The 115,343-nt window shown below is 32.7% G+C and carries 105 protein-coding genes and 1 tRNA gene (2 of these 106 running past the window's edge); 45 read left to right on the top strand and 61 right to left on the bottom strand.

Annotation, left to right across the window (positions count from 1 at the left end):
• The 3 genes from Q1B37_RS15910 to Q1B37_RS15900 all read left to right on the top strand — a co-directional run.
• Positions 1-896, top strand: the 3' portion of a protein-coding gene (locus Q1B37_RS15910; protein WP_299900033.1) for a type I phosphomannose isomerase catalytic subunit. It extends 82 nt beyond the left edge of the window; only the last 896 of its 978 coding nucleotides appear in the window; its start codon lies off the left edge, out of view; its stop codon occupies positions 894-896.
• A 57-nt stretch (positions 897-953) separates the two neighbouring features.
• Positions 954-1,220 (top strand): hypothetical protein, encoded by a 267-nt coding sequence (locus Q1B37_RS15905; RefSeq protein ID WP_299900030.1) that lies wholly within the window; start codon positions 954-956, stop codon positions 1,218-1,220.
• A gap of 57 nt (positions 1,221-1,277) precedes the next feature.
• Positions 1,278-1,351, top strand: a tRNA-Thr gene (locus Q1B37_RS15900).
• 295 nt (positions 1,352-1,646) lie between these two features.
• Here the strand turns inward: Q1B37_RS15900 and Q1B37_RS15895 are convergent.
• From Q1B37_RS15895 to Q1B37_RS15870, 6 genes are all read right to left on the bottom strand, one after another.
• The gene (locus tag Q1B37_RS15895) at positions 1,647-1,889 is read right to left on the bottom strand and encodes a hypothetical protein (protein ID WP_299900027.1); all 243 of its coding nucleotides are present in this window, start codon (positions 1,887-1,889) and stop codon (positions 1,647-1,649) included.
• A gap of 124 nt (positions 1,890-2,013) precedes the next feature.
• Positions 2,014-2,751 carry a DUF4369 domain-containing protein gene (locus Q1B37_RS15890; RefSeq protein ID WP_299900024.1) on the bottom strand — a complete coding sequence of 246 codons (738 nt, stop codon included), beginning with the start codon at positions 2,749-2,751 and terminating at the stop codon, positions 2,014-2,016.
• 58 nt (positions 2,752-2,809) lie between these two features.
• Positions 2,810-4,114 (bottom strand): DUF819 family protein, encoded by a 1,305-nt coding sequence (locus Q1B37_RS15885; RefSeq protein ID WP_299900021.1) that lies wholly within the window; start codon positions 4,112-4,114, stop codon positions 2,810-2,812.
• 72 nt (positions 4,115-4,186) lie between these two features.
• On the bottom strand, positions 4,187-6,082 hold the full coding sequence (locus Q1B37_RS15880) for a peptidase M61 (protein ID WP_299900018.1): 1,896 nt from the start codon (positions 6,080-6,082) through the stop codon (positions 4,187-4,189).
• A gap of 5 nt (positions 6,083-6,087) precedes the next feature.
• Positions 6,088-6,894 (bottom strand): Cof-type HAD-IIB family hydrolase, encoded by an 807-nt coding sequence (locus Q1B37_RS15875; protein ID WP_299900015.1) that lies wholly within the window; start codon positions 6,892-6,894, stop codon positions 6,088-6,090.
• A 41-nt stretch (positions 6,895-6,935) separates the two neighbouring features.
• Positions 6,936-7,871, bottom strand: a complete 936-nt coding sequence (locus Q1B37_RS15870) for an alpha/beta hydrolase (protein WP_299900013.1) — start codon at positions 7,869-7,871, stop codon at positions 6,936-6,938.
• Positions 7,872-8,024: 153 nt separating this feature from the next.
• Between Q1B37_RS15870 and Q1B37_RS15865 the strand changes: the two genes are divergently transcribed.
• On the top strand, positions 8,025-8,807 hold the full coding sequence (locus Q1B37_RS15865; protein ID WP_299900011.1) for a S1/P1 nuclease: 783 nt from the start codon (positions 8,025-8,027) through the stop codon (positions 8,805-8,807).
• A 4-nt stretch (positions 8,808-8,811) separates the two neighbouring features.
• On the opposite strand, the gene Q1B37_RS15860 is transcribed toward Q1B37_RS15865, so the two are convergent.
• Positions 8,812-9,675, bottom strand: a complete 864-nt coding sequence (locus tag Q1B37_RS15860; protein ID WP_299900008.1) for an AraC family transcriptional regulator — start codon at positions 9,673-9,675, stop codon at positions 8,812-8,814.
• Between the two features lie 206 nt (positions 9,676-9,881).
• On the opposite strand from Q1B37_RS15860, the gene Q1B37_RS15855 reads away from it, so the two are divergent.
• Positions 9,882-10,295 carry a DoxX family membrane protein gene (locus tag Q1B37_RS15855; RefSeq protein WP_299609236.1) on the top strand — a complete coding sequence of 138 codons (414 nt, stop codon included), beginning with the start codon at positions 9,882-9,884 and terminating at the stop codon, positions 10,293-10,295.
• Between the two features lie 44 nt (positions 10,296-10,339).
• Here the strand turns inward: Q1B37_RS15855 and Q1B37_RS15850 are convergent, their stop codons facing one another.
• Genes Q1B37_RS15850 through Q1B37_RS15840 form a run of 3 tightly spaced genes read right to left on the bottom strand, consistent with a single transcriptional unit; the run spans position 10,340 to position 11,763 of the window.
• A complete protein-coding gene (locus Q1B37_RS15850) occupies positions 10,340-10,942 on the bottom strand; it encodes an alpha-ketoglutarate-dependent dioxygenase AlkB (RefSeq protein WP_299900006.1) in 603 nt (200 codons plus the stop codon).
• A gap of 12 nt (positions 10,943-10,954) precedes the next feature.
• Complete coding sequence (locus Q1B37_RS15845) at positions 10,955-11,302, bottom strand: hypothetical protein (RefSeq protein ID WP_299900003.1); 348 nt, start codon at positions 11,300-11,302, stop codon at positions 10,955-10,957.
• Positions 11,302-11,763: a hypothetical protein gene (locus Q1B37_RS15840; RefSeq protein ID WP_299900000.1), complete on the bottom strand. Its 462-nt coding sequence runs from the start codon at positions 11,761-11,763 to the stop codon at positions 11,302-11,304. The genes Q1B37_RS15845 and Q1B37_RS15840 overlap by 1 nt, the downstream gene beginning before the upstream one ends.
• A 274-nt stretch (positions 11,764-12,037) precedes the next feature.
• Between Q1B37_RS15840 and Q1B37_RS15835 the strand changes: the two genes are divergently transcribed.
• Complete coding sequence (locus Q1B37_RS15835; protein WP_299899997.1) at positions 12,038-13,255, top strand: M12 family metallopeptidase; 1,218 nt, start codon at positions 12,038-12,040, stop codon at positions 13,253-13,255.
• Positions 13,256-13,332: 77 nt separating this feature from the next.
• Here the strand turns inward: Q1B37_RS15835 and Q1B37_RS15830 are convergent, their stop codons facing one another.
• Complete coding sequence (locus Q1B37_RS15830; protein ID WP_299899994.1) at positions 13,333-14,181, bottom strand: DUF6503 family protein; 849 nt, start codon at positions 14,179-14,181, stop codon at positions 13,333-13,335.
• Positions 14,182-14,425: 244 nt separating this feature from the next.
• On the opposite strand from Q1B37_RS15830, the gene Q1B37_RS15825 reads away from it, so the two are divergent.
• On the top strand, positions 14,426-16,702 hold the full coding sequence (locus Q1B37_RS15825) for a S9 family peptidase (protein WP_299900065.1): 2,277 nt from the start codon (positions 14,426-14,428) through the stop codon (positions 16,700-16,702).
• Between the two features lie 86 nt (positions 16,703-16,788).
• Here the strand turns inward: Q1B37_RS15825 and Q1B37_RS15820 are convergent, their stop codons facing one another.
• From Q1B37_RS15820 to Q1B37_RS15800, 5 genes are all read right to left on the bottom strand, one after another.
• Entirely contained in the window at positions 16,789-17,397 is a 609-nt protein-coding gene (locus Q1B37_RS15820; RefSeq protein WP_299899991.1) for a MarR family winged helix-turn-helix transcriptional regulator, read from the bottom strand.
• Between the two features lie 52 nt (positions 17,398-17,449).
• Positions 17,450-17,713, bottom strand: coding sequence for a DUF2024 family protein (locus Q1B37_RS15815; RefSeq protein WP_299899988.1), 264 nt, complete (start codon positions 17,711-17,713; stop codon positions 17,450-17,452).
• Between the two features lie 7 nt (positions 17,714-17,720).
• Entirely contained in the window at positions 17,721-18,443 is a 723-nt protein-coding gene (locus tag Q1B37_RS15810; RefSeq protein WP_299899985.1) for a hypothetical protein, read from the bottom strand.
• Between the two features lie 63 nt (positions 18,444-18,506).
• Entirely contained in the window at positions 18,507-18,740 is a 234-nt protein-coding gene (locus tag Q1B37_RS15805) for a thioredoxin family protein (RefSeq protein ID WP_299899982.1), read from the bottom strand.
• A gap of 175 nt (positions 18,741-18,915) precedes the next feature.
• Positions 18,916-22,191: a DUF2723 domain-containing protein gene (locus Q1B37_RS15800; RefSeq protein WP_299899979.1), complete on the bottom strand. Its 3,276-nt coding sequence runs from the start codon at positions 22,189-22,191 to the stop codon at positions 18,916-18,918.
• Between the two features lie 520 nt (positions 22,192-22,711).
• Here Q1B37_RS15800 and Q1B37_RS15795 point away from each other — a divergent pair.
• Positions 22,712-23,062 carry a hypothetical protein gene (locus Q1B37_RS15795; RefSeq protein WP_299899976.1) on the top strand — a complete coding sequence of 117 codons (351 nt, stop codon included), beginning with the start codon at positions 22,712-22,714 and terminating at the stop codon, positions 23,060-23,062.
• A 163-nt stretch (positions 23,063-23,225) separates the two neighbouring features.
• Here the strand turns inward: Q1B37_RS15795 and Q1B37_RS15790 are convergent, their stop codons facing one another.
• Complete coding sequence (locus Q1B37_RS15790) at positions 23,226-24,212, bottom strand: response regulator transcription factor (RefSeq protein ID WP_299899973.1); 987 nt, start codon at positions 24,210-24,212, stop codon at positions 23,226-23,228.
• A gap of 138 nt (positions 24,213-24,350) precedes the next feature.
• Positions 24,351-26,237 carry a molecular chaperone HtpG gene (gene htpG, locus Q1B37_RS15785; protein WP_299899970.1) on the bottom strand — a complete coding sequence of 629 codons (1,887 nt, stop codon included), beginning with the start codon at positions 26,235-26,237 and terminating at the stop codon, positions 24,351-24,353.
• A 254-nt stretch (positions 26,238-26,491) separates the two neighbouring features.
• Between htpG and Q1B37_RS15780 the strand changes: the two genes are divergently transcribed.
• The 3 genes from Q1B37_RS15780 to Q1B37_RS15770 all read left to right on the top strand — a co-directional run bounded on the left by Q1B37_RS15780 (position 26,492) and on the right by Q1B37_RS15770 (position 30,278).
• Positions 26,492-27,157: a TetR family transcriptional regulator C-terminal domain-containing protein gene (locus Q1B37_RS15780; RefSeq protein ID WP_299609262.1), complete on the top strand. Its 666-nt coding sequence runs from the start codon at positions 26,492-26,494 to the stop codon at positions 27,155-27,157.
• A 36-nt stretch (positions 27,158-27,193) separates the two neighbouring features.
• On the top strand, positions 27,194-28,501 hold the full coding sequence (locus Q1B37_RS15775) for an AarF/UbiB family protein (RefSeq protein ID WP_299899967.1): 1,308 nt from the start codon (positions 27,194-27,196) through the stop codon (positions 28,499-28,501).
• A 766-nt stretch (positions 28,502-29,267) separates the two neighbouring features.
• Positions 29,268-30,278 carry a 3-oxoacyl-ACP synthase III family protein gene (locus Q1B37_RS15770; protein ID WP_299609266.1) on the top strand — a complete coding sequence of 337 codons (1,011 nt, stop codon included), beginning with the start codon at positions 29,268-29,270 and terminating at the stop codon, positions 30,276-30,278.
• A 266-nt stretch (positions 30,279-30,544) separates the two neighbouring features.
• On the opposite strand, the gene Q1B37_RS15765 is transcribed toward Q1B37_RS15770, so the two are convergent.
• Positions 30,545-32,965 carry a TonB-dependent receptor gene (locus Q1B37_RS15765; RefSeq protein ID WP_299899965.1) on the bottom strand — a complete coding sequence of 807 codons (2,421 nt, stop codon included), beginning with the start codon at positions 32,963-32,965 and terminating at the stop codon, positions 30,545-30,547.
• A 424-nt stretch (positions 32,966-33,389) separates the two neighbouring features.
• Between Q1B37_RS15765 and Q1B37_RS15760 the strand changes: the two genes are divergently transcribed.
• Complete coding sequence (locus Q1B37_RS15760) at positions 33,390-33,755, top strand: CoA-binding protein (RefSeq protein ID WP_299899963.1); 366 nt, start codon at positions 33,390-33,392, stop codon at positions 33,753-33,755.
• Here Q1B37_RS15760 and Q1B37_RS15755 read toward each other — a convergent pair.
• A complete protein-coding gene (locus Q1B37_RS15755; RefSeq protein WP_299609274.1) occupies positions 33,732-35,171 on the bottom strand; it encodes a sodium:solute symporter in 1,440 nt (479 codons plus the stop codon). The two genes, Q1B37_RS15760 and Q1B37_RS15755, sit on opposite strands and share 24 nt — an antisense overlap.
• A 69-nt stretch (positions 35,172-35,240) precedes the next feature.
• Positions 35,241-35,927 carry an ABC transporter ATP-binding protein gene (locus Q1B37_RS15750; RefSeq protein ID WP_299899961.1) on the bottom strand — a complete coding sequence of 229 codons (687 nt, stop codon included), beginning with the start codon at positions 35,925-35,927 and terminating at the stop codon, positions 35,241-35,243.
• Between the two features lie 298 nt (positions 35,928-36,225).
• On the opposite strand from Q1B37_RS15750, the gene Q1B37_RS15745 reads away from it, so the two are divergent.
• Positions 36,226-36,810, top strand: a complete 585-nt coding sequence (locus tag Q1B37_RS15745) for a hypothetical protein (protein WP_299899959.1) — start codon at positions 36,226-36,228, stop codon at positions 36,808-36,810.
• Here the strand turns inward: Q1B37_RS15745 and Q1B37_RS15740 are convergent.
• The 4 genes from Q1B37_RS15740 to Q1B37_RS15725 all read right to left on the bottom strand — a co-directional run bounded on the left by Q1B37_RS15740 (position 36,800) and on the right by Q1B37_RS15725 (position 42,092).
• Positions 36,800-37,144 carry a hypothetical protein gene (locus Q1B37_RS15740; protein ID WP_299899956.1) on the bottom strand — a complete coding sequence of 115 codons (345 nt, stop codon included), beginning with the start codon at positions 37,142-37,144 and terminating at the stop codon, positions 36,800-36,802. The genes Q1B37_RS15745 and Q1B37_RS15740 overlap by 11 nt on opposite strands.
• A 252-nt stretch (positions 37,145-37,396) precedes the next feature.
• Positions 37,397-39,262 (bottom strand): ABC-F family ATP-binding cassette domain-containing protein, encoded by a 1,866-nt coding sequence (locus Q1B37_RS15735; RefSeq protein WP_299899953.1) that lies wholly within the window; start codon positions 39,260-39,262, stop codon positions 37,397-37,399.
• 61 nt (positions 39,263-39,323) lie between these two features.
• Positions 39,324-40,913 carry an apolipoprotein N-acyltransferase gene (gene lnt / locus Q1B37_RS15730; protein WP_299899951.1) on the bottom strand — a complete coding sequence of 530 codons (1,590 nt, stop codon included), beginning with the start codon at positions 40,911-40,913 and terminating at the stop codon, positions 39,324-39,326.
• A 90-nt stretch (positions 40,914-41,003) separates the two neighbouring features.
• Positions 41,004-42,092, bottom strand: a complete 1,089-nt coding sequence (locus Q1B37_RS15725) for a PorV/PorQ family protein (RefSeq protein ID WP_299609296.1) — start codon at positions 42,090-42,092, stop codon at positions 41,004-41,006.
• Between the two features lie 126 nt (positions 42,093-42,218).
• On the opposite strand from Q1B37_RS15725, the gene Q1B37_RS15720 reads away from it, so the two are divergent.
• Genes Q1B37_RS15720 through Q1B37_RS15705 form a run of 4 tightly spaced genes read left to right on the top strand, consistent with a single transcriptional unit; the run spans position 42,219 to position 46,977 of the window.
• Entirely contained in the window at positions 42,219-42,977 is a 759-nt protein-coding gene (locus Q1B37_RS15720) for a CDP-alcohol phosphatidyltransferase family protein (protein ID WP_299899949.1), read from the top strand.
• Positions 42,978-42,990: 13 nt separating this feature from the next.
• Complete coding sequence (locus Q1B37_RS15715) at positions 42,991-43,536, top strand: hypothetical protein (RefSeq protein ID WP_299899947.1); 546 nt, start codon at positions 42,991-42,993, stop codon at positions 43,534-43,536.
• A 13-nt stretch (positions 43,537-43,549) separates the two neighbouring features.
• Entirely contained in the window at positions 43,550-46,021 is a 2,472-nt protein-coding gene (locus Q1B37_RS15710) for a DUF3160 domain-containing protein (RefSeq protein WP_299899944.1), read from the top strand.
• A 23-nt stretch (positions 46,022-46,044) separates the two neighbouring features.
• Positions 46,045-46,977 (top strand): CapA family protein, encoded by a 933-nt coding sequence (locus tag Q1B37_RS15705; RefSeq protein ID WP_299899942.1) that lies wholly within the window; start codon positions 46,045-46,047, stop codon positions 46,975-46,977.
• Here the strand turns inward: Q1B37_RS15705 and lptB are convergent, their stop codons facing one another.
• The 4 genes from lptB to Q1B37_RS15685 form a co-directional block, all read right to left on the bottom strand.
• On the bottom strand, positions 46,978-47,724 hold the full coding sequence (gene lptB, locus Q1B37_RS15700; protein WP_299609308.1) for an LPS export ABC transporter ATP-binding protein: 747 nt from the start codon (positions 47,722-47,724) through the stop codon (positions 46,978-46,980).
• A gap of 67 nt (positions 47,725-47,791) precedes the next feature.
• Positions 47,792-48,142: a carboxymuconolactone decarboxylase family protein gene (locus Q1B37_RS15695; RefSeq protein ID WP_299609310.1), complete on the bottom strand. Its 351-nt coding sequence runs from the start codon at positions 48,140-48,142 to the stop codon at positions 47,792-47,794.
• Positions 48,139-48,975 (bottom strand): twin-arginine translocase subunit TatC, encoded by an 837-nt coding sequence (gene tatC / locus Q1B37_RS15690; protein ID WP_299899939.1) that lies wholly within the window; start codon positions 48,973-48,975, stop codon positions 48,139-48,141. The genes Q1B37_RS15695 and tatC overlap by 4 nt, the downstream gene beginning before the upstream one ends.
• Positions 48,975-49,940 (bottom strand): KpsF/GutQ family sugar-phosphate isomerase, encoded by a 966-nt coding sequence (locus tag Q1B37_RS15685; protein WP_299609315.1) that lies wholly within the window; start codon positions 49,938-49,940, stop codon positions 48,975-48,977. Before Q1B37_RS15685 ends, tatC begins: the two co-directional genes overlap by 1 nt.
• Before the next feature lie 233 nt (positions 49,941-50,173).
• On the opposite strand from Q1B37_RS15685, the gene recQ reads away from it, so the two are divergent.
• Entirely contained in the window at positions 50,174-52,378 is a 2,205-nt protein-coding gene (recQ, locus tag Q1B37_RS15680) for a DNA helicase RecQ (protein ID WP_299899936.1), read from the top strand.
• A gap of 85 nt (positions 52,379-52,463) precedes the next feature.
• Here recQ and Q1B37_RS15675 read toward each other — a convergent pair whose 3' ends face one another.
• The 5 genes from Q1B37_RS15675 to Q1B37_RS15655 form a co-directional block, all read right to left on the bottom strand.
• Positions 52,464-53,669: a hypothetical protein gene (locus Q1B37_RS15675; RefSeq protein WP_299899933.1), complete on the bottom strand. Its 1,206-nt coding sequence runs from the start codon at positions 53,667-53,669 to the stop codon at positions 52,464-52,466.
• Between the two features lie 348 nt (positions 53,670-54,017).
• Entirely contained in the window at positions 54,018-54,227 is a 210-nt protein-coding gene (locus Q1B37_RS15670) for a hypothetical protein (RefSeq protein ID WP_299609322.1), read from the bottom strand.
• Between the two features lie 163 nt (positions 54,228-54,390).
• A complete protein-coding gene (locus Q1B37_RS15665) occupies positions 54,391-57,045 on the bottom strand; it encodes a CHAT domain-containing protein (RefSeq protein ID WP_299899931.1) in 2,655 nt (884 codons plus the stop codon).
• 68 nt (positions 57,046-57,113) lie between these two features.
• Positions 57,114-59,792 carry a CHAT domain-containing tetratricopeptide repeat protein gene (locus Q1B37_RS15660; protein WP_299899928.1) on the bottom strand — a complete coding sequence of 893 codons (2,679 nt, stop codon included), beginning with the start codon at positions 59,790-59,792 and terminating at the stop codon, positions 57,114-57,116.
• A 57-nt stretch (positions 59,793-59,849) separates the two neighbouring features.
• Positions 59,850-60,401, bottom strand: coding sequence for a hypothetical protein (locus Q1B37_RS15655; protein WP_299899925.1), 552 nt, complete (start codon positions 60,399-60,401; stop codon positions 59,850-59,852).
• A 101-nt stretch (positions 60,402-60,502) separates the two neighbouring features.
• Between Q1B37_RS15655 and Q1B37_RS15650 the strand changes: the two genes are divergently transcribed.
• The 5 genes from Q1B37_RS15650 (at position 60,503) to Q1B37_RS15630 (ending at position 64,535) form a co-directional block, all read left to right on the top strand.
• Positions 60,503-61,069, top strand: a complete 567-nt coding sequence (locus Q1B37_RS15650; protein WP_299899923.1) for an RNA polymerase sigma factor — start codon at positions 60,503-60,505, stop codon at positions 61,067-61,069.
• Positions 61,066-61,863: a hypothetical protein gene (locus Q1B37_RS15645; protein ID WP_299899920.1), complete on the top strand. Its 798-nt coding sequence runs from the start codon at positions 61,066-61,068 to the stop codon at positions 61,861-61,863. The genes Q1B37_RS15650 and Q1B37_RS15645 overlap by 4 nt, the downstream gene beginning before the upstream one ends.
• A 147-nt stretch (positions 61,864-62,010) precedes the next feature.
• A complete protein-coding gene (locus Q1B37_RS15640) occupies positions 62,011-62,943 on the top strand; it encodes a peptidylprolyl isomerase (protein ID WP_299899913.1) in 933 nt (310 codons plus the stop codon).
• Between the two features lie 339 nt (positions 62,944-63,282).
• Positions 63,283-64,008: a hypothetical protein gene (locus Q1B37_RS15635; protein WP_299609341.1), complete on the top strand. Its 726-nt coding sequence runs from the start codon at positions 63,283-63,285 to the stop codon at positions 64,006-64,008.
• A gap of 5 nt (positions 64,009-64,013) precedes the next feature.
• Entirely contained in the window at positions 64,014-64,535 is a 522-nt protein-coding gene (locus Q1B37_RS15630) for a YfiT family bacillithiol transferase (protein WP_299899911.1), read from the top strand.
• 10 nt (positions 64,536-64,545) lie between these two features.
• On the opposite strand, the gene Q1B37_RS15625 is transcribed toward Q1B37_RS15630, so the two are convergent.
• A complete protein-coding gene (locus Q1B37_RS15625; protein ID WP_299899909.1) occupies positions 64,546-65,103 on the bottom strand; it encodes a thioredoxin family protein in 558 nt (185 codons plus the stop codon).
• Positions 65,104-65,194: 91 nt separating this feature from the next.
• Here Q1B37_RS15625 and Q1B37_RS15620 point away from each other — a divergent pair, with 91 nt between their 5' ends.
• Positions 65,195-65,659: an Mpo1-like protein gene (locus Q1B37_RS15620; protein ID WP_299899907.1), complete on the top strand. Its 465-nt coding sequence runs from the start codon at positions 65,195-65,197 to the stop codon at positions 65,657-65,659.
• 1 nt (position 65,660) lies between these two features.
• Positions 65,661-66,527, top strand: a complete 867-nt coding sequence (locus Q1B37_RS15615) for an alpha/beta hydrolase (RefSeq protein WP_299899905.1) — start codon at positions 65,661-65,663, stop codon at positions 66,525-66,527.
• A gap of 148 nt (positions 66,528-66,675) precedes the next feature.
• Here Q1B37_RS15615 and Q1B37_RS15610 read toward each other — a convergent pair whose 3' ends face one another.
• The 3 genes from Q1B37_RS15610 to Q1B37_RS15600 form a co-directional block, all read right to left on the bottom strand.
• Complete coding sequence (locus Q1B37_RS15610) at positions 66,676-69,189, bottom strand: M14 family metallopeptidase (RefSeq protein ID WP_299900063.1); 2,514 nt, start codon at positions 69,187-69,189, stop codon at positions 66,676-66,678.
• Between the two features lie 102 nt (positions 69,190-69,291).
• Positions 69,292-69,684, bottom strand: a complete 393-nt coding sequence (locus Q1B37_RS15605) for a PUR family DNA/RNA-binding protein (protein WP_299609354.1) — start codon at positions 69,682-69,684, stop codon at positions 69,292-69,294.
• Positions 69,685-69,762: 78 nt separating this feature from the next.
• Positions 69,763-71,520, bottom strand: a complete 1,758-nt coding sequence (locus tag Q1B37_RS15600; protein ID WP_299899903.1) for an ABC transporter ATP-binding protein — start codon at positions 71,518-71,520, stop codon at positions 69,763-69,765.
• A gap of 140 nt (positions 71,521-71,660) precedes the next feature.
• Between Q1B37_RS15600 and Q1B37_RS15595 the strand changes: the two genes are divergently transcribed.
• The 4 genes from Q1B37_RS15595 (at position 71,661) to yajC (ending at position 74,667) form a co-directional block, all read left to right on the top strand.
• Positions 71,661-72,758, top strand: a complete 1,098-nt coding sequence (locus tag Q1B37_RS15595; RefSeq protein ID WP_299609359.1) for a Glu/Leu/Phe/Val dehydrogenase — start codon at positions 71,661-71,663, stop codon at positions 72,756-72,758.
• Positions 72,759-72,921: 163 nt separating this feature from the next.
• Positions 72,922-73,833 carry a transcription antitermination factor NusB gene (nusB, locus tag Q1B37_RS15590; protein ID WP_299899901.1) on the top strand — a complete coding sequence of 304 codons (912 nt, stop codon included), beginning with the start codon at positions 72,922-72,924 and terminating at the stop codon, positions 73,831-73,833.
• A gap of 49 nt (positions 73,834-73,882) precedes the next feature.
• Positions 73,883-74,362, top strand: a complete 480-nt coding sequence (locus Q1B37_RS15585) for a DUF1573 domain-containing protein (protein ID WP_219009918.1) — start codon at positions 73,883-73,885, stop codon at positions 74,360-74,362.
• 5 nt (positions 74,363-74,367) lie between these two features.
• Positions 74,368-74,667, top strand: coding sequence for a preprotein translocase subunit YajC (yajC, locus tag Q1B37_RS15580; RefSeq protein WP_299609368.1), 300 nt, complete (start codon positions 74,368-74,370; stop codon positions 74,665-74,667).
• A 76-nt stretch (positions 74,668-74,743) separates the two neighbouring features.
• Here yajC and Q1B37_RS15575 read toward each other — a convergent pair whose 3' ends face one another.
• Both Q1B37_RS15575 and pepT read right to left on the bottom strand, forming a co-directional pair.
• Positions 74,744-75,622, bottom strand: coding sequence for a mechanosensitive ion channel domain-containing protein (locus Q1B37_RS15575; RefSeq protein ID WP_299609371.1), 879 nt, complete (start codon positions 75,620-75,622; stop codon positions 74,744-74,746).
• A 126-nt stretch (positions 75,623-75,748) separates the two neighbouring features.
• The gene (pepT, locus tag Q1B37_RS15570; protein WP_299609374.1) at positions 75,749-76,987 is read right to left on the bottom strand and encodes a peptidase T; all 1,239 of its coding nucleotides are present in this window, start codon (positions 76,985-76,987) and stop codon (positions 75,749-75,751) included.
• A gap of 99 nt (positions 76,988-77,086) precedes the next feature.
• Here pepT and Q1B37_RS15565 point away from each other — a divergent pair, with 99 nt between their 5' ends.
• Complete coding sequence (locus Q1B37_RS15565) at positions 77,087-78,124, top strand: quinone-dependent dihydroorotate dehydrogenase (RefSeq protein ID WP_299899899.1); 1,038 nt, start codon at positions 77,087-77,089, stop codon at positions 78,122-78,124.
• A gap of 4 nt (positions 78,125-78,128) precedes the next feature.
• Here the strand turns inward: Q1B37_RS15565 and Q1B37_RS15560 are convergent, their stop codons facing one another.
• Positions 78,129-79,043: a spondin domain-containing protein gene (locus Q1B37_RS15560; protein WP_299899898.1), complete on the bottom strand. Its 915-nt coding sequence runs from the start codon at positions 79,041-79,043 to the stop codon at positions 78,129-78,131.
• A gap of 134 nt (positions 79,044-79,177) precedes the next feature.
• Between Q1B37_RS15560 and Q1B37_RS15555 the strand changes: the two genes are divergently transcribed.
• From Q1B37_RS15555 to Q1B37_RS15520, 8 genes are all read left to right on the top strand, one after another.
• Positions 79,178-79,804 (top strand): LysE family translocator, encoded by a 627-nt coding sequence (locus Q1B37_RS15555; protein WP_299899896.1) that lies wholly within the window; start codon positions 79,178-79,180, stop codon positions 79,802-79,804.
• Positions 79,805-79,853: 49 nt separating this feature from the next.
• Complete coding sequence (locus tag Q1B37_RS15550) at positions 79,854-80,720, top strand: hydroxymethylglutaryl-CoA lyase (RefSeq protein WP_299609400.1); 867 nt, start codon at positions 79,854-79,856, stop codon at positions 80,718-80,720.
• 19 nt (positions 80,721-80,739) lie between these two features.
• Positions 80,740-81,198, top strand: a complete 459-nt coding sequence (locus Q1B37_RS15545) for a heme-binding domain-containing protein (RefSeq protein ID WP_299609402.1) — start codon at positions 80,740-80,742, stop codon at positions 81,196-81,198.
• Positions 81,199-81,358: 160 nt separating this feature from the next.
• A complete protein-coding gene (locus Q1B37_RS15540) occupies positions 81,359-82,591 on the top strand; it encodes a DUF4856 domain-containing protein (RefSeq protein ID WP_299899894.1) in 1,233 nt (410 codons plus the stop codon).
• 99 nt (positions 82,592-82,690) lie between these two features.
• Positions 82,691-83,806 carry an imelysin family protein gene (locus Q1B37_RS15535; RefSeq protein WP_299899892.1) on the top strand — a complete coding sequence of 372 codons (1,116 nt, stop codon included), beginning with the start codon at positions 82,691-82,693 and terminating at the stop codon, positions 83,804-83,806.
• An 18-nt stretch (positions 83,807-83,824) separates the two neighbouring features.
• The gene (locus Q1B37_RS15530; protein ID WP_299899891.1) at positions 83,825-85,186 is read left to right on the top strand and encodes an HTTM domain-containing protein; all 1,362 of its coding nucleotides are present in this window, start codon (positions 83,825-83,827) and stop codon (positions 85,184-85,186) included.
• Positions 85,167-87,638, top strand: coding sequence for a TonB-dependent receptor (locus Q1B37_RS15525; protein WP_299899890.1), 2,472 nt, complete (start codon positions 85,167-85,169; stop codon positions 87,636-87,638). The genes Q1B37_RS15530 and Q1B37_RS15525 overlap by 20 nt, the downstream gene beginning before the upstream one ends.
• A gap of 96 nt (positions 87,639-87,734) precedes the next feature.
• Positions 87,735-88,247 (top strand): PAS domain-containing protein, encoded by a 513-nt coding sequence (locus tag Q1B37_RS15520; protein ID WP_299899888.1) that lies wholly within the window; start codon positions 87,735-87,737, stop codon positions 88,245-88,247.
• Between the two features lie 145 nt (positions 88,248-88,392).
• On the opposite strand, the gene Q1B37_RS15515 is transcribed toward Q1B37_RS15520, so the two are convergent.
• Positions 88,393-91,641 carry a S41 family peptidase gene (locus Q1B37_RS15515; protein WP_299899887.1) on the bottom strand — a complete coding sequence of 1,083 codons (3,249 nt, stop codon included), beginning with the start codon at positions 91,639-91,641 and terminating at the stop codon, positions 88,393-88,395.
• Between the two features lie 320 nt (positions 91,642-91,961).
• On the opposite strand from Q1B37_RS15515, the gene Q1B37_RS15510 reads away from it, so the two are divergent.
• Entirely contained in the window at positions 91,962-92,294 is a 333-nt protein-coding gene (locus Q1B37_RS15510) for a hypothetical protein (RefSeq protein WP_299899884.1), read from the top strand.
• A gap of 48 nt (positions 92,295-92,342) precedes the next feature.
• Here the strand turns inward: Q1B37_RS15510 and Q1B37_RS15505 are convergent, their stop codons facing one another.
• Both Q1B37_RS15505 and Q1B37_RS15500 read right to left on the bottom strand, forming a co-directional pair.
• Entirely contained in the window at positions 92,343-93,950 is a 1,608-nt protein-coding gene (locus Q1B37_RS15505; protein ID WP_299899882.1) for a class I SAM-dependent methyltransferase, read from the bottom strand.
• Positions 93,951-94,040: 90 nt separating this feature from the next.
• Positions 94,041-94,298 (bottom strand): DUF1456 family protein, encoded by a 258-nt coding sequence (locus Q1B37_RS15500; RefSeq protein ID WP_299899880.1) that lies wholly within the window; start codon positions 94,296-94,298, stop codon positions 94,041-94,043.
• Positions 94,299-94,402: 104 nt separating this feature from the next.
• Between Q1B37_RS15500 and Q1B37_RS15495 the strand changes: the two genes are divergently transcribed.
• A complete protein-coding gene (locus Q1B37_RS15495; RefSeq protein WP_299899878.1) occupies positions 94,403-94,804 on the top strand; it encodes a TerB family tellurite resistance protein in 402 nt (133 codons plus the stop codon).
• Between the two features lie 209 nt (positions 94,805-95,013).
• A complete protein-coding gene (locus tag Q1B37_RS15490) occupies positions 95,014-95,445 on the top strand; it encodes an Hsp20/alpha crystallin family protein (RefSeq protein WP_299609434.1) in 432 nt (143 codons plus the stop codon).
• A 70-nt stretch (positions 95,446-95,515) separates the two neighbouring features.
• Here the strand turns inward: Q1B37_RS15490 and Q1B37_RS15485 are convergent, their stop codons facing one another.
• From Q1B37_RS15485 to Q1B37_RS15465, 5 genes are all read right to left on the bottom strand, one after another.
• Positions 95,516-95,986, bottom strand: coding sequence for a hypothetical protein (locus tag Q1B37_RS15485; protein WP_299609437.1), 471 nt, complete (start codon positions 95,984-95,986; stop codon positions 95,516-95,518).
• Positions 95,987-96,218: 232 nt separating this feature from the next.
• Entirely contained in the window at positions 96,219-96,854 is a 636-nt protein-coding gene (locus tag Q1B37_RS15480) for a DUF2306 domain-containing protein (protein WP_299899876.1), read from the bottom strand.
• 1 nt (position 96,855) lies between these two features.
• Positions 96,856-97,881, bottom strand: a complete 1,026-nt coding sequence (locus Q1B37_RS15475) for an aldehyde reductase (RefSeq protein ID WP_299899874.1) — start codon at positions 97,879-97,881, stop codon at positions 96,856-96,858.
• A 22-nt stretch (positions 97,882-97,903) separates the two neighbouring features.
• On the bottom strand, positions 97,904-98,662 hold the full coding sequence (locus Q1B37_RS15470) for a LytTR family DNA-binding domain-containing protein (protein ID WP_299899872.1): 759 nt from the start codon (positions 98,660-98,662) through the stop codon (positions 97,904-97,906).
• Position 98,663: 1 nt separating this feature from the next.
• Positions 98,664-99,740, bottom strand: a complete 1,077-nt coding sequence (locus tag Q1B37_RS15465) for a histidine kinase (protein ID WP_299609445.1) — start codon at positions 99,738-99,740, stop codon at positions 98,664-98,666.
• Between the two features lie 326 nt (positions 99,741-100,066).
• Between Q1B37_RS15465 and Q1B37_RS15460 the strand changes: the two genes are divergently transcribed.
• A complete protein-coding gene (locus Q1B37_RS15460) occupies positions 100,067-102,451 on the top strand; it encodes a TonB-dependent receptor (RefSeq protein ID WP_299899870.1) in 2,385 nt (794 codons plus the stop codon).
• 114 nt (positions 102,452-102,565) lie between these two features.
• On the top strand, positions 102,566-103,024 hold the full coding sequence (locus Q1B37_RS15455) for a DUF1569 domain-containing protein (protein WP_299609450.1): 459 nt from the start codon (positions 102,566-102,568) through the stop codon (positions 103,022-103,024).
• 85 nt (positions 103,025-103,109) lie between these two features.
• Here the strand turns inward: Q1B37_RS15455 and Q1B37_RS15450 are convergent, their stop codons facing one another.
• The 3 genes from Q1B37_RS15450 to Q1B37_RS15440 are packed head-to-tail and all read right to left on the bottom strand — an operon-like array spanning position 103,110 to position 106,453.
• Entirely contained in the window at positions 103,110-103,709 is a 600-nt protein-coding gene (locus Q1B37_RS15450) for a hypothetical protein (protein ID WP_299899868.1), read from the bottom strand.
• A 9-nt stretch (positions 103,710-103,718) separates the two neighbouring features.
• Entirely contained in the window at positions 103,719-105,161 is a 1,443-nt protein-coding gene (locus Q1B37_RS15445; RefSeq protein ID WP_299899866.1) for a hypothetical protein, read from the bottom strand.
• On the bottom strand, positions 105,158-106,453 hold the full coding sequence (locus Q1B37_RS15440) for a serine hydrolase (protein WP_299899864.1): 1,296 nt from the start codon (positions 106,451-106,453) through the stop codon (positions 105,158-105,160). Before Q1B37_RS15440 ends, Q1B37_RS15445 begins: the two co-directional genes overlap by 4 nt.
• Before the next feature lie 322 nt (positions 106,454-106,775).
• Here Q1B37_RS15440 and Q1B37_RS15435 point away from each other — a divergent pair, with 322 nt between their 5' ends.
• Both Q1B37_RS15435 and Q1B37_RS15430 read left to right on the top strand, forming a co-directional pair.
• A complete protein-coding gene (locus Q1B37_RS15435; RefSeq protein WP_299899863.1) occupies positions 106,776-107,603 on the top strand; it encodes a fibronectin type III domain-containing protein in 828 nt (275 codons plus the stop codon).
• A gap of 199 nt (positions 107,604-107,802) precedes the next feature.
• Complete coding sequence (locus Q1B37_RS15430) at positions 107,803-109,770, top strand: hypothetical protein (RefSeq protein WP_299899861.1); 1,968 nt, start codon at positions 107,803-107,805, stop codon at positions 109,768-109,770.
• A 75-nt stretch (positions 109,771-109,845) separates the two neighbouring features.
• Here Q1B37_RS15430 and Q1B37_RS15425 read toward each other — a convergent pair whose 3' ends face one another.
• From Q1B37_RS15425 to Q1B37_RS15385, 9 genes are all read right to left on the bottom strand, one after another.
• Entirely contained in the window at positions 109,846-110,688 is an 843-nt protein-coding gene (locus tag Q1B37_RS15425) for an NAD(P)H-binding protein (protein ID WP_299899860.1), read from the bottom strand.
• A gap of 37 nt (positions 110,689-110,725) precedes the next feature.
• Positions 110,726-111,226, bottom strand: a complete 501-nt coding sequence (locus Q1B37_RS15420) for a DUF1772 domain-containing protein (protein ID WP_299899858.1) — start codon at positions 111,224-111,226, stop codon at positions 110,726-110,728.
• Positions 111,227-111,231: 5 nt separating this feature from the next.
• Positions 111,232-111,633 (bottom strand): DUF5367 family protein, encoded by a 402-nt coding sequence (locus Q1B37_RS15415; RefSeq protein ID WP_299609470.1) that lies wholly within the window; start codon positions 111,631-111,633, stop codon positions 111,232-111,234.
• Between the two features lie 91 nt (positions 111,634-111,724).
• On the bottom strand, positions 111,725-112,579 hold the full coding sequence (locus Q1B37_RS15410; RefSeq protein ID WP_299899857.1) for an AraC family transcriptional regulator: 855 nt from the start codon (positions 112,577-112,579) through the stop codon (positions 111,725-111,727).
• Positions 112,580-112,816: 237 nt separating this feature from the next.
• Positions 112,817-113,740, bottom strand: a complete 924-nt coding sequence (locus Q1B37_RS15405) for a hypothetical protein (protein WP_299899855.1) — start codon at positions 113,738-113,740, stop codon at positions 112,817-112,819.
• A gap of 39 nt (positions 113,741-113,779) precedes the next feature.
• On the bottom strand, positions 113,780-114,166 hold the full coding sequence (locus Q1B37_RS15400) for a VOC family protein (RefSeq protein ID WP_299899853.1): 387 nt from the start codon (positions 114,164-114,166) through the stop codon (positions 113,780-113,782).
• 57 nt (positions 114,167-114,223) lie between these two features.
• The gene (locus Q1B37_RS15395; protein ID WP_299899851.1) at positions 114,224-114,619 is read right to left on the bottom strand and encodes a VOC family protein; all 396 of its coding nucleotides are present in this window, start codon (positions 114,617-114,619) and stop codon (positions 114,224-114,226) included.
• A gap of 31 nt (positions 114,620-114,650) precedes the next feature.
• Positions 114,651-115,055 (bottom strand): AraC family transcriptional regulator, encoded by a 405-nt coding sequence (locus tag Q1B37_RS15390; RefSeq protein ID WP_299899850.1) that lies wholly within the window; start codon positions 115,053-115,055, stop codon positions 114,651-114,653.
• 194 nt (positions 115,056-115,249) lie between these two features.
• Positions 115,250-115,343, bottom strand: partial view of a hypothetical protein gene (locus tag Q1B37_RS15385; RefSeq protein ID WP_299899849.1) — the end only. The gene runs 464 nt beyond the window's last position; 94 of the gene's 558 nt are visible here — the last part of the coding sequence; its start codon lies beyond the right edge, outside the window; the stop codon is at positions 115,250-115,252.

Raw genomic sequence — 115,343 nt, 5'->3', positions numbered from 1 at the left:
TTCTTGGTAAACAAGAACAAGGGGACCATATTGGCGAAAGTTGGGAGGTAAGTGATGTTGAAGATAATTATTCTGTAGTGTCTAATGGACATTTTAAGGGAAAAACACTAAAAGAATTATTAGAAGTCTATTCAAAAAGGATATTAGGCGAAAAGAACTTTAATCGTTTTGGTACTAAATTTCCGTTATTGATCAAGTTTATTGATGCAAAAGAAGATCTTTCTGTGCAATTGCATCCCGATGATGAATTGGCCAAGGTAAAACATGATTCATTCGGTAAAACCGAAATGTGGTATGTGCTCCAAGCCGATCAAGATTCTAATTTAATTATAGGTTTTGACAAGCAAGTAAGTCCGGAAGAATATGAAAAGAGTGTAGCAGATAAAACGATCAAAGAATTACTGCATTATGAACCTGTTACTACAGGAGATACTTTTTTTGTATATGCTGGTTTAATCCATGCAATAGGAAAAGGAGTATTGTTAGCAGAAATTCAACAAACATCTGATATCACCTATCGTATTTATGATTGGGATCGTACAGATGCTGCTGGGAATTATAGAGAGCTACATCAGGAAGACGCATTAGAGGCTATAGATTTTTCTACTGATAGGGAATCTAAGGTTCCGTATTCTTCTAAAAAAAATGAAATTACTTCATTGGTAGCGTGTCCATACTTTATAACAAATCTTATTGATATAGATCAGAAAAAAGTAATAACGCATGAGACATTAGATTCTTTTGTGATATATATGTGTGTTGCTGGTAGTGCAGAGATTATTCAGAATGAACAAAAGATGAAAATAAATGTTGGGGAAACGATTTTGGTGCCTGCGGAAATAAAAGAAATAGAAGTAGTGTCTAAAGAAGCAAAATTTTTGCAAACCTATATTTAGAATAAAAACCATTTGATTAATGGTCGAAAAGACTAATTTTGTACAAAATTTATAATAATGGCAAATAAAAGAAATCTCAAAAAGGATATTAACTACGTATTAGGAGATATTATAGAGGAAGTTTATATCTGGGAAGAAAGTAATCCTAATAAGGATAAAAAAGCAGGTGAGGAGATCATAGATGAAGCTATCAACTCTTTTGATACATTGATGACTAGAGTTAGTGATAGATCCATAGAAAATCCTGCTCAACATTTTAAATCAATTCGAGAAGATTTAGAAAAAACAGCGAAGTCTTTAGCTGAAAAAGTAAATTCGTTATAATTTTTTTAAAAAAGTATTTGCAAATTTGATTACAGAAATTATATTTGCAACCGCTTTGCCGATATAGCTCAGCTGGCTAGAGCAGCTGATTTGTAATCAGCAGGTCGTGGGTTCGAGTCCCTCTATCGGCTCTTTAAGTGCAAATCCTAATTTCTTTATGAAGTTAGGATTTTTTTGTTTGTGAAATTTTTAAGGGACGAGAAGCCTTTCCTGAGCAAAGTCGAAGGGAGTTCTTCTATAGGCTCTTTAAGTGTAAAACTTGATTTCTAATGAAGTCAGGATTTTTTTATATCTAAGAATAATAAGGAGTTACAAAAGGTTAAAAGCATTTTTCTATAAGATTTTATGTATTGTTGTATAATAACAAAGACTCCAAACTTAGCTAAAAGTCTGGAGTCTTTTTACCAAAATAGGTTCTTCTAAACCTTAAATACAGCAAGTGTAATAAGGAGGAATAGGAGAAGTAGGATTAGCTGGATGAAAATAACAACCAGGAATATAGGTCGCACCACATGCTGGATTATTAACTAAATCGGTTGTTGTACAACAAGCTAATGCAGGATCACAGCATCTGCTTCCACCTGGACGCGGACCTCCTCCTAAAATTGATTCTTGCTCTTTTTTACCTAGTTTTTGAGCCCCGTTTAGATTTAAAATCTTTTTTAACATGATTTAAAGAGTTAATTGTTAGTTAGTTAAGGTAACTAAAAAAGCTCTAAATCAATTGTGGTAATAAAGTTAAATACCTAAGGTATAATTGTAATTCTAGTGCAGAAAACTAAAAGAACTAAGGTTAGTTTGGAGATTTCTCAGTTCTTTGGGCTTCTTTAGCTTTTCGCTCATCTAAATATTCGGTAAGTTGTTTTCCATAAAGCGATTTTTTTACTTTTGGAGATAAAGAATTTACCACAGTATCTAGATATTTTATATTCGCATCAAAAACTTCATGAAGTGTAACGTAAGGAGCTACCTCTAACTTTCGATTATTAATTGCAAAATTGATAGTGTAAAGATACTTTTGTCGTAATAAGTTTTTATAAGCAATATCATTTTCAGCTAGTTTCTCTTCGTCATTTTGCTTTTTGGCTTCATAATCTTCTTTAATGATTCTAAGATTTCTGTCCTTAAATCTCTTATTCATTTTGTTGTATTCTACCAATTTGGTTTGGTTTTTACCACCTGCGATGATAGCGTCCTTTTCAAAACCATTTAAAGAAGTGTTAATGGTAATTTGGCCAGGTTCTGCGAAGAAATCAATTCTATCATTGTACTGACTTCCATCGTGTTTGTCTAAAAATAAATAATGAATTTCTGGTTCTTCAACATTAGTTTGAAACGCGAATTGTGGATCCCCTTCAATAACTAAAGAATCTAGGTTTACTAAAATCGTATCTTGTATCTTTTGTAGATATAAAGTTCCTTTTTTTAGTCCTTTTACGGTACCAGAGATTGAAACGTTTCCTTCTTTTTTAGGGGTGCTACAAGAGAAAAATAAAATGCTTAAAAGCAAAATAACAGAAATTCGTTGCATTAAGGTTTTTTTAATTTTAAAAATGGTGTACAAAGATGCTATAAATTCAATTGAAAAACTAACTTCCCGAAGCAATTTGCATCAATATTGTACATAGAATTGCTCCATAAGTTCCTACTACATATCCAAAAACTGCTAATAATACACCCACAGTAGCAAGTGAAGGGTGAAAAGCAGCGGCAACGACTGGCGCAGAAGCTGCACCACCAATGTTTGCCTTACTACCTACAGCGAGGAAAAAATAAGGGGCTTTAATAATTTTAGCTACAATAATTAATAATACTACATGGATAAACATCCAGACCAAACCGATTCCAATTAATCCGGGATTTTTAAATATTTGAGTCAAATCCATTTTCATACCTATAGTAGCAACGAGAATATAAATAAAGATACTTCCAATTTTGCTTGCTCCAGCTCCTTCATATTTTTTGGCTTTAGTATAAGAAAGTAAAATTCCAATTGCTGTTGCTATTGTGATCATCCAGAAAAAAGGAGATGTGAAAGAAGATAAAGCGGATGTTTTATCATTAAAAATTTCAAAATTGCTAGATAAAAACTTCGAAATTCCTCCTGCTCCCCAATGAGACAAACCTACCGCAGTAAAAGCGATGGAAAGCATAATCATATAATCCGATAAAGTTGGATTTCGTTTGATACTTTCTGCATAGGTAGAAACTTTTTCTTTTAATGATTCTATAGCGCTACTATCTGCTTTTAGCCATCGATCAATTTTTTTACTCTTGCCTATTCCGATAAGTAACAATGCCATCCATATCTGTGCTACGACAATATCTACCAGTACCATGCCACCATATTTGTCAGGATTATATTCATAGATTTCTAGCATAGCAGCTTGGTTAGCACCACCACCAATCCAACTACCAGCTAGTGTAGATAGACCTCTCCATACGGCATCAAATCCAGCACCACCAACAGTTTCAGGAGAAAATGTAGAGATTATTAAAATCGCTAAGGGACCACCAATAATAACACCTACGGTACCAGTAAAAAACATGATGAGAGCTTTAGGACCTAAATTAAATATTCCTTTTAAATCAATGCTTAGTGTCATGAGAACTAACGAAGCTGGTAATAAATAATTTTTAGCAACGTTGTATACATTTGTTGATTTTTTGATGGCCTCTCCATTTGCATCAAGTTCTTCCCATTTAGGAGCTATGATATTAAAAGAAGTAAAAATTGCAGGTAAGAAATAGCAAAGGAGTAAAGCAGGGATATATTTGTAAAACTTTTGCCAAAAGCCCGTTTTAATCGAGGATGTGTAAAATACCAAACCAAGGCATAATAGTAAGATTCCAAAAACAATAGTGTCGTTAGTGAAAAAAGGAATATTTTCCATAGAGTGAGTTCATTTTATGAGATGTGTTGCAAAATACAATTTTTGAAATTAACACAAAGATATAGTATCACTCTAGTCGTTAATCCAACTTTTTAAGGTAGAAATTTGTTGGGTGGTTGCATTTGGATTCTCCTTTAGAATCACTTTCTCTATTGTTGGCGTAATTACTTTAGAATTAAATTTAAGTACTTGATTATTCCGTTCTATAGTAAATAAAATGTCATCTCCAACTTTCCACTTGTTAGAATCGCTAAACAGATCATAGATATTTTTAATCGAATATTCTTTTGTATTAATTCCTAGTAAGATATCATTCTTTTTAATGCCTACTTTTCTAAGAAAGTTACTTCGTTCTGCCCCTTCGGTGAACATAACTTTTTTTGTGCTTTCAGATCCTTTAATAAAAGGCTCTTGTTCATGAATGAAATAACCTGAAGGGATTTCTACCGAATTATAAATTAAACCAACTTTTTTAAGGTAAAAACCATAATCGATAGGTATGTTATTGATCACGTGAGCATTTAAAAAATCAGCAACTTCTGGATATGAAACCTCTTTAATAATTTCAATTAACTCATCATCTTTAAAAGGTTTTTCACTACCAAACCTGCCTGATAATCCTTTAATCAAATCTAAAATGCCATAAGCTCCAGAACTTTTTTCACGCATTATTATATCAATACACATGGAGATGAGTGCACCTTTTTCATACACGTTCCGATAGTTTTCTAAGTAAGGGCTTTGTAATATGTTTTTACTCATTTCGGCAAAAGAGTGAGTATCATCAAAGTTTTTAGAGTTATTAATTTTTTCAAGTATTCTTTCGAAAAATACTTCTTTACCGATAAGAGCCTGATTTATTTGAAATAATAAAGAGAAATATTCCGTAGTTCCTTCATATAGCCATAAATGCTTGGACATTTTAGGAGTGTTGTAATCAAAATCATGTATTTCTTCAGAATGAATACTTAACGGTGTTACAATATGAAAAAACTCATGAGAAACAACATCGGTTAATGATTCATCTAATTTTTCTAAAGGAATAGATTCTGGTAACACGACTACAGTGGAAGTATTATGTTCTAAAGCACCAAAACCTTTTGCATCACCATTTTTAGCAGTAGAAAGATACAGTAAAACACTATATTTTTTTGTGGTGTTGATATAGCCAAGAAAGTTCTTTTGGGCTCGTATCATTCTTTCCATTTGAGGCATCAGCTGTGCCGCTCGGTGAACTCTGTTGGGAGAGTATACGCTTAATAAAACCTCTATTTCATTAATGTTAAAAGTTACTCGATCTGGAACAGTATACATAATAGGAGAATCTGCCAAATCTGCATATCTTTTAAAAATAAAAAGATCCGTATCGTAGGTTGCCCCTTTCGGAGGATCTTTTGGTGAATATTCTGATAAAGAAGTTGAGGCTTCCATATCAATAGGGTGTTTAATGAAGAGATTATATTTTTTCTCTTTCATTTTATCAAAATATCCAATGAATGCATAGAGATTAAGGATAAAATTTTCATTCGGAGAAATATTCGTTCCTGTAGGAGAAAAAACTTGATGAGTTTCTTCAATATCAAAAGTGTCATTTACCAGATAGGTAATCTTTCTTAAGGAATTAGAGTTGCTAATTTTCCATCTATTATCACCAAGTTTTTCGACATCAAGTTCATTATCATCAATATCAAAAGCTTTGAATTGTTCTACATATTTTCCATAATTATTATTTTGATAAGTACCAGGAACAATTTTTGGTAAATAATAACTAATAGTATCGGTTTCTATATTGCTAATCTTTAACTCAACTTGAATTTTATCTTCAATGATATTTACTAAATCTAATGAAGCAATAACTGGGGTAACATCCAGTTTTACTGTTGGCTCCACAGATTTACAACCAATAGCAATTACGAATAGCAAATAGCAGAGAACAAACGCTCTAATTGATTTAATTTTTCTTAGCACAAGTATTAGATATGGTTTTTAATATAGGTTGCTACTCCATCTTCTTTTCCAGATAAAGTAACTACATCAGCAATTTTTAAGGTCTCAGGTTTTGCGTTTGCCACTGCCACTCCAGTACCAACAGCTTTTATCATAGCAATATCGTTATAATTATCCCCAAAAGCTACAGCATCAGATAGTGAAATTTTGAAATGAGTATCTAATAATAACTCAATAGCCGTTAATTTTGAAATACTTTTATGAGCAATTTCTATATAAGTAGGTTTGGATCTATAAAGATGTAAGGAATTACTGTAGTTGCTTTCTAAAAAATGATACGCTTCATCAATGTACTTTTCCTCGCCCATACACATGATTTTATGAGCACCTTTATTTTCTACCTTCCAATTGTCAATAACTTCTTTGGTTGGTTTTACTACAGGATTTACTTTGGTGTTTTGAGCTTCTCTATTTGCCCAAAAATCCATAGACGGAACAAACCAATCATCGTTATGGTATAGGCTTATATGAAAAGAATTTTCATTATTAAAATTGTGTAATTCATGAATGACTTCAGGGGCTATAAATGTTGAATGAATAGGTTTGTTATCAACCAATATAAGACCGCCATTATAGCAAATTAAGGGCAAGTGAGTAATGTCTAACTCTTTTTGCAAATGAGTCATGGCACTCGGCATTCTTGAGGAAATCAGTATTACAGGAACCTTGTCTTTAATTCTTTTTATTTCTGAAATAGTAAAATCTGAAAGCTCTCTTTCTGCATTTAACAGCGTACCGTCAATGTCAGAAAAAACAATACTAGGTGAATTCAATTCTGAAGGATTAGGTTAGCGATTCTTTTTTCTAAAGGTAGCTATTTTTTTGCGAAACTTGCAATAGCTGTTGTCACTTCAGGCATAATTTCTAGCCAATATTCGTTGTAAGATTTATGATTTTCTAACCTACTTCCCTTTATTTCACGGAGAATATGGTTCATATTTTCTATAAGAACATATTCGGCATTAGGAACAGCTTCTTTTAATTTTTCCGCTTCAGAAACTTCTACCTGAAGGTCTTTGTCACCTTGCAGAATGAGTATAGGAATGTCTAAATTTTTGATTTCTTCAGAAGGAGTGTATTTTAACCAAGACTTCATAAATGGTTGTAGTTGATACCCAAAGATGGATTCTAGAGCTGGATCGTAATTCATTGCTCTTCCTTTTTCCTTAAGGTCAGAAAAAGCTACAGCAGCACTTTTATCTAGACCAGGAGCTTGTTTTTCTAGTTGCTGCACAACAATTTGATCAATAGATTGTGCATTTCCTGCAATAGAAATAAAACCATCCACATTATTTTTTGCTGCAATCATACCTATTAGAGATCCTTGTCCATGCCCAGCGATAATGATTTTGGTATAATTTCCATTTTTTTGAAAATAGGATACTACCGCAGCAGCATCTTCTATAAAATGATCTATCGATATTTCGTTTTCACGTATGCCGAAAGCATCAATTTTAAAAAGCCGTTTGTCATATCGATACGAAGCTACACCTTGCTTTGCCAATTGAGTGGCTAATAATTTGAACGCATCATTTTTAGACATTCGGTCATTTCCCTCTCTATTAATAGCGCCCGCATCCATTATAAAAATCACTAATGGAACCTTGTCATCTGAGTATGGTGTAGCTAAAGTACCTTCGATAAAACGATTGACTCTAACAACAGCAGAATTATATTCTTTTTCTTCTTTCTCTTGCGCTAAACAAATAGTAGTTAAAGCTATTAGAAAAATTGAAAATCGTACTTTCATATATCAAGGGGTTTACAACACTATATTTATGAAACGACAAAAATGTTGCCATATTTTGGATATAGATTCTTTTGATAAAATATTCTTAGTTAAACGAGACATTTAACGATTCACTAACATACCCTTTTTTATCTTTGTGGCAAAATTCAATACATGATTGTTCGATACATTACATTTTTATTTATATTACTTATTTCATATAATATCCAAGCATATACTGACGATTGGGGAAAAACTGGACATAGGGTTACGGGACAAATTGCTGAAAAATATCTTACCAAAAAAGCTAAAAGAAACATCGATAAATTACTGAAAGGACATGGTCTGGCATTTGTTTCGGTTTATGCGGATGAAATAAAAAGTGATGATCAGTACAAAGGATATAGTCCATGGCATTATGTTAATTTCCCTTTTGGTAAGAAATATGGAGAAGAGACTCCAAGTAAGTATGGAGATTTAATAAAAGGAATTGAAAAATGTGTAGCAATATTAAAGGACGAAAATACTTCCGAAAAAGAAAAGGAATTTCATCTTAAATTATTAGTTCATTTCGTAGGCGATTTGCACCAACCGTTGCACGTTGGTAAAGGTGAGGACAAAGGAGGGAATGATATTCAAGTTCGTTGGTTTAGAGATGGTTCTAATCTCCATAGAGTTTGGGATAGCGAGATGATTGATTACTATGGTATGAGTTATACCGAACTTGCAGATAATGCAGATGAATTGTCTTTGTCCGAAATATCAGCCATCGAAAAAGGAGATGTGCTCGATTGGATTTATGAATCGCAAAACTTGGCAAAACAAGTATATGGATCGGCTAATGTGGGCGAAAAATTAGGGTACAAATATATGTACAACTATTTTCCAATAGTACGATCTCAATTACAAAAAGGAGGAATTCGATTAGCCAAAATGTTAAATGATATTTTTGGGTAAACTCTTACTCACTTACTGTTGTTAAGTCTTTTCGATACTGTTTAGGAGACATAGAAAAATATTTCTTAAAAGTCTTTGTAAGATGACTTTCATCAGTATATCCTAATTGGTATGCGATCTCTGCAATAGTAAATTCTGTATTTTGTAATCGGTACTCTACCAGTTTCATTTTGTATTTGGTAACATATTGGTGAATAGATTCTCCGGTAGCTTTCTTAAAATAGGTGCTGATAGAACTTTGAGACATATTAAATTTATCCGCCATATAACTGATCTTTGTTAAATCATTGTCATATACGTTTTGTCTAATATGACTTAAGATTTGATCAATTCTAGAATCTGTTATGGATACGTTTCTTTCATGACTGCTATATTTAGCAGAAATATTACGAACGATAATACTTAAAATTGTACTGATCGCATTAGAGATAATTTCTTGATAATAAATTTTTTCATTTTTAAACTCCTCCATCACTACATTATGAATATCCCATATGATATTTCTGTCTTCTTCATGAGTGATCACATCACCTGGGATGATATTAGGATGATGTAAGAGTTGCTCAATTCTTTGTAACCAGTATTTCCTATCGGGTAAGTTGACTTTACTGGAAAATAAAAGCTCGGTAAATTTGAAATGAGTAAATCTAGAATGTTTTTCAATTTCGAAATGATGTGTGTCTTCAGGAGCTAATAGAAAAATATCATTTTTCTTATAACGAAATCTTATACCATTTATAGTATGATACCCACTTCCTTTTTCTACAAAAATAATCTCAAAATAGTTGTGATTATGTGGTTCTGCTTCCCATTTATCAAATGCATATTGATGTACAACAAAAGTTTCATGTAAGGTATATCGATTCATTATCAGTGCTTTCTTTTGTTTTAAAGTTACAAAAATAAAATCAAACAATATAGTGATTTTGTACTTGTATTTTTAGTTTAAATTATTCAATTGTATTGATATTTAAGGGGTTATGTTTTAATTGTACAAGTTGTTTGCTAAATTTTACAAGTTGTTTTTTGCACTTGAGATATATTTTTGTTGCCCAATTTTTCACACAAATGCATATGAAGTTTAAAGTATATCTATATATGATATCAAGGGTGCTTTTTGGTCTCTATTTGGTAGTTCATTCCGTTTATAACGTTTTTATATATTCAGAATTTCTAAAAGAAATAAATACTTATTTCGAATATACAGAGTGGTTTACGCATCCGCTGATTGAATCCCTTGCTCCATTGGTTCCTTTTGAAGAGTTTATATTAGGGATGTTTTTGGTACTTGGAATTTTTACTAAAGAAGTCCTGATATGTGCGTTATTATTGTTTTCTTTTATATCACTTTTCTTATTGGATGCTAATTTTCCGTTTTTGGCTATAATGCATGCGATGTTTTTTGTGATAACCTTAATCTTATTGAAGAACAACAATTATAATATTAAGTCGATGGATTATCATAGAGATTTGTATAATTCTATATGATCATTCTATAAAACGAAGTGTAGCCGATTTTTATAAATCCAAATTTATTGGATAATCCGAAACGTAAGATTAATTCTAGGTTTTTGTATTTTCTTGGATTTCGGAAGTTGATGTAACCAGTTTTCTTGTGTTTTTCCTTTCATTATTAGCAAACTTCCATGTTGGAGTAATATTTTTTGCTTTAGATCTTTTGTTTTGTGTTTAAAATGAAACCACCTTTCTTCCCCAAAACTAACCGATGCTATTGTAGGTTCTTTTCCTAATTCTTTTTCGTTATCAGAATGCCAACCATTACTGTCTTGGCCATCTCGATATAAATTAAGCAAACAGGTAGTAAAATGTTCAGAGGTTATCTGTTCGACCTTTTTTTTAATAATCAGTAGCTCGTTTGTAAATTGATGAGGTTGCATGGTGATATTGGAATACGAATATGTGTTGTTATTATTGGCATATAAAGCAGTAAGACGAGGTTGTGGATATACTTTGCCAAAAACTTTGATATCATCTTGTTGCCATTGTATAGTAGTGCTGAGTATTTCAAATAAACTATCTGCTTCTTTTTTGTCTAAAAAGCTCGGATAGTAATGCGCCTCACCATCAGGTAGTGTAATTGGGATATGTTGGTTTTGATGGGTAAAAAGATCCAAATTAAATATGTTTTAGGTATATAAATATGCCCAATATATTAAACCAAATTGAAGTAATAATCGTAAAACAAGAATTGTTTTAGGCAATCCAAGACCTGCTTTTTGATGCACCAGCATATGAATATGTACAGGAAAAAACAAAATAAGCATTGTAACAATTCCCCATGCTGCTGCAGATTTTGTTGTTACAAATAATAACCCAATTCCTGCTGCGATTTCGGTTAAACCGCTTAAGTAAACAAGTTGTCTATGATAGGGAATATACAAAGGCATGACTCTCATAAAAGCTTTAGGTTTTACGAAATGAAAAATACCTGCAAGAATAAAAATACTGGATAAAAGAAATAAATGCCAACTCATTAAAAACCTGTAGTTTTTTCTTTTCCAGAACTACTCAATGCGAAATCTTTACTCCTGGTCATTTTTTTGATAAAACCAACTTTTCTAAATCTTAAAGCACTCCAATCTTCGTCAATAGCCACCTGTCTAACGGCTTCCAAATTGTAATCCCCTAAAACACCCCATCCATGATCTCTTGTGATTTCAGAACTGTATTTTTTGGAACTTTTTTTAGGGTATGCAAACCACAATACCGCATCACCAACCAATTTTGGATATACGGTTTCTATACGATTTTCAATCTGTTTTTTTTCAGTGACAAATACTAAAGCAAAATCAACTTCGGATACCTGAATTAAAGATTCCTTTACCGTAACATCTTTCAAACAATCTAATTCTTTGCAGAAACCTTCTGGCTCGTTTAATATTAAAATTTCATCAAGAGAAGGAGGAAGTTGAAGTTTTTTAAATAAAGGAGTCATGAGAAAGAATTTTAATTTATATCTGCTAATTTGTGTGCTATCTAAAGATACAAAAAAAATAAGATTAGTGAGATAGATTTTAACGTGTCATGCATACAGATTAGGTTCAATTATTCGCACAATGATAATAAGATAAATGTTATACGTAAAAACGAATACTTTTTTATATGGATCGGTTTTATACGGTTAGAATGCACTTAGTATTTTACAGTTAAAAAAATTAAGAGGAATCCATACTATTGTATAAACTTTTATACCTAACACAAACTCAACCATGAAAAAGTATTTCACATTATTTGTGGGATTGTTTCTTATTTCCACAAACGTATTATTTATTTCCTGTGAATCTCAGGAGTTAGAATCAATCGATCAACAAAATCCACTTGAAGATTTCATACTCGAACAAGCATATCCCGAAGAAACTGGAGAATTAATTCAGATTTTATTAGAAGGAGAAGAAGTAGCGGTAGAAAGTGTAAATAAGCATTACATTTTAGAAGGAGATATCAAGGTTTTACCATCAGAAACAGACAAAGGTGTTGGTAGAGTAGGAGGTAGATGGCCTAACAATACAGTGTATTATGCTATCCAAAGTGGAATGCCTAATCAAGCTCGTATTACGAATGCAATTGCCCATTGGGAGTCTAAAACCGCGCTAAGGTTTGTGAAACGTACTAACGAGACCAATTATGTATACTTTAGAAATGGATCGGGTTGCTCTTCATATGTTGGTCGAATTGGAGGTCGACAGGAGATTACATTAGCTAATGGTTGCTCTACCGGAAATACAATTCATGAAATTGGTCACGCTATTGGATTATGGCATGAACAAAGTAGGAAAGATAGAGATCAGTACATTCAAATTCTTTTTGAAAATATACAAGATGGAAGAGAATTTAATTTCAGAACATATACAGAACAAGGACAAGATGGAAATGAATATACTTCTAGTTTAGATTTAGGAAGTATTATGATGTACGGTTCTTACGCATTTTCTAAGAATGGACAACCAACTATTACAAGACTTAACGGAAGTACATATAATGCGCAAAGAAATGGATTGTCTAATAGTGATGTAGAAGGAATTAATAAGATGTACCCTCCAAGTACTGCTGCCGGAATCATTACATTAAAAGGAAACAATAATCAGTATGTAAGTAGTGAAAATGGAAGTAATCCTATGAATTGTAATAGAACAACTATAGGATCTTGGGAAAAGTTTGAAGTGATTACTCTAAGTGGAGGAAAAGTTGCACTAAAAGGTAATAATGGTAAATATGTGAGCAGCGAAAATGGAGGAAAACCAATTACTTGTAATAGGTCTCAAGTTGGTGCTTGGGAACAATTTACCTTGGAAAATCTTGGTGGAAATACCTACGCGTTAAAAGGCAATAATGGAAAATATATAAGTTCTGAAAACGGAACAAAACCAATGACCTGTAATAGAACAGCTATAGGGTCTTGGGAACAATTTGTGATATCCGGATTGTAGACTGACTGTGTGAACTGGATTATGTAAGTGGAAAAACACCGCCATGTGAGCGGTGTTTTTTTTATGTATTGAAACGGTTATTCAATAATCTTAGAGTTTCCAGGATCATCAAATAAATTTCCTTCATCTTCAATAAAAGTAATGTTAGAAATGGTAGCTTCTCCCAATTTGTCTGTCATTCCTTTTTCAGCAGTCCAACCATAAAACTCCCATGCAGTAGCAAATAGAATACCATCTACAGGTTTAAAATCTTTATATTGTATCGCATGAGGATCTGCTTCGGCCTTAGAAATATCTCCATCACTTCCAAAGGTTACAATATAAGCTGCTGCCTGTAGTAACTTAGCATCTGGATCTGCGTAGATTACGTACCAATCATCAGGAGCATCTCCAACACCATCTTCAAAAGTAAGCTTGGCAGTACTATGGGTTTTGTCTCCTAGCTTACGATCTTCTTGCATTTCCCATTTCGTGCCAGGATCACTGAATTTATAAGGGAACCCAAAAAAGTAAGTCCAGGTAAACATATCAAATCGTGCTCCTTGATCATTAGCATCTGCGGGATACAAGAATACTTTTTCACCATCATACACTAGGGTACTATTATCTTTTTTGTCGATTCTAATTTTTGAAGAGTTGGTAAGCATCGTAATCTTTCCTTCTAAATGTTCCTTACCATTAAATAAAATTTTGATATCAAAACTTATGGCTTTGTGTTTTAGGAATTTTTCTTTTTTGTGAGCTTTTTCGATACTCTTAATAAAATGGTCGGTGATAGATAAAGCTCCATCTCCAATTCCTCCATCAGCTTCTACAGGAATTTGTTCTATTTCTTCTTTTACTTCAGGAACTACTTTTTCTTCCTTTTTTTTCTGATCACATGCCAATAGACAAAGGGTTATCAGAGCCAATATTATTCTTTTCATAGTAAGGTTATTTGTGTTAATAATCTAAAATAGTAAAAGCGCATCTAGTACTATAATCTTTATGAAAATTGTAACAGATATTATGATTTACCGTCAAGGTATTTTGAAATTAAATTTTGTTAATTTTTTTAAATAATGTAACAAAATTGCCTTGTCGATTACTAATTCCGTATATCTAAATAATTATCATCAATCTAATAAAAATCACATGAAACAATTATCAAAGAATTTTTTGAGTATCTGTATGGCCATGCTTTGTATGGCATTTACTCAAATATACGGTCAGGATGCAATAGGAACTTGGAAAGGTAAATTATCTGTACAAGGAACGGAAGTACCTTTAGTATTTCATATAGAAGAGAAAGAAGGAGCACTTTCTTCTACGATGGATAGTCCTGCGCAAGGAGCTTCTGGAATTCCAATGGATTCCACAGTTTTTGAAAACAATCAATTAACTTTGATCTTCAAACAAGCAGGGATTAAATATATAGCATCTCTGGAGAATAGTAAATTAAAAGGAACTTTTTATCAAGGCGGAATGGAACTACCATTAGAAATGGAAAAATCAGAGAAAACGATACCTGGAAACCCATCATTGGTTTCTTCGGATTCGGAATTAGAAAAAATGGCAAATTTGGATCAAGGCAATTATAAGTATTCTGTAGAGGATTATTTTGCAAAACCAAAAGCTAGAAGTTTTCAATTTTCTCCAAATGGAAAGTATCTTTCTTATCGAGAGAAAGATAGTAACAGTAAAAATCATGTATACGTAAAGGATATCGCAACTGATAAAGTAACCCGAGTTATAGAAGAAAAAGAAGAATTAATACGTGGGTATGGTTGGGCTAATAATGAGCGATTAGTATATGTTATGGATAAAGGTGGAAATGAAGACTACCATCTTTTTGCGGCAAACATAGACGGAACCGATCAGAAAGAATTAACTCCTTATGAGGGTGTTCAGGTAAATATATTAGAAGGTTTAAAAGAGGATAAAGATCATATGATCATCTCTATGAATAAAAATAATAAACAAATCTTTGAGCCTTATAAAATTAATATTGTTACAGGAGAGATTAAGCAATTATTTACCAATGACGATGCTTCAAATCCAATAGCAGGATATAGTTTTGATAAAGATGGTAATCTACGAGGATATGGAAAAATAAGAGATGGAGTAAATGTAGATTTCTATTACGCTAAAGAAGATGGGAAATATGAGGTGCTTAAGCAAATGAATTGGAAAGATACGTTTTCCATCCTAAACTATGATTATTCTACAGATAATCCTCATGATGCATATGTAGTATCTAACTTAGATACAGACAAGTCACAAATTTATTTATACGACTTAAAAAAAGACAAAGTAATAAAGAAGTTATTCTCTAATGATAAATATGATGTCTCTAATCTTTCTTTATCTAGAAAAAGGGGATATGAATTAGATTATTTCTCTTATCAGGGAGAAAAGAGAGTAGTAGTACCAGTAAGTGATTATTATAAAAAATTACACTCAAAAATCACTAAAAAATTTCCTGATCACCAATATTCAATAGCAGGAAAGACGGATGATGAAGATAAGTATTTGATCTTCTTACAAAGTGATAAGTTATATGGAGTGTATTACTCTTATGATGCTAAGAAAGATACCTTTAAGCTATTGTATAATTTAATGCCTCAGCTAAAGGAGAACGATATGGCAGAAATGCGTCCAATTACTTTTAAGAGTAGAGACGGTTTAACAATTCATGGATATATTACATTGCCTAAAGAAGCTATCCAAGGAAAAAAAGTACCATTGGTAGTTAATCCTCATGGAGGACCACAAGGTATTAGAGATTCTTGGGGATTCAATCCAGAATCACAATTATTCGCAAGTAGAGGATATGCAACTTTACAGGTGAATTTTAGAATTTCTGGAGGATATGGTAGAGAGTTTTTAGAAACAGGATTTAAACAGATCGGTAGAAAAGCGATGGATGATGTAGAAGATGGATTGCAATACGTTATTGATCAAGGATGGGTAGATAAAGATAAAGTTGCTATTTACGGTGGTAGTCATGGTGGATACGCAGTACTACGAGGATTAACAAAAACACCAGATTTATATGCTTGTGGAGTAGATTATGTAGGAGTATCTAACTTATTTACGTTCATGAAAACAATTCCACCATATTGGAAACCATATTTAAAAATTATTAAAGAAATCTGGTATGATGAGGATGTAGCTGAAGAAAAAGCAATTATGGAAGAAGTATCACCGGTGTATCAAATCGATAAGATCAAAAAACCTCTGTTTGTGGTACAAGGAGCTAACGATCCTAGAGTAAATATAGATGAGTCTGATCAGATCGTAAAAGCATTACGTGATAAAGGATTTGATGTTCCATATATGGTAAAATATGACGAAGGCCATGGTTTTGCAAAAGAAGAAAATTCTATAGCGATGTATAAAGCTATGATGGGATTCTATGCAAAGCATATTGGTAAAAAGGAAACAACAAAACCTGTAAAGGGTTAGTTGGATTCATTTCTTAGAAGAACGGGACTTATTATCTTCTACGAAATATATCAAAACCTCCTGAAAACTTGGGTCAGGAGGTTTTTTTATGCCTTCTCTTCAAATTCTGGACAGTCTAATCGAACTGTATTTGATGAAATATCTTTTCTAATAAGATTACAATAACCATTATTAGAATCTTTAGATTCATAATACTTACATGCGTAACATGTTCTTTGAATAGTGATAACTCCTGATTTATGAAGTTTATGAATCAAAGTACTTATTGTACTAAAAAGTGATTCTTGCTCCTGTACAGTAAGTTTAGAAATTTCCTTTTTAATTGGATTCGCAAAGAGTTCGGTTTCGGAAACCTTTTGCTCACCACCTTTAGTTAAACTGATGAAATAGCTTCTGCTATCTGATGAGGTTTTGTTTTTTGAAATCATCTCCTTTTGTTCCAAAACTTTTACAGCATCACTAATGGTTGGTTTTGTAAGATTAAATTCCTTAGCCAAATGGCTTACAGTACATAGTTTATCGTCGTGATACGCTACAAAAATTAGTATTTGTATCTGGATAGGACTTAGTTTAACTTCTTTTGCATGTTCCCATAAAAGAGTCCTGAAAGCTTCAGAAATTCGCTCTAAACCAATCACGGTTTTTGCATTGATATCATCATGCTGAAAAGGAATATTAAAAATACTTTTATTCATACTGTATAGGAGTTTTAACTTTTTCAAAGTTAGTAATCCTAATTAATTATTTCTAACTACAATTTTCCATTTCAAAAATACTAAACCCAGTTGTCTCTATATCCTGGATCATACCATCTGGCGCTTTCTGAATATGACAAAATTTACATTCGTTAGAAGTTAACGTACCAGTCTTAAAACTTTTTGTGTCCAGATATTTTTTACCGTATGCTAATATTTTGTTCTCGTCAGTGATGTGATCTGGAACTAAAATGTCGAAGTGCATCAATCGACCATCTGTTCTGCTTACATAGGTGTCCCATACTGCTATTTTCATATACTCATTATTTTAATTGAACTTTATAAGGAAGCGAAAGATCTTTACTTAGAACACTATATACCTCATACACACCCAACATTGGAAGATTACTCTGTTCTGTGTTTACTTGCATAAATGCGGCTACCGCATCAAACTTAAAATTAGTCTTATGGCTAATTCTATAGTTTGGGATAATAACTTTTATACTATTTCCTTTGGTAATAACCTGAAATCCTGGCGAATCCATAAACATTGGCATACCAGGATTGGTAGGAGGAAGTTGAATAGAAGGATCACCTTTTTTAAATTGTTTTACGGATAATCCGCCTTTTACTCTGTCATCTTTTTGAAGCACCACCCAATGTGGATGCCATATGATTCCATCGTTGTTATAGTTTTGATCTAGGTTTTCGTCCCACAAAGGAGTATCATCAAAATCGGGATGAGAGGTTAAAGCTAACGCAACAATACCTTCTGTTGCGCTAAAACCAACATCAGTAGGAGCAAGCGAAGTAGGAAAAACATATCCAAGCACTGGTGCGTTGTGCAGTTGTCCGGCAGGTGTTGGTGTAGTGGCTCCAGCAATTCCATGTACCTTAATTTCCCATATGGTAGTTGATAATTCTTGCCAATGGGTAACACTAGCGTCAATAATTTTAAAATCACTAGTGCTATAATTTTTGCATACTGGGCAAGCAACTAAGCTGCTGCTCCAGAGTACAATCACTAAAAAAAATAAATGTTTCATAGTTTATAGTTTTTAAAATAGACAGGATTAAATTAGGAATCCTAACTATTTGAGTTAAATTTTTTATTTTTTTAGATCAGAAATGGATGCTCCAAAATTGATATGTAATACATTTCCATTTGGAGTAACCAGTGCGGGAACGGATTGCACACCCGACATTTCTGCGGCATTAATACTGGATTGTTCTTCTCCTAAATGGATAATTTCAACGTTAGGAGCACCTACTAGATTGATGATATCATGTTCTGCACTAATGCAAACTGGACATCCGGCGTGGTAAAAAATTGATTTACTCATTGTAATGGTATTTATGATTTATAATTAATTTCAGTGCAAATATAGTAAGGAATCCTAACTAATATAAAAATTTAAATAAATTTAACATTTTGATGTTATTAAGAATGATGATAATAGCATTTATATTCAGCTAAAAATGTTTGCAATTGTTAATGAAAGATTACCCTTGAGTAAGCTATTCTATTTCTTGTTCTAATCCTAATTCTTTTAATAAATCCTCACTGTTTTCTGGTTCTGAATCGGGTTTAGGTAGCTCTTTTTTTGCAAAAAATCTCGGAAAAAGATTGATATACTGATTAAAAGTATCAATTTCCTGATCGATAAGGTCATCATCTTTGTTCGTAACTAATGTATCTATAAGATCTCTGTAATAGGTTACGTTATCCATGATGTTTTCGAAATGTTCATACTGTTTTTCATAAGATAAACCAGAAAAATAGATTAATTGTTCCTGGTATTTGGTTGCTACCTGTTTCCATAATGATCTTGCTTTTTCTGTCTTGTCAATCTGATAATAATTTTGAATAAAATCGTGAAGTGGCGTATAGTATTCGTAGAATTCTAAAGGAAATTTTTCTAGCCCAAGATCTAAGATTTCTTCAGCTTTCTCGGTTTGATTTTCCTTTATTAACTGCTCTGCCAGTCTGCTTAGATTTGTTCTGTATGAAATGCCATTGCGTCTGGTTTCGGTATCATGATAAATCCCTGTACTATTTCCGTTTCCCCAATCCCAGTTCATCACATTTTTATACATAACTTCTGTATTCACTCTACCTAATTGATATGGATTCGAAGGATTTACTTTAGTCTTAATAGGTACTAGTTTATACGTCATACCGTCTAGTTGTAGATAATCTTTCATCCATATATAATCATCATCGCCAAAACTACCTCCTGTGAAATATATAGGGCGTTCCCAATCGTTATTAGCTATGATATCTAACATCACTAATCTATGTTTTGGAATATAACCACCTTTTAAATGAATATCGATATAAGGAACAATCTTATCTGCATCTTCCTTAGAAACGATACCATTTTTAAGAACTTTTTCTTTATCAACAGGAATCCTAATGTTTTTAGTGGGAAAGGTAGATACCGTTTTCCCATTCATAAGTTCACCCTTTGTTCTCGGATCATTAGAGGTTATCCATCGCATCCAGTTTTTAATATGCATCGTATCTTTAGTAACCTCTTTGAAATAAATTACATCGTTGTTTCCATACGCATAAAATGAATGCTCTAATCCCGAAGGGACAGGTTTCCCTTCATAAGCGGCTTTTTTCATCTGATCAACGTACCAATCGGTAGCCAAAAGATTTGTAATGAGAATACGAATATCGGTGCGGTATCCTTCTATTTCTTGTAAATACCATAAAGGGAAGCTATCGTTATCGCCAATAGAAAATAGAATTGCGTCTTTTTGACAAGATGATAAATACGTTTGTGCAGAACCCTTGGCGGTATACCTATCGGAACGATCGTGGTCATCCCAGTTCTGAGCGATTAAAATTGCTGGTGCGCCTAACAATGAAATGATAATTGCTACATAGGAAGCATGCTTGGAGTGTACATAGTTTTTAAGTAGATCAAAAAGAGCAAAAACTCCAAATGAAATCCAGATAGCAAAGACATAAAAAGAACCTACTAAGGCATAATCTCGTTCTCTCGGTTCAAAAGGTCTTTCGTTTAAATAGATCTTTAGCGATAAACCTGTAAACAAAAAGAATATAAATAATACCCAAAACATTTTTTTATCAGTTCGAAATTGAAAAACAATTCCTAACAACCCTAAAATTAAAGGTAGAAAATAGTAGGTGTTTCTGGCTTTGTTATTCGCAGCATCAGAAGGTAAATTGTCCTGAGAACTAAGATGAAACTTGTCGATAAATTCAATACCACTTAGCCAATTACCATGTAAATCGGTTAATCGTCCTTGTACATCATCTTGTCTACCAACAAAATTCCACATAAAATATCTCCAATACATATAATTGATCTGATATTGAAATAGATAAGATACATTGTCCCAAAAAGAAGGAGGTTGTATGTCTAAAAACTGACCAAATGATTCTAAAAATTTATGATAGTCATTATTATCTAACTCTCCTGAAGCGTATTTTTTTCTGAAATCGATAACAGTTTCGATGAGTTCTTGTTCATCCTGAAATTCTGTTTTTATTGAGAACTCTAATGGCCCACTAAAGATCATATAATTACTAATGTGCTCTGTACTCCACATTCTTGGTAATAGAGTCTTATGCGTATTATCTAAGTTTTGTCTGGCATTTTTCCAGTCATTTACGATAATGTATTTTCCAGAAGAGGTATCTTTTTCATATTTAGGCTTATCATCTAAATAAGGTTCATTCTCGTCGAGATTTCCATAGATCTCAGAAAATTGAGGACCATAAAAAAGATATGTCTTTGGGTATTGTTCTAGATTATAATAGGCTAGTAGTTCTCGAGCATTATTCGGATTATTTTCATTAATTACAGTGCCACTATTAGCTCGCACCGGAATCATTAACCAGCTAGAAAAACCAATTAAAATGAATGCCAAGCATAATAATGAAGTATTTAATAAAGGATATGCTTTCTTTCGAGTATATCTCAATCCTGAATAAAAAAGTACCAGGATGCTTATAACAGATAATATAGTTCCAGAATGAAAAGGAAGTCCAATAGTATTTACAAAAAATATTTCTACAAAACTGATGTAGGTCAGTGTGTAGGGAATGAACAATTTGAAAATGAAAAGCAATACCGCTACTACAATGAGATTAGCAATAATAAAATTCTTTATGGTAATACTTTTATAATTTTTAAAATAGTAAAGCATGCCTATCGCAGGAATAGAAAGTAATCCCATAAAATGTATTCCAAATGATAATCCTATAACAAATGCAATTAGAATGATCCATTTATTTCCTTTTGGAGTATGCATATCACGTTTCCATAATAAACCTAAGTAAAACATAACAGATAGTATTAGTGTGGCCATTGCATACACTTCGGCCTCTACCGCATTGAACCAAAAGCTATCTGTAAAAGCAAAACCTAAGGATCCCACTATAGCACTACCTAAAATAGTAAAGGGTGTATTTCTTGTATTGCTATTTATGGTGGAAGCTAAATCTCTTAGAAGTATAGTGATTGACCAAAACATGAACAATATGGTAAATGCACTGGCTAATGCGGATGTAAGATTAAGAGTATAGGCAATCTGTTTTGGGTTGGTAGCAAAGACAGAAGCAAAGGCACCGATCATCTGAAATAGGGGAGCACCAGGCGGATGTCCAATTTGTAATTTTGAAGAAGTTGCTATATACTCTCCTACATCCCAGAAACTATTGGTGGGTTCTACAGTTTTGATATATACTCCTAAAGAAATTGTAAAAACTAACCAACCTAATAATAGGTTCCATTTTTTAAACCGATTGATCTGCATCTGATTTGATTGTTTCTCTTTTTTAAAGTCAAATGAAATCTAAAAATTGGATGAATCGAAAGAATGATGGTCGTAAAAAGGAACTAGTACCGGTATGATTTTATGAGAAATCCCTGTAAACAAAGAGTTTATAAGATGTGAAACAAGAGTAGCAAAAGAATGCCAATCTCAATAACAAACTTTTTGATGTAGGTTATTTAAAGATTACAACCCTCCGCATTTATCTAAGGAATAAACTTTTTATTTAGTAACTACGTATTAATTATTTCTTAAAATGTGTTTTACACCGATTATTATAGTTTAAATGCTGTTTTATAGGTGGTTTGATCAATTTTATACCGTTAAAAATCCTACAAAATGACAAAAATTACGTGTATTTTGTACGGTAAAACCGTAAAATTTGTGTATTTCATCGATTTAAAAAACCACTTTGTCTAAAAGTTTTTAAAAGATTTTATGGAGAGGTTTTTTCGACTTAAATTTACATCAGTTAATCAAAGTAACTTAAGCCCCCAATACTATGAAAGCTATCTTCTTTACCATCGCAGTTTTATTTTCTACTCTTACTATTACAGCACAAGATGTTGCTACTAATGAAGTTAACACATCTATCGAAAATGTAAAAAGTACTAAAACTGATTTTTTCAAAGCATTGGTAAAAGCGAATAACTTTGATATTGCAATTAAAGAAGTAAAGAAAGAAGTTGCTACTAATAAGAATACTACTAAAACTGAATTTTATAAGAGCTTATTAGAAAAAAATGGTTTTACTACAGATATTAGAAAAACTACTAGATTAACTAATGTAATCGATACAAATAAAAATACTCAAATAACTCAAAAAAATACAGTGGCTAGTTTATTACCATAATTTAGAGGTCTAAGAAATAGAATATAACTCATAGTAAAAAACTCCTTCTAATCGAAGGAGTTTTTCTTTTCATATGTTTTTATGTATATCATAAACGTATTCTCAATTGTAAGGAATCTATTTAAGTAGAATGGTTTCCAGAAGAAAGTAATATTGGTTCGACTTATTTGTTTTTTATTAATAGTTCTTTTCTGCTCGTAATATTTAATTTGCTGTAAATATTAGAAATATGAGTTTTCACCGTATTTACACTAATAAAAAGTTCATTTGCAATTTCCTTGTTGGTTTTTCCAGAAAGAATAAGCTCTTTAATAGTGTTTTCCTGTTTGCTTAATGATGAGGTAATAATGGTATTTTGTGCTTTTCTTCTTTTACGTAACACTAAGAAAATAAGGCTCCCAATTATTAATATAGCAATACCGTTTAGTAACATACTAACAGAATATTTTTGTTCAGCTTCTTCTTTGTAAACTAAAGAAAGCTTATTCTCTAAGTATAAAAATAAAGCAGGATCAATCTCACTAGATTTTAGTTCTTTTAAAAGACTTGTGTAATAGGAAGTGTTTTCCATAATGTCTTTATCCAGAAGTTTCTTATCATCCAGCTTTTTGATGCTAATTAGTTTTACTAACAAGATTTGAAGTGAATCTTTAATATATCCCTTTGTTCTAAGAAGATACTGGTCAGTATCAAAGCCGTCATGTAAAGTGTCAAATTTAGATTCGAATTTCTTCAGTTGTTGCCATTCTTTGTCAGCCTTGTTATTCGTGGTATATGTTTCAAAAGGAGAAGATCCTTTTTCAAAATGTATAGAATCGTTTTTAGATAAAATGAATAATTTAGAGTCTTTGTTTTGTTTATTGGTAGTAGATGCTGCTGCAGGTTCTAATTGTATCTTGTATAAATGGTCTTTAGAGGTAAACCATTTTTGATCAAAAGAAAAATACCCTTGTTCAGAAATGTTGGTAGAAGCTATTATAGTATACGAATAACTTTTGTCAGTATCATTTAAATCTACTTTACTTAGGTGAATTTTTTGTTCTACATCTTTATTACTTTCCAGAGGAATATAACCAGAGACGATGTCTTGCGCAATCCCTTGAAAACCAATAGAAAGTATTGCTATAAAAAGAAAAAAACTGTTATTCATTTGTTTCCGTAATCTTTATAAAGAAAATGATATGGTAAAAATACTAAAATATGAAATATCCAGATTTGGATAATAAAAAACCGCTTCAATTTCTGAAGCGGTTTCAATTATATTCTATAAGAAGATAAACACTTTTGTTTATTTAATCATTTCAAAACTACGCTTGATAAATTCTGTCAATTCTTCACCTTTCAGTAAATTTTGAGATAATCTAGCAAGGTCTAAGGATTGCTTGATAAGACGTTCTTTCTTTTTATCTGTTTTGGTATCTTTTATCTGACTGATCAAATCATGATTGGTGTTTACGATTAGATTATACATCTCTGGCATATTACCAAACATATTCATTCCTCCACCACCAGTTTGCTGCATTTCTTTCATACGACGCATAAATTCTGGCTGGGTAATCATAAATGGAGAAGCGTTACTATCCATTGCTTCTAGTTGTACTGTATATGTAGAAGTAGGGATAACCTTTTCTAAATCTGTTTTTAAGGTTTCTTTTTCTTCATCAGAAAGTTTAGAAATGGTTTCTTCGTCTTTTTTGATAAGATTGTCGATGTGATCACCATCTACACGAACAAAAGAAATGTTTTCCTTACTAGTTTCTAGTTTTTGAATTAAATGAGAAACAATAGGTGAGTCTAATAATAGAACTTCGTATCCTTTATCTTTTGCAGCAGCAATATAAGCGTGTTGCGCATCTTTATCAGAAGCATACAGGACTACTAGCTTATTGTCTTTGTCTGTCTGATTATCTTTTATTTTCTCTTGTAATTCTTCAAAGGTTAGGTACGTGTCATCTACGGTTGGGTATAAAGCAAATTTATCCGCTTTTTCGAAGAATTTTTCTTCTGATAACATTCCGTATTCGATCACTACTTTGATATCATTCCATTTCTTTTCAAAGTCTTCTCTATCATTCTTAAATAGAGAGTTTAACTTATCTGCTACCTTTCTAGTGATATAACTAGAAATCTTTTTTACAGCCCCATCAGCCTGTAAATACGATCTAGAAACATTTAAAGGAATATCTGGAGAATCAATCACACCGCGCAGCATAGTAAGGAATTCAGGTACTATACCTTCTACATTGTCTGTTACAAATACCTGGTTTTGATATAACTGAATTCTATCTTTTTGCATATTCATATCCTGCCCAAGCTTCGGGAAATACAATATTCCTGTTAGATTGAAAGGATAATCTACATTTAAATGAATGTTAAATAATGGCTCCTCGAATTGCATAGGATACAATTCTCGGTAAAAGCTTTTATAGTCTTCATCCTTTAAATCTGTTGGTTGTTTAGTCCAAGCTGGATTTGGATTGTTGATGATATTATCCACCTCTTGAGTAGGTGCTGGATCTTCTTCTTTAGCATCCTCTGGTTTTGGTAAGGTTTCAGTTTTTGTTCCAAATTTGATTGGAATAGGCATAAACTTATTGTACTTCACCAAAAGTTCGCTTATTCTGTTATCCTCAAGAAATTCAGACTCTTCTTCGCCAATATGTAAGATGATTTCGGTTCCTCTTTCGGTTTTATCATGTGCTTCTAAAGAGTAGGTTGGAGAACCATCACAAGTCCAGTGAGCAGCAGGCTCATCTTTATAAGATTTTGTAATGATTTCTACTTTATCAGCTACCATAAAAGCCGAGTAAAAACCTAATCCAAAATGACCTATAATACCAGAATCTTTGGCGCTATCCTTATATTTTTCTAAGAACTCCTCCGCTCCAGAAAAAGCAACCTGATTGATATATTTTTCTACCTCTTCAGCAGTCATACCAATTCCCTGGTCAATAATATGTAGTTGTTTATTCTCTTTATCAATCTTTATTTCAATTCTTGGGTCACCATATTCAATTTTGGCTTCACCAATATTGGTTAGATGCTTTAACTTTAATGTTGCATCTGTTGCATTAGATATTAATTCTCGTAAAAAAATCTCGTGATCTGAATACAAGAATTTCTTAATCAAAGGAAAAATGTTTTCAACCGATACATTAATACTTCCTGTTGCCATTTTTTTATGTTTTAATTTTTATTAGCACTATTGTGTCTCTCCATAGACAAAAAAAGTACCAATCCTATATTGCTGACAAACTGACATTATGATCAAATTATCCATAATACGTAAGGATAATAATTGAATTGCGTCTACTTAAATATTAGAACTTTAAGTTTCATTTTTTATGAAACAACTTTAACAATTTTTTTGTTTAGGTTTTTTTAAAAAAAGTTAAACAATGACTATCTTTACTCTGTAAATTAATAGATATGGCATCATCCAGTAAAAAACAAACCGTAGACAGTCAGTACATCATAACTAAGTATATGAATTATGTTTTAGAGCATGATACATACCCTAAGTCGGTGTATAAATTTTGTAAAGAGTCAAAAATAAAAGAAGAAGAGTTTTATGAGTTCTTTGGTAGTTTGGATAGTGTAAACAAAGGCATTTGGAATACGTTCTTTAGTACTACTATAGACGCGATGAACAATAATAAAGAGTACGCTCATTTATCTAGTAAGGATAAAATGCTGACGTTCTTTTTTACGTTTTTTGAAATGTTGACATTGAACAGAAGTTACGTGCTATTAGCGCTACAATACCATAATATGCCTCTTAAGAATTTAACTCAGTTAAAAGGACTAAGAATGCATATCAAACATTTCGCCAAGGAATTGATCGAAACGGATAATGATGAAAAGTTATTTAAAATAGCTAAAAATCCAGTTTCCGTGTATTCAGAAGGAGCTTGGTTGCAATTTTTATTCTTATTAAAATTTTGGATGGATGATGAATCTGCTGGTTTCGAGAAAACCGATATTGCTATCGAGAAATCAGTGAATACCATATTTGATTTATTTGATAATACACCACTAACTAGCGTTTTAGATTTGGGGAAATTCCTCTGGAAAGAAAAAGCCATGTGGAATTAATAGTTGAAAGTAAGATTGTAGAAAGAGAAAAGGAATATGAAGACAATTGATAAAATACCCACTTCCAAACTAGGTAGAACCACAGAATTGGTAAAGACTGGTGTAAAAGTAGGAGGGAATTATCTGAAATATTATAGTAAAAAAGCGATAAACCCTAACATTACTAGAGATAAGCTAAATGAAGATAATGCCGCTGATATTTATGACGGATTAAAAAATTTAAAAGGTAGCGCATTGAAAGTAGCGCAGATGCTTTCTATGGAGAAAAACATATTGCCGAATGCCTATGTTGAAAAATTTTCGCTATCACAGTTTAGTGTTCCGCCATTATCAGCTCCTTTAGTAAGAAAGACATTTAAGAAATATCACGGAAAATATCCGGAAGATTTATATGATACGTTTGCAACTCAATCTGTTAATGCCGCCAGTATCGGACAGGTACATAAGGCCGCTAAAGACGGGAAAAAACTTGCTGTGAAAATTCAATATCCTGGAGTTGCAGACAGCATAAGTTCTGATTTGGCGATGGTAAAACCCATCGCCATCAGGATGTTTAATTTAAAAGGGAAAGATTCTGATAAGTATTTTCAGGAGTTAGAAGGGAAATTACTAGAGGAAACTGATTACGTATTGGAAGTAAAGCAAAGTAAAGAAATTACAAACGCCTGCGCTAAAATTGAAAATCTAAAGTTCCCAAAGTATTACGAAGATTTATCTAGTAAGCGAATCATTACGATGGATTGGATGGATGGAGAGCATCTTAGTGAGTTTGCAAAACATAACGAGGATCAAGAAAAAGCCAATAGAATAGGACAAGCTCTTTGGGATTTTTATATGTATCAAATGCATATCCTGAAAGCTGTGCATGCGGATCCACATCCTGGTAATTTCTTGGTAGATAAAGAAGGAAATCTGATCGCAATAGATTTTGGATGTGTAAAGAAAGTACCGTTGGAGTTTTATACTCCTTATTTTGAATTAGCTGAAAGAGAAAATATAAATAATCCAGAATTCTTTGCTCAAAAGATGTTTGAACTCGAAATACTCCGAGAAGATGATTCTGAAGAAGAGAAGAAATTCTTCTCGGAGCTATTTTATGAGATGTTAAGTTTATTTACAAAACCATTTAATGAAGAAGTTTTTGACTTCGCAGATCAAGAGTTTTGGGATAAGATAACAGAGTTAAGTGAAAAATATTCTAAAGATACAGAGCTTAGGAAAATGAATGGAAATAGAGGAAGTAAGCATTTCCTATATATCAACAGAACATTCTTTGGGTTGTATAACTTATTACACGATTTAAAAGCAACAATTCGTGTGAAAAATTTTGAAAAGTACCTTTAGTCAGTTGCTAAGACTGGCTTTGGTTTGTTTATTTATTGGTTAGGTTGTTAGAAAGGCATGCTGTGGTTGGCGTGCCTTTCGCTTTTTTAAAAGAAAACATTTTACTAGTATAAACACTTTTGTGGAGTTTATGTGTCATTCATCGAAAAAAAGAAAATTTCCACAAAGAAGTCGCTCTTAACAAATTTTCTGTTTATCTAATTTTATACCTGACAATACTTATTTGCTTTAACCACAAATTAGGTATTACAAACGATAAATCAGATCGGGAAAAAGAATAGAGATATGAATGTGCAGTCGATATATAATACCAAAAGAATAGATACTTTAGAAACTACGTTTTCCGTGTATCTTAATCAAAGATTAAATGTTATTTATATCGATTTGCATAGGAATGATGCTAACGTTTTTTATAAGATCTATAACAGAAAAAGAAAGCTCGTAAAAGAAAAATACAATCTTTCTCAGAGAAACACTTTATCTCTTCATTCTTTTCCCACTGATTTATATATCATCGAGGTTAGTGATGGTATACATAAAGTTGTGAAAACTATTTTGAAACTTACATAAGTACTATACGTTTTCCAAAAAAGCTCTAATCGTTTTTAATGATACGATAAGAGGAAATATTTGTTATGCATGCATACAATAAGCTTGTACTTTCTTTTATCAAAAACGTAAGAATACATATCTTGCCCTGCAGTTTTTTTAAACTGAATAGTAATAATTAATTATTACGCACAATACACACTCAATATTATAATATATGTATACTTCAAGAGTAACAGGATTAGGGAGTTATGTTCCTGAAAATGTTGTAACTAATGACGATCTGTCGAAAATAATGGATACAAATGATGCTTGGATTCAAGAGCGTACAGGTATTAAAGAAAGACGTCATATAAAAAAGGGAGATGGTAATAGTACTTCTATAATGGGAGTAAAAGCAGCAAAAATTGCTTTAGAAAGAGCAAACCTAACGAAGGATGATATAGATTTTATCATTTTTGCCACATTAAGTCCTGATATGTATTTCCCCGGAGGAGGCGTTAGAGTTCAGGATATGATGGATATGAATACAATTCCAGCTTTGGATGTTAGAAATCAATGTAGTGGTTTTGTATATGCTGTATCCGTGGCGGACCAGTTTATCAAAACTGGAATGTACAAAAATGTACTGATTATTGGAAGTGAGAATCATAGTGGAGGTTTGGATATGACAACAAGAGGTAGAGCAGTATCTGTTATTTTTGGTGATGGTGCAGGAGCTATGGTTTTATCTAGAAATGAAAAAGAAGATGGTAGTGGAGTATTATCTACGCATTTGCATAGCGAAGGAGCGCATGCTAAAGAATTGTCGTTAGAAGGACCAAGTACTGAACATTGGGTGCCTGAGATTATAGAAAAGAATGATCAGGAGAATATCACGTATTATCCATATATGAATGGACAGTTTGTTTTTAAAAATGCAGTAGTACGTTTTTCTGAAGTTATTAACGAAGGCTTACAACAAAATAACTTATCTCCATCGGATATAGATATGCTTATCCCGCATCAGGCGAATCTTAGAATTTCTCAGTTTGTACAAAAGCAGTTTAGATTATCTGATGATCAAGTGTATAATAATATTCAACGATATGGTAATACAACGGCTGCTTCGATCCCAATTGCACTTACAGAAGCCTGGGAAGAAGGAAAGATTAAAGAAGGTGATGTTGTCGTTTTAGCAGCTTTCGGAAGTGGATTTACATGGGGTAGTGCTGTTATAAAATGGTAACCTGATCAAACGACCGTATAAAATAAAATCGCGAAACTCATGGTTTCGCGATTTTTTGTTTTACCGGGTTATTTTTTTCTTTAAAGGCTAATTCAAATAAATTATAACCATAATGGTACTATAATAGACGTAACATATTTCATAGTGTTACAAAAACATTATAATTTTTACAATTATTTAACTTAGCAGGCTTTTATTTTGAAGATGTGTGAATTTAACAAAAAACATGACTATTCTTTAATGAATTAACAAAATCATTAATTTTTCTAGAGTATTCCTCCGCCAGATTTTTCATTTGAATCTCTTCGTTTTCTTCTCACTTTTCGATTTTTTCCACTACCAAAACGATAGGATAGACCTAAAAATACGGTTTGTGTTTCCCCTTGGAATTGTCCATTTTGTTCAAAAGGAAAGTCTCCAGAGAATCTAAAACGCATGGTGTTAAAGATATCGTTGAAATTAATGCTAGCCGTACCTTTTCCACCCAAGAAATTATATCGTGCACCAGTGTTTACGAAATAAAATGGTTTTGTTTTAAACTGTATTCCTTCTTGCTCACCACGATAGAATCCAAATATCTGAAAGGTTAAGTTTTTAGTCGCCTTAAAATTGTTATTTATTCTGAAGTTGTATACCACTGCGTCAACCTCGCTAGAAACTTGTACAATTTCATCTACTCCATTTACTTCTACAACATCTTCTACAATACCTTTTTGAGTTTGCGCATACAAATCAAAACTAGCATTAAAATTCCACCATTTTGTCGGTCGGTAGTTACTAGAAATTTCGATTCCATACGCAGAGTTGTTATCAAAATTCTCAAACGTAAGAATTTGTCCTTCTTCAACTGTTGGATCTGCTAATAGCGTTTGATTAATTTCATCATTGATAAGTCGATAAAATGTACCTGCAGTTATAGATCCTCCTGTTAATTTACGAGTGTAGTTAAACTCGATAGAATTTGTAAACTGAGGGTCTAATTCCGGATTTCCTCTAGAGGTAATTCTAGGAGTACTCCATTCTCTTATAGGGTTTACCTGATTTAATCCTGGTCGGTCTACACGTCTGCTATAACTTAGTTGATAGGAATTTTTTTCACCAGGCGTATATGTTAGATAGGCTGAAGGGTACACAGTAAAAATATCATCTTCAAACACTTTTACATCGTTAAAAATAGCTTCTACCTGATAACTTTCTAATCGCGCACCTAGTTGATATGACCATTTCTCATAATTTTTACCATAAGTCGCATATAAAGCATGAATGTCTCTATCATAACGATATTTAGAATCATCAAATAGAGTAGATCTGTACTCATTATCGGTACGTCTTATACGTCCTTCATATCCTAACTCTAGCTTTGCTTTTTCTGATAGTGGGTTTACGTAATCTAGGTTGATAGTGGTATTTGTTCTTTCGTTATTTAATATATCATTATAATCTGGAGTAACGCCACCAGCAAAATTGAAATCATCATCACTATCGCCTTCAAAAACATTATAATCTACTTCTAATTCAATATTATGCCCTTCTTTCTCAAAGTCGTGTTTAAAATCAAAATTATAAGTAGAACCAAGGTTATCACTATCATTAATCAAGTTTTGGAATATGTTGTTTTCTGGATTATCGAGAAAGTCTATATCTGTAGTACCATTAATATTTCCATCAAATAAATTTTGATTTGTATATAACGATATGGTGTTCTTGTCATTAATATAGAAGTCAAAGCCTACCTTGAAAAGGTGAGATTTGTTATTATCTAAAAAACGAAAATCAGTTCTATAGTTTTGATCACCTCTAAAAATGAAACCTTGTTGTCGATTCTTTGTAATATTGGCTCCATAATTTCCATAAACGTTTATTTTTCCACTTCGGTAATTCAGATCGATTGAGCTATTAAATCGCGCATTTTGATCCCAGTTTACACCCAAGTTGATGTTCCCGTTAAAACCAATATTAGCATTTTTACGTAGTACTATATTAATGATACCACTCATACCTTCGGGATTATATTTTGCCGATGGATTGGTTATTAATTCTACCGATTTAATCGATGTAGAAGGAATTTGTTTTAATAATTGAGTAGGAGAGATGTTTGTTGGTTTTCCGTCAATTAGTATCTGTACATTAGGGTTACCACGTAGCGCGATATTTCCATCTTGGTCAACATTAACCGATGGAATATTCTGCATAATTTCTGCAGCAGTACCACCAGTAGTCGTAAGGTCTTTTCCTATATTTACTACCTTGCGATCTATTTTTTGTTCGATCGTTGTTCGTTCTGCAATAATGGTTACATCATCTAGTGCTTGTGCTTCCTCTTCTAAGGAGATGACTCCTACATTAACATCTTTGTTCTTTCTGGATATTTCTATAGGTTGGGTATAACTGGTATATCCAATGAATTGTACTTTTAGAGTATAATTTCCATTAGGAATATCAGGAATAAGAAAAGTTCCATCTTCTTTCGTAATTCCTCCACTAACTAATTTATTAGCTCCGTCATTTACTACTATTGTTGCATAAGGAATTGGTTGTTTAAGGTTTTTGTCGATTACTGTTCCCGAAATAGTACCAACAACGATACTGTTGCTGGGTTGAGCGGTAATCAAAGAACAGCTTATTAATAAAATCAATAAGAATACATTACGGGTAGTTTGCCTAATAGGTAGGTTGTTTTTTTTCATATTAAATGTGTTTTGATTGATGTATGCAAAACAATGTACTGGGTATTGCATAATATCAGTGCATTTGTTTTCCCTTTTTTACGTTGATTAAACGTATATCTGTATGACGATGTAACCTAAAATCTGTTACACAAAATATTTCTTTTAACAATTAATTATATAACCAAAGACCGCTCCTGGATAAGGAGCGGTCTTCTTATAATAATCAAATAGTAACACTAACCATCAACTATGAATAAAATTTGATTATTAAGTAACTAACTAACTAAATTTATGAAAAATCATATTTCTTTATCTATAAGACGTGCAGTACAAGTCTTATGTTACACCTGTTTTTTGTTTTTAACATTTTAGGGTTTATTTTTAACGTTTGCAGACTGTAATCGCTATGAATTAACGTTATTTTGCGACTAAAATCATGCTTATGAAGGGAAAAAAGACCTTAGTGTTGGGAGCTTCGCTTAAACCAGATAGATATTCTAATTTGGCAATACATCGATTGGTGAATTATGATCAGGTAGTGGTAGCAATTGGATTGCGATCTGGCGAGGTAGCAGGAATTACTATTCATACATCTCTAATGGCATTTGATGATATACATACGGTAACCCTATATCTAAATCCTACCAGACAAAAGCAGTATTATGATTATATTATTGGTCTTTCTCCAGAAAGAGTGATTTTTAACCCAGGAACTGAAAATCCAGAGTTTTATGATATGCTTCAGGAAGCAGGTATCGATGTTGAAGTTGCCTGTACTTTAGTATTACTTTCTACGGATCAGTACTAAACCTAAAAAGGTTAATAAGCCATTAAGAATTAAAATAAAGAACCCAAATTCGAAACCAAACCATTTGGCACTATTGATACTAATAATGTAAGATAGTATGGGTGATAGAATTGCAATGATAGGAACAAATCTATCTTTGACATTCATTTTAGTAAATAAACCAAAAGCATAAAGTCCCAAAAGTGGACCATAGGTATATCCAGCAAAAACAAATAACTTAGCAATAACGCTTTCATCTTTGATTACGTATTTAAAAGCTATGATCACTAATATTAATAATAAAGAAAATAGAATGTGATATTGTTTTCTCGCTTTTATTTGATCTTCAGGATTTAGTTTTTTTTCTATATCCATGATATCAATACTAAAAGAAGTAGTTAACGAAGTTAGTGCACTATCTGCACTACTGTAGGCTGCGGCAATTAATCCTAAGACAAAGAAAATAGCAATTCCAATTCCTAATCCACTCTGAGTTGCAATAATGGGGAAAAGTTGATCCTTATGAGCATCAATTCCATGTTGTCCCGCATATTGAGTTAATAATAAGCCTAAGCCCAGAAATACAAAATTGACTATAGTCAGAACTATAGTAAACCAAAACATATTTTTTTGAGCATCTTTTAAGTTTCTGCAGGTAAGATTTTTTTGCATCATATCCTGATCCAAACCTGTCATAACAATAGCAATAAAAGCACCAGAGATAAATTGTTTTACAAAATGATCTCCACTTTTAAAATCATCAAAAAAGAAAATTTTAGAAAGGTCACTGTCTAAAACATACCCTATTAAACTAGTACCATCAATTCCTAAATCACTAGCAACGTAGTATACAGCAACCCCTACTGCAATTAGCATAAATAAGGTTTGTAATGTATCTGTCCAAACGATGGTTTTGATACCTGATTTAAAGGTGTAAAGCCAAATTAGAAGTATAGTGATAATCACAGTAATCCAAAATGGAATCCCAATACTATCAAACATAATAACTTGTAGAACATTCGCTACTAGAAATAACCTAAAACTAGCACCCACAATTCTGGATATAAGAAAAAAAGATGCTCCAGTCTTATAGGAAGACCTTCCAAAACGTTCTTCTAGATAGGTATAAATAGAAGTTAAATTTAGTTTATAATAGAGTGGTAGTAGTACTGTACCAATTACAGCATACCCAACGATATACCCTAATACAACTTGCATGTAGCTAAATTGCGAAGCTTCAACCCAACCTGGTACAGAAATAAAAGTAACACCGCTTAGTGATGCTCCAATCATTCCAAAAGCAACTATATACCATGGCGATTGACGATTGGCTTTAAAAAAAGCGTCGTTTCCCGAATTCTTTCCTGTGAAATATGAGATTAAAAGAAGTACACCAAAATATCCGGCGATTAGAAAAAGAATATGTATCGGTTGCATAGAGTATTCGAATTAGTAAGACGCCAAAATACGAATTAATCTATGACAATATCAATCTTAAACTACAAACTATCTATTTCTGGTATCGCTTTCGATCATGCCATCACGTAATCGAATGACTCTATGTGCATGAGCGGCAACTTCTTCTTCGTGAGTAACCAGGATTACCGTATTTCCAGCAGCATGAATATCATCAAATAATTGCATGATTTCCAACGAGGTTTTCGAATCTAGGTTTCCTGTTGGTTCATCTGCCAGTATAATAGAAGGTTTATTTACCAGTGCTCTACCTACAGCAACTCTTTGTCGCTGCCCTCCAGATAATTGATTGGGTTTGTGATCCATTCGATCAGCTAGGCCTACGTCTGTCAATACTTCTTCTGCTCTGGCATTTCTATCCTTTTTAGAAGTACCTGCATAAATCATGGGTAATGCAACATTATCTAAAGCGGTTGTTCGTGGTAATAAATTAAATGTTTGAAATACAAAACCTATCTCCTTATTTCTAATTTCGGCTAATTCGTCATCAGTCATTTTACTCACATCATTTCCATTAAGGTTATACGTACCATCGGTAGGGGTGTCCAAACACCCCAAAAGGTTCATAAGTGTCGATTTTCCGGATCCAGAAGGCCCCATAATCGCTATATAATCTCCTCTTTTAACTTCTAGATTAATACCTTTGAGTACATACACTGTTTCTTGGCCTAGTTGAAAATTTCTAATGATACCTTTAATATCGATAACGTTTTCCATGTGATGCTTTAATTATAGCGTAAGATACGATTTTAGCCTATATGACGTACGATCAATAAATTTGTTACAATAAAATAGATTTAATTATCAGAGTTTTCTGGGATATGATGATTCCATCCCGTTCTTTTTTATTTAAGAGGCTTCAAAAATGAAGGAATTTTTAGTTATTTGGGTGTTGTTTTTATGGTAGATTAGTGCTATCTTTAAGAGATAAGATCAACATCTTAAAATAGGGGATATAGTATTTGGAAATATGTAAATAGAAAGTCTGTTTGCATTAATCTCTAAATATACCAATATGTCTTTACACAACCCACCAAGTAAGAATACTACTGAAAACCAAATTGTACTTTCCAAAGAATTTGTAAGTTCTAAAAAGAGTCTTTATCATTTTGTCACTCATATAAACCGTGATTTTATGTTATGGAATGACAATGATAGAACGGATACCTTTTCTGATGCTCAAAATCCTATTTTGCAAATTGATATTCCTAAGATCATCCAAAAAAGATTTTGGCTACAATTATATACTAAAACAAATACTTACCTGATTAGCCAATGTTTAACCTCGGAAAGAGAATGGAAATGGGTGACTACAACCTTCAAAGTAAGAAGAAATGAAGACAATGAGATTTTGAATTATTTAATTGAGAGAAACATACCTTCTAAACGTGCAATCAGTAATATCGGTTCATTGTACAAAAAACTAGTAAATATCGAAACAACCATGGGAGTGGAGGTAGCAAATAACTATTTTAATAAATTTCTTTTGGAAAAAAATAAAACATATGACCAGTACATGAAAGAATTATGTTTATCTACAGATAGGACTATGTTAAAAGTGAACTATCATAAAAATAATGCTATTCCTTCTATTTCCTAATAATAAAGTGCTCTTTTGCTTGTTCTGTTCTAAAAAATACAAATCCTAGTGAATAGGTATCTATAGTTACAGTTACTTTTGGATGCTTTTTTATGGTGTTCCAGAGGTCGAAATTTTGTTTGGTATATCGGATGGAATTTATAAGTAATAAAGAGTCATTATGTGTGCTTTTTATTATGGTATTTAATACATCCATATTTGATGTAAAGTAATCAATGTCCAAAAATACCAAATCGAACACTATATCATTCTGAAAAGAAGTATACGTAAATATCTCATTGTTTTCTGATATAATTTGGGCAATGGTATCTGTTTTTTTCTTGAGGATAAGCACTTTTTTATAATCTAAATAGGGAATAGTACGATTTAATAGTTTGGCAGAATTTAGATTAATACCAACATTTGAGTTTTTATTTATAATTGATTGTATTTTTCCATAAGATTTTCTTTTAGTCCGATTATAAAAACATTTGGTTACCAAGCTGTAAACAAAGGGTGAATGAACCCCATGTTGATTTGTAGATTTTACTAAAAAAAGAAAGTAAGATTTAATTTTGAATAGCATGCTTACAATAAATAAGATGTGTTATTCCATTTTTTCGGATAACTCTAGCCAACGCATTTCTTTTTCTTCTATGCTATCAATAATATCTTTTAGTTTAGCAGATTCCTCATTGATTTTATCTTCATCTAAATTGCCACTAGAAAATAATTCTTCTATTTCCTTTTTTTGTAACTCCAGTTTTTTGAGATCACGTTCTATACGACTATATTCTTTCTGCTCGTTATAAGATAGAGCGCTTTTATTATCCTTTTTCCAAGAAGTCTTTGGTTTTGATGCTGGATCATCTGTTTTAACTTTTTCTGGAACTCTACTGTTTTCATAAACTCTATAGTCGGAGTAATTTCCAGGGAAATCTTCGATAACTCCTTTGCCTCTAAACACAAATAAATGATCCACAATTTTATCCATAAAGTAACGATCGTGAGAAACCACTATTAAACATCCTGGAAAATCCAAAAGGAAGTTCTCCAATACGTTTAAGGTTACGATATCAAGATCATTCGTAGGTTCATCAAGAATTAAGAAGTTTGGATTTTGGATAAGAACAGTACATAGATATAGTCTTTTCCTTTCTCCACCACTTAGTTTTTCTACAAAATCATATTGCTTTTTACGATCGAATAAAAAACGCTCTAACAATTGTTGCGCAGAAATTTGACGTCCTTTTTTCAAAGGAATGTAATCACCAAACTCTCTAATCACATCAATTACTTTTTGCCCTTCTTTTATAGTAATACCTCTTTGTGTATAGTACCCGAATTTTACAGTTTCGCCAATTACTATTTTACCTTGATCGGGTGTAATGGTACCAGTAATCATATTAAGAAAGGTAGATTTGCCAGTTCCATTTTTACCAATAATTCCAACACGTTCACCTTTTTTGAAAACGTATTCATACTTATCTAGAAGAACAAGATCGTCGAATTTTTTGGAAACTTTATGGATTTCCAGAATCTTGCTTCCCAGACGTTCCATATTGATTTCTAATTGTACCTCATGATCATTTCTTCTTTTATGAGCACGTTCTTTGATTTCATAAAAATCATCAATACGGGATTTAGATTTGGTAGTACGCGCTTTGGGTTGGCGTCTCATCCAATCTAATTCTTTTTTGTAAAGTTGTTTAGCTTTATTGGTTTCTATTTCTTCATTTGCTATTCTAGCTTCTTTGTTCTGTAGATAATAGGCATAATTACCTTTGTAGCTATATAATCTTCCGTTTTCTAATTCTACAATTTCATTACAAACATTTTCTAGAAAATAACGATCATGAGTAACCATAAAAAGAGTAAAATTCTCTTTGGCAAAGTATTCTTCTAACCATTCGATCATTTCTAGATCTAAATGGTTTGTAGGTTCGTCAAGATATAATAACTCAGGTTTGCTAAGTAAGATATTCGCTAAAGCTAATCTCTTTTTCTGCCCACCAGATAGTTGACTAACTTTTTGCTGTAGGTTTTCGAGTTTTAGTTTAAAGAGTATCTGCTTGTATTGTGTTTCAAAATCCCAAGCATTTAAAGCATCCATTTGTTCAAAAGCTTTTTGGTAAGCTTCTGTGTCATCTGGATTTTGTAATGCTTTCTCGTACGCATTAATAACACGTAAAGTATCATTATCTGAAGCAAAAATAGTTTGTTCTATAGTAAGATTAGGATCTAAATTGGGCTCTTGAGGTAGAAACGCTACTTTTAGGTTTTTTCTATATACTACCTGACCTTCATCTGGTTCTTCATCTCCTGCTACAATGTTTAGTAAAGACGTTTTACCAGTTCCATTATTAGCTACAAAACCAATTTTTTGCCCTTCATTAATACCGAACGATATGTTGTTAAATAGCACTCGTTCTCCAAAAGATTTTGCAATATTTTCTACTGATACGTAATTCACCTGATAAAGCTTGGTTATGATTTGAAAATTTGCAAATTAAGTACAAATATTGGATTCTGCTTTATAGAGCCGTAATTTTCTTTCGTCGTCTTGTTACCGAGAATAGAAAAATAAAAATCATAAGAAAAATAGCAACTCTTGCTAGATAGTCGCCAGCTCTAACATAGAAAGTAATTTTTTTATTGGTAGTAAGAGTACCTTTTAATACTCCTTGCTGGTTATATGGTAAAGACGAGACAATATTTCCAGTTTGGTTTATAATTGCAGAAATACCGGTGTTTGCACTTCGGGCAATACTTCTTCTTGTTTCTATTGCTCTTAATTTAGCATAAGCCAAATGTTGTTGATGTCCTTGTGTAACACCCCACCAAGCGTCATTAGTGATAATTGCTAAGAAATCCGCATTATTTCTTACATAACCTGTAACAAATTCTCCGTAAACGCTTTCATAGCAAATAATTGGAGCGGCGCCTAATCCTTCTTTGGTAAAAAAGACTTCTCTGTCTGGTTGGGTAGTTTTCTTAGCTACAGTACCTCCTAAATCAATCATAGCATCACCAACAATTGGTTTAAAAACACTTTGATATGGAAAATTCTCTACACCTACTACTAATTTACTTTTATGATATAGCTCATCTGTACCATCAGGCCTTACTAAAAATGCAGAATTATAGTCATCATAAAACACACCACTTTTATGTTCATTTGTTTGTGGACGAACTTGAGCTGGATCTCTAAAAACATCTAATAAGGAAATTCCGGATAGAAAATTAGCTTTTGGATAATTTTGCACAATTGCACTAGCAGTCTTTTTTGCAATAGAATTCTTAAATGTTTTTAATCGATTATTATCAGCAAAAACGGTTTCTGGTGCGATAATAAAATCTGTGTTTTCCGTTATTTCTTTTTGAGAAAGAGAAGTTAACAATGCACCCACACGATCATCGCTAGTATTATATTTTTCGGTGTATGGGTTTATGTTTGGTTGTAGAATAACAACTTCGACCTCTTTACCATCTTCTTCATAGGTTTTTAGAATAATAAAAGAAATTATTATTGGAATGATAATGATCAATCCATTTCTAAGCCCCGCTTTGTATAAAATTGACTTGTCTTTATGTTCTAGAAAAAGTAATATGCTTTTGTAAAGACCTATGTTTACAATCCAAATCCAAAGGGTACCTCCAAAAGTTCCAGTATACTCATACCATTGCACCCATGAAGTAAAACTAGCAAATCCATTTCCTAAGTTAAGCCAAGGCCAGGAAAACTGCCATTGTAAATGAAGGTATTCAAAACTCATCCATATACAAATGAGAAAGATAGTTCCAATAAAGAAAGAGGCTCTTCTTGCCACGATATGATACAAAAGAAATACCAACGCCATTATAAGCGTATTTACAATTTCTGCAAACCACATTCCAAATGGAGTAGAATTATAGATCCACCATGTGGTAATCATATTCCAAATAAATAGCGATAGAAAAGCAAATCCAAATACTTGAGATTTATGATACTTGTTTGATCGGACTTTGTATTCAACAATTAATAAAGGAACAAAACCAAAAAAGAGAAATAACGGGAAACCATAAGTAGGCCAACCAATAGCAAGCAATAAGCCTGATAAAATGACAAGTAATATGTTCTTCATAAAAGATGTTATGTCTTAGAAACGAAATTAAACTTATTTCGTTACAAAACTGAAACCCTAAGCTAAAAAAATGTTATGATAGTATAAAGGCTATCTAAAAAGACTCCAATCTACTTTTATAGAAAATACATTAGAATAAATAGCAGCACTTTGATCGCCGATGTCTGTGAGTGCATAATCTACCTGTATGCCTTTATATTGAAAACCAATTCCAAAATTTGGTTGAAAACCTACGTTGTCGGATCCATCAAATTGCTCAATATTTTGGAAATTACCTACACCTCCTCGCAGGTAAACGATTTTAGCATAATCTAATTCAAAACCAAAAGCCGGAGTAACACTAATTGCAGAAGATGAAATAATATCATTTGTTTCAGCAAAACGCACATTCATATCCAATTCTGTATTTAAACCGAATTTTGTTCCTATATCAAATTTTCTGGCAGCTCCGAATTGAAGTTTAGGAATCGTTATTTCTGTAGTTTCTGGTAATTCTTGATCTCTTATCTGTGGAATTTGATCTTCATCAGGAATACCATCTCCGTTAAGATCCCCAATAGCAAATTCTTCAACACTCCAGGCATTAAAAGTTGTGGTGATATCTCTAACCATCACTCCAAATTGCCAGTTGTTCTTTTGATATTGTAAAGCAGCATCGAAACCGAATCCCCAAGAAGAGGCAAAATCTCCAATAATACGTCGGATTACTTTAGCATTAGCACCATAACTGAGACCTTCTATAGGTAGCTTTCTCGAATATGAAAATGTGAAGGCATAATCTGCCGCGGAGAATAAATTAATTCTTGTATAATCAATGTTACCATCTGCATCAACCAAGCTAGTAGTATCAAGAATATCATCAACCCCAAAACGAATTAAAGAAAATGCAATAGCACTTTTTTCGTCTAAAGGCATACCAAAAGCTAAGTAGTCGTAATTAGCAATATTAGCGAAGTATGCCGCATGCATAAAGGAAACCTGATTGTCTTCTAAATTGATCAATCCAGCAGGATTCCAATATCCAGAATTCACATCACCAGAAGTAGCAACAACAGCATTGGCCATACCTAACGCTCCAGCATCGACACCAATATTCAAAAATTCATTGGAATATTTACGAGTTTGAGCTGAAGAGAAAAACACAGACAAACTAAACAATGCGATTATAATTCTTTTCAATCCTAGCAATTTTTGACAAATATCTTACTATTTTTCAACATTATAAACTTTATTTACGATTTCATATTGTGTAGCCCTTGTTAATAGACGGAAATAGTTTGCTATTTTTACACAAAATTTATCCATATGAAGCTGAAAAAGCAAATTCCTAATATCATTACCCTTCTTAATCTTTTGTGTGGCTGTATTGCTACAATTTTTGCTGTTCAGGGAGATTTAGAGCTGGCTGCTTTATTTGTAGTGCTTGGGATAGGATTTGATTTTTTTGATGGATTAGCGGCTAGGTTACTAAAAGTACAAAGTGAACTTGGATTACAATTAGATTCACTAGCCGATATGGTAACAAGTGGATTAGTACCAGGTATTGTAATGTTTCAATTAATGGCAAAAGTATATAATGTCTCTTCGGATCAAGTGCTAAGATATCAGGTTTATGATGAAGATTTTATAGAAGGTTATGTAGAGTTTTTACCTATTATAGGCTTGCTTATTACGTTGGCTTCAGCATATCGATTAGCAAAGTTTAATATCGATACGAGACAGACGACTTCATTTATTGGATTACCAACTCCTGCTAACACTTTGTTAATTATTAGTTTGCCTTTAATTCTTAGTTTCAACTCTGCGGAATGGATTGCTGATGTTATTTTGAATCAATGGTTTTTAATAGGTCTCACATTGGTGAGTTGTTACTTACTTAATGCCGAAATTCCATTATTTGCATTAAAGTTTAAAACATGGGGTTTTCAGGAGAATAAAATTAGATATGCTTTCTTAGTAATAACGATTTTGTTGTTGGCATTTCTTCAATTCACCGCGATACCAGTAGTCATATTGCTGTATGTTTTGATGTCTTTGATTTTTAAGGAAGGAAGTACAGTCTAGATTCCGTATTATCATGAGAAACCATATTGGGTTTTACTTTTTGTTGTTCGTAAGCTTGCTTATTCTTAGCTGTTCGGATACCACCAAAACTACCTTCAAAACGGGAGAGCATACTATTACTCTGGTAAAAGAACATGATTCACTGTATTATGTGCAGATTGCTTCCGATTCTTTAGTTGATAATTGGGAATTACCGTATCCAGTATATCAGTTTACGCACGGAGATGTAGATGGTAACGGAAAAGACGATATATTAGTGGGAGTAATAAAGACCACAAGATTTGATTCTATAAAACGAAAACGTCTTTTTATTTTCAAAAATTACAAAGGATATGTTCGACCATTATGGTTAGGTTCTCGTTTAAGTAAACCTTTAGTAGATTTTGATTTTATAGAAACTCAGGAAGGAAACTTTATTAGAAGTATTGAAAAAGAACAAAGTGGTAACGTGCTTATCGCAGAATATAAATGGAAACGTTTTGGACTGGAATTTACAAAATATCTGTATAGAGAAATAGATAGCGCAAAGGCCATACAAATACTAAGAAATAAAAGTTAGCAACTTAAAAACTATGAAAAAACAATTATTGTTGATCAGTGTATTTTTAATTCTCATCGCGTGTGGAAGTGATACAAAAACAAACAAACAAAATGATCCCGTATCGACATCTAATGAGATAGAGGAGACAACTCTAGAAGAGGAAGAAACTAAGAAAATTGATAATCCTGTTATAGTTAATGGAAAGCTAGATGTAGAAAAATTAGGAGAAGATGTGGATTTGCAGATGGATATTTCTTCATTAACCCTGTACGAAATAAGAGTATTACGCAACAGTTTTGCGGCAAAACAAGGATATTGTTTTATGAAAGGTGATCTCAGGTACACTTTTGAAGCTACAAGTTGGTATAATGAGAGAATGGAAAGTAGGTATTGGGCAGAAGAAGGAGGAGAAGATATTGAGCCCATTTCATACTCATCTCAAGAAACAGTTTTTATCGAAAATTTAAAAAAGCGAGAAGAAGAGTTAAAAACTAAAAATCTCTTAGACCAAGGAAATAGAAAGGTGGCGAATATTGATAATATTGTAAATCTTTTTCAATTAGAAAAGCCTGCTCCTGAGTTGATGGAGATGTTGGCTAAAAATGGATTTGCGATTGTTCCTAATTCGAATATTCAGTTTTTTCATTTGTATGAACAGAATGATTATGCAGAGTTTCCGAATTTTGTGACTACGGATATGTATATGCAATTGTTTCACATGTATTTTGGGTTTATACTTAAGAAAATTGAAGAAGAACAATTTATTCCGATCCTATCAGAAATTTGCCAAAACATGATTAAGGATATGCAAAGTTTAGCTGAAACTTCTTCAGATGAAGTTTTTAGTGAAATGGCAAAATTTAATCAGACGTATTATGCAATTGCGTATACATTGTTAACCGATGAGAAGGTTGAAGTTCCTTCTGGATATGAACAACATTATGAGAATGAATTATTGGCCGTTAAAAGCGCAGAAGATAAGATTTCTGAGTTTTTGGAATTTACTGAAGTTCAGTTTCCATACAGTTTGTTTAAACCAAGAGGACACTATACTAGAACAGAATCTTTAAAACGTTATTTCTGTGCAATGATGTGGTTGCAATCCGCTCCTTTTTGTCTCAATAATGATCTTCAGTTTAAAAGAGCTTTGGTAAATGCTGCCACTCTTGGTAATAGTTCTAATTTCGGGAAAGAGACATTAAAGAAATATAAAGCAATCATGGAGCCTATAGACTTCATTATTGGACAAGCAGATAATGTATCTTTCTTAGATTTAGCTGAGTTGTTAGAAAAAGAAGAGCTTCCTTTGGAAGCTATTTTACAAGATACTGAGCGTATAGAAAACCTTAAAGTCGAAGTAAATAAGATTGCGGATATCAAAGATAAAATAAGATCTGGTGGAGGTAGTTGTAAGATAAAAATCAACTTTATACCACAACGATATGTTTCTGATAATGATGTGCTTCAAAATTTGGTGGATTTGAAAAGTGAAGTTTCCAAACGTGCTTACCCACAAGGATTAGATGTAATGGCTGCTTTTGGTAGTAAAGCTGCAGAAGATCTATTGATTAATGAATTAAAAGAAGGAGAGAAGTGGGAAGAATATCCTGGATTGTTAACTAAGATGCAAGAAGAAATGAGTTCCGTAGATTTTGGAGCTACTGTTTATACAAAGTGGATTCAGAGTTTGTTGGAGCTTCAAAAAGCTAATGATAGTTATCCTTATTTCATGCAAACTCCAGAATGGAATAAGAAAAATTTAAATGCTTCTTTAGCTTCTTGGGCAGAATTAAAGCATGATTCTATTTTATATGCAGAACAACCAATGGCTGCAGAGTGCGGAGATGGAGAAGGAGTTCCAAGTCCTTATACAGTTGGATATGTAGAACCTAATATTGGCTACTGGAACACTGTAATCGAATTAATTGATCTTACTAAATCGGTATTGGAAAGAAATGAACTTTTGGATTCAAATATTTCTAGAATTACCACTAGCTTAAGAGAGAACGCAGAGTTTTTATTATCTGCAAGTAAAAAAGAACTAGCAGGAAAGAAACTATCTATTCAGGAGTATGGTCAGATAGAAATCATAGGTAGTACATTCGAATGGATTACACTAGATTTGGTAAAGCAAAAAGATCAGTATTTAGATGGATGGCATAATGTACAAGGACCTGATAAATCTGTCGCTGTGGTAGCAGATGTATATACAGCGAATAGTGGGAACAATCCTGATAAGGGGATTTTACATGTGGCTACGGGTAATGTAAATGATTTGTATGTGTTAGTGGAGATTGAAGGGTATTTGCATATCACAAAAGGAGCGGTATTTGGATATCACGAATTTCATCTTCCTCTTGGAAATCGTTTAACCGACGAAGAATGGCAGGATATGATAGATAAGAATCAAGCTAAAGGGATTCCTGAATGGATGAAAGCTATTATAGTTCCAATTCCTGCTCCAAAAACAAATGAGAAAATATTCTATAGTTCGGGATGTTAAAAAAAATAAAGCATCTTAGGAGAGTGCAATTTTCTTTTAGATTTATAATTGTAGGTTTAGGAATCCTGGTTTCTTTTTCTTCATGTGATTCGGATGACGAAACTACTATAGTTTTTGTTGGAGATTTGTTATTAGATCGTGGAGTGAGGACAAGGGTTGAACATTTGGGAATGGATACTCTGTTTCATGAATCGATAGATAGCGTTTTTGCAAAAAGCGATGTGGTTATCGCTAATTTAGAATGTCCAGCTACCAAAATAGAAGAACCTATTCATAAGAAATTTATTTTCAGAGCGGAACCAGATTGGTTGTTTGCACTAAAAAAACATGGGATCACTCATTTGAATATGGCAAATAATCATTCCATGGATCAAGGTAGAAATGGTTTGGTAGATACAGAACGGAATATTGTAAATGCGGGTTTAATTCCTTTGGGATATGGGAAGCATACCCGAGAAGCATGTAAACCAATATTAATTACCTCAAATCCTAGAAATGTATATTTGTTATCTTCTCTTCAGGTTCCTTCAGAAAATTGGACATTTTTAGAAGATAAGCCTTGTGTTTGCGAAGATTCTTTTGATGAGATTTCTGATAAGATTCATAACATAAAGAAAGATAATTCAGAAGCGGTAGTAGTTGTTCAGTTGCATTGGGGAGCGGAACATACAAAAGTTCCATTGATATCACAAAAGCAGCAAGCATATAGTTTAATCGATGCTGGGGCGGATGTCATTATTGGTCATCATCCACATACTATACAAACGATAGAAGTTTACAAAGAAAAACCTATTTACTATAGTATAGGTAATTTTATTTTTGATCAGCATAACCCTATAAATTCTAAGGGATTGCTAATTCAATTAAAAATAGGGAAGCAACACATTGCAGTTTCAGATATGGAATTTGAAATTAAGAAATGCAGTCCAAGGCTTATAGATGAGTTTTATAAGTAACTAGGAATCGAAATCTATTTTCTTTTTTCTAAGCTCGAAATTTTGCCCAAGATAAACTTTACGAACCATTTCATCTTCAGCCAGTTCTTCAGGAATTCCTGCTTTTAGAATACTTCCTTCAAACATAAGGTAAGTTCTGTCAGTGATGGCTAACGTTTCTTGTACGTTATGATCCGTAATTAGAATACCAATATTTTTATTTTTTAGCTGAGCTACAATTCGTTGAATATCTTCTACGGCAACTGGATCTACCCCAGCAAAAGGTTCATCTAATAAAATAAAATTAGGATCTGTCGCTAAGGCTCTAGCTATTTCTGTTCTTCTTCGTTCTCCACCACTTAATAAATCTCCTCTGTTCTTACGAATATGACCTAAACCAAATTCTTCAATCAGAGATTCCATTTTATGCAACTGTTCTTTTTTGGAGAGTTTTGTTAACTGCAAAACGCTAAGGATATTATCTTCGATACTTAGTTTTCTAAAAACAGAAGCTTCTTGTGCTAGATAACCAATCCCATTCTGAGCACGCTTATACATAGGAAACTTTGTAATATCAGTACTATCAAGTGATATTTTTCCTCCATTTGGTTTTACTAACCCTACAATCATATAGAAAGAAGTTGTTTTACCAGCTCCATTAGGACCTAATAAACCTACAATTTCTCCTTGATTTACTTCCAGAGAAATCCCTTTTACTACTTTTCTTCCTTTATATGATTTTATTAAGTTGTCTGCTGTTAACTTCATATTCTGAATGACTTCTTTCTATATTGGATGTTGCTAAAATAAGCGAATAAATTGATTAAGAGCAATGTTATGAGTTTTGCTCCTCTAAAGCATCCCAAAATTCATATGCTTTTCGTAAATGTGGTATAACAATGGTTCCTCCAACTAAAGTCGCAATACTTAAAGATTCTACCACTTCTTCTTTGGTTAAACCTTCTTTATAACAGGTTTCTAAGTGATATTTTATACAGTCATCACATCTAAGTACAGTAGATGCCACTAAACCTAAAAGCTCTTTTGTTTTTACATCCAATGCACCCTCCATGTAAGCATTGGTGTCTAAATTGAAGATTCTTTTAATAATCTTATTGTTATCTTCTAGAATTCGAGAGTTCATTTTCTCTCTATATTCATTGAAATCGTCTACTATGGTACTCATTTGGTTTGCGGAATTAATTTTTTGTTTTGTCTTTTGACCACTATTTTAGAAATAATAATACTTACTTCGTATAAAATCAATATTGGAATTGCTACAATCACCTGACTCGCAATATCAGGAGGAGTGATTACAGCGGATAAAATCAATACAATTACTAATGCGAATTTTCTGTATTTCTTTAAAAATTGAGGAGTGACAAGCCCAACTTTGGTAAGAAAAAACATAATAACAGGCAGTTCGAATATCAATCCACAAGCAATCACCGAAGCTCTTACTAAGGCGATGTAACTATCAATATCAAATTCATTTAATACTTCTGCACTCACCTGATACCCTCCTAAAAAGTTAATTGATAATGGAGTAATAATATAATATCCAAAAAGTACACCTAGAAAAAATAGACAAGAGCAGATAATGATGAACCCCTTAGAGTATTTTCTTTCTTTGTCATATAATGCAGGAGCAATAAACTTCCAAAATTCGTATAATACATATGGGAAAGCTGCTATAAAACCAGCAGTAATAGATGTCCAGATATGTACCGAGAACTGCCCAGCTACTTTTCTACTTTGTACACTAAATGGTAACTCTTGGAAACATAAACTTTCATCTAAACCTAAAAGTTTAGAAAGATTGCAAAGCCCTTTGTAGGTAGGGAAATCTGGTTTTTTTGGACCAAAAATTAGTACATCAAAAATAAATTCTTTAGCAATAAATGCTACAATTGCTGCTATCAAAACGGATACGGTAGCTCTTATTAAATGCCATCTCAATTCTTCAAGATGATCCAGAAAAGACATGGATTGTGGATCTTTTGTTATCTTCTTTCCCATTATAGTATTCCTTCTCTCATTAGGTCATGAATATGTAAAAGGCCAGCATAGTTGCCTTGTTCTTCTGCTAATAATTGTGATATTCCGTATTCTTCTAGACGATCAAGAGCGTCTACTGCCATCGCATCGATATCAATACGCTTAGGATTAGGAGACATAATATCCTTAGCAGTTAATCCTGCAAAAGAAGTATTTGTGGTTAACATTCTTCTTAAATCTCCATCCGTGATAATACCTATGATCTTATTATTGTCGGTAACGGCTGTGGCACCTAATCTCTTTTCGGTCATTTCTACGATTACTGAATTGATATCAGAGTCTGGACCTACTTCCGGTTTTTCGTTTTTAGAAACGATATCTTGTACTCTTAGGTATAATTTCTTGCCCAATGCGCCTCCTGGATGATATTTTGCAAAATCCTTGCTAGAGAAACCCTTAAGGTGTAATAAAGATACCGCTACGGCATCTCCCATAACTAATTGCGCGGTGGTACTTGTAGTTGGTGCTAGATTATTAGGACAGGCTTCTTTTTCTACATATGCGTGTAGTACAAAATCAGCTTCTTTTCCTAAGAAAGACTCCTTGTTTGAAGTAATGCCAATTAAAGTATTGTTAAAGTTTTTAATTAGGGGAACTAGCACCTTTATTTCAGGAGTATTTCCACTTTTAGAAATACAAATAACCACATCATCTTTCAGGATATTACCCAAATCTCCGTGAATAGCATCTGCAGCGTGCATAAATACAGCGGGAGTTCCCGTAGAATTCATGGTAGCTACTATTTTTGAAGCAATTATGGCGCTTTTTCCGATCCCAGTAATGATTACTCGTCCATTAGAATTATGAATGGTATTCACGGCTTCAGCAAATTCCTTGTCGATAAGTTGTTCTAGATGTGCAATGGCTCTAGCTTCTTCATTAATAGTTTGTTGCGCGAAGGAAATAATCGTATCGAGGGTGTTCAAAATTTATAAAATTTGCGTGTTATAAATAAAGATTTTAGTATCTTTAATTATGCAAAGGTATAGAATACCTTATGAATATTAAATAATGCTGAAAAAAAGCTTTCTAAATTTTAGTTTGCTTATCTTTGGTAACTTTTTAAAAAAGAACAATCCACTAAATCTGAATTGGGGAAAAAGGTTTATGTGATAGAATTATTTTTAATTTAATTGGTATATAAAAGTTTGACAATTTAATGAGTTTGAACAAAACTGACTTACAAGGAGCTTTAAAAAAGTACTTTGGGTTTAGTCAATTTAGAGGATTGCAGGAAAAGGTGATAGAAAGTATTTTAAACAAAGAGAATACTTTTGTAATCATGCCTACAGGTGGTGGAAAATCCCTTTGCTACCAACTTCCTGCCTTAATGTGCGAAGGAACAGCAATTGTAGTATCTCCGTTAATCGCATTAATGAAAAATCAAGTAGACGCCATTCGTAGTATTTCTTCCGAAGAAGGGATTGCGCATGTGTTAAATTCGTCCTTAAACAAATCTGAAGTAAAAAGAGTAAAAAGTGATATCGTTAACGGAGTTACTAAGTTACTTTATGTTGCTCCAGAATCATTAACCAAAGAAGAATATGTAGACTTCTTAAGGGAACAAAAAATTTCTTTCTTGGCGGTAGATGAAGCACATTGTATTAGCGAGTGGGGACACGATTTCAGACCAGAATACAGAAATCTTAGAAATATTATCAAAAGAATAGGAGAGGATATCCCCATTATAGGATTAACCGCCACAGCTACTCCCAAAGTACAAGAAGACATTCTTAAGAACCTTGGTATGAGTAATGCGCAGACCTTTAAGGCCTCTTTTAATAGACCTAATCTTTTTTACGAAATACGTCCAAAAACTAAGAACGTCGATGCTGATATCATTCGTTTTGTAAAGCAAAATAGTGGTAAAAGTGGTATTGTATATTGCTTAAGCAGAAAGCGCGTAGAAGAGTTAGCTCAGACCTTAGAAGTGAATGGAGTAAAAGCAGTTCCTTATCACGCAGGTTTAGATGCCAAGACTAGAGCAAAACATCAAGATATGTTCCTTATGGAAGATGTGGATGTAGTGGTAGCAACGATTGCTTTTGGGATGGGGATTGATAAACCAGATGTTCGTTTTGTGATTCATCATGATATCCCTAAAAGTATCGAAAGTTATTATCAGGAAACTGGTCGTGCTGGACGTGATGGAGGAGAAGGACATTGTTTAGCTTATTATGCCTATAAGGATATCGAAAAGCTAGAAAAATTTATGAGTGGAAAACCTGTTGCCGAACAGGAAATTGGTCATGCTCTATTACAGGAGGTGGTTGCTTTTGCAGAAACTTCTATTTCCAGACGTAAATTTATTCTACATTATTTCGGAGAAGAATTTGATGAGGTAACGGGAGAAGGAGCGGATATGGACGATAATGTTCGTAACCCTAAAAAGAAGCACGAAGCAAAGGATGAGGTACAACTATTATTAAAAGTTGTAAATAAAACTGGAGAAATATATAAGTCTAAAGATCTTGTAAATACACTCATTGGGAAAAGTAATGCTCTTATTATTTCTCATAAAACCCATGAACAGCCATTCTTTGGAACTGGAAAATCAAAAGAAGATAAGTACTGGATGGCATTGATACGACAAGTGTTGGTTTCTGGATATTTGCGAAAAGACATAGAGACGTATGGAGTGATACGTATCACCAAAGAAGGAAGAGAATTTATCGAGTCGCCTGTTAGTTTTATGATGACAGAAGATCACGTGTATGATGAAACCAAGGATGATTCTATAATTACCGCAGCGAAATCAGGAGGAAAAGGAGGAACAGACGAGCAATTGGTTGGAATGCTAAAAGATCTTAGGAAAAAGGTTGCAAAGAAACTAGGAGTGCCTCCATTTGTGGTATTTCAAGATCCTTCTTTAGAGGATATGGCACTTAAATACCCTATAAGTATTGAAGAATTAGGAAATGTACATGGAGTAGGAGAGGGAAAAGCTAAGAAATACGGAAAAGAATTTATAGCGCTTATCGCTAAATATGTAGAAGAAAACGATATTATGCGTCCTGATGATTTTGTGGTAAAGAGTACAGGAGCAAATAGCGGTATCAAACTATATATTATTCAGAATGTAGATAGAAAATTGCCATTAGATGATATTGCTGCTGCTAAAGGAATGGACATGCCAGATTTTATAAAAGAAATGGAAGCGATTGTCTACAGTGGTACAAAATTAAATATCAGTTATTGGATAGATGAAATATTAGACGAAGATCAGCAGGAAGAAATACATGAGTATTTTATTGAAGCTGAAAGTGATAAAATTGATACAGCCATCGAAGAGTTCGATGGTGATTATGATGATGAAGAGTTACGACTATATCGTATTAAATTTATCAGTGAAGTAGCAAATTAGAAGATTAAATTTTATATAAGTAAAAAAGGATTATACTAATTGTATAATCCTTTTTTGTTTTTTTATTTTATGATTGTTTTTGTGCCTAAAAAATATTGAAAGAAACATAAAGACTAGAAGTAGTAAGCTCTGAATCTGGTATTGCAGTACTTTTAGAAATGTTTTTGGGAGAGTATTGTCTGAATCCAATCTTTAAACGACCAGATCCAATACCACCTCCATAAAAATAATCTGTGGTTGTGTTTTCTAATTCATTTTCCATAAATTCAGTAGCTTCTGTACCGATATTAAAATCTACAGTAAGTCCTCCTTCCAGGAATAGCTCAAATTTAGGACTCAAATAAATATGGAATCTTGGTCCTACAGCAACATTAATACTTTTATAATCTAATTCGAATTCACTGTTAGAAATAGCAAAGTCTCTTCCATCCATTGTAAATGCCTTGTAGGTGGATTCTAAGAAGAAACTTAAATCTACTTTAGAAAACGGGATAAAGGTTTCTATAAAGACTCCATAACGAGGAGCAAATACATCATCATAATTTACATCGCCTGCAGGACCGGCAATAGAACCATGAGTAAATCCTGTTAGATCAACTGCAGCGACCACACCAATTCTTGTTTGGTTAATTTTTTTACGGATGATATATTCAATTTTATTGCCTTTACATTCATTATATTTTTTAAAATATCGTTTAAGATCTCCTTGTGTATAGGTTAACTTAGAAGGATCTTGATCTCCACATTTTATTTTTTTAGCTAATTGTTCTTGGTAGGTGTTATTTTCCTGAGGAATTACTTTTTTTCCTGGTTTTTTGCTTTCATCAGGAGTATAAAAAACCTTGTATAATAGCAGTTCTGGGTATACTGTCTCAGGATTGGTATAGAAAAAACGATGCACGTCGTTTTTAGAATATTGATACAGCGTTGTTTTACTTTTTAAGATGGTTCTTAAAAAAATCTTTTTATAGGTAAGATCTGGATCTTTGTATTTGGTAGACTTTCCTACGGTATCTCCGTTAAGATCAAATTGTAAAATGTACCTTTTGTAAACGTAATCTTCTCCAACTCCAAATTCTTTTATGTTTTCGATGGTAGCAGTTTTAGAACTAGAAGAAATGTTTTTTTTCCATTGGAATTCGGTTGGGTTGGTTCTCCAAGGAAGTTTTTTGATTAAGCATTCTGTACGTTTTCCGTTATTATCTACAAAATAACCCGCTTCATAAATGCTCTGTGCCTGCATAGTGGTTATAAAAAATAAACCAACTACAATACTAAGTAAAGATTTCATGTGTGTGACGATCTGAGTTTGCGCAACTACAAATATAGCTTTTTTGGAAAAAATCCGATCCGTTCGGTTAAAAATAACTTTTAATTAGTTAAGTAAGTTGTGTTATCTTTTCTAAATAGAAATACACTAAATGATCTTGTTATTAAAATAGTGATAACTAATACGAATAGAGTGGTTGTTATAGGGAATGATAGCGTAAAGTTATAGAGTTATCAGATGTCATTTTGTGAGATATAGTTCTTTTTTTAAATGCTATAGAGCTATGATGTGTAGAATAAGAAAATAGAGAGAATAATTGATTATGCTATTATTCTCTCCATTTTTGTATGATTTGTTTAATAATTTAGATTAATGACAGATCATACATGAAGTACCACCTAGCCATACTCCTCCAACTTGTTTACAAAACAATTGATTAGTAAAATAATTGATTCTTCCACCAGTATCCCCACAAGGATGCTCCTCTACTAGTATTGGTATGTCACCTCCTTTAATAGATTTTTGCTGTTGTTTGTTTACTTTTTGTACTCCGTTTACTTTTAAAATGTCTTGTAACATAATTTTTAGTTTTAATTTTAAAAAAACCCGAACATTTATAGACATTCAGGATCTATGTCTACAAAGACGTTCCTTAGAAAATGAATTGTTACTATCGTTTTTTCTTTTTTATAGAAAAATTAACAGATTTTTTTCACAATCGAATTTTTGGAGGCACTAACGATTATCTTGTTTTTTTAACTAAGAAATACACTAAATACAAAAGTAGTACTGCAACTAAGCCGATCCACAGCATCCATAAATCATTAGATTGTGGCAACAATGTTCCTGTATCTCCAATAAGGATCATCGATGCCCAATAGTGTGGTGATGCTTCTGCATCTGTGTTGTTATGTAGATAATTTAGTTTTGCAGTCCGTAAAGCTGCCGATTTGGTTTGTCCTTCGCTTAGGTTTTTATAAAAATCAGCAGTGATGGTAGCAGTCGCTTTATCATTGGTACTCCATAAAGATGGAATGACCGTATTAGCACCCGATTTAAAAAAACCTCTGGCAAGACTAAGAATACCTTCTCCACGACTTATCTTTCCTAAAGATGTATTGCATGCACTTAATACAACTAATTCTGCCTGACTTTGCAGTGAATTAAGTTCTAGATCCGTGAGTTTAGAATTTCTAAACGCGATCCATGGCGCTATAGAATCCGAGGCATCTGCATGCGTGGCAAGATGTAGGATTTTATAATCTTTGATCTTTTTAATAAAGTTTTCTTTGGTAGCTTCTTGATCCAATAATAAATCTCCATTATAAAATGCATTCGCAGTTGTAATCTCTTTGTTACTGTTTTGTAGTGCGGTTAAACCTTTTGAGAAATTTACCGGAGCAACACCCAAGAAATCTTGCGATGCTTTTCGGGATATTTTAGCATTTTGCTGTCGGAAGGTAAGCGAAAAAGCGTAATCAATTTCGCAGTCTTCGATGAGATAAGTGCTATTGTCAAGATCGGTAACCAAGGCTTCAAAAGGAATCATACTAAGCATATGATCTGGGATAATAGTTACTTTTTTACCCTTAAGTGTTGCTTGTATTTCTTCTGGGAATAAAGCGTTATAGATATCATTGGATGTTTTTCTATAAGTAATAATATTCTCTGCCGTAGTAAAAGGTTGGTTTAAGAGTCTTCTGAGCGTTTTGATATTATTTAGAATATCGTCAATACCTTTTAATTTAAATAATTGATTTCCTGTATTTGAGATCATCATTCCATAACCGTATGGAGTTGTATAAGCTATTCTTTCTGCCATAGTATACTGAATGATAATCTCATTTTGCTGGGGTTTTATTGCGGATAAAGAAGTCAATGTCGGTATTTCTTTTGCTAAAAAATGATTAGGATAATCATCTGCAATGGAATCTTGGAAACGTCCTAATGCCGTTTTTTTATCAAATACAAGAATAGCAATAGAATCTTGTTGTTGCGCAGAAAGTCCTTGTTTCTTTTCTTCTAAAGAAGCGATGTAATTTTTAAATGCTAACTCTTTTTCTAAAATGACTTCCGGTAATTCTTCTTTACTTCTATTAAGATCTTGGAGTAAGAGTAAAGCTTTGTTTTTTTCCATCAGGTAAAAAGCTTTGTCTAAAAGATTGGCTTGATAACAGGCTTCTAACCCAATAATATAGATCTCTGAAGCTAAATCTCTCCAATGTAATTTGGTTAAATAAGAAGCGTCGGAGGTAATTATTATTTCTATGAGTTGATCCGCAATTTTAAGGGTTTTTAGAGCTTGAATATATTTTTTAGGATTCTTAGTCTTAATTCCTTGTTCGTTTAAAATTTTAATTTTAGTTTTTAAAATCTCCAATAATAGCGATTTTTTTTTCACAGAATTTAGATCCTCTAGGGTAGGTTCCAAGTCATCTGATATGTTTTGATTATTTAAAAAACCTTTAATAGAACTGTTATAAAAACTAAGAGCCTTATCATATTGTTCTTGTTTATAAGCTAATTTACCATAGCCAAACTGAATAGATTTTAATAATTGAGGTTTATGGGGTACCAAGTTTAGGGATTGGTCAAAATATTTTTTAGAAAGAATAGTGTCTATATCAATGTGTGCTAAACCAAGATTATAATAAGATGAGCATTGGTGTCTTTTATTGCTAGTTTGTTTAGAAATTAGAAGTGCTTCTTTATAATAGCGAATACCAGTTTTTAAATTTAATTTTTTACTGTTGTTCTCATAAAATTGAATACCAAGATTTGACTTAATTAGATATGTGCTTTCTTTTTTAGGATTACTGATAAGATCTGTAATTGAGTCTGCTGTTAATAGGTGTTGTGTTGCTTTTTTTCCTCCCAGAGAATCTCTAAATCCTCTGTATGAAAAGGCTAGTTTGATATGGTTGTCAATCAATTGTTGAAGATCTGTTTTTGAATCTAAATATTTAAAAACTTGTAAGCGGTTTTCTACTGCATTATAGGGGTCTTGAAGAATGTCGTAACTGTTAGCAAGGTAATTATATGCTCTGATATTTAGTGATTTTTTTTTGAATGGTATAGCACTTTTTAACGCTTTGATTGCCTTTTCGTGATTACCATATTTTCTATGAAAAAAACCAAGATTGATATAACTGTTTTTTAATAATTCTTCATCAAAAGGAATCGCTTTCTTTTTTGCTTCAATAGCAAGTTCTGTATAGTATATCGTATTTTTTTTGTCTTTGTCCCGATAATACCATTTAGCAAGCTCATGCGCATCAGCTCCCAATTGCCTATAGTTGTTATTGCTTTTGTAAGTGTTAAAAAGTTCTGTATATAGTCTCTTTCTTAAAGTGTCACTATCTACATTGGAAACTATAGAATCTAAGGTTGCTGACATTTGTTGTGCATTACAAACTAATATAGTCAACCATAAGAAACAACAAAGTCTATAACTTCTTATCATACTCATCTTACTCTTTTGTAAACAAACATGCTCAATACAATCACCGCTACAATCCCTAATCCTAAAAGAAACATCCATAAATCATTAGATTGTGGCAACAACGTCCCTGTATCTCCAATAAGGATCATCGATGCCCAATAATGTGGTGATGCCTCTGCATCTGTGTTGTTATGTAGATAATTGAGTTTTGCTTGTCGTAAAGCTGCTGATTTGGTTTGTCCTTCGCTTAGGTTTTTATAAAAATCAGCTGTGATCGTAGCAGTCGCCTTGTCATTGGTACTCCATAAAGTGGGAATGACAGTATTTGCTCCAGATTTAAAAAATCCTCTGGCTAGACTTAATACTCCTTCACCTTGTCGGATCTCTCCTAACGATGTGCTACAAGCACTCATTATAACTAAATCAGCTTTGTGATTCATTACTCCAATTTCTAATTCAGTAAGTTTGTCCTTTCGGAATGCTATCCAAGGGTTTAGAGAGTCTGAAGCATCAGCGTGTGTCGCTAGATGCAAAATTTTATATTCATTGGCTGTGTCTTTAAAATTCTTCTTTGTTGCATGATCGTTTAAAAGTATATCACCTTCATAATATTGTATAGCTTGTAATAGTTCGTTTTTACTTTTGGATAATGTTGTTAGGTTATTAGAAAACTCAACTGGCGCAATACCAAGAAAATCTTTATCATGTTTTCTTTCTATTTTGGAGTTAGTTCTATTAAAAGAGAGGGAATATGCATAATTCACTTCAGCTTTTTCAATCAAATATTTTTTATTTTTTATATCTGTAATCAGTGCTTCAAATGGAATATAATGTAATAGATTATCCGGAACTATTGTAATTTTACTATTATTTATATGGTTGCGTATTTCTTCCGGGAATAAAGAATTATAAATCTTATGGGCGAGAGTATTATATTGGTTAAGATCTTTTTCTGTTTTAAAAGGCTGATTAAGGAGTTTTCTTAATAAATCAATGTTGTTTTTTAAATCACTAACTTTTGAAATTTTGAATAGTCTTTTTTTGTTATTTGATATGAAAAGACCATAGGCTTCAGGTTCTGTTTCGGCCACTCTAATTCCCATAGCGTATTGAATTACCACTTCGTCGGAAGCTAATTCTAATGAGGACAAGGAAATGGTTTTGGGTATTGAGTAATTGGTAAATTGAAAAGGGTATTTTGATGAAAGAGAATCTCTGTAACTCTTTAAGTAAGCTTCTTTAGATAATGTTAATTCTTCTATAGAATCTCTGTTTGTTAGATTTGCAGATCTGAGTTGGGATCGTAAGGAGGCAATTTTATCAGATAATTTTTTATTTTTTTCTAAAATGATGGGAGGAAGATTGATGTCATTTTTGTTAAGACTTTGTAATAGGAGTAGTGCTTTACTTTTTTCCATGAAATAAAACGCATCATTATATTTGTTAGTTTTCATAGTAGCTTCTAAAGCTATTAAATACATTTGCGACGCGATATTTCTCCATAGAAGTTTTGTTCTTATGGATAAGTTATCTTTTAATAAAAGATTGATAAAATGATCTCCAATATATGCCGTTTTAATTCCTTGAATATAATATTTATCATCTTTTTTACTTAATTCTAACCAGCTTTCAAGCCTTCTTTTTAAAAGCTCTAAGAATTTTGTAGGATCAGTAATTTTGTCTAAATCTTGATTTTTAGGAAGCCAATAAATATCTATGTCTTTTAAATCAAAATAATATTTGAAACTATTGGTGAAACTTTCCTGAGCTTGAAAGTGATCATTGTATTCCATGTGTTTTATACCTATACCCATATGGATAAGAGGGTTTAAAGCCTTATCGTATTTTACATATTCTAGTGCTTTTTTAAAATAATGATTAGAAATAGTAGAGTCCGTTTTGGTATGTGCTAAACCTAAATTATAATAAATGGAAGAATACTTATTTTTTAGTTTCAATTCTTGTAATAACTTTAACGCCTCATTATAAGAATTAATACATTTTTCTATATTTTTTGTCCCAACACCTTCACAGTAAACATTTCCAAAATTGTTCTTAACTATGTATAAGTCTAATTTATTATGGTTTTCTCTCTGTTGAATAAGCTTTTCTGCAATCTCTAAATGCTTTATGGCTTTTTTTGAGTTTTGAGAGGATCTTAATGCGATATAGGTATATGCTAAATTAATATTACCTACAATTAGATATCCTTTTTTAATATCTCTTTCCTCGTGGTTGGATAGAGCTTTTAATTGATAATCGATGGATCTATGAAAATCTCCGTATTTTCTATAACAATCCCCAATTAGTTCATAGGCTCTGCCTCTCAAGAATGGAGAATCATCTATAGCAATTAGTTTTTCGAAATAGGTTATTGCTTCGGCGTAATTTTTCTTTCGATAATTATAAATTGCATAGTTATAATAGCTGCGCTTTAATAGTTCTTTGTTTACAGGAGAGACTTTTTCTCTTGCTTTATATGCAGTTTTTACAATGCTTATTGCTTCATTCCATTTTTTTTCTTTATGTATCCATTTTGCTAGCTGATGAGCATCAAATCCTAGTTGGATATAATCTTTATTGGTTTTCCATTTATCCAATATTTTATAATAAAGATCAATTTTTTCATAATTTGAACCAGCTAGTTTGTTTATCGAATCTAAATCACTAGATACTCCTTGACCTTTAATTAAAAAGATCAAGGAACTAATGATATTGATTAAGATAAAACTAAATCGAATCCTCAAATTAATTATATATTACAAATAATTATAATATGATTCTATATCTTCACAGGTTGGGTTTGGATGGTTAATCCAACCATAAGAACTTTGACTTTTACAACCAGGACAAGCTGCATCTCCCTCCTCATCATCGCCTGAAAGAACTAATTTTGATTCCTTTTTATGGGTAGCTGTACCTTCTCCATCAAGTTTTGGGTAAGAATCCTCTGGAGCGCACGAACGGCGGCAATAATAGTCGGGTAGCTCATCTATTGGTACATACCATTCATAAATAGTACCACATTGTTGTTGAACTCCTACAAAGATAGTTGAAAATGTAGTTTTAAGAGAACTTTCTACATAATCCATATTATCTTCGAAAGAAGCTCCATCTGGATAATAGACTAATAGTTTTTTAAAAGGTGTGGTAGCATTTCCATTCAAGTTTTTTTGACCGATATTATTTGTAAACTTAATAGCATCTTCTGGTATTTTATCACCTTGATAAACAAATTCCTTTTCGGTAGAACAGCTTTGTATTCCAATTGCAAAGACTGCCGCTACTAGTAGTAACGTGATTTTTTTCATTTTTAAATGTTTTTTGTTTTCATTATTCATTAGTATATTCCCCGAACCTAATAAATGTTACTACGCGAAAGTAAAAAAAATTTAACGTTAAAGATCTCTTAATGTCTATAAATGAAAAAGATCAACTAAAACTTCTCGTAGCGGGTGATAAAAAAGTTATACAAGATTTGTATGTAAATCAATTCCCCAAAATAAGAAGTTTTGTATTAAATAATAATGGAAGTGTTAGTGATGCAGAAGATGTTTTTCAGAAAGCTTTGATGCAATTAATTGCTAGATATCGAGTTCAAGAGTTCTCTGTAGAAGGTTCGTTCACTGGTTATCTTTATGTAGCCTGTAGAAATTTATGGCGTAGAGACCTAAATAAACAAAAACGGATAGTAACAAATGACGAATTGATTGAACGTAGTAAAGAAGCTGAAGATATGACCATGGCAACTTTAGAACAAGAGAAATGGGAATTGTTTCAGGAAAAATTGGCAGAGTTATCCGATAATTGTAAGCAATTGTTACAAATGTTTTTTAACAAAGTACCCTATAAAGAAATTGTAGAAAAACTTGGTTACAACAGTGATAATGTGGTAAGACAACGTATTTTTAATTGTAAGTCACAGTTGACAAAATTGATTAAAAAAGATAGTAGATTTAACCAAATCAAAGAATTATGAAGGATTATCCGATAGAAATTGATGATTACCTAAGTGGTAATATGTCAATATCAGAACAACAAGCGTTCGAGGAAAGACTTCGCACAGATGCAGCACTTGCTCAAGAATTTAAATTGCAAAAAGAGATGTTTGCAATGTATGGAAATGAAAGTTGGGCAGAAGGGGATGAAGACATATTAAAGACAGATCAGGCAAAACAATTACAGTCTTTTTTTAAGAGTGATGAAGCTTCAGATATAAAAGCTACCATCAATGAAGTGATCACAGAAAACCGAACCAGTGTAAATTCTAGAAGATTTTGGTTTATTGGTATTGCGGCATCTATTGCTGTATTACTTACAGTTTCTTTATTTGTTTTTAAGGATAAGAATTACGAAGAATTATATGCTTCGTTCATACATTTAGATGAAATACCTTCTCTTGTAACCAGAGGAGAGGATGCCCACAAATTATTGGAAGAAGCTCAATTGTTATTCGAAGCTCAAAAATATGAGGAGGCCACTCAATCTTTTTCAGAATACCATCAAAAAGAAGCTACAATAAACCCGTTAAGTTATATTTATAATGGTATTGCTTACATAGAACTGGGTGAATTTGACCGTGCTTTAGTGCAGTTTAAGCGGTTGGAAGATTCAAATACTTTGCAGGCTAAAAAGGCAAAATGGTATCGCGCTTTAGTCTTTTTAAAACAAAAAAATAAAACAAAACTTAAACAGACATTGCAAACTATTTTAGATAATAATAGCAATTATAAATATAAAGAAGCACAAGAATTATTGGATATGATTGATTAGCCAATATTTTGTTATATGAGAATGCTTTAAAAGCGTATGAATTCCATAGGATTATGTTGCTAAACAATCGACTGTTTTATAGGATAAAAACTACCTAATTACCTATCTTTGCAGCTCAAATTTTAACAAGCTTAAAAATACGCAGTTATGCAAGACGGATTATACGCAAAATTTAATACTACAAAAGGAAGTATCCTTGTGAACCTAGAGTATAAAAAAACTCCAGGAACGGTTGGAAACTTTGTTGGTTTGGCCGAAGGAAACATGGATAACAAAGCTATTCCACAAGGAAAGCCTTATTACAATGGATTAAAATTTCATAGAGTAATTCCTGATTTTATGATTCAAGGAGGAGATCCACAGGGAACAGGTGCTGGTGGACCTGGTTATAAATTTGATGATGAAATCCATCCAGATTTAAAGCATGATGGACCAGGAGTATTATCTATGGCAAATGCAGGACCAGGAACTAATGGAAGTCAGTTTTTTATAACACATGTAGAAACTGCTTGGTTGGACGGTAAGCATACTGTTTTTGGAAAAGTAGTAGAAGGACAAGATGTTGTGGATACCATTGCACAGGGAGATACTATTGATTCTTTAGAGATTTTGCGAGTAGGAGCAGAAGCAGAAAATTTTAATGCTGTAGAAACTTTCAGACAGTTTAACGGTGCTAAAGCTGAAAGAGAAGCTGCTGCTAGAAAAGCTGCAGAGCAATTACTAGAAGAGGTTGCTGCTGGATTTGATAAAACAGAGAGTGGTTTACGATATAAAATCATTCAAAAAGGAGATGGTGTTCAGGCAGAAAAAGGAAAGACAGTATCCGTACACTACAAAGGAAGTTTGATAGACGGAACTGTTTTTGATTCTTCTTACAAACGCAACCAGCCAATTGATTTTTCATTAGGTATGGGACAAGTAATTCCTGGATGGGATGAAGGAATCTCATTATTACAAGTAGGAGATAAGGCTCGTTTTGTAATACCACCATCATTAGGATATGGAGAGCATGGCGCAGGAGGTGTTATTCCTCCAAATGCTACACTTATATTCGATGTAGAATTGATGGCTGTGAAATAGCACAAATTTTAATAGTTCGACTATAGAAAAACCTCTGAAAATGTATTCAGAGGTTTTTTATTTTCTTCTAGAAAGTTGACTACCCTACATAAAAAAGTTACTTTAACTCATAATTAACACTTGATTTGAAGTGTCAAATGTTAATTTCCTTTCTAAAATTTGGAAGTTTTTCCAAAAAGAGTAAACTTTCCCGTCTATAATTTAGATATTTACAACCCTTTTTGGGATAATAAACCAATAAAGAAACCCCGATTTTGGATAGTTATGAAGTGGATACTAATCGTTTTTTTAACATTTTGTTGTATAAATTACTCTTTTACACAAGATAATAATGAGACCATGGCAGCTATCAGAGACCAGATAGAAATCATAGATAGCTATATGGAATCTGATGTTTTTTCTCTGGATCCAGAGGAATTTTTAGATCAAATAGCAGATCATGGAGCAGAGCTTAATGGATATTATGAGCATGAACGCCTAAAAAAGATTATTCGTAAGATAGGAATGCCTAATGCGATGGTGATTACTGTGTTCTATTTTTGGAATGATCAACTGATACACGTAAACTACAAACAACGTCAGTATATGGAAACTAAAAATGCGGATGGTCTTGTAGTCATGGATTATTCTAATGCGTTTACCAAATTTGAATCAAAACACTTTTTTGATAAAGGAAGCGAAATCTATAAAGTAGTTTCTGGAAATGCTGTAAAAAATATAAAGCCAGAAGAAACCTTCGTTTCTTATAGTTTGCGAATGAAAGCCTTATTGGATAATAAGTTCAAAAACAGAAATACATATGAAGCGTTACAAGGGAAATGGGTAAATGTTCAGTTTCCTGATGAGCATATGATTTTTGAAGAAACGATACGTTTTAATTTTAGGGATGGAAAATTTCTGAAACGATTAAAAGTAAAAATAAAGGATGATGTAATGTATTGTTCCTCTCCAAAAGATCAGTATGTTTATCGATATGAAATCGAATCTTTGAACGCTGTAGAATTGGTAGTAAAAGATTTGCAAGATGCATCTGCAAGTTTAGTTTTTTATAAAAAAATCGAATAAATGCTATGAATCTTCAATACCCTATAGGGCAGTTTGAGTGTCCGTCCAAAATAACAACAGAACATATTACAAATTGGATACAGGATATAGAAGACTTACCAAGTAAAATAGAGACGCTTGTTGCTGATTTTAGCGAACAACAATTAGAAACTCCTTATAGATCAGGCGGCTGGACAGCAAGACAGGTAATTCACCATCTTCACGATAGCCATCATAATGGCTATATCCGTTTTAAATGGGCTCTAACCGAGGAGAATCCTGTAATAAAAGCTTATTATGAGGGTCGATGGGCAGAACTGTTCGATACCAAATCTGCTCCCATCCATCTTTCACTAGATTTGATAAAAGCATTGCATGCGAAATGGGTGTATTTTCTAAAAGGATTGTCTTCAGAAGATTTAGAGAAATCATTTATTCATCCCGAAGGTGATGTTGTTATCTCGCTAGCAGAAGATATTGGAATCTATGCATGGCATGGTAATCATCACTTGGCACATCTTCAGATTGTTGCGGGAATTGAAATGTAAAAGGTTGTTATTACTGCTTCCATTTTATATTACAGCCGATACTAGGTTTTTGAACTTCTGAAACAGTTGCGTTTCGCAATACGGCATCTAAAGCCTGTCTAAGATCACGACCGTTTACGGGAATTCCATTTCCAGGTCTGGAGTCATCTAATTGCCCGCGATAGATTAATTTTAATTCTGAATCAAAAAGGTAAAAATCGGGTGTGCAAGCAGCATCATAAGCTTTTGCTACTTCCTGAGTTTCATCGTATAAGTATGGAAACGAATAATTGTTTTTCTGTGCAGTTTTCCACATAAACTGCGGAGCATCTTGAGGGTAGTTTTCGATATCATTACTACTAATAGCAACAAAACCAAAACCCTGTACCCGATAATCGTTGGCAATTCTTACAATTTCTTCGTTTACATGTATCACAAAAGGACAATGATTGCAAATAAACATGATTACAGTACCTCTTTCACCTTTAATGTCATCTAGAGAGGTTGCATTATTGGTAACAGCATCAACAAGCCTAAAATCAGGAGCTATCGTGCCTAATGGAAGCATATTAGAAGGTGTACGTGCCATAATCTTTGTTTTTATGAAGTTTCGAAATTACAATATTATACTTTATAAGTCTAAAAATTATTATCTTAGTTACATTTCAAAATATAAAATTATGAGAACTTTAGAAACTTGGTTTGCGGAGTATGCTGTAAGTCATCAAAATAAAACAAATATCCTTATACATTTTATTTGTGTTCCAGCTATTTATTTTTCGATCGTAGGACTTTTAATGAGTATTCCTAATGGATTTTTAGCTTCTATAATCCCAGGGAATAACCAGTTTATAGAAAACTGGGCATTTGTAGTATTACTATTTGTACTGTTCTTTTATGTAAGATTATCAGTAAAAATGGCATTGCAAATTTTGATTTTTTCCGCACTCTGTATCATTGCTAATTATTATATAGGTCAATATGCTCCCTTATGGATGGTTTCTTTAGGAATTTTTGTAGCGGCATGGTTAGGTCAGTTTTACGGACATAAATTAGAAGGAAAAAAGCCTTCTTTTCTTAAGGATCTTCAATTTTTACTGATCGGTCCAGGATGGGTTATCCAAAAAATGTTCGGGAAAAAATAATATGAATTTACAGGATTGGAAGAATTCAGGATTATATTTCACTTATAAAAATCATGAAATTTTCTACAAAAAAGAAGGTAAAGGAGATCCTTTAATTCTAGTTCATGGTTTTCCGACCTCTTCCTGGGATTGGTATAAAATCTGGGATCGTTTAGTTGATAGTTACCAGGTTTATGCAATAGATATGTTAGGCTTTGGTTTTTCATCTAAACCTGAAGACTTTGTTTATACAATAGGTGCTCAGGTAGATATTTGGGAAGCGTTTTTACTTTCTGAAGGGATTTCTTCATTCCATATTTTGGCTCATGACTATGGAGATACGGTGGTTCAGGAAATGTTGGCCAGAACAAGAGAGAAGGATGCGTATCCTTTGAATATTAATTCTGTTTGTTTTTTAAACGGGGGTATGTTTCCCGAAACTAATTTTCCTACACTTACGCAGAAATTATTACTAACACCACTAGGAGGTTTGTTAAAGCATTTTATGGGACGCCATACTTTGGCTAAAAATTTTAAAAAAATATTTGGAAAGAAAACTCAGGCTAGTGAACAAGAAATTGATGACTTTTGGGAAACGATAGCCTATAATTCTGGTAAAAATGTAATTCCGAAGCTTATTAAGTATTTAAAGGAACGAAAGGTTTATAAAATCCGTTGGCGAGAAGCTTTACAATATACAGATATTCCGAAAAGACTAATTAATGGAGGTGTAGATCCGATTTCCGGGAAGCATATGGCAACGTTCTACAAGGAAAATATTGCTGATGCAGATGTGGTAATTTTAGAAACTATTGGGCACTATCCTCAAACAGAAGCTCCTAATGAAGTGTTGCATCATTATTTAGAGTTTAGAAATAGCTTACCATAACACTTTGTAAAATAAAAGCACCTATTTTTACTATCGAAATATGTATAGTAGTATTAAGGTTGTCCAAGTCTAAAAGACTTCATCCGCCAAACGGCACTTAAAAACTGCTCTGTCTAATAGTATTTGTTAGGTGAAAATGTGAACGTTATCACATTTCATCACTAAAGAATATAGCATTCATTAGTAATTTATTGGTGCCATACCAAAATGCTCTGAAATTAGTATTGTCTGTAAATAAAATAGTATTTCCTCTACCTAAACTTTGATGTCTAAAGGGAACTGTGCTTGCTAATGAGTCTAAATTCTTCTTACTAATATATCCACTTAATAAAGGGGATTTGGTATACTGAATAGGATTATTGTAGCTCTGCTTATCAGGTTTGATGAATAATGTAGTATTCCTGAAAAGGGAAATTTTATTATTCTTGTAACCAAAGTTGATAGGATGAGATCTGTCCGTTTTTGCTTCAAAAATAGCACCACCAATTACTTGCGCTCCGAAGAAATCTCTTTGTTGTTCGAAAGAGATATTTTTAGCATCATTTTCAGGTTTAGAAAACTCAATTTTCATGAGCTCATTGTTCTTAAAAAACTGTGCGGCATTTCTATATCCAATGAGAGTTCCTCCATTTCTGATCCAAGTTTTTATTTTGTCGATCACATTCTTACTCATGCTTTGATTCCAGCTGTTTGGGAGAATGATATGAGTATATCTGGATAACCCTCTTCTTTCTAAAGATTCTGTATTTAGTTTTGTAAGCGGGATGTTATAACGTTGGTCCATTACATGCCATATTTCTCCAGCGTCATAAGGTGTAATTCCATTTCCTGTTAACAATGCTATTTTTGGTAAACTTAATGCTCTAAACTGACTACTTCCTAGGTCTATTCCTGAAGTTAAACCGGTTGAAACTCCAGTGATATCCACATGATTTTCTGCGGCTAGCTGTTGTAAAAATGTATGGAGTTCGTCTGCACTTAGTCTTTGATTCTGAATAGGAATCATTATAGTTCCATAGTCGTAGTTCTTGTTTTCTACAGAAAAAGGTGTCATTCCTACCTTAGCTCTTAATCCTTTACGAAGAATCTTATATAAAACCGCTGGAGTATAGTACTCATGCCATTCCATAAGATAGGCATAGTTACTTTTTGCAATTACCGTAGGTTTTCTAAACTCCAAATTTGTAACTTCATTACCTAATTCTGTAGTAGAAGCTCTTTCGCTAAAATCCAAATTAAAAGCTAGTGGGAATGTCCAAGCAGACACATCATAAAATAGACTGTCTTGGAACTTAGTCCGTTTCTCGAACATAGCTTTGATCAAGCGACTTTGCTTTTGATTTTTTGGTACTACATAACTATATCCTTTTTTGAATTTTTTACCATTAGAAGAGATATCATTTTTTAATTTATAAAATGAAACTTGATGTCTTTTTAGGATTTCGGCTAGGTGATATGCAGAGGCTGCATCTTTTTCGTTTCCGAAAAGATAAGCGCCATTTTCTGCTTCTCTGCGCGCGTTAGAGTAGAAGTTTTTTTGATATTGCAATAACTCAGTACGCATAGATTTGGCAGCTTCTAAGGTCGATAACATCGCGGTAAACTGATTTCTAATGGTAAAAGGAAATGTTAGTATTCCGTTGTCACTTTCCTGAGCATGACCACGAGAACTCCCTTGTTCGAATAAAATACCTATTCCTCCATTGATATCAGGAAATGTAGATCCTTTTCCGTAGTAGAAGTCATCAAAATTTTCTTCGGTATAGTATAAAGACCCAATTTTATTTAAAGCATCTGCATGGTAGTTGCCAATTTTCTTTGTGAGTTCCTGATTTAATTTTGGTGTTAATGGATGGGTTCTTGATTGTATTCCTGGTTGAAAGAAAAACGTGCTATTTGTTCCCATCTCATGATGATCCGTTAAGACGTTAGGATACCACTTATGAAAAGTAGCTATTCGAGCTCTAGATTCTGGTAATTGTACAGGCAACCAATCACGATTCATATCAAACCAGTAGTGATTCGTTCTTCCTCCTGGCCATACTTCGCTATATTCTCTATCCTGTGGATCAGGATTAATGTTTTTACTTTTGTTGGTATTCGCCCAATAAGAAAATCGCTGCAAGCCATCAGGGTTAAGAGATGGGTCGAATAAAATAACAACATTTTCTAAGAGCTCATCAATTTTTGGTCCTTGAGCAGCAGCAAGATAATACGCCGCTACTAAACCTGCGTTAGATCCACTTGGTTCATTACCATGAATAGAAAGTCCTTGGTATACAATAGCGGGCATAGATGAGATATCTTTCGTGTTAGAAGTACTTGTTGTAAGTTCTAGATGTTCTTTTCTAATTTTTTCAAGGTTCTGATGGTTTTTCTCTGAAGTAATGGTGAGAAGAATAAGAGGTCTGTCTTCAAAAGTTTTTCCGCGATCTTCAATAGTAATTCTAGATGAAGCTTTTGCTAAACTTTTCATGTACTCCACCAACTTATCATGTGTAACATGCCATTTACCGGGAACGAAACCTAAAATACTCTGTGGAGTGGGAATGTTAGGGTTATAAGATACATCTTTTGGTAAATAATAGTCTAACGAAAGATTTTTTTGAGCAAAAGAAGAAAGTGATAAAATTGAAAAAATGATAGATAAGAAGTATTTCATAGGAATGATATCTGCGATTGTTGAGTTTAATGCTGTCGAAAATAAAAAAAACCGCTTCAGAGATTGAAGCGGTTTGCATAAGTTTAACATAACTTATTATTCTTATATATCGTCAAAGCTTACATCTGTAAAACTTTCAGTAGAAGCAGTAACTTCTTCATTAACCGAAGCGGATACCGCACTGTGGTCATAAGACTTCTGATAATCTCTTTGATGTCTCTCACTGATTACTTCTTCACCTTTTTCATTAACGATAAAATCGGTCATTTCATTTAATATCTCAGTGAATCCAGCAAAATCTTCTTTGTATAAATAGATCTTGTGCTTTTTGTAATGAAAAGATCCGTCATCGTTAGTGAATTTTTTGCTTTCTGTAATAGTAAGATAATAATCCCCTGCTTTTGTCGATCTTACATCAAAGAAATAGGTTCTTCTACCTGCTCTTAAAACTTTTGAGAAAATTTCCTCTTTATCCAACATTTCATTATCGCTCATAATCCTTATTTCTTAATTAATTAGTCTGTTACGATGGAATCAAAAATCCAAAAAAATTGTTAATCGTACAACAAAATATCAAATTTCTTTTTCGCTAAGCTGTTTTAAATACAGTTCTTTGTAGTATCCATCGACCTCTAATAGTTGATTATGAGTACCTTTTTGGATAATTTTTCCTTCGTCTAGTACGATTATTTTATCCGCATTTCTAGCTGTAGAAACACGATGACTTACGATAAAAGTAGTCTTATTTTTAGAAATTCTATGAAGATTATTCAGAATTTCTTCTTCTGTTTCTGTGTCTACCGCGGACAAACAATCATCAAAAAGTAATATCGATGGATCTTTAATAATTGCTCTGGCAATAGATACACGCTGTTTTTGTCCGCCGGATAAAGTTATTCCACGTTCGCCTAATACCGTATCATATCCTTTACTAAATTCTACAATGTTTTTATGAACCGCTGAGTTTTTTGCAGCTTGGATGACATCATCATCTGAAGCGTCTGTTTTTCCAAACTTAATATTGTTTCTAATAGAGTCGCTGAATAAAAATGCATCTTGTGGTACATATCCAATCGAGGATCTTAAGTCGATGAGGTTTAATTTTTGAATAGGAGTATTGTCTACTTTTATTTCTCCATGGCTTACATCATATAACCTTCCTAATAAATCCAAAATAGTTGATTTTCCAGATCCTGTTTTTCCAATTATTGCAATGGTTTGGCCAGAATTGATAGAAAAGCTAATATTTTTTAAAGCTGTAATATTTGTGTCATCATAAGTAAATGAAACGTCATCAAATACGATATTACCAGTAATTGGTGTCTCGGTAGTTACCGTATTTGTAATTTCTGGTTCTTGGCTTAAGAACTCATTAATTCTTACCTGCGATGCTTCTGCTTGTTGAATAATTGAGGTAACCCAACCAACAGTGGCAACTGGCCAAGTGAGCATATTTACAAAAATGATAAACTCCACAATGATCCCCAGATCTTTTATAGTACCGTTAATATACTGTTGACCTCCTATATAGATGACCAAAAGATTACTTACTCCGATAAGAAGTACCATTAATGGGAAAAATAGCGCCTGAACTTTAACCAGATCTATATTTTTTTCTTTACTAGTATTAGATAACTCTGTGAAGTTAGTCAACGTTTGAGTTTCTATTCCATACGCTTTAATGACCGAAATACCGCTAAAAGATTCTTGCGTAAATGTGGTTAGTTTTGATAAATACTGCTGTACGATAGTACTTCGCTTATGAATAGCTACACTAAGTTTATAAATAGAAATAGATAAAATAGGTAATGGTGCTACGGTATACAATGTTAATTGTGGAGCAATTGTAATCATGTAACCAATTACTACTACAAATAATGTTATTGTGTTTACGCTATACATAATCGCGGGACCTACATACATTCTCACTTTGGAAACATCTTCACTAATACGATTCATCAAATCCCCTGTTCGATTTTTTTTGTAAAAATTCAGAGACAAAATTTGATAATGTTCGAATACTTCATTTTTTAAATCGAATTCTATAAATCGAGACACAACGATAAAAGTCTGCCTCATTAAAAATGTAAAGAAAGCTGCAATAAGAACCGAACCAAGAATTAATAAAATGTTAGTAATCAATCCCGATTTTACTTCGTTGATATCCGTAATACTATGGTTAATATATTGCTCTACTATTTCTACAGAGTCTCCTACAAATTTAGGAACAGCAACTGCAAAGATTCTGGCAATAATAGTAATGAATAAACCGATGAGGAGTCGATATTTATATTTCAGGAAGTACTTGTTCAGATGCTGTAATGCACGCATAAAGTATTGATTTTTAGAAACTCAATTATTAACAAATTCTTAAAATTTAACAACAAAAAATTTTAAATTCGTAAAAATACATTATTTTAGCACTCCAATTTTGACTATTATTTAATAATAACATTTTAAAATTTCTGAAAATGATAACTGAAGTGCTTACTGCAAATCAATTAAAAAAAGAAGCTCCAGTATTTGGACAATTGTCTTTTAATGATCACGAACAAGTTGTTTTTTGTCAAGACAAAGATACAGGATTAAAGGCAATAATTGGTGTGCATAACACAATTTTAGGACCTGCTTTGGGAGGTACTAGAATGTATAATTATCAAACAGAATGGGATGCATTAAATGATGTATTACGTTTGTCTAGAGGTATGACCTACAAAGCTGCAATCACTGGTTTAAATCTTGGTGGTGGTAAAGCGGTAATCATCGGAGATCCTAAGACGGTCAAAACACCAGCATTGATGAGACGTTTTGGAGAGTTTGTACATACCTTAGGAGGAAAATACTACACAGCAGAAGACGTTGGAATGGAGACTTCTGATATGGATACTGTTAGAGAAGTTACTCCTTATGTAACAGGTATTTCTGAAGAAAAAGGAGGAGCGGGTAATCCATCACCAGTAACTGCGTATGGAGTGTATATGGGTATGAAAGCATCTGCTAAGTTTGCTTATGGAACAGATAATCTAGAGGGCAAAAAGATATTGGTACAAGGAATAGGTCATGTAGGAGAGGAATTAGTTCGTTTAACTGCAGAAGAAGGTGCTAACGTAATTATTGCAGATATCAATCAAGAACGTTTAGAGCAAGTAAGTGCTGCGTACGGAGTTGATATATACAGAGGACAAGATTTATATGCGGAAGAAGCGGATATCTATGCGCCGTGTGCTTTAGGAGCTACTATTAATAATGATACTATAGATAAGTTAAAAGTAAAAGTTATTGCAGGAGCTGCAAATAATCAATTAGCTACCGAGAATATCCATGGACCTTTATTACAAGAAAGAGGTATTGTTTATGCTCCTGATTTCTTAATTAATGCAGGAGGTATTATTAATGTATACGCAGAAATAGAAGGGTACGGTAGAGAGCAGATTAAATCTAAAACCGAAAATATTTACAATACTACATTAGATATTTTGAATAAAGCAAAAGCTACAGGGATGACTACGAATGCTGCTGCAATGAGCATTGCTGAAGAAAGAATTGCTTCTAAAAAAAATAGCAAATAATAGTAATCTAAAATTTACAATATAATAATGTAAGTTTTAGAACTTGTAGAATAAAAATAATAGTATTTTTGCAGGGCGAAAGTGAGAACCACTTTCGCCCCCTTTTTATTAATGTTCTTTGTAATTTCTTATGTTAACCAGAAGACATATTCGAGTTAAAGTAATGCAGTCACTCTACGCTATGGAGCAGACGCAAAGTGATAATTTAGATAAAGAAGAAAAGTTTTTACTTTTTAGTATCGATCAGATGTACGATTTATTTCTTATTAACCTGCAACTTTTGGTAGAAATAAGAAAACATGCGGCTGATTTTGTAGAAAAAAGTCAGAAAAAACATTTAGCTACTTCAGAAGAGAAAAATCCAAATTTAAAGTTTATCAATAATGAAGTTCTTTTATTGCTAGAAAAGAATCTAGAATTAAAGGAAGCTATGGATCGCAAGAAATTAAATTGTTGGGATCTAGATGACGAGTATGTAAAAATACTTTGGAAAGAAATTAAAAAGAGTGAACTATACTCTGATTACATGAGTACAAAAATGAGCTCTTTTAAAGAGGATAAAGATTTTATTCTTGATGTATTCAAAGAGATTATAGCTCCTAATGAAAAGCTCTACGAATATATAGAGGATCAAAAACTTACCTGGATTGATGATCTACCGCTTATAAATACTGGAATTATTAAAATGCTCAGAAAAATCAAAAAGACACATGATGAGCATATGTCATTACCGAGTCTTTATAAAGATATCGACGACAAAAAATTTGCAAAAGATATTTTTAGAAAAACTGCCTTAAAAGGAGTAGAGTTTGCAAAAGAGATAGAAGGTAAAACACCAAATTGGGATAAAGACCGAATTGCAGAATTGGATAAAGCAGTGATTAAAATGGCAATTTGTGAGTTTCAAAAGTTTCCATCAATACCTGTAAAAGTAACAATTAACGAATATTTAGAGATTGCAAAGGAATATAGTACTCCAAAGAGTAGTATATTTATCAATGGAATTCTTGATAAAATATCAAAAGAGTATCAAGAAAACGGTAAATTAAATAAAGTTGGCCGTGGACTTATGTAGTTCAAAAAAAATAGTATTTTTAACCCTCAATTAATTAAAAACCCAAGTAATGAAAAAAGGAATCTTAATTTTGGCTGGTGTTTTTGCTTTGACATTTATGTCTTGTAAAGATAATGCAGCAGAAAAAGTTAAAGAAGAAAATGTAGCAGATGCTGCAGATCGTGATGCAAAAAACACAGATTTTCCTGTAATGACTTTCTCTGAAACAGAGCACGATTTTGGAACTATCAACGAAGGTGATGTTGTAGAGCATACATTTACATTTACAAACACAGGTAAAGCTCCTTTAGTAATTGTAAACGCAAAAGGTAGTTGTGGTTGTACAGTTCCTGAGTGGACTAAAGAACCAGTAGCACCAGGAGCAACAGGATCTATGTTAGTAAAGTTTAACTCTAACGGAAAGCCTAATGCTCAGAACAAACAAGTTACTATTACTGCAAACACTGAAGCAGGAAAAGAAATCCTTAAGATTAAGGCAATGGTAACTCCTAAAGCTAAGCCAGTTAGCGGAACTCCTGTAAGTGAGTAATATTTATGGAAGGATTTGGAGGACAGTTACCTTTTATACTTCTGATATTTGTAGTGATGTATTTTTTTATGATACGTCCACAAATGCAAAAGGCTAAAAAGGAGAAGAAATTTGCTGAAGAACTTAAGAAAGGAGATCGTGTCGTAACAAAAAGCGGTCTTCATGGAAAAGTTTTTGACTTCAGCGAAAAAAATAATGCCGTTATTATCGAAACTGGATCAGGAAAGCTAACATTTGATAAATCTGCCATTTCACTAGAAATGAGTCAGAAATTAAATGCTCCACCTGCAGAAAAGAAAAAGTAATAAAGGCTATAGCTAAAAAAAAGCGTCGTATTTTATATACGACGCTTTTTTTGTAAATAATATTTTAGTTGTGTACTTATGATTTCATAGTCACAATACGTTGTGGTAATGGTGCTGCATAGTTAGCATTACCTAATGCCTCAACAATTTTTTGACGTGTATCCCAATATACATCCCAATAATCATCGCAAGTAGAATAAGGTAGTGCTAATAGTTCAACTCCGTTCGCTCCCAAATTATTAACAGCAACTCTTGGTGCAGGATCATTCATTACTTTTGGATCATTTTTCATTACCTCTAGCACGATTTGTTTTGCCTTTTCGATATCGGTTCCATATTGGATACCAAAAGGCATATCTACTCTTAAGTTACCAATTGTAGTAAGGTTGGTGATTGTTCCTGAAGTAATAGAACCATTAGGAATGATTTCTGTTTTGTTTTGGAACGTTTCTAAGATGGTAACGAAAACCGAAATTTCCTTAACAAAACCTAATTTCCCTCCAGTTTCGATAAGATCTCCTACCTTAAAGGGTCGGAAAACTAATAACATTACTCCTGCAGCCATATGTCCTAATGAACCATTAAAAGCGCCACCAATAGCTAAACCAACAGCTGCTAGTAAGGCTGCAAAAGTCGCTGTTGGAATCCCAACGATTCCTGCAATAGAAATAAATAAAAGTACCTTTAGTAAGAAATTAACTAAAGTAACTAAGAAAGGTTTTAGTGTGTGATCTACATTACTTTTGTCAAACGCTTTTTTGATGGCCTTCATGATCATCTTTACAATCCAGAGACCAATAATTAGGGCTACAATTCCTCCCACAATTTTTAATCCATATTGGCCTACACCTTCTTGTATAGAGTTAAAAAATCCTCCTAAAGAATCCATAATGGCACCTCCGGTCTCAGTTGTAGCAGATACTGCTGTATCCACTACTTTTTCTGTAGTTTGCATGATTTATGTTTTAAAGTGATTAAATAGTTATCACATAAATCTACTACTATACGAGATATTTGCTTTTTATTTCGAAATGAGAAAAAAGAGTAAAATCGTCCAAATAATTAAAATATCGACGAAGTACTATTTACGTTCTGCAGTAAGTTGTGCAATCTTTACGATTACTTCTACAGCTTTGATCATACTTTCTACCGGAACATATTCATATCTTCCATGGAAATTATGACCACCAGCAAATATATTAGGACAAGGTAATCCCATATAGCTCAATTGCGATCCATCGGTTCCACCGCGGATTGGTTTTATAAGTGGTTTAATTCCCAATGCCTTCATAGCTTCTTCGGCAATATCTACAATATGCATTACAGGTTCCACCTTTTCCTTCATATTATAGTATTGATCTTTTATCTCTACATGGATAACATCTTTTCCATATTGCTTATTAAGCTCATCACCTAGTTTGGACATCATTTCTTTGCGAGCTTCAAAATGCTCCTTATCATGGTCTCTAATAATGTAATGTAATTTGGTTTCTTCTACTTCACCATTCATGGTATGAAGATGAAAGAATCCCTCACGACCACTGGTATGTTCTGGAGTTTCCAATCGAGGTAAAGAGTTAATAAAATCCTGCGCGATATACATACTATTAATCATTTTGCCTTTAGCATACCCAGGATGTACTATTTTTCCTTTGATCGTAACTACGGCACCTGCGGCATTAAAATTCTCGTATTCTAATTCGCCAATTTGGCTACCATCCATTGTATAAGCCCATTCTGCACCAAACTTTTGTACATCAAATTTATGAGCTCCTCTTCCAATTTCTTCATCAGGAGTAAATCCAATACGGATTTTACCATGTTTGATTTCAGGATGTTGGATTAAGTATTCCATAGCAGATACTATTTCTGCAATACCAGCTTTATCATCAGCACCTAATAGAGTAGTACCATCAGTGGTGATTAACGTTTGTCCTTTGTATAGTTTTAAATCTTCAAAATAATCAGGCGATAAAATAATTTCTTCCTCCTTATTCAGTATAATGTCTTTTCCATCGTAATTTTCTATGATCTGTGGATTTACATTCGCTCCTGTAAAATCAGGTGTAGTATCGAAATGAGAAATAAAACCAATAGTAGGTACTTCATGATCTATATTAGAAGGTACTGTAGCCATGATATATGCATTTTCATCGATAGTGACATCCTCCAAACCAATAGATTTTAATTCTTCCACTAATTTATTCGCAAGATCCCATTGTTTCTCAGAGCTTGGAGTAGTATCACTGTTAGGATCACTTTCCGTATCTATAGTAACGTAACTTATAAATCTATCAATAATATGTTTTTTTGGAATCATAGCGAGGTGTGTTTTTACTTGAAGATTTCAAAAATACATATTCATATACTTTTATAAGAAGCTTTATAAAGTTATTTTTGCACTCAAAATTATATTGGAATGTATAAAACACTAATTCGTCCAATTCTATTTCAATTCGATCCAGAAAAAGTACACTACTTTACTTTTAGTTTGATAAAATTCATTTCTAGATTTCCTTTTGTTTCTTCCTTAATTCGTTCTCGATATTTTGTGAAGGGCATAGGTCTTCATAGAGAAGTTTTTGGTTTAACATTCAAAAACCCAGTAGGATTAGCAGCAGGGTTTGATAAAAATGCTGTGTTGTATAACGAATTAGCTAATTTTGGTTTTGGTTTTATCGAGATAGGCACAGTTACTCCAAGAGGGCAAGTAGGAAATCCTAAAAAAAGATTGTTTAGATTGAAAGATGATAAAGGTATCATCAATCGAATGGGCTTTAATAATGAAGGACTTGAAGCTGCAATAACTCAATTAAAGAAAAACAAGGGGAAGCTTATTATTGGAGGAAACATTGGTAAAAATACGGATACCGCTCCAGAAGATTATACGAAAGACTATTTGCAATGTTTTGAAGCTTTACATCCTTATGTAGATTATTTTGTTCTAAATGTAAGTTGTCCTAATGTAAGCAGTCATGCCAAACTAAACGATAAAGACTATTTAGTAGAATTGATTGAAGCAGTTCAAGAGAAAAATAAAACTTTTGATTCGCAGAAACCGATTGTATTAAAGATCGCACCAGATCTAAACACAAATCAGTTAGATGAAATTGTGGAACTCGTCCAAGAAACAAAACTAGATGGTGTTATTGCAAGCAATACCTCTGTTTCTAGAGAAGGATTAAAAGCTTCTCAAACAAGACTAGAGGAAATAGGGAACGGAGGTTTAAGTGGACAACCTATTAAAGATAAAAGTACTGCTGTAATCAAATATTTATCAGATAAAAGTAATAGATCATTTCCGATTATTGGAGTAGGAGGAATCCATAACGCTAACGATGCCATAGAAAAAATGGAAGCAGGTGCAAGCTTGGTACAGATCTATACTGGTTTTATTTATGAAGGACCTAAATTGATAAGAGATATCAATAAAGCTGTAATAGCAAAAGGATTATAAAATATTACTTAAGAATAATTTTCTGGGTTTCTATTCGTCCAGCTTCAGTAAATAAACGTACAAGATATATTCCAGAGTTTAGATTAGTTAAATCAAGGTTGATAGTATTGTTGCTGTTTTTGAAATCGTAACGCCTCACTTGTTTCCCAAGTACGTTGTATATCTCAATTTCTTTAATGTTAGATACCTTTCCAGTTAGTATAGATATATTACCGTCACTTGGATTAGGAGAGATTTTTATTTCTTCTTTTTGATTATTGAAGTCTTGAACGTTGAGTTGTTTTTGAGTAAAAACAATGGTTCCAATTCTTTCGTTAATTAAAGGGGTATTCGTGTGATTCACCAAAGAAATAGGTTCGTGTGGATTGGTAGGATTATTATTTAAACTGTAACCATTTCCTTCTTCTGTTCCTGCATCATAAGTAAATAAATCCATGGTAATTTCAGGAATCCATTGTCCTCCATTATCAATTAGAGAAACACTATTTACTGCAATCATCCAATCAGGACTTGGAGCTAACATAGATGCTAAACTTACTAATGGATAATCAGAACTTACTGTAACATCGCTTATTGTAATCGTTCTTTCTGGTCCATTAAAAAATAAATCCGGACCTTCTATAAATTGATCTGCATTATTGGCATTGATAGCAGCATTAACTTCAGATTCAAAAATACTGAAACCTCCTGTTTCTGCGACTTGTTCAATTCCCGGAGTAGCCAAACCTCCCATTTCTAGAAAAGTAATACTGGTGTTATGGGTGGCTCCTACCAATTCTGTAAAGTGAGCACTACCAGGAAGCGTTCCATGTGCTTCCCAATTACTGGTAAAAATAATATCATAGGTAGCTGTTGTAGTCTGACCAAAAGAATAAAAACAAAATAATAAGAAAATAGGTTGGAGTATAAGCTTTTTCATTTGTGTGGTTATTGGTTAAAATGATTGTGTTCTATATGCTAAACAGTTGAATTAAGAATAACCCTAATTTGTTTTGCCGATTATGTATATTTTTGGGATGTCGTTTTTTTAATCAAAAACTTACAGGGTATTCGATGAATTTTGAAATTTTATATGCATTTATCATAGCGACATTCGCTTTGTCTATTTCTCCTGGACCAGATAATATTTATGTATTAATGCAAAGTATTGTAAATGGCAAAAAATATGGAATTGCAACTGTGATGGGTTTAATGACAGGATGTTTAGTCCATACAACATTAGTTGCTTTTGGGGTTTCTGCGATTATTAAACAAAGCGAAGTCTTATTTTTTGTGATTAAACTGGCGGGAGCATTGTATCTGTTTTTTTTGGCGTATAAAGTTTGGAGAAGTAACGCTTCATTGCAATTCTCTTCAAGCAACATAGAAAAGAAAAGTTTAGGTCAATTATTTAAACAGGGATTTATCATGAACGTATTAAACCCTAAAGTTTCAATTTTCTTTTTAGCTTTCTTTCCAGGTTTTTTATTCAGTGATGAATTAAGTAATGTAATACAGTTTTATGTATTAGGGTTTCTGTTTATTCTGGTGTCCTTTATTGTTTTCGGAGGAATTGCGGTTATGGCAGGTTATATTTCCAATTATATAAAAGGGAGTTCCAAAATTGGAGTATTTTTAAAATGGATGCAGATTGTAGTCTTTGTTGGAATTGGAATTTTTATCATGTTTTCTGAAAAATAATCATATTTTTATACTCTTAATTGAATTTCTTTTAGACAGAAGCTCTTAAATGACTGAAAAAGTAAAAATTATTGAATGTCCAAGGGATGCCATGCAAGGCATTAAGGATTTTATTCCAACAGATAAAAAGGTGCAATACATCCAATCTTTATTACGATGTGGATTTGATACGATAGATTTTGGAAGTTTTGTTTCTCCAAAGGCGATCCCCCAGATGGTAGATACTGCAGAAGTACTTTCTAAATTAGATCTTTCAACAACTGAAAGTAAATTACTGGCAATTATAGCTAATGTGCGAGGAGCGAAAGATGCAGTACAGCATAAAGAAATAAATTATCTAGGATATCCTTTTTCTATATCAGAAAATTTTCAAATGCGTAACACGCATAAAACGATTGCACAGTCGGTAGAAACTTTACAAGAAATTCTTAATCTTGCGGATCAGGCTAATAAAAAAGTAGTAGCATATTTGTCTATGGGGTTTGGAAATCCTTATGGAGATCCATGGAATGTAGAAATAGTAGGGGAATGGACAGAAAAGTTGAGTCGTATGGGTGTAAAAATTTTATCGCTTTCCGATACTGTGGGAACCTCTAATCCCGAAACTATTGAGTATTTATACTCTAACTTAATTCCAAAGTATCCGGATATCGAGTTTGGGGCTCATTTGCATACAACTCCAACAACATGGTTCGAAAAAGTAGATGCTGCCTATAAATCTGGTTGTCGAAGATTTGATGGCGCAATTCAGGGATTTGGAGGGTGTCCTATGGCAAAAGATGAGCTAACGGGAAATATGCCTACCGAACGAATGTTGTCTTATTTTACTACTGCCAAAGCAGATACGAATATAAAAACAATGAGTTTTGAAGCTTCTCATAATGAAGCAACCAAGATATTTACTAAGTACCATTAACTAACACTAACACACAGAAATGAAAAACATCTTAAAAAAAGTAGGGCTAGCTTTAATTGTTATATTAGTAATTATGCAATTTATTCGTCCTGATAGAAATGAGTCTGGCTATGAATCTGTTGCTTATTTCGAAATTGAAACCAAACCCACTTCGGAGATACAAGAGATTTTAAAGAGTAATTGCTACGATTGCCATAGTAACCAAACTATCTATCCTTGGTATGCTAATATCGCTCCCGTATCGTATTGGTTAGCAAATCATATCGAAGAAGGAAAAGAACATTTTAATGTTTCAGAGTGGGAAACATATTCGGATAAAAAGAAGGATCATAAATTAGAAGAGTTGATCGAAGAAGTAGAAGAAGGTGAAATGCCTTTGCCATCTTATACTTGGACTCATGGAAATTTAGAAGATCAAGAAAAAGAGTTGCTAATCAATTGGGTTACAGCACTGCGAAAGAAATATAGTACAGATTAGTATTAGCTTTTAAAATACTATTAAAATTCCTGCCTAGTTTTACGAAATTGTTAAAACTTTAAATTTATTTAGATTTATTACAAATAAAGTTTGTAGAATATTTCTGTATGGATATATTTGCACCTCATTAACTATTTAAATTAAGTCTAAATAAAAAACAATGAAAATAAAAAATATAGCTAAAGTAATAGGTATAACCGGAGCAGTCTTTTTAGTCTCTTGTTCTTCGGATGATGATAATACTCCGGTTGTTCAGGTAGAAGCACCAGCAACCTATGTTTTTGAACGTGATGGACAAAGTACAGTAAGCTTTAGTGGACAAACTACCAGAATAGCAATGGCAGAAGCTATTATAGGTCAGTTTAAAAATACGACTACTACAGAAGCTATTGTGGATGCGATGTTTGATCATCAGGAAAATGCGGATGATTTCGAGGATGTTGCGTTAAATGCGTCTGATAAGAGTGTAAGAAATAAAACAGCTGCTTCTAGAGACTATTTTTCTTCTAATGCTACAGATGCAGCAGAAATTAAAGCGGATTTTGATGCCTGGATTAAAGGACAGATTGATGAGGTGTTTCCTAATTGGGCAGTAACGGCAACTGCTGGAAATGCTGGTGTTTTGCAAGAAGCTGGTGGAGGATCTGAGCGTTATGTAAATGCGAAAGGTTTAGAATACGATCAAGCTTTTACAAAAAGTTTGATAGGAGCTTTAATGACAGACCAGGCATTAAATAATTATTTAGGTACTGCTGTTTTGGATGAAGCAGATAATATTGCTAATAATGATAATGGAGTAGTAGCTGATGGTCAAGTGTATACTACTATGGAACATAAATGGGATGAAGCATATGGGTATCTATATGGTGCGTCTGCAGATCCGGCAAATCCAAACCCAACTATTGGGGATGCGGATAGTTTCCTTAATAAATATATAGGTAGAGTAGAAGGGGATCCCGATTTTGCAGGAATCGCAGCAGAGATTTATGATGCACTTAAATTAGGTAGAGCAGCTATCGTAGCTAAGAATTATACAGTTAGAGATGCACAAGCAGCTATTGTAAAAGAAAAAGTTTCTGAGATTATCGGAATCAGAGCAGTATACTATTTACAGCAAGGTAAAAATGGTCTAGAAGCTGGAACAGTTGATTACGCAAGTGTTTTCCACGATTTATCTGAAGGATTTGGTTTTATCTATAGTCTTCAGTTTACCCAAAATCCTGCTACTAATCAACCTTATTTTAGTAAAACAGAGGTTGAAGTATTGTTGAACCAATTAATGGGAGCGACTAATGGTTTATGGGATGTAACTCCAACAACATTGGATGCATTGTCAGATACTATCGCTGCTAAATTTAGTTTTACAGTTGCTCAAGCAGGGAGTACGAACTAAACAATTCATAAATTATGAAAAAAAGAGGCGAAAGGTGAATAACATTTCGACCTCTTTTTTTACATTTGCACAGATTTATTAAGAATAAATAAAAATAAGATGAGGAAGTATTTGTTTTTGTCAGCGTTCGTGTTAGTTCTTTTTGTAGTTGCCTGTTCGTCTAGTGATGATGAAGGAGGAACTGTTGATAATTTTGATAGAGAAGCGATGTTAGAAAATATAGCAGATAATATTATAGTTCCTGCATATCAAAATTTTTCCTCTGATATGACAGCGCTAAAAACTGCTACATCAGATTTTGTAACTACCACAGACGAAGCTAATCTGGTATCTTTAAGAGAAGCTTGGTTAACAGCATACACTTCATGGCAATCGGTAAGCATGTATGAAATTGGAATGGCTGAAGCTATATCTTTCAGAAATTTCATGAATGTGTACCCAGTAAATACAGCTAATATCGAAAGTAATATCTCCTCTGGTTCTTATGATCTTTCTTCTATTAGCCAGCAGGATGAACAAGGATTTGGTGCTTTGGATTATTTAATAAATGGTGTTTCTGATTCGGATACTAATATTGTTAGTGTTTTTACCGATGCTACTGCAGGTGCTGATTATAAAGAATATCTTACCAATTTAGTAAATAGAATGGATGCATTAACATCTCAGGTGGTTACTGATTGGACTGCCAATTATAGAGATACTTTTGTGAATAATAGCGGATCTTCTGCTACTAGTTCGGTTGATAGAATTGTAAACGATTTTATTTTTCATTATGAAAAGCATCTAAGGGCTGGGAAAGTAGGTATTCCTGCAGGAGTATTTTCAGGGTCTCCACTAGAAGACAGAGTAGAAGGGTTTTATAAGGGAGATATTTCGAAAATGCTATTCAATGCTAATCTGGATGCCCTTCAGGACTTTTTTAATGGAGAGCATTTTACAAGTAGTACAACAGGACAAAGTCTTAAGACGTATTTAGATTTTCTTAATACCATTAAAGATGGAGAAGATTTAAGTACTTTGATCAATAATCAGTTTAACGTAGCAAGAACGACTGCTGCTAATTTAAATAATGATTTCTCTGAACAAGTAAGAACAAATAATAGTTTGATGCTTAATACTTACGATGAATTACAAAAGAACGTTGTATTGATCAAAGTAGATATGCTTCAGGCAATATCGGTTAATGTTGATTTTGTAGATGCCGATGGAGATTAAATTTATCTTCAGTATTGTATGATATATCAACGAAACGAATATTTAAAAAATTATACGGAGGCTGCACCACTTGCAGTCTTTCGTATTTTTTTTGGGTTAATGATGTTGATCAGTATTATTCGTTTTTGGAGTTATGGATGGATAGATAAATTGTATATCCAGCCTACTTTTTTCTTTTCATACTATGGATTGGATTTTATAAAGCCAATCGGTAATTACACATATCTTATTTTTGGTGTTTGTGCTATAGCTAGTATTTGTGTAATGCTAGGATATCAATATAGAGTAGCAATTATTACCTTTTTTTTAAGTTTTACTTATATAGAGTTGATGGATAAGACCACCTATCTAAATCACTACTATTTTATAAGCATTCTTAGTTTCTTACTAATTTTTTTACCGGCAAATGCATACTATTCACTTGATGCTAAAATAAAAGGAAAGTCTTTTCAGAAAGTACCCGTTTGGGCTATAGATGCCTTAAAATTACTGATAGGAATTGTGTATTTCTATGCAGGTTTGGCAAAACTCAATTCGGACTGGTTAGTACGTGCGATGCCTCTTAAAATTTGGCTTCCTTCTAAGTATGACATTCCTTTAATTGGAGATTTAATGCAGCAAGAATGGATGCATTATGTATTTAGTTATTCTGGTGCGATCTATGATCTTACTATTCCATTTCTTTTACTATTTAGAAAAACTAGAGTTGTGGCATTTGGTCTAGTTGTTATTTTTCATGTTTTAACCAGAGTACTTTTTCCGATAGGTATGTTCCCCTATATTATGATTGTTGGAGCTACCATTTTTTTTGGGGCACAAGTACACCATAGAATATTAGGTTGGATATCTAAAATAATGAAGATAAATAAAGACTATTTTGATAGTAATATATCTCTGGTTTTTACTCAAAATAAGACTAAAATAATTACCACTATACTAGGGTTGTTTTTTGTGATTCAATTACTTTTGCCGTTTCGATTTTTACTATATCCAGGAGAACTATTTTGGACCGAAGAAGGGTATCGTTTTTCTTGGAGAGTAATGCTTATGGAAAAAGCAGGATATGCTAATTTTAAAATTGTGAATGCTGAAACAGGCAAACGATTTTATGTGGATAATGATGATTTTTTAACCGCATTTCAGCAAAAACAAATGGCAACCCAGCCTGATTTTATTTTGGAGTATGCGCATTATCTAAAAGCACATTTCGAAAAACAAGGGCACCAAAATGTGCAAATATTTGTAGAAAGTTACGTAGCGCTTAACGGTCGGTTAAGTACTCAATATATCGATCCTAATGTGGATCTGGGAAAACAAAAAGAGTCATTTAAACATAAAACATGGATTATTCCATTTAAGGATGAAATTAAAGGATTGTAAAGTAGTTGTCTTTTTTTTACTTATAACAACTATTGTGTCGGGGCAGTATAGTATTAAAGGGGTTGTAAAAAATCAAAATAACCAACCTGTTCAGGGAGCTGAGGTTTATAATAGATCCAACGGTGATCAAACAGTTACTAGAAGCGATGGTAGTTTTGAACTTAATGATGTAGAACAAGGGGTTTGTTACCTATCTGTTTTTAGCTTTGATTATGAAATTTTAGAAAGACAAATTACCGTTTCTGATAATGTTGAAATTAGTCTGGTTTTACAACCATTAGGAGAAGAATTGTCAGAAGTGGTAATTACGCAACGTAGAGAAAAAGTTTTTGGACTCAAACAATTAAAACCAGTAGAAGGTACGGCTATTTACGCAGGTAAAAAAAGTGAGGTAGTTTTATTAAGTAATGTACAAGGTAATTTAGCATCCAATAATACTAGACAGATTTATGCACAAGTAGCAGGATTGAATATCTATGAAAATAGTGTAGGTGGATTACAGCTAAATATTGGTGGTAGAGGATTGGATCCTAATCGTACTTCTAATTTTAATACACGACAAAATGGATATGATATTAGTGCAGATGTATTAGGCTATCCAGAAAGTTACTACACACCCCCTGCAGAGGCTATTGAGGAAATACAGGTTGTTCGTGGGGCTGCTTCGCTTCAATATGGTACGCAGTTTGGTGGTTTGTTGAATTTTAAAATGAAGAAACCAAATCAGAATAAAAAGATCGAATTGATTTCTCGACAAACATTAGGCTCTTATAATTTGTTTACTAGTTTTAATAGTTTAGGTGGCAGCGTTGGTAAGTTTAGTTACTACACTTATTTTAATTACAAAAGAGGAGATGGTTTTAGACCTAATTCCGAGTTTGATTCTAAAAATGTTTATGCGCATTTGGGATATCAATTTTCTGATAGAACTAAATTAATTGGTGAGTTTACGTATTTAGATTATTTAGCGCAGCAACCTGGCGGTTTAACGGATACCCAGTTTAATATAGATCCTACGTTTAGTAATAGAACTAGAAATTGGTTTGATGTTAATTGGAAGTTATTTTCCTTAAAGTTAGAGCATCAATTTTCGGATAAGACGGATTTTAGCATTAACCTATTTGGATTAGATGCGTCTAGATCTGCTGTTGGTTTTAGAGGAATTCCAGGGAGTTTAAATACAAATCCTATTACAGACGTAGATGAAGTAGATGGAGAGGGTAATTTTGTAAACTCCAGAGATCTTATCGTAGACAATTTTAAAAATTGGGGTGCAGAGGTTAGATTGTTAACTAGGTATAGTTTATTGGATACAGAGTCTGTATTCTTAATAGGATCAAAATATTATCAGGCTTTGAATGATTCCAGACAAGGATCTGGAGGACTTGGGTCAGGACCAGATTTTAATTTCCAAGATGAAACTTTTCCAGATTACCCAAATCAATCTTCTTTTGATTTTCCAAATTTAAATGCATCGGTTTTTGGAGAGAACATATTTAAATTTTCAGATAAGTTGTCTCTTACGCCAGGATTTAGATTTGAATATATTAAAACAGAAAGTGAAGGAAGTTTTAATAACGTAATATTTGATAATGCTGGAAATCCAATTTCTAATACAGAAGAAACCGATAATAGAGATTTGGAAAGGTCTTTTTTTCTTTTTGGAATAGGATCTAGTTATAAATTAAATAACTCTTTAGAAATATATGCAAATGTATCACAGAATTATAGATCTATTACATTTAGTGATATTAGAGTGGTGAGTCCTACTTTTAGGGTAGACCCTAATATTGGAGATGAAGAAGGGTTTACGGCGGACGTTGGATTTCGAGGTAGATTAAATAATATGCTATCTTATGATATAAGTGCTTTTGGGTTAGTGTATGATGATAGAATTGGTATTGTGTTTAATGATAGAGCAGAGCGTGTAAGAGGAAACATTGGAGATGCTTTTATTTATGGACTGGAGAGTTTTGTAGATTGGAATATTTGGAATACGTTCTCTGCGGATAATGAAAATTACAGATTGAGTTTGTTTGCTAATACTTCATTAACCACATCCGAGTATACAGCATCGGATCTTGCTGGAGTAGAAGGTAATAAAGTTGAGTTTATACCAGAAGTGAATCTTAAAACTGGATTGAAATTTGGTTACAAGAATTTTCTTTCTAGCCTTCAGTATACATACGTCTCCGAACAGTTTACAGATGTTTCTAACGCTTCTGCTGCCTTAGATGGAGATAGTAGAAATGGTATTATAGGAACAATACCGGCATATTCGATTTTAGACCTTTCGTTGTCATATACCTATAAAATGTTTAAACTAGAAACAGGTATTAATAATCTATTAGATGAAAGTTATTTTACACAAAGAGCTACCGGATATCCAGGACCAGGAATTATTCCTTCAGAACCATTAACTTGGTACACTACTTTGCAGTTTAAGTGGTAATTTATATAGTATTTAACTTTTGTTTACTTGTATAATTAACTTTTGTTCAATGAATTAATCCTAATTAAATCAATACATTTGCCCAAAACCAACATTATGAAGGAGTTCGAAGGATATGACAATATGATGGCAGAATATTATAATTCTGTTCCGTCTCTTATTTTGCCACTTACGAGTTGGGAATTTTATAGTGAACACAATTGGTTTTTACAAAACTTTAAAAACGATCTTGATAATCTAAATAAGATTACTAAGAAATGGGATTTCGAAAACGTATACCATAATGAATTAGTTCATAATAAATCTGTAATTGTAATAACAAATCCAGAACTTAAAATCGTGTATGCTACCCGTAATATTGAAAAAATGAGTGGTTATACTCCAGAGGAAGTGATTGGAAATTCTCCCAAAATGTTTCAAGGTGAGCAAACTGACCATACTATTTCTAAAACTATTAGACAAGCGATTGACAACGAAGAACCTTTCGAGGTGTCTATTGTAAATTACAAGAAAGATAGATCTACCTATTTATGTCATATTAAAGGATATCCAGTACGTGATAAGAAAGGTAGATTGATCAATTATATCGCTTTTGAGCAGGCAGCTTAATTGTTTATTTTATTCACTCAATGTAAGTCATGCATTTTTTTCTAAAGTAAATTTTATAAAAAAGTGAGTTTAAAACATATAGAATCGTTTTAAACTCACGTTATTAAATTATTGTGATATCTCTAGTTTTTGAGATTTATCAGTTTTAATTGCTAGCTCTTTTTGGATAAGGAGGTCTTTTGTATTGTTTTGGAGGATTGCTTTTCAACTCTTTTAAAACCACTTCTATTGCTTTTTCCAATTGAGGATCTTTTCCTTTGATTACTTCAGAAGGTAATTGATCCACTTCGATATCTGGAGCTACTCCTACATTTTCTACAATAAACCCATCTTCTGTCCAGATAGCAACATTTGGAGCGGTGACACTGGCGCCGTCGATGAATTCTGGAAATCCTAAAACACCAACTAAACCTCCCCAAGTTCGCTTACCAACCATTTGTCCAACTTTAAATTTTCTGAACATCCATGGTAACATATCTCCACCAGATCCAGCAGTTTCATCGATGATCATTACCTTAGGTCCTTGAATAGAAGCACTAGGAGTTTTTAGATCCTTACCATATCTAAAATTCCAATGGGATTGGTAAGGGTTTAGTAATAGATTTATATAGTAATCTGCTATTTGTCCACCACCATTAAAACGTTCGTCAATGATAATAGCTTTTTTATTTGCCTGCGGAAAGAAATATCTCTTAAAGTATTCATGGCCAGCTCCTGCCGTATTAGGAACATAAACATAAGCTACTTGTCCATTGGTGGCCTCATGAACTTTTTTGAGATTACCTTCCACCCAATCGCGATTTCGTAATCTATATTCATTTTCTATAGGAGTTACTTTTACTACTCTAGCGTCTTTATAGCTAGCATTAGGGCCAACTGTAATTTCAGTGATTTTGTTGGCTGTATTTTCAAAGACGCTAAATAGATTTATAGTACTTTCTACATTTTTTCCGTTTACCGCTAATAAATAATCGCCTTCATTAACTAATACACCAGGTTCTGTTAGTGGAGATCTTAAATTAGGATTCCAATTTAAACCACCATAAATTTTCTTGAACCGATATCTGTTATTTTTTATTTCATAATCTGCTCCCAAAAGACCACCAGGAATTCTTTTTGGGTTGTTTAACCTTTCTCCACCTCCTTGGAGTCTATGATGTCCTACAGATAGTTCACTACACATCCATTGTATGACTCTATTAAGATCATTTCTACATGATAAATGTGGTAAAAATTGTTCGTACTTTTTCTTCATACCTTTCCAATCAGAACCATGCATTCCCGGATCATAAAAATAATCTCTATTTATCCTCCAGGCTTCTTCAAATATATTTTTCCATTCCTTCGTTGGATTCATTTTCACCTCTATACCATCAACTTTTAAAATACCTTCTCCAGCTTTTGGTTTTTTTCCTGTGTCTGTGATTCCCCAAGTATCTCTTTTTCGATAAAGCATTTTTTTACCGTTTGCAGAAATAACATAATCGTCCAGATCCATAACTTTAGCATCCTTACGTTCTTTTAGATCATATTGATGAAGGGAAGAAGGTGCGGAACGATCTAATGGGTTCCAAGAAACATATAATATTTTGTGAGCTTCACCAGAATCTAATCCATAATAATTACCAGCTCGTATTGGAAGATCAATGATTCGATTTTGAATACCATCTAGATCAATGTTTAATAATTTTTCCGTCTCTTCACTTTCTGATGAGTTTTCTTCTTCTTTGGATTCTTCTTCGTCACTTTCTTTGGCAAAAGGAGAGATAATATCTTTTCTAAGTGTAGTTAGATAAATGGAGTTTGTAGAATTCATATCCTGATTAGACTGATCAAACCAGTTTACAACAGGTCCAGCATCTGTAGAAGCAAAGAAATAAATATAATCTCCACTAGGATCAAACACTGGATTGGAGGCATTGCTTAATCCATCACTTATAGGATAGGATTTAGAATCTTGTAGATGATATAAAAATACTTGCTCAAAATTAGAATCTATGATTTTTGTATACAAAATCCAATTAGAATCATTCGACCAATCTCCAAATAGGTTTCTAAAAGGACCAGGAACATAATATTCATCGTTGGCAATTTTAGAAACTTTTTTAGAATCAATATCTAAAATGTATAAATTTCTACCATTATCTGAAAAGCTTATTTTTTTGCTATCTGGTGACCAATTGGTGAAAGCATAAAATCCAGTGCCAGGTATTGTAAACTTTTTTAAATCACCTTTACCATCTTGTGATTTAATGTGTAATTCATATTCTCCCGAACTATCCGAGAAATAGGCGATGTGTTTTCCATTTGGAGACCACGCAGGATATTTCTCATGACTTCCAGGGCTTTGGGTTAGATTTCTTGGATCACCTTTACTTTCAGGAACTGTTATGATTTCTCCTCTATAATCAAAAACAGCTCGCTTTCCGGAAGGAGATATTTCTGCAGAACGAACATATCTGGAACCATTTACATAGCGTTCTCGTAATTCTAAAAGATCTGTTGAGATTCCTATTCTTAATTTTGAAACTGCTTTAGTGTTGATGTCATAGGTATGTAGATAGCCAGCTTGTTCAACAATTATTTTGTTATTCCCTAAATCTGCATTAATAATTGGAAACTGATCAAATTTGGTTAATTGTTCTATGTTTTTGGAACCTACATCGTATGAAAATAAATTAAATTCGCCATTTCGATCACTTAAGAAGAATACGGTGTTATTTACCCACATAGGTTGTACATCGTTACTTCCTCCCTTGGGTTGAGGAATTTTAACAATAGATTTGTCTTTAAACGAAAACAACCAAATGTTAGCAGTTGTACCTCCTCTGTAGTTTTTCCATTGCTGAAAACGTTCTCTTATCGGAGTGTACGCCATATACTGACCATCTGGAGAATACGTGGCATGCCAAGCGTTCGGTATTTCTAGCTCATTAGGAAAACCTCCGTTAACTGGAATAGTATAAAGTTTTGAATATCTATTTGTATGAATAGCTCTTTGAGAATTGAATAATATCGAGGAACCATCAGGAGTAAAACCTAAAACCATATCCCTTGTTGGATGCCAAGTGAGTCTTTTCGGAATTCCTCCTTCTATAGGAATGGTAAACACATCGATATTACCATCATATTCTGCATTAAAAGCAATAATCTTACCGTCAGGTGAAAAGACAGGATTGGATTCGATTCCTTTGTCTATAGTTAATCTTCGTGGTTGAGAACCGTCTGATTTGGCAATCCAAAGATCTTCTGCATATATAAAAGCAATATGGGATTGACTTATTGCAGGTGTATGCAACATTCTGGTATCGTTAGGATCTGTAGAATAAGATTTAAAGGAGCATAAAAATGCTACAAAGAATACTTTGTAAAAAGCTGAATTTAATTTTTTCATGAGTGATGATTGATGATAATTTATGTGATTTGTGATTAACGATTGATGAAATTAAGTTTTTATCAATTGGTTTTTGTTAATCAAAATTTAAAATAATCAAGTTTGCAATTATTTTATAATGTAATTGCTGCAAAATAATAGTTTCATAGGTTTTTAGTGCAGACCCTTTAAGGTCGGTAAAGGATGTGTCTTTGTTAGGTTGAAAATTCCGCAAACTGTTATTCGTTAGTTTGTTAATCTGCTGTTAAAGATGTTTTGGTAGTGTAACAATCTTTGATTTCTGGTCGTCTTATAAACATAAATCAATAAAAACGAATAGAATGAAAAAATTAAATGTTATGCTGTTAGCAGTGGCTTTCGCAATCAGTAGTGTTGCAAGCGCGAGTACAAAACCAACAAAATCAGAAACTAATTTCACAAGCGAAATTAAAGAATTGTTAGAAAATCCATCTTTCAAGGTGGAAGATGAAATCGAAGCTAGCGTTACCTTTACCTTAAATAACAAAGGTGAAATTGTAGTGTTATCTGTAGATTCTGATAGCAATATTGTAGAAGGTTTTATTAAGAACAGATTAAACTATCAGAAGTTAGAAGCTAAACCTGCAACGGGTGTTAAATTCTATACAATGCCAGTGAGAGTAGTTGCTTCTTAGATAGTAAATAGTATAAAGTTAAATCCCGGATTCATCACCCGGGATTTTTTATTTTCCAGTAATATAATTAATACTTACAGTAGCAAGGTCTGAATCCGGAAATTTAGAAAAATAATCCTGATGACTATGCAAACCAACTTCATTTATAATTTTTAGAAAAGAACTTATTTCTAAAATATATTGATCAGAAAAGCCATGAGTTGCATCATAAGCAGTAGCGGCAGTTCGTCCTATGTTTTTCGAGGTTATTTCTGGTGGAATTGTATGAAGTTCTATAACAATAAGTCCAAATTTCGCAATATGAGGTTCCCATTTTTTGAAATGATCTTTTAGATTTCTTTCCACATCGTTATTAGATAATAATTTTCCTCTATAAGCAAATGCTCCAGTTGATAGACTTGGATTGTCTAACTGAGCTAGAGGTTCGCTCCAAATTCGATTATGATCCAAAAAGGTTCTTACAGAAAGTAAGTCTTTGAGGGCAATTTTATAATTTTCGTTTAGATCTTTTTCTAATAGATCAGGATCACTAATATCACCCCAGATTACCTTGGCCCATATATCCGCCTGGATGAGGTTTGCTCGTGTGGCTTTTAACGCGGCTTTATTATAATCTGCACCTACTAAAAATAAAGGATGATCATCGAGATGTTTCCCTCTTAAGGTTTTGGTAGCAATAATGTCGAAAAGATGAATTAAAAAAGCGCCATTGCCACAGCCCATATCTAGAATCCCTTTAGGTTGTTCATCTAGAGGTTTATTAAATAAACGGATAATAATTTCGTCGATCTTTTTAAAATAGGTAGAATGGGCACCGCCGCTTCCCCAAACATTCATTTCTCGATCTACATGAGTTTCATCGGTATCTTTTTCGGTATTCCATAAAATAGTTGGATCTCCCAATAGCAGTTGATCCATTTGTCGAAACATTGGAATATAAGAAACCGTTACTCCATAGGCAGTTGCTCTTTTAGCAAAAAATAAACCTTTATTGGTAAAAGTGTAATTGTCATTATTTTTACTAAACCATCCTAAATTCGCTAAAAATGTAAGGATCGTATCAAAGCTTTTAGGAAACTTATGGTACTCATCTGCACTGAAGGAAGCTTCCATAAAGTATTTATGAAACATACCTCCCATACCTAAATGAACAATAGTAGGACCAACTAGAATTCCTTCGATGTGTTTTAGGATTTGTTTTTGTATAGTTTTGGTAGTCTCATTTTCGGAAAGTTGAATGTTAAAGGAGTTTTTAAATTCCTGAAATAGATTCTCGAGTTTGCGGAAAGGTTCTAATTCGAATTTTCGATGATGAAACTTTCCTGAATATGCCAGAAGATCGACAACACCTTCGTATAATTTGAAATGTTCAAAGGCTATTTTGGTATTTTCGTTTACAGAAATAAAGGGAATAGTATCTATGATAGTATAGTCTAACCATCCTTGTGAAGATAACATTCTAAGGGCTACATTAATATATCCCGAATTGCCTTTAAAATGTTCTGAGATTTCTACTACTGATGATTTAGAATGATCAAGAATGTAGTCTGTAAGACCATTTTTTAAGAGAGAATACGCTACTGGAGCGATAGTTATTCCGTCTAAATGTCTAAATAATTCTTCTCGGAATGTTTGCTTTTCCTGTTTTGTTAGCATAGATACTTGATTGGTGTATGTTTGAGTTTATTGATAGCATTGAGATACACAAATTAAGCATTTATTTCATAAGTTGCTATTACTTTTGTATTATTGAGAAGAAGGCGGCTTTGGTTTTTTTTCGGGCATAGGACCTCGTAAATGAATAATAAGTCCATTGAGAAAATTACGTAGAATTTGATCTCCACATTCCATATATTTTGGGTGGTTCTCATTTCTAAAAATAGCACCCAGTTCGCTTTTGGAAACTTTAAAATCAACCAAAGCACAAATTTTTACGATTTCATCATCACGTAGTTTGTGAGCTACTCGTAATTTCTTAAAAATATCATTGTTTGTTAAACCCATGGGACAAAGGTACTTTTTTAATTGACTTCAAAAAAGATATCCTTCTATGTTTCATAACAAATATGTTTATAAGATATTTGTACTCTTTAAATTTTGGAAAATATATGTATACCAAGGAGGAGAAATTGAGTTTATTATCAGAAATGATTGAGTTTGCAAAAGCAGATAAGGAAATTAAAGATGAGGAGTATAATTTTATATTGGCTGTAGCTTCGCAATTAGATGTTACCGAAGAGGAAATAGGGTATTTGGTAAGAAACAATGCAGAGAAAAAGAACTTGCAGCCAGAATCCCAGAGAATACTTCAGTTTCATAGATTGGTCTTGCTAATGAATGTTGATCAGGAAACCAATCCTGCAGAAATAGATAAGATAAGAGAAATGGGATTGCATATGGGATTAAGAGCGGAAGCTATTGATACTGTTTTAAAAGAAATGCACAAGTATCCAAATAAAGTAATTCCTCCGAATGAATTGATTGCTATTTTTTCGAGATTCTATAACTAGAGAGGAAAAATAAACTTCTTATAGCTAACCTTCAGTGATCATCTGAAGGTTTTTTTATGCGGTTTTGTCACAGAAAACAATATAAAATTGACAAAAAGTCAGTTTTGTATATTGTATAAATGACAAAATGACATAAAAAATGTAATGGAATCCATTTTGCTATATACATATCGAATTTAAATCTAGAATAACTTAAAAAATAAAATACAATGAGTTTAATAAAAAGAACAGACAGATTACCATTTATTTTCGATGATATTTTTAATACTGATTGGTTTGGAGGAAGTGTTAACGAGCACAAAATAGGATTCAATACACCAGCTGTTAATGTGCAGGAAAATGATAACGAATTCGTTATCGAGTTAGCAGCGCCAGGATTAGTAAAAGAAGATTTTAATATCGAATTAGACAACGAAGTGTTAACGATTTCTTCTGAAAAGAAAAACGAAGTAAAAGAAGAAAAAGATTCTTACACTAGAAAAGAATTTAGTTACAGCACATTTAAGAGATCATTTAATTTACCGGATACTGTTAATGTTACAGAGATTATAGCTTCTTATGATAGTGGCATATTATCGGTAAAACTTCCTAAAAAAGAAGAAGCAAAAGTACAGCCAAAGCGCTTTATAGAAATTTCATAAGTTGTGAGACTTAAGTTAGTTAGTTAATGTTACGTAAAACGCCCTCTAAATTTGAGGGCGTTTTTGGTATTTATAAGCTGTTTCCGTAGTAACAGTCCTGGGATAATGCTTTCGAGTAACTTATCTTATCTTGTAAATCCATGATAAGATAAATTTCTTTTTTCAACTTGATTTCAACTCTATTTTGCTTCCAATAGATTTTGATATCCTTTGATTTTAGATTTTTAATATAGCTATATTTATTGGCGTAGTTTGTAGTTAATGGCGGAGCATTTCCATTTTTGGTAGCCTCTTGCGGACTTATAGTTATAGATTCAGGATCTACTACAGAACAAAGAAAACCATCAAAATCAATTCCTTGTTTATCTTTGTTTAGTAAGTATACCCAAACAGAATATTCATCTTCTTCTATCATTAAAGTTCTTCCAGAAATAGGATCCGTAGAAGTAATAAATATTCCTTCTACATTGGCAACTAATTTGGTTTTAGGTTCACCAATGGCAAAAACACTGGTAAATAGGGATAGTAAAATTAGTTTCATAGGGGACGTTTTATATTAATACTAATTTATATTCAGCAATTTATTATGCTAAGCCCTAAAATGTAATTATATAAATGTTTGAGTGAGAGATAAATGAGTATGAACAACTCATCTTAATTTGTGAATCACTAAATTACTAAATTAATTATAAAGTTGTATGCCTTGTATGTGTATAATTTTGTGAGATTTTCCCGTAAGATTATGAAGGAAAAATCCTATAAATATTTGAAGATCATAAGTGTATAGATTTGCGAATCGTACTATTTCTAAGATCATTATTACGTATTAGGAAGTGAGAAATTACTAAGTTAGGAACCCAACATAACCAGGCAACAATTTTATACGCAACTATAAAATCACCAAATGATAGCGTAAGTAGAGGTAACCATATTCTTAAAGTAACTGCAGCAAAACAGCATGCAAAGCTATAATACATATATTTTTTATGGGTGTCCATTAACCCTTGTCGAATATGGCTAAACCCAATAAAAGTGAATAGGATCCATAGTACTCCAAGACTAATAAAACCTAACGAAGCTATTATACCACCTGTTGCAAAAAAGCCGATATAGATTCCTGCTAAACCACTAAACAATGCAGATATGACATAGACTCTTCCACAAAAGCGATGTAATTTGATTTTACTTACACGAATTTTTTCACTGAACTGTGTCCAACCCGTTAAGAGAGCAATTCCGCCAAGTATAATATGAAAATAAAAAGAAATATTCCAAGCGAGATCTAAAAGCAGTTTTGGGTCTTTAGTACTGAGTAGACCAAACTCTCGATGTAGTATAAAATAAGAAAAAGGATATAGACCAATGAGAATACAGCATAGTACAAATAGAATTCTAATACCTTTTTTCATATTACGCTAAACTGAGTTTTATAGCGCTTTCTGCACATGCCAAAATAGCTTCTTTTACAGGTATTGGTTTCCAATCTAACAGTTTAATAGCTTTATTGTTGCTCACCTTTCGTTCAGTACCCAAGTCTATTAAAATAGGTTTGATAGTTTTATCGATATTAGAAAATAGACGAACAGCAAAATCTGGTAAGGTAAATTTAGGAACCTTTTTGTTTGGGTAGTTTTCTCTTAGAATATTAGCCACTTCTTTAAAAGTCATATATCCTGCTGAGCATACAAATCGTTCTCCTGCAGCTTCTGGAGCTTCCAAAGCTTTGATGTGTAAATCTGCTACAGATCGAACATCTACCATATCAAAACCAATTCTTGGAATCGCTGGAGAGCTGCCATCTAAAGCTTTAATCACAATATTCGCAGAAGTCCCAAAATCTTTCTCTAATATCGGTCCCAAAATTGCGCCTGGACATACAGTGGTTAATTCTAATCCACTAGTATCTTGTTTAATAAAACCCCAAGCGGCTTTTTCTGCGATTGTTTTGCTTCTAAAATAAGGTGTGGAATCTAACCGGTTATGAATATCTGTCCAGTTGTTTTCATCGAATGTACTTTTTCTATTATTTTTATCTTTCCCATAGATAATAGCTCCAGACGATGAGGTAAGAACAACTCTTCTTAATCCATGTTTTGAAGCTGCTTTTAAAATATGTAATGTTCCATTTTTTGCAGGTATAATAAGATCATCCTCGTTTTTGGGTAGTTCTCTAGGAAAAGGAGAAGCGATATGAATAATATCCTGAACTTCGCTAACGAGATCATACCATACTTCTTCATCTAATAAGTCTGCTACAGCGAATTCTAAATTATCAATATATTCGGTGTTTTGAGCTATAACCTCTTTAATCTCTGAAACTCGATCTAAATTCCTAAGTGTACCAATTACTTTATAGCCTTTATTTAATAGTTGGATTGCAGTGTGTGATCCTAAAAAACCAGTTACTCCTGTTAATAATACTTTTTTGGTGTCCATGTTTTGATAATTTTTAATGATATCAGAGATCTAACCACTTTTTAAAATTTGAGGTTCTTTCTCTAGAAACGATAATTTGTTCGTCTTCCTGAGGTTTTAATTTTAGTAATAATCTGCTATTGAAGTAACTATGGATTTCGATAACGGACTTTACAGAGATCATAAATTTTCTGTTGATTCTAAAAAAATGAACAGGATCAAGAATTTCTTCTAGTTGATCAATAGAATACTCGATAGGGTATTGTTGTCCCGTGTGAGAGTGTAGAAAAATTAACCCTTCGTTTGATTTAAAATAGGCAATATCATCCACACTAAACGTGTTAAACTGATTACCAACCTTGATCATAAAACGTTTTTTATATTCTTTATTGAATAGTTTTTTGATGCTTGCTAGTTTTTGTTCATCAAAAATCCCATTGTTGTTAGACTTAGATTTTCGATATTTATTTAAGGCGTTGTTTAGGTCATTTCTGTCAATAGGTTTAAGCAAATAATCGAGTCCATTATACTTAAAACCTCTTATAGCATATTCGTTATACGCAGTTGTGAAGATAACAGGAGGATGATCTTCTAGCATATCTAAAATGTCAAAACCATATCCATCATTTAACTGAATGTCCAAAAATATCAAATCAGGTTTTGGGTTATCTTCGAACCATTGCCTCCCATTTTCTACAGAGGTGATTTGCCCTATGATGTTAATTTCAGGAGCCAATTCTTCTATTAAAGAAGCTAATCTTTTAGAGGCAAAGTTTTCATCTTCTACAATTACTGCTTTCATCTTAGGATACTTTTACAATAGAAACATCTTTCATGTTTTTTGGTAGTAAAGGAATGGTTACTTTAAAATATCCATTCTCCGTTTCTATTTTTATGTTTTCGTTTGTATAAAAAGAATATCTCTTTTCAATATTTTTTAATCCTAACTTAGTGGATTCTTCTTTTCTTTTTCTAACATGCAAATTGTTTTGTACTACTAAACTGGTGTTTTCAACAGAAATGATAGTGATCTCAAGAGGTTTTTCTTTAGAATAATAATTATGTTTTAAAGCATTTTCTACCAGCATTTGAAGAGAAAGAGTCGGAATAACAAAATCTTTGGGATTTACTGATATATGCGTAGTAATGCTAAGAGCGCCTTCGTGTCTTACATTCATCATGAAGATGAAAGAGTCTAAAAAATTAAGTTCCTTTTCTAAACTTACCAGATCTTCCTCTCGATTGTCTAAAATATATCGGTAACAGGTTGCTAATCTGGAAACAAAATCAGAAGCGAGATCTCTGTCTTCATACATTAAAGATGTTAAGGTGTTTAGACTATTAAATAAAAAATGAGGACTGATCTGATTTTTCAAAGATTTATATTTAGAGGTCATTATTTCCTTTTGCATATCATTCATCTTATTCTCCATTTCTTTTTTCTGTTGTAAAGAATGATAAAACAAATTGAAAATAATGAGGGCAAATCCGAGAATCGCAGCTCTGAAGAAATCAATTCTAAATCGTAGCCAGGGATCAGCAGCATCTATTTGACAGATCTGATCAAATTGAAAAATGGCCAAATAATATATCAATGCAGAAACCGGAAGACATATTGCTAGATTAATTAGTAATATCTGTATGCCTTGTTTTATATCAAGACCACCACCATTTTTGGATTGTTGTCTTCTTACCAACCAATCATTGCTTTCCCAAGCAAGCATAAATAAGAAAAAAGCACTACTATAATAAAATACACCAGGTGCATCAAAAATGGAATCTTTCTCATCATGTACTATGGTAAGCTTTATTAAAAAGTATACCACATTAATGATGATAAATCGTATTCCTAATTTTTTTAAAGTAGTCTTTTTGAACATATTGCATGTAATAGTACAGTTAAAGATACGTAAGAATGGATCAAATTGAAGATTCGTTTTCAGCGAATTGTCAAAAAACGATCTGAATTGTAGTAAAAGTCATTTTATCTGCAAATGGACTAAGATCATGCCCTTAAAACAACTTCAAAGAAGGTTTCATGCACTTCAAAAGTAAAAACGACGACTCTACTAATTTAATTTTGTTCATCCTGAAGTAGTTAGCAGATTTGAGTAAAATCAAAAAGATAAGAAATAAACAATAATCATTTTACAAGTACCTATAAAGATGATTAATGAGAAACTCTGTCTGACTAAAAATAAAAGAGATGAAAAAAATAATGCTATTATGTACATTACTATGTATTTCCTTTATGAATGCGCAAACTGGCACTATAAAAGGATTGGTCATTGATAAACAATCAGAAACTCCCTTAGTAGGTGCTACCGTAGAATTGTTAAATACAGATGAAATCAATGGCGTGATTACAGATTTGGATGGATATTTTACCCTTGAAAATGTACCATTAGGTAGACAAATAATTAGAGTAAGTTATATTGGTTTTGAATCGATAACCTTACCAAATATAGTAGTAACTTCTGGAAAAGATGCTGTGGTGAATGTTTCGCTTACAGAGGCTTTTGATCGGTTAGATGAGGTGATTATTACCTCAGATACTAATAAATCCAGAGCAATCAATAAGCTTACTTCGGTATCTGCTCGGCAATTTAGTTTGGAAGAGGTAACGCGTTTTTCTGGTGGTAGGAGTGATGTAGGTAGACTAGCAGCCAATTTTGCAGGTGTATCGGCTCCTGATGATAGTAGAAATGATGTAGTTATTAGAGGTAACTCGCCTACAGGATTGCTTTGGAGATTAGAAGGAGTGCCAATTCCTAGTCCTAATCACTACAGTACTTTAGGTACTACGGGTGGACCCGTTTCAGCATTAAACCCAAATATGCTAAAGAATTCTGATTTTATTACCTCTGCTTTTCCTTCCGAATATGGAAATGCTATTGGAGGTGTATTTGATCTTGGTTTTAGAAAAGGAAATAAAGATGATTATGAATACACCGCTCAAGTTGGAATTTTTACTGGAATCGAGGCAATGGCAGAAGGACCTTTAGGTAAAAATAACGGTTCGTTTTTAGTAGCAGGAAGATATTCCTTAGTAGGATTATTAGGAGTAGGAGCAGGAGGAACCTCTGCAGCACCTAATTATAGTGATGTGTCTTTTAATCTTGATTTTGGAAAAAGTAAGTTGGGTAATTTCTCTCTATTTGGAATCATAGGTTTTTCTAATATTGACTTTTTGGGTGATGACATTGATGAAGATGATTTGTTTGCAGCAGAAGATGAAAATACCTTTGTAGAATCTGGTTTCGGAGTTTTAGGAGTAAAACATCAAATTAATATTACTGATAAATCGTACCTAAAAACAATTCTTTCCGGATCTTTTACAGGAAATGATTTCGTAGCTGATCGTTTTATTGATAAAAATACTCCACAAGAAAGAACAATTCTTTTTACAGAAGCGGATAATACCGAAAATAGATTTACATTTTCTACATTGTTTAATTCAAAGCTTAGTAGTAGAAGCACGATACGAACAGGAGTTTTGGTAGAGAATATAGGAGTAACATCCTTACTTAGGGATAGAACAGAGCAACCAGATCTTAATAATGATGGTGATCCTGATATATTTACATTTCGTGATATCGATGAAAACCTAACCATATTTCAACCTTTTATCCAAGGACAGTTTCGACTTACCGAAAAGCTTACATTAAATACCGGATTGCATGGACAGTATAGTTCTCTTAATGAGCAGTTTGTCTTAGAACCAAGAGCAGGACTTAATTATAAAGTATCACAAAACCATCGTTTGAGTTTTGGTTATGGATTACATCATCAACCCGTATCATTACCGCTATTATTCTTAAACGAAGAAATAAACGGAACCATAGTGCAGTCTAATAAAGATTTGGATTTTGTGAGAAGTAATCACTATGTACTAGGATATGATGTGAAATTAGGAAGCAGTTGGCGTGCTAAATTAGAAGTGTATTATCAGGATATTGATAATGCTGCAGTAGAGCCATTTTCGTCTAGTTATTCTTCATTAACCGAAGGAGCAGATTTTGGATTTGATAATGATAGAGTTTCTCTGGTAAATGAAGGAATAGGATTTAACCAAGGAATTGAACTGACCGTAGAACGATTTTTTAAGAATGGATATTACGGTTTATTAACTACGTCCTTATTTGAAAGTAAATATAAAGGAAGTGATGGTATCGAACGTAATACGCCATTCAATAATGGATGTGTATTGAATTTACTGGCAGGAAAAGAATTTGCTATGGGTAAAACAAAAAAAGATGTATTGTTTTTTGATACAAGAGTAACTTTTTCTGGCGGGCGTTATTTTACACCTGTTGATTTAACTGCTTCTCAAGCTGCAGGTTTTGAAGTGCTACAAGAAGATCTGGCATTTAGCGAACAGAATGATGGATATTTTCGTTGGGATGTAAAGTTTGGCTACAAAATAAACAGTAAGAAAAAGAAAACTTCACATCAGTTTTATGTAGATCTTCAGAATGTAACTGCCAATGAGAATTTGTTTGCCAGACGATATAATCGATTAACCAATAATGTAGATGAGGTAAATCAGATAGGATTTTTCCCTGATTTTGGATATAGATTTGAATTTTAACATAAATAATTGATATGAAACACAATGAGATAACCATTATTTACGTTTGGGGATATCTGTAACTTGGTTTTTGGGGATATGACGAGTTAGCAGTTTGGACGTTAAATGGGTTATATGGAAAACCAGTTACAAGATATTGCTTATTTGATTCAGTTTAGAGATCGATGTAATAGTCAGGTTTCTAATGTCACTGTGGCTTGGCATTTGGATCATATCCTTAAAGTAATAAATAAGATTCATACAATTCTTCAAAATTCGGATCCCACGGTATATGAGAAGCGTTTTAATGTATGGCGCAGTATTTCTTTTTTATTTAGGTTTATACCTAGAGGAAAAGGAAAATCTCCGGCATCGGTTTTGCCTCCAAGTGATATTAAGACAGAGAACATTTTATCACAACTCGAAGAGGCAAGAATACACATTTCTAAATTCGAAGAATTAGATGAAAATGCGAATTTTATGCATCCTGTTTTTGGTCAATTAAATAAAGGTCAGGCGAAATATTTTTTAAAAATCCATACCAAGCATCATCTAAAGATCATTCGAGATATTTTGGGTAAGAGTAGAGAATGAGTCTATTTTACAGGTATATGCAATGAAAATTAATGTAAATCGGGACTCAGAAGATTCAGAATTTATATCATTAAAAGAGAAATAATCATAATGTTTTATTTCTCTTTTCTATTTCAAGAGCTTTTTTATAAAATTCTCTAAACTTTTCTTTAGTATATAAAGCGTTCATAGCAGATAGAACATCTGGCAATGATAGGCTACACCATTCCCATAACATGGTACTGAAGTTATACCGATACATCTGTTTTCCGACTTCTTTTCTGATCATTTGTACTTCATTGATACTAAAACCATTTTCTAAAAGTAAAACTTGTACTTGTTGTTGATACTCTTCGGTTAGTTCGGTATCTAGATAAGGTTCTAGAATCCAATCCCAGTTCCAACTATATGCTGATAAAGGGATATTATTTTTATGTGCAAATGTTTTTAAATCCTCTTTCTTTTCTGCAGCAATAAAAATGATATCTTCTTTTAGAATAACTCTTGCAGTACCAAAAGCAATACAGATAGAGACAATATCCTTAGCGCTAATTCTTTTTTCGGGATATACAAAGGAAGGTTCGAAAGGATAATTGTAAACCCAAATATCTTTCTCATTAATTTTAGACGCTCCAATTCCAGAAAACAGAAGCGTAGGAATGATTTTTTTAGTTCGCTTTTTAAATATTTTTCTAAAAAAATTCACTTAATCGAATTAATAGTTTACTACAAAATTAAGAAATCCTCCTGTCCAATTAGACGTTGAATTCGTTATATTTCGAATTCCTTTACCAGGAAAAGAAATACTAAATCCTGCATTAAAGAATAAATGTTTGCCAATAATTTTATTATACTCTATAAATACATCATCTGCTAAATGAGAATTGGTTACTCCAGCAATCACGGTAGGAATTTCATTAGAAAACTCCACTCGCGCAGCTTGTCCAAATTGTATAGGACTTCGTAATTGTTGAGCAGCAATATGAGCATATCTCAGCGTAATAATATCATTAGACGAAGGTCTTACCTGAAACGTTAAGCCTTGTGACTGTACATTAGAATTAATAAATACCATTGAGGATTTGGATCCTGTGGACCATGAACTTGGAGAACCTTCAAAGTATAGTGGATCAAATCGTTCTTGATTATCGGTGTCTGGATTATCTCCAGAAAAGAATTGATAAGAATACATTAATGTTGGTTTCCAGGATACCTTTGGAAATAGATAGGCCAATTGCAATCGACCTCCTAATGAAGAAAGATCTATCGTAGGATTGAATTGATACGCAACATCCATTCCTAAGGATACCTTATGTGAACTTTTACCAAAGAGATTTATTTTAGAATATAGATTTAGAGCATTTAGATTTTTCCTATCTCCTATAGTAATAGTTGGAGGGCCTTCTCCATTTGGTGCAGCCTGAGGATAAGGAGCATTAGAATTTATAACTCGTATGTATGATAATCCTAGATATCTTTCTTTGGAAATAAAATAATTGACGTCTAAACCAGCTAATTCATTATCAGTATCATTAGAAGGCAACTCATTTGGTGCTAAATAAAAGAATGTACTATTGAATTTATTTTTACTTACTTTTCCTAATATAGTTTTTTGCCAGGCTTTCCTAGGTCCAAATTTCAGTGCACCACGCTCAAACCCACTAGAAGCTCCGTTAGAGATTAACATTCCTGTGCCTAATTTGAGCGGTTGAGATCCTATAGATAGCTCTACTAAAACACTGTCTTTTATTCTGAAACGATACCCTATATAAGCATCTTCTAAGGTTATCCGCCCAGTATTTTTTGCATCAAAAGCGTCTACACCCCAAGTGTAAGATCCAACACCCGATATTTTGGCATAGATACGGGAATTGGATTTAAAATTATGATAAAAAGTTAATCCTGGTTTTGCATAAAGTTCTAACCATTCTGTATCTGAATCAAAGTCTAATTCAGGGACATCTGCTAAATTCCAAAATAAATTGGTTTCTCCTACTGCATTTGCGCCAGCTTGTAACTGACCTTCAATCGTAATGCCATTTTTACTATAGAATAGGAGATCAGATTTTTCTTGTGACGTGGTCGATATTGTTACAAATAGAATAAAGCTACAGACTAAATTAGAAATATGTTTATATCTACCTAATGAGTTTTTCATTTTTCTAACAAATATTTAGCTACAGCATGATAAGCGGGTAGAGAAGTAGGGTCTATTTTTGCATTTTTGGCTTCAGGATGAGATGAGAATCTAACTAATACCATTTCTGCTTTTGGATCAATATAGATTGTTTGTCCATGAACGCCTCTTGCTGCAAAAGCGTTATGCTCATTATGAGTAATCCACCACATATCTCGATAACTCCAATTGGTTAATGTTTTGTAAGCAGATTTTCTGAAAGCTTCTTGATTTCCTCCCTTCATAATATTTTCAACAGTTTTAGAAGGTATTATTTGGGTATTGTTGAAATACCCTTTGTTACGTATCATTTCTCCAAACATGGCCATGTCTCTAAGATTTGCGCTAAATCCACCACCAGCAAAAGCAATTCCGGCACCATCGATCTGAAAATATCCATCGACATGAGTACCTAGTGGTTTCCATATTTTTTCCGATAGTAGGTGAGGAATACTTTTATTAGTTACTCGAGAAATAATCCAGCCCAGAGCATCGGTATTGATTGTTTTGTAACCAAACTCGTCTCCATGCGTTCCATTTTTTTGAACAGTTTGAAGATATTCATAATAGTTGTTAGGACCGTTATAAGATTTTGGTTTAGGCAAAGGGTTACCTGCAGCCGAAAAGGACCAGATTTCAGCATTAGGATCCGAATAATCTTCGCTATATTTCAAGTTTGTAGTCATGTCTAATATTTGCCGTATGGTAGCATCTCCAAATGCAGAATTTTGAAGTTCTGGAATATATTGAACAGCTTTCGCTTCTTGATCTAATATACCTTCGGTGACTAATATAGCACCCAATGTTCCTGTAAAAGTTTTACTAACAGACATAGCTGCATGTACACCATCTTTCGTTAATTCACCAAAATACCTTTCATAAACAATAACTCCTTTGTGCAATATGATAATTCCATCGGTATAATTCTTATCTAGAGATGTCTTCCAACTCATTTTTTCATTACGATCTAATGGAATAAATTCAATTTCATCTATAGCAGGGTCTATTTTTGTAGTAAATTGATATCGATTAGAAGAAGCAGATTTTACCTCGGTAGTAGGCAGAAACTCTCTCATATGACATACACTATATCGCAATGCAGGAAATGTAAAAAAACTACCGTTAGATGCAGAGATAATTTTTTCTTTGGTTGGAGGGTATCCTTGCATCCATTTTAATGTTTTAGGATCCGAATCTTTTGCACTAAGGAATTTTTGAGCATTAAGTTGATAGTTTATAAGTACAAACAGAGTTAGAAGAAAAACCTTTTTCATAAGATGATAGTTGATTAATCTTGAAAATATATTCCAAGGTGTGAGGATGAACTTTTTTATTTCTAAAGATACTTAATTTACAGTGCTTTATGAAAGGTTTTTAGATTAGATAGACATGAGTACGACTTCTCCATTTTGTAATATGAAGAGAGGTGTTTTTTTCTTGATTCATAATTATATTCAATACTTTTTTAAAATCTGAATACTCCCTTATTTGAAAACTTGTATTTTGATTTGATTCTTGACTCGAAAGTTCTTTTTTAAAGTTGTAAATACAGTTTAATTACTGCATTTTTGCGTTCAATTAAAAAACGAACAATCAATGAAAAAATTAGTACTTCTTTTAAGTTTAACTTGTATACTGTTTTCTTGTAGTGAGAGTGATATTTTAGGTTTTGATGATGAAGATTTAGATGCTATTTATGATGCGCCTAACGTAAAATCATATACCACTTATATTTCTGAAAATTCAGTAACTCTAAATGGTTTTATTAATCACGAAAATGTGTTTTTTAGGGAATCAGACACTTACAAAGTAGGATTCATATTTAGAACTGGAGATCCTCAAGATTCAAGTAATGATCGAGTAATTGAACTAGAAGGAGAAGTAGAGTATTATACTGGTTTCTATAAATTTAATTACACGATAACATCTTTAGAACCTAATACTACTTATTATTACACTGCATTTACCAAAAATGGACCAACAGAAGACGATGATTGGAGCTCATTTACTACTTCTGAAGTCCCTTGCTCTTATACACAGGATAACTATTATAGTATTGATGGTGTATGGAGAGATGCGTATGTGACGGTTACGGATCCTAATTGCTGTGGAGAAGGAAATGTTGGATTTAGATTTGGGATATGGCCTGATATCTTTGATATTAATTTTAATGAAATAGAAAAGGGGTATCCTAAAACTGGTCAATACTTTGGAGTAGATTACGAATTTGAAGGTACTCATATTCAGAGAGACCTTGTTAAGTCTACGAATCAAGTGTTAATGGAGAATGGAGATTCTACTCCAGAGACCGAAATATTTGTAACGAATGATGGACAAAGAATAACTTTAATTTTTTGTGACACCAAATTAAGAAACGGAGATATTCTTAACGGAAAAGTATCAGTACTTATTCCTCAGAAATAAATAAAAAACTCACAAACAAAAACTCGACTATGGTCTATTACATTCCTAGTCGAGTTTTTGTTTGATGATCTAATATGTATGATGATAATTTTTTTGAATTGTATATTTATTGAAAACGAAATCATAAAAAAGTGCAACGTTTTGTTAAAACTTTAGTTACTATAGTTGATTTCTAAATTCATCACATCAATCAAAAAATATGAAAAAACTCATTACATTATTCGTACTACTTTTTATTTGTTTATTTGCTAATAGTCAGGAAATAAAGAAAATTTCAAGAAATTGGTCTTCATTCAGTCAATCTATAGAAGTTGCTACAGATTCCGTACGGAAATTTAAAGTAGTTGCCTATGTTAAAGTAGAAACAGATGATGATAAAGCTAGAGCAGGGGTTTGGGCTAGAGTAGATAATAAACCAAAACAAGGAAGAGGTTTTTTTGATAATATGAGTAATAGCCCCATAAAATCAAACTCATGGAATTCATATACTCTTCAAGGTATTCTAGATAATAAATCTGAAAAACTTGTTTTTGGAGGGTTATTTTACAATAATGGAACATTTTTCTTTGATAAATTCGAACTATATATTGAAGATGATCAAGGAGAATTTCAATCTGTAGATATTAAAAATGCTGGATTTGAAACTAAAACAACCGATCGTACAATTCCCGAATGGACCCCTGGTATTGGAAGAGGAGAAATAACGATGGTAAGAGAATTCACTTTTACATCCAGTACAGATAGCGTAGATGGAAAGTATTCCTTAGCTATTGAAGGAAAGGGTATCTCGAAAAGTACAGGAAGTATAGAAAGTTTTTTTCCGAGCATTGGCATAATCATACCCATTGTTCTAATGCTACTTTTCGTCTTCCCTTTGTTTACATATGCATCTTCTACAGATAATGAAAAATGGTCTATATGGTCTCGTATTGGTTTCAGATTTTCATTTATCTATTTCCTGTTAATTATTTTTTTCCAAAATAATGGTGCTTACCCGTTCTTCAGTTTTGTGGCTAAGTTTCCAAGTGATCTCATGGAAAAGTTTGTACTTTGGTTTGCAGAGAGTATACTGGGGATTCCGTTTAAGCTAAGTACAGGTCCTAACGGCAGCGGTGATACAAGCTACGATTATTTAGTGGTATTCGTTATTTTTATTGCAGCCGTAATAGGTACAGGAATTTGGTCTGCTTTAGACAGAAAGCGTTCTAATTATAAAATTTTGTTTTATTGGTTAACGACGGCACTGCGTTACTATGTGGGACTTATGTTAATTAATTATGGATTAATAAAAGTTATTCAGTTGCAATTTTCAGCTCCAAGTTTTTATAGGTTATTACAACCATATGGAGAATCATCTCCAATGGGATTAGCCTGGACATTTTTAGGTTTTTCTAAAGGCTATAACTTATTTATGGGAATAGCAGAAGTTCTTGCTGGGTTATTACTTTTTAGACGTACTACTACTTTTGGAGCTATTATTACATTAATGACAACGATGAATGTGATGGCCGTGAATTACTTCTATGATGTTCCTGTAAAAATATTGTCTACGCACTTAGTAATCATGACATTATTCCTGTTATCTAGAGATTTAAGAAAAGTGATGGAGTTTTTGGTAACTAATAGGCAGGTAGAAAAACTAACTGTTATTGCACAACCAAAATTTGAAAAAGGGATTCGTATCGGTCTTAATATTGTAAAAAGTTTAATCATAGTTTATGCGCTTGGTTATGGATTTTATAATACCACGGATCGTAAAGAATCATATGGTTTAAATAAGCCAAAACCACAGTTACATGGAGTGTATGAAGTGACAAATTTTGTAGTGAATGGAGATACACTAACTGATTATAGAAGTGATAAACGTTGGAAAAATATTAGAATAGAAAGAGAAGGAAGCGTTCAAATAGAGAAAATGAGTAAGAAGAGAGAGAATTTTTCGATCGAAATGGATTCCTCAACGAATGGAAGGATTAAATTCATTCCTTCTTCTGGCGATACAGAATCTTTTAATTTTTATTATACGAAAACAAAAAATACTTTAGATTTTAATTTTATCCATAAAAATGATACCATTTATGGACAGACCACAAAAATGGGAGTGGATAAATTTTTGTTGGTCAATAGAGGTTTTAATTGGATAAATGAGCGACCATATAATCGCTAATCTAATTTTACTTAAAGTTAATATAATACGAAAGGGACTGGCTATATACATTTAGACAGTCCCTTTCGTATTAAATTAAATAGATGGCTCTATAACTGAGTTCCAAATTCCTAACGCATTTGTTTTTTCTACATATTCTCGAAAAGTAATAGGTTTTCTACCTAGTACTTTTTCGATGTCATGTGATATTTCAGAATTATCAGGGTTCCCTAGAACCTCGGTAAATAAGTACTCAATTAGCCAAATGAAATCTGCAGGGAGTTCTTCTTGTTGTAATGCGGATACATAAGTCTCTATGCTAAGAGGAGTAAATTGAATCTCTTTTCCTGTAATATCCGAGATGATCTGAACAGCTTCCTGAAAAGTAATAGCTTCAGATCCAGTAAGTTCATATATTTTTCCGTGATGTTGATCTTCGGTCAATGCTTTTACCGCTACCTCAGCAATATCATTTGCATCTACAAATGGAATTTTCATTTCAGAAAATGGTAAAGCTACATGACCTGCCAATATCCCTTCAACTAAAAAGTTCTCACTAAAATTTTGATTAAACCAATTAGCTCTAACAATAGTATAATCAATACCAGAATGTATGACAACTTGCTCACATAATTGAGCTTCTTTTTCACCTTTACCAGAAAGTAAGACTAACTTTTTTACATGCTGGTTTTTAGAAATTTCCACCAATTTTTCAATTGCTTGTAAGGCACCAGGAACTGCTAAATCTGGTTGATAGGTAATGTAGATGGTATCCATCCCTTCGATGGCTGCAGACCATCCTTCTGGGCGATGCCAGTCGAATGATGGATTTTCTTGTCTAGATCCAACTCTTACATTGTGATCCTGATCTTTTAGTAATTTAACAATTCTCTTTCCTGTTTTACCGGTTCCTCCAAGGACTAAAATGTTTTTTTTCATGATGTATAAAATTTATGTATTTAATTATGTTTGATATTTAAGATTGATGATAATACAATGACCCAACTAGTAACAAAACAAAGGATATTGTGGAGCTTATCGTTCGTATAAAATGCCACTGCTTCCAAGGGTTTTCAAATCTTTTGCGGAGCATCTTAAGTTCTTCCAAAGAAGCATCTGCCAAATTTGTTTTATCTAGGACTTCGTTTAAAGGAACATTTTTGAGTATGGTTATAAAAACCACTCCAATAGTAAAGGTTAGACTAGCTGCTAAAAAGATCCAAAACGAAGCATTTTGGTGTTGATATTTCAAAAAGGCTACATAGCTATTGCTTATAAACGGTCCGAAAAATATGATCAGAAATATTGGATTAATGATCGCTCTATTCATTTGTTGAAAAGACAATAAAAATGATAAATCGTCTAACTGACCTATTCCTGGAGTTATGGCATTGGTCCATGTAAAACATAGTCCTGCCGTTAATCCTGTTAACACAATACTAATGATCATGGTTGTTGTTTCGAAATTGATATCCATAATCGTTAGGCTTTGATTGTTTTTACTTTAGGATAAACCTTTAGGTAGTAGAATAGCATGGCTACACCCACAAGCTCTATCGCAATAATCCAAAAGCTGAAGTCTGTAAAAAACGTGTAGTAATTACCTCCATTTGGCATAATAAAGAGCGGAACAGTGATGAGCGTGTCTAAAAATGCTGCGATCAAAAAGAATACTACTCCTACGATATACCCATTAGTTGTAACGCCGTTTTTATAATATATAGAAGATCCTAACCAGACTAATGGAAGTATTGATAAAGATAAAACCATATTGGCTTGCTGTTCAGGGTTATGTAGGATTTGGAATTCATATGAGAATGTGAAAGCACATACTGCTAAAATCCAAATTCCAATACCGATAGTTACTAATCTAAAAATTTTCATGTCTTATATTTTTTTGATTACAAGACAAAATTAGAGTAGAACTTCTGGGATTATTTATTCCAAAAGAAGTATGATTTGTTCGAAAAGACGTTTATTTAATTTGACTAGGTCTATACCCAAATTTCTTAGCGAAAGCATTGGAAAAAGAGCTTAAGCTATCATACCCCACATGCCAAGCAGCTTCTTGTACGGTAGCTTTCTTTTTGCTGATCATGCTATGAGCAGTAGTTAATCTTTGATTTTGTAAGTATTTAAATACGGGAAGTCCAAAAACTTCTTTAAACTCTTTTTTAAGTTTGGTAGTATTTAATCCCAATTCCTTAGAAAGCTCAGAAAGGGAAGGAGGGTTATTGAGATTACTAGAAAGAATATCTTTTGCTTTTTGTAGTCTGTTTTTATCAATTGATTTTAGATGCTGTGCATGATTAGCAGCTAGTTGACCAAAAAAATGTGATAATAATGTGGTTATCTGACTTCTGAAAAACATCATTTTAGTTTTTCCTTCATATTTTATATTAAAAAGACTATCGATAATTTGATGCATTTCTGGAGTCATATAAAAACTAGGACCTTCTACATAATGGTCTTTTGGGTTTACAAGGTTCTTTAGCAGTTCAGAAAATAGTTCTCCTTCCTGATTAGGTAGGTTTTTTAAATTTCGAGTAGCTGTTGCTATCACAATACATTCTAGAGGATTGTCTTTAGAAACTGTATGAATACAATCTACCTGTTCATCTGCGAAAAAGGAAAGTGCCAGACCTTTGGTATAATTAAAATGATGAGAGCCCGTAGGAGCAGACATTTCTAAATCAACATTGCCAGATCCATAGAATGCTACTGCAATCACAGGTTCGTCGAATCTACAGGAGTCTTTGACAACTTCTTTAGAAAAAGCGGTTTCCACCAAAATAGTGAAATCATTGATATCGATAATATCTCTGGTCATTTTAATAATTTAAAAGTAGGTTCACTGACACCTCTAAGTTAGTAAAACCTATAGAGTTTTTGATGACTGTTATATATTTTATAGCATTTTATGAGTAATCTCTTTTCGTTCTAACCAATCTAATGGTTTGGTGAGTTCATTTTTGCAGTTTTTTTTAAAATCAAAAATTTTTAGATTAAATACCGTTTAATGTAAAATGCGTTTTTAATGTATTTTTATATAGTGTTATGTATAGAATTAATTTTTCATCATTCGTGCTAAGTACATTTTTCCATTTATCTCCATAGACAATATTTTATAACTTATTTCTTGTTCATCGCAATTGAATATAACCTTACCAAAATAGCTTGTTACATTTGGTTGTGAATTATCTTGTTGAAAATTTGAATTTTTTACAGAAACAGTTTTAAAATCTTTCATTTCTTCCACAAATGAATTTGCGGATTCATTCCATCTATCAATCATTAATTGAATTTTTGAACGTTCTTTTATGAGCATTTGTTTCTCTCCCTCAGGAGCTGCTGACATAAAAGTATCAGTATTTAAAAGAATTCGATTTAAGGCTTTCTTGTCATTTATTCCTTGAATCAAATTATTTAGGAAGTCATTCTTTATTTTTCTATCATCTTTAAGGACGGGTTTACCAAAGAAACTACTTCGGTTGATTACTTTTAACAAAAACTCATAAGAATCATTTCCCTCATTTATCCCCATTGTATGAAAGGCATAATATTGACTTTTATAAAGACCGATTGCATATGACATGGTCCAAATTTTATCTTCCTGATCTTTGTAAATTTCCTTCTTTGAGTAAAAATTATTATCATTTATTTTAAAGATACTATCCGTCGAGGAAATCAATCTGGAGTCTTTAAATTTTGTATTCCCAAATTCATAAGACCATAATTCTTTTGAAGATTTATCATTATAATTATATGATTTTCTTATTGATAATTGACGAGTAAGTTTTCTAGACTCTGAAATTTCATATTGTTTAATAAGAATTTCGGACATATTGGTAAAATCAACTCCCATTGTTGAATCAATACAGATAGAATAATTCCACTTACTCTCCTTAATTTTTTTTAAACAATTTAATTCCGTTTGTGCTAAGCTTAGGTTACTTAATAATATTATTATCGCAATAAGTTTAAATTTCATTTGTTTTGTTTTAAACACGACCTAGGAATATATCCAACGTCATGCAGTATCATCGTTTACTTCTATCCAATATTCATTCGGATCCTGAAAATATACTTGTCTGATACCGTCTTTTCTTATGTAATCCTTGTTAGGAGTATCCTTCCAATCAGAGTATTCCACTTTTAGCTCATTTAGACGTTCTATAAACGCATCAAAACTAGCTGTAGACAAAGCAAAATGAACTGCTTTATTTGTTTTGATTTCGGCATTTGGACGTGGAATCAAGTGAAGTTGTTTCCCTTCGGCAAAGGACAACCATCTTGTTTTGGAATTAGAGGCAGTATTTTCAATTTCTTCAAGGTCAAGTAATTCTTGATAAAATTTAACCGATTCGTCAACATCTTTTACGGACAGTGCTATATGGTTAAATAAAAAGTTTTGCATGTATAATGAGATTAATGATCGATTACTAGAATGACTTCTTATTAATACGATTCCTATTTATAGTGTTTCTACAATTTGAATATTGTTACCACAAGTATCATTGAAAACTGCAAATTTTACCGTTCCCATTTCTGTTGGTTGTACGCTAAAGGCAACATCAAGTTTTAGGAGGCGGTCATATTCTTCATCTACACTATCCACATCAAATTGAGTATAGGGTATACCAGCTTCCATTAATGCATCTTGAAAAACTTTGCTAGGTTCGAAGTGATTCGGAGCAGGTTCTAATAATAATTCTGGTCCATCTTGCCATTCTGGAGAAACGAGTGTGATCCATCTGTTTCCGCCACCTAATGGAGCATCTTTTTTTATGATAAAACCTAGTTTTTCGGTATAAAATTTCAACGCTTTTTCTTGATCTCTAACAGGAATACTAATTAGGGTTACTTTCATTGTTTGTATTATTTGATTTATTTGTCAAAGGTTAAAAGTTTGTGTCTAATTCGCTTCTCGAAACTTGCTCTTTTTGAAATTTGCTTGGTGATTTTCCTGTTTTAGTCTTGAATAATTTACTGAATGAGCCTAAACTTTCGAAACCAACCGCAAAACAAGTTTCAGTTACCGACATTCCTTTTTTTAAATTTTTCTTTGATTGCTCAATACGTTTATCAATTAGATATTGTTTGGGAGTAAGTCCGTAATATCGTTTAAAAAGTCTATGTAAATGATATTTAGAAGTAGAGTTTACGTCCGACAATACATTTAAGTTTAGATCTTTTTCAAAATTAGTGTCGATGAATTGACGAGTTTCTATAATCGTTTGAATCTGCTGATCATTAGAATAGCAGCTAGCTTTGATATGGTTTATTTTTTCCTGGTAGAATGTCATTTCTAAAAGGTGTGGCAAACAAATTATTTAGAGTCTGCAGGTTGTTTTAATTTTTCTTGATCCATTCGGTAGCTTCACCTTGCGTTAAAATGCATTTATTGATGGATCCTTTAGCATTAGTCACAAATTCAATTATAGCTTTTGGTTTTACAATATCGACAATAAATTTTGAACTTCCTATAGATGTTAATTTCCTATTTATAGTTCTTGATTATTTGATCATCCCAAACTTGACATTCAATATATTTATCATATTTAAATCGTTCGTCATTTTTAGATTTTTCTTCA

Origin of the sequence: uncultured Aquimarina sp., assembly GCF_947492965.1 — a bacterium.
Taxonomy (GTDB): Bacteria; Bacteroidota; Bacteroidia; order Flavobacteriales; family Flavobacteriaceae; genus Aquimarina.
The sequence above is the reverse complement of the archived record's forward strand: the minus strand, read 5'-3'. Positions and strand labels throughout refer to the sequence as shown.

What these genes read in the sequence shown, in the direction of transcription:
- Q1B37_RS15455 (WP_299609450.1), top strand. Translation starts at nt 102,566, where the DNA reads ATGGAAAACCAGTTACAAGATATTGCTTATTTGATTCAGTTTAGAGAT.
- Q1B37_RS15905 (WP_299900030.1), top strand. Translation starts at nt 954, where the DNA reads ATGGCAAATAAAAGAAATCTCAAAAAGGATATTAACTACGTATTAGGA.
- Q1B37_RS15530 (WP_299899891.1), top strand. Translation starts at nt 83,825, where the DNA reads ATGATATATCAACGAAACGAATATTTAAAAAATTATACGGAGGCTGCA.
- Q1B37_RS15695 (WP_299609310.1), bottom strand. Translation starts at nt 48,142, where the DNA reads ATGAGTACCATAGTAGACGATTTCAATGAATATAGAGAGAAAATGAAC.
- Q1B37_RS15565 (WP_299899899.1), top strand. Translation starts at nt 77,087, where the DNA reads ATGTATAAAACACTAATTCGTCCAATTCTATTTCAATTCGATCCAGAA.
- Q1B37_RS15845 (WP_299900003.1), bottom strand. Translation starts at nt 11,302, where the DNA reads ATGAGTTGGCATTTATTTCTTTTATCCAGTATTTTTATTCTTGCAGGT.
- Q1B37_RS15770 (WP_299609266.1), top strand. Translation starts at nt 29,268, where the DNA reads ATGTATACTTCAAGAGTAACAGGATTAGGGAGTTATGTTCCTGAAAAT.
- Q1B37_RS15550 (WP_299609400.1), top strand. Translation starts at nt 79,854, where the DNA reads ATGACTGAAAAAGTAAAAATTATTGAATGTCCAAGGGATGCCATGCAA.
- Q1B37_RS15860 (WP_299900008.1), bottom strand. Translation starts at nt 9,675, where the DNA reads ATGAATCGATATACCTTACATGAAACTTTTGTTGTACATCAATATGCA.
- Q1B37_RS15810 (WP_299899985.1), bottom strand. Translation starts at nt 18,443, where the DNA reads ATGAAACATTTATTTTTTTTAGTGATTGTACTCTGGAGCAGCAGCTTA.
- Q1B37_RS15635 (WP_299609341.1), top strand. Translation starts at nt 63,283, where the DNA reads ATGGCAGCTATCAGAGACCAGATAGAAATCATAGATAGCTATATGGAA.
- Q1B37_RS15675 (WP_299899933.1), bottom strand. Translation starts at nt 53,669, where the DNA reads ATGAAATCTTTACTTAGTATTGTAGTTGGTTTATTTTTTATAACCACT.
- tatC (WP_299899939.1), bottom strand. Translation starts at nt 48,975, where the DNA reads ATGGGAAAGAAGATAACAAAAGATCCACAATCCATGTCTTTTCTGGAT.
- Q1B37_RS15620 (WP_299899907.1), top strand. Translation starts at nt 65,195, where the DNA reads ATGAGAACTTTAGAAACTTGGTTTGCGGAGTATGCTGTAAGTCATCAA.
- Q1B37_RS15805 (WP_299899982.1), bottom strand. Translation starts at nt 18,740, where the DNA reads ATGAGTAAATCAATTTTTTACCACGCCGGATGTCCAGTTTGCATTAGT.
- Q1B37_RS15820 (WP_299899991.1), bottom strand. Translation starts at nt 17,397, where the DNA reads ATGAATAAAAGTATTTTTAATATTCCTTTTCAGCATGATGATATCAAT.
- Q1B37_RS15595 (WP_299609359.1), top strand. Translation starts at nt 71,661, where the DNA reads ATGATAACTGAAGTGCTTACTGCAAATCAATTAAAAAAAGAAGCTCCA.
- Q1B37_RS15400 (WP_299899853.1), bottom strand. Translation starts at nt 114,166, where the DNA reads ATGCAAAACTTTTTATTTAACCATATAGCACTGTCCGTAAAAGATGTT.
- Q1B37_RS15460 (WP_299899870.1), top strand. Translation starts at nt 100,067, where the DNA reads ATGAAAAAAATAATGCTATTATGTACATTACTATGTATTTCCTTTATG.
- Q1B37_RS15765 (WP_299899965.1), bottom strand. Translation starts at nt 32,965, where the DNA reads ATGAAAAAAAACAACCTACCTATTAGGCAAACTACCCGTAATGTATTC.
- Q1B37_RS15505 (WP_299899882.1), bottom strand. Translation starts at nt 93,950, where the DNA reads ATGCTAACAAAACAGGAAAAGCAAACATTCCGAGAAGAATTATTTAGA.
- Q1B37_RS15885 (WP_299900021.1), bottom strand. Translation starts at nt 4,114, where the DNA reads ATGGAAAATATTCCTTTTTTCACTAACGACACTATTGTTTTTGGAATC.
- Q1B37_RS15670 (WP_299609322.1), bottom strand. Translation starts at nt 54,227, where the DNA reads ATGTTACAAGACATTTTAAAAGTAAACGGAGTACAAAAAGTAAACAAA.
- Q1B37_RS15510 (WP_299899884.1), top strand. Translation starts at nt 91,962, where the DNA reads ATGAAAAAATTAAATGTTATGCTGTTAGCAGTGGCTTTCGCAATCAGT.
- Q1B37_RS15840 (WP_299900000.1), bottom strand. Translation starts at nt 11,763, where the DNA reads ATGACTCCTTTATTTAAAAAACTTCAACTTCCTCCTTCTCTTGATGAA.
- Q1B37_RS15495 (WP_299899878.1), top strand. Translation starts at nt 94,403, where the DNA reads ATGTATACCAAGGAGGAGAAATTGAGTTTATTATCAGAAATGATTGAG.
- Q1B37_RS15440 (WP_299899864.1), bottom strand. Translation starts at nt 106,453, where the DNA reads ATGAAAAAGGTTTTTCTTCTAACTCTGTTTGTACTTATAAACTATCAA.
- Q1B37_RS15470 (WP_299899872.1), bottom strand. Translation starts at nt 98,662, where the DNA reads ATGAAAGCAGTAATTGTAGAAGATGAAAACTTTGCCTCTAAAAGATTA.
- Q1B37_RS15600 (WP_299899903.1), bottom strand. Translation starts at nt 71,520, where the DNA reads ATGCGTGCATTACAGCATCTGAACAAGTACTTCCTGAAATATAAATAT.
- Q1B37_RS15650 (WP_299899923.1), top strand. Translation starts at nt 60,503, where the DNA reads ATGTCTATAAATGAAAAAGATCAACTAAAACTTCTCGTAGCGGGTGAT.
- Q1B37_RS15755 (WP_299609274.1), bottom strand. Translation starts at nt 35,171, where the DNA reads ATGCAACCGATACATATTCTTTTTCTAATCGCCGGATATTTTGGTGTA.
- recQ (WP_299899936.1), top strand. Translation starts at nt 50,174, where the DNA reads ATGAGTTTGAACAAAACTGACTTACAAGGAGCTTTAAAAAAGTACTTT.
- Q1B37_RS15625 (WP_299899909.1), bottom strand. Translation starts at nt 65,103, where the DNA reads ATGGCACGTACACCTTCTAATATGCTTCCATTAGGCACGATAGCTCCT.
- Q1B37_RS15645 (WP_299899920.1), top strand. Translation starts at nt 61,066, where the DNA reads ATGAAGGATTATCCGATAGAAATTGATGATTACCTAAGTGGTAATATG.
- Q1B37_RS15420 (WP_299899858.1), bottom strand. Translation starts at nt 111,226, where the DNA reads ATGGATATCAATTTCGAAACAACAACCATGATCATTAGTATTGTGTTA.
- Q1B37_RS15540 (WP_299899894.1), top strand. Translation starts at nt 81,359, where the DNA reads ATGAAAATAAAAAATATAGCTAAAGTAATAGGTATAACCGGAGCAGTC.
- Q1B37_RS15720 (WP_299899949.1), top strand. Translation starts at nt 42,219, where the DNA reads ATGAAGCTGAAAAAGCAAATTCCTAATATCATTACCCTTCTTAATCTT.
- Q1B37_RS15525 (WP_299899890.1), top strand. Translation starts at nt 85,167, where the DNA reads ATGAAATTAAAGGATTGTAAAGTAGTTGTCTTTTTTTTACTTATAACA.
- nusB (WP_299899901.1), top strand. Translation starts at nt 72,922, where the DNA reads ATGCAGTCACTCTACGCTATGGAGCAGACGCAAAGTGATAATTTAGAT.
- Q1B37_RS15800 (WP_299899979.1), bottom strand. Translation starts at nt 22,191, where the DNA reads ATGCAGATCAATCGGTTTAAAAAATGGAACCTATTATTAGGTTGGTTA.
- Q1B37_RS15435 (WP_299899863.1), top strand. Translation starts at nt 106,776, where the DNA reads ATGAAAAAATTAGTACTTCTTTTAAGTTTAACTTGTATACTGTTTTCT.
- Q1B37_RS15555 (WP_299899896.1), top strand. Translation starts at nt 79,178, where the DNA reads ATGAATTTTGAAATTTTATATGCATTTATCATAGCGACATTCGCTTTG.
- Q1B37_RS15430 (WP_299899861.1), top strand. Translation starts at nt 107,803, where the DNA reads ATGAAAAAACTCATTACATTATTCGTACTACTTTTTATTTGTTTATTT.
- Q1B37_RS15630 (WP_299899911.1), top strand. Translation starts at nt 64,014, where the DNA reads ATGAATCTTCAATACCCTATAGGGCAGTTTGAGTGTCCGTCCAAAATA.
- Q1B37_RS15815 (WP_299899988.1), bottom strand. Translation starts at nt 17,713, where the DNA reads ATGAAAATAGCAGTATGGGACACCTATGTAAGCAGAACAGATGGTCGA.
- Q1B37_RS15870 (WP_299900013.1), bottom strand. Translation starts at nt 7,871, where the DNA reads ATGAAAGTACGATTTTCAATTTTTCTAATAGCTTTAACTACTATTTGT.
- yajC (WP_299609368.1), top strand. Translation starts at nt 74,368, where the DNA reads ATGGAAGGATTTGGAGGACAGTTACCTTTTATACTTCTGATATTTGTA.
- Q1B37_RS15415 (WP_299609470.1), bottom strand. Translation starts at nt 111,633, where the DNA reads ATGAAAATTTTTAGATTAGTAACTATCGGTATTGGAATTTGGATTTTA.
- Q1B37_RS15760 (WP_299899963.1), top strand. Translation starts at nt 33,390, where the DNA reads ATGAAGGGAAAAAAGACCTTAGTGTTGGGAGCTTCGCTTAAACCAGAT.
- Q1B37_RS15665 (WP_299899931.1), bottom strand. Translation starts at nt 57,045, where the DNA reads ATGTCAGCAACCTTAGATTCTATAGTTTCCAATGTAGATAGTGACACT.
- Q1B37_RS15390 (WP_299899850.1), bottom strand. Translation starts at nt 115,055, where the DNA reads ATGACATTCTACCAGGAAAAAATAAACCATATCAAAGCTAGCTGCTAT.
- Q1B37_RS15535 (WP_299899892.1), top strand. Translation starts at nt 82,691, where the DNA reads ATGAGGAAGTATTTGTTTTTGTCAGCGTTCGTGTTAGTTCTTTTTGTA.
- Q1B37_RS15475 (WP_299899874.1), bottom strand. Translation starts at nt 97,881, where the DNA reads ATGGACACCAAAAAAGTATTATTAACAGGAGTAACTGGTTTTTTAGGA.
- Q1B37_RS15485 (WP_299609437.1), bottom strand. Translation starts at nt 95,986, where the DNA reads ATGAAACTAATTTTACTATCCCTATTTACCAGTGTTTTTGCCATTGGT.
- Q1B37_RS15615 (WP_299899905.1), top strand. Translation starts at nt 65,661, where the DNA reads ATGAATTTACAGGATTGGAAGAATTCAGGATTATATTTCACTTATAAA.
- Q1B37_RS15575 (WP_299609371.1), bottom strand. Translation starts at nt 75,622, where the DNA reads ATGCAAACTACAGAAAAAGTAGTGGATACAGCAGTATCTGCTACAACT.
- Q1B37_RS15520 (WP_299899888.1), top strand. Translation starts at nt 87,735, where the DNA reads ATGAAGGAGTTCGAAGGATATGACAATATGATGGCAGAATATTATAAT.
- Q1B37_RS15750 (WP_299899961.1), bottom strand. Translation starts at nt 35,927, where the DNA reads ATGGAAAACGTTATCGATATTAAAGGTATCATTAGAAATTTTCAACTA.
- Q1B37_RS15445 (WP_299899866.1), bottom strand. Translation starts at nt 105,161, where the DNA reads ATGAAAAACTCATTAGGTAGATATAAACATATTTCTAATTTAGTCTGT.
- Q1B37_RS15480 (WP_299899876.1), bottom strand. Translation starts at nt 96,854, where the DNA reads ATGAAAAAAGGTATTAGAATTCTATTTGTACTATGCTGTATTCTCATT.
- Q1B37_RS15780 (WP_299609262.1), top strand. Translation starts at nt 26,492, where the DNA reads ATGGCATCATCCAGTAAAAAACAAACCGTAGACAGTCAGTACATCATA.
- Q1B37_RS15560 (WP_299899898.1), bottom strand. Translation starts at nt 79,043, where the DNA reads ATGAAAAAGCTTATACTCCAACCTATTTTCTTATTATTTTGTTTTTAT.
- Q1B37_RS15585 (WP_219009918.1), top strand. Translation starts at nt 73,883, where the DNA reads ATGAAAAAAGGAATCTTAATTTTGGCTGGTGTTTTTGCTTTGACATTT.
- Q1B37_RS15835 (WP_299899997.1), top strand. Translation starts at nt 12,038, where the DNA reads ATGAAAAAGTATTTCACATTATTTGTGGGATTGTTTCTTATTTCCACA.
- Q1B37_RS15825 (WP_299900065.1), top strand. Translation starts at nt 14,426, where the DNA reads ATGGCCATGCTTTGTATGGCATTTACTCAAATATACGGTCAGGATGCA.
- Q1B37_RS15515 (WP_299899887.1), bottom strand. Translation starts at nt 91,641, where the DNA reads ATGAAAAAATTAAATTCAGCTTTTTACAAAGTATTCTTTGTAGCATTT.
- lptB (WP_299609308.1), bottom strand. Translation starts at nt 47,724, where the DNA reads ATGAAGTTAACAGCAGACAACTTAATAAAATCATATAAAGGAAGAAAA.
- htpG (WP_299899970.1), bottom strand. Translation starts at nt 26,237, where the DNA reads ATGGCAACAGGAAGTATTAATGTATCGGTTGAAAACATTTTTCCTTTG.
- Q1B37_RS15710 (WP_299899944.1), top strand. Translation starts at nt 43,550, where the DNA reads ATGAAAAAACAATTATTGTTGATCAGTGTATTTTTAATTCTCATCGCG.
- Q1B37_RS15490 (WP_299609434.1), top strand. Translation starts at nt 95,014, where the DNA reads ATGAGTTTAATAAAAAGAACAGACAGATTACCATTTATTTTCGATGAT.
- Q1B37_RS15545 (WP_299609402.1), top strand. Translation starts at nt 80,740, where the DNA reads ATGAAAAACATCTTAAAAAAAGTAGGGCTAGCTTTAATTGTTATATTA.
- Q1B37_RS15395 (WP_299899851.1), bottom strand. Translation starts at nt 114,619, where the DNA reads ATGAAAGTAACCCTAATTAGTATTCCTGTTAGAGATCAAGAAAAAGCG.
- Q1B37_RS15865 (WP_299900011.1), top strand. Translation starts at nt 8,025, where the DNA reads ATGATTGTTCGATACATTACATTTTTATTTATATTACTTATTTCATAT.
- Q1B37_RS15745 (WP_299899959.1), top strand. Translation starts at nt 36,226, where the DNA reads ATGTCTTTACACAACCCACCAAGTAAGAATACTACTGAAAACCAAATT.
- lnt (WP_299899951.1), bottom strand. Translation starts at nt 40,913, where the DNA reads ATGAAGAACATATTACTTGTCATTTTATCAGGCTTATTGCTTGCTATT.
- Q1B37_RS15610 (WP_299900063.1), bottom strand. Translation starts at nt 69,189, where the DNA reads ATGAAATACTTCTTATCTATCATTTTTTCAATTTTATCACTTTCTTCT.
- Q1B37_RS15830 (WP_299899994.1), bottom strand. Translation starts at nt 14,181, where the DNA reads ATGAAAAGAATAATATTGGCTCTGATAACCCTTTGTCTATTGGCATGT.
- Q1B37_RS15775 (WP_299899967.1), top strand. Translation starts at nt 27,194, where the DNA reads ATGAAGACAATTGATAAAATACCCACTTCCAAACTAGGTAGAACCACA.
- Q1B37_RS15655 (WP_299899925.1), bottom strand. Translation starts at nt 60,401, where the DNA reads ATGAAAAAAATCACGTTACTACTAGTAGCGGCAGTCTTTGCAATTGGA.
- Q1B37_RS15715 (WP_299899947.1), top strand. Translation starts at nt 42,991, where the DNA reads ATGAGAAACCATATTGGGTTTTACTTTTTGTTGTTCGTAAGCTTGCTT.
- Q1B37_RS15500 (WP_299899880.1), bottom strand. Translation starts at nt 94,298, where the DNA reads ATGGGTTTAACAAACAATGATATTTTTAAGAAATTACGAGTAGCTCAC.
- Q1B37_RS15895 (WP_299900027.1), bottom strand. Translation starts at nt 1,889, where the DNA reads ATGTTAAAAAAGATTTTAAATCTAAACGGGGCTCAAAAACTAGGTAAA.
- Q1B37_RS15855 (WP_299609236.1), top strand. Translation starts at nt 9,882, where the DNA reads ATGAAGTTTAAAGTATATCTATATATGATATCAAGGGTGCTTTTTGGT.
- Q1B37_RS15465 (WP_299609445.1), bottom strand. Translation starts at nt 99,740, where the DNA reads ATGTTCAAAAAGACTACTTTAAAAAAATTAGGAATACGATTTATCATC.
- Q1B37_RS15790 (WP_299899973.1), bottom strand. Translation starts at nt 24,212, where the DNA reads ATGAATAACAGTTTTTTTCTTTTTATAGCAATACTTTCTATTGGTTTT.
- Q1B37_RS15425 (WP_299899860.1), bottom strand. Translation starts at nt 110,688, where the DNA reads ATGAAAAAAAACATTTTAGTCCTTGGAGGAACCGGTAAAACAGGAAAG.
- Q1B37_RS15605 (WP_299609354.1), bottom strand. Translation starts at nt 69,684, where the DNA reads ATGAGCGATAATGAAATGTTGGATAAAGAGGAAATTTTCTCAAAAGTT.
- Q1B37_RS15890 (WP_299900024.1), bottom strand. Translation starts at nt 2,751, where the DNA reads ATGCAACGAATTTCTGTTATTTTGCTTTTAAGCATTTTATTTTTCTCT.
- pepT (WP_299609374.1), bottom strand. Translation starts at nt 76,987, where the DNA reads ATGATTCCAAAAAAACATATTATTGATAGATTTATAAGTTACGTTACT.
- Q1B37_RS15405 (WP_299899855.1), bottom strand. Translation starts at nt 113,740, where the DNA reads ATGAAATTTAAACTTATTGCGATAATAATATTATTAAGTAACCTAAGC.
- Q1B37_RS15410 (WP_299899857.1), bottom strand. Translation starts at nt 112,579, where the DNA reads ATGACCAGAGATATTATCGATATCAATGATTTCACTATTTTGGTGGAA.
- Q1B37_RS15795 (WP_299899976.1), top strand. Translation starts at nt 22,712, where the DNA reads ATGAAAGCTATCTTCTTTACCATCGCAGTTTTATTTTCTACTCTTACT.
- Q1B37_RS15640 (WP_299899913.1), top strand. Translation starts at nt 62,011, where the DNA reads ATGCAAGACGGATTATACGCAAAATTTAATACTACAAAAGGAAGTATC.